At 64.6% G+C, this 111,793-nt stretch carries 106 protein-coding genes and 1 tRNA gene (2 of these 107 running past the window's edge); 71 read left to right on the top strand and 36 right to left on the bottom strand.

The window, feature by feature from the left end:
* From IB275_RS20755 to IB275_RS20745, 3 genes are all read right to left on the bottom strand, one after another.
* Positions 1–45, bottom strand: partial view of a DUF58 domain-containing protein gene (locus IB275_RS20755; protein ID WP_192290823.1) — the beginning only. Its footprint begins 900 nt before the window's first position; the window shows 45 of its 945 coding nt (coding positions 1–45); the start codon lies at positions 43–45; its stop codon lies off the left edge, out of view.
* Position 46: 1 nt separating this feature from the next.
* Positions 47–1,006: an AAA family ATPase gene (locus IB275_RS20750; protein WP_045211803.1), complete on the bottom strand. Its 960-nt coding sequence runs from the start codon at positions 1,004–1,006 to the stop codon at positions 47–49.
* A gap of 61 nt (positions 1,007–1,067) precedes the next feature.
* Positions 1,068–1,940, bottom strand: a complete 873-nt coding sequence (locus tag IB275_RS20745) for a DUF1353 domain-containing protein (protein WP_192290821.1) — start codon at positions 1,938–1,940, stop codon at positions 1,068–1,070.
* 305 nt (positions 1,941–2,245) lie between these two features.
* Here IB275_RS20745 and IB275_RS20740 point away from each other — a divergent pair, with 305 nt between their 5' ends.
* Complete coding sequence (locus IB275_RS20740; protein WP_192290819.1) at positions 2,246–7,108, top strand: NAD-glutamate dehydrogenase; 4,863 nt, start codon at positions 2,246–2,248, stop codon at positions 7,106–7,108.
* Positions 7,109–7,395: 287 nt separating this feature from the next.
* Here IB275_RS20740 and IB275_RS20735 read toward each other — a convergent pair whose 3' ends face one another.
* Complete coding sequence (locus tag IB275_RS20735; RefSeq protein ID WP_192290817.1) at positions 7,396–7,611, bottom strand: hypothetical protein; 216 nt, start codon at positions 7,609–7,611, stop codon at positions 7,396–7,398.
* Between the two features lie 199 nt (positions 7,612–7,810).
* Here IB275_RS20735 and IB275_RS20730 point away from each other — a divergent pair, with 199 nt between their 5' ends.
* Positions 7,811–8,341, top strand: a complete 531-nt coding sequence (locus tag IB275_RS20730) for a hypothetical protein (protein WP_192224250.1) — start codon at positions 7,811–7,813, stop codon at positions 8,339–8,341.
* Here IB275_RS20730 and IB275_RS20725 read toward each other — a convergent pair.
* Positions 8,332–8,544: a DNA-binding protein gene (locus IB275_RS20725; RefSeq protein ID WP_192290815.1), complete on the bottom strand. Its 213-nt coding sequence runs from the start codon at positions 8,542–8,544 to the stop codon at positions 8,332–8,334. The genes IB275_RS20730 and IB275_RS20725 overlap by 10 nt on opposite strands.
* A 121-nt stretch (positions 8,545–8,665) precedes the next feature.
* Between IB275_RS20725 and IB275_RS20720 the strand changes: the two genes are divergently transcribed.
* A complete protein-coding gene (locus tag IB275_RS20720; protein WP_225607677.1) occupies positions 8,666–9,079 on the top strand; it encodes a helix-turn-helix domain-containing protein in 414 nt (137 codons plus the stop codon).
* A gap of 9 nt (positions 9,080–9,088) precedes the next feature.
* On the opposite strand, the gene IB275_RS20715 is transcribed toward IB275_RS20720, so the two are convergent.
* On the bottom strand, positions 9,089–9,970 hold the full coding sequence (locus tag IB275_RS20715) for a DUF6685 family protein (protein ID WP_192290813.1): 882 nt from the start codon (positions 9,968–9,970) through the stop codon (positions 9,089–9,091).
* Between the two features lie 149 nt (positions 9,971–10,119).
* Here IB275_RS20715 and IB275_RS20710 point away from each other — a divergent pair, with 149 nt between their 5' ends.
* Positions 10,120–10,341 (top strand): DUF2835 domain-containing protein, encoded by a 222-nt coding sequence (locus IB275_RS20710; RefSeq protein WP_045211782.1) that lies wholly within the window; start codon positions 10,120–10,122, stop codon positions 10,339–10,341.
* Positions 10,342–10,394: 53 nt separating this feature from the next.
* Positions 10,395–11,420 carry a quinone-dependent dihydroorotate dehydrogenase gene (locus tag IB275_RS20705; protein WP_081519406.1) on the top strand — a complete coding sequence of 342 codons (1,026 nt, stop codon included), beginning with the start codon at positions 10,395–10,397 and terminating at the stop codon, positions 11,418–11,420.
* Positions 11,421–11,523: 103 nt separating this feature from the next.
* Here IB275_RS20705 and rmf read toward each other — a convergent pair whose 3' ends face one another.
* Complete coding sequence (rmf, locus tag IB275_RS20700; RefSeq protein ID WP_081519407.1) at positions 11,524–11,742, bottom strand: ribosome modulation factor; 219 nt, start codon at positions 11,740–11,742, stop codon at positions 11,524–11,526.
* A gap of 480 nt (positions 11,743–12,222) precedes the next feature.
* Between rmf and rlmKL the strand changes: the two genes are divergently transcribed.
* Together rlmKL and IB275_RS20690 are read left to right on the top strand one after the other, a co-directional pair.
* Entirely contained in the window at positions 12,223–14,406 is a 2,184-nt protein-coding gene (gene rlmKL, locus IB275_RS20695; RefSeq protein ID WP_192290811.1) for a bifunctional 23S rRNA (guanine(2069)-N(7))-methyltransferase RlmK/23S rRNA (guanine(2445)-N(2))-methyltransferase RlmL, read from the top strand.
* Between the two features lie 102 nt (positions 14,407–14,508).
* Complete coding sequence (locus IB275_RS20690; protein WP_192290809.1) at positions 14,509–16,920, top strand: sensor domain-containing diguanylate cyclase; 2,412 nt, start codon at positions 14,509–14,511, stop codon at positions 16,918–16,920.
* A 39-nt stretch (positions 16,921–16,959) separates the two neighbouring features.
* Here the strand turns inward: IB275_RS20690 and dacB are convergent, their stop codons facing one another.
* Positions 16,960–18,396, bottom strand: a complete 1,437-nt coding sequence (dacB, locus tag IB275_RS20685) for a D-alanyl-D-alanine carboxypeptidase/D-alanyl-D-alanine endopeptidase (protein WP_192290806.1) — start codon at positions 18,394–18,396, stop codon at positions 16,960–16,962.
* A gap of 255 nt (positions 18,397–18,651) precedes the next feature.
* Here dacB and IB275_RS20680 point away from each other — a divergent pair, with 255 nt between their 5' ends.
* Positions 18,652–18,999 (top strand): YggL 50S ribosome-binding family protein, encoded by a 348-nt coding sequence (locus IB275_RS20680; RefSeq protein ID WP_192290804.1) that lies wholly within the window; start codon positions 18,652–18,654, stop codon positions 18,997–18,999.
* On the opposite strand, the gene IB275_RS20675 is transcribed toward IB275_RS20680, so the two are convergent.
* On the bottom strand, positions 18,980–19,390 hold the full coding sequence (locus IB275_RS20675; RefSeq protein ID WP_192290802.1) for a response regulator: 411 nt from the start codon (positions 19,388–19,390) through the stop codon (positions 18,980–18,982). The genes IB275_RS20680 and IB275_RS20675 overlap by 20 nt on opposite strands.
* Before the next feature lie 783 nt (positions 19,391–20,173).
* On the opposite strand from IB275_RS20675, the gene IB275_RS20670 reads away from it, so the two are divergent.
* Together IB275_RS20670 and IB275_RS20665 are read left to right on the top strand one after the other, a co-directional pair.
* Positions 20,174–20,800, top strand: coding sequence for a response regulator transcription factor (locus IB275_RS20670; RefSeq protein ID WP_081519413.1), 627 nt, complete (start codon positions 20,174–20,176; stop codon positions 20,798–20,800).
* Between the two features lie 8 nt (positions 20,801–20,808).
* Positions 20,809–24,450: a transporter substrate-binding domain-containing protein gene (locus IB275_RS20665; protein ID WP_192290800.1), complete on the top strand. Its 3,642-nt coding sequence runs from the start codon at positions 20,809–20,811 to the stop codon at positions 24,448–24,450.
* Positions 24,451–24,464: 14 nt separating this feature from the next.
* Here IB275_RS20665 and IB275_RS20660 read toward each other — a convergent pair whose 3' ends face one another.
* The 5 genes from IB275_RS20660 to IB275_RS20640 all read right to left on the bottom strand — a co-directional run bounded on the left by IB275_RS20660 (position 24,465) and on the right by IB275_RS20640 (position 28,169).
* Entirely contained in the window at positions 24,465–25,796 is a 1,332-nt protein-coding gene (locus tag IB275_RS20660; RefSeq protein ID WP_192290798.1) for a deoxyguanosinetriphosphate triphosphohydrolase, read from the bottom strand.
* Positions 25,797–25,865: 69 nt separating this feature from the next.
* A complete protein-coding gene (locus IB275_RS20655; RefSeq protein WP_192290796.1) occupies positions 25,866–27,032 on the bottom strand; it encodes an EAL domain-containing protein in 1,167 nt (388 codons plus the stop codon).
* An 82-nt stretch (positions 27,033–27,114) separates the two neighbouring features.
* A complete protein-coding gene (locus IB275_RS20650) occupies positions 27,115–27,459 on the bottom strand; it encodes a hypothetical protein (RefSeq protein ID WP_192290794.1) in 345 nt (114 codons plus the stop codon).
* Complete coding sequence (locus IB275_RS20645) at positions 27,456–27,836, bottom strand: phage holin family protein (RefSeq protein WP_192292462.1); 381 nt, start codon at positions 27,834–27,836, stop codon at positions 27,456–27,458. The genes IB275_RS20650 and IB275_RS20645 overlap by 4 nt, the downstream gene beginning before the upstream one ends.
* Positions 27,837–27,851: 15 nt before the next feature.
* Entirely contained in the window at positions 27,852–28,169 is a 318-nt protein-coding gene (locus IB275_RS20640; RefSeq protein WP_045211754.1) for an ElaB/YgaM/YqjD family protein, read from the bottom strand.
* 404 nt (positions 28,170–28,573) lie between these two features.
* Here IB275_RS20640 and IB275_RS20635 point away from each other — a divergent pair, with 404 nt between their 5' ends.
* Positions 28,574–29,782, top strand: coding sequence for an ammonium transporter (locus tag IB275_RS20635; protein ID WP_192290792.1), 1,209 nt, complete (start codon positions 28,574–28,576; stop codon positions 29,780–29,782).
* A 65-nt stretch (positions 29,783–29,847) separates the two neighbouring features.
* On the opposite strand, the gene IB275_RS20630 is transcribed toward IB275_RS20635, so the two are convergent.
* From IB275_RS20630 to IB275_RS20620, 3 genes are all read right to left on the bottom strand, one after another.
* Positions 29,848–31,119: an OprD family porin gene (locus IB275_RS20630; protein ID WP_192290790.1), complete on the bottom strand. Its 1,272-nt coding sequence runs from the start codon at positions 31,117–31,119 to the stop codon at positions 29,848–29,850.
* Between the two features lie 177 nt (positions 31,120–31,296).
* Positions 31,297–32,163, bottom strand: a complete 867-nt coding sequence (locus IB275_RS20625; RefSeq protein ID WP_192290788.1) for an MBL fold metallo-hydrolase — start codon at positions 32,161–32,163, stop codon at positions 31,297–31,299.
* Positions 32,164–32,234: 71 nt separating this feature from the next.
* Positions 32,235–32,831 carry a glutathione S-transferase family protein gene (locus IB275_RS20620; RefSeq protein WP_192290786.1) on the bottom strand — a complete coding sequence of 199 codons (597 nt, stop codon included), beginning with the start codon at positions 32,829–32,831 and terminating at the stop codon, positions 32,235–32,237.
* 194 nt (positions 32,832–33,025) lie between these two features.
* On the opposite strand from IB275_RS20620, the gene IB275_RS20615 reads away from it, so the two are divergent.
* From IB275_RS20615 to IB275_RS20605, 3 genes are read left to right on the top strand one after another with little or no spacing between them, the layout of a single operon-like run.
* Complete coding sequence (locus IB275_RS20615; protein ID WP_192290784.1) at positions 33,026–33,583, top strand: TetR/AcrR family transcriptional regulator; 558 nt, start codon at positions 33,026–33,028, stop codon at positions 33,581–33,583.
* A gap of 28 nt (positions 33,584–33,611) precedes the next feature.
* A complete protein-coding gene (locus tag IB275_RS20610; RefSeq protein WP_081519424.1) occupies positions 33,612–33,851 on the top strand; it encodes a glutaredoxin family protein in 240 nt (79 codons plus the stop codon).
* Between the two features lie 52 nt (positions 33,852–33,903).
* A complete protein-coding gene (locus IB275_RS20605) occupies positions 33,904–34,779 on the top strand; it encodes an NAD(P)-dependent oxidoreductase (protein WP_192290780.1) in 876 nt (291 codons plus the stop codon).
* 113 nt (positions 34,780–34,892) lie between these two features.
* Here the strand turns inward: IB275_RS20605 and IB275_RS20600 are convergent.
* The 3 genes from IB275_RS20600 to mobA form a co-directional block, all read right to left on the bottom strand.
* A tRNA-Pro gene (locus IB275_RS20600) sits at positions 34,893–34,969 on the bottom strand.
* 143 nt (positions 34,970–35,112) lie between these two features.
* On the bottom strand, positions 35,113–35,334 hold the full coding sequence (locus IB275_RS20595; RefSeq protein WP_081519426.1) for a YgdI/YgdR family lipoprotein: 222 nt from the start codon (positions 35,332–35,334) through the stop codon (positions 35,113–35,115).
* Positions 35,335–35,425: 91 nt separating this feature from the next.
* Positions 35,426–36,013, bottom strand: a complete 588-nt coding sequence (mobA, locus tag IB275_RS20590) for a molybdenum cofactor guanylyltransferase MobA (protein WP_192290778.1) — start codon at positions 36,011–36,013, stop codon at positions 35,426–35,428.
* Between the two features lie 70 nt (positions 36,014–36,083).
* On the opposite strand from mobA, the gene moaB reads away from it, so the two are divergent.
* Positions 36,084–36,623 (top strand): molybdenum cofactor biosynthesis protein B, encoded by a 540-nt coding sequence (moaB, locus tag IB275_RS20585; protein ID WP_192290776.1) that lies wholly within the window; start codon positions 36,084–36,086, stop codon positions 36,621–36,623.
* On the top strand, positions 36,620–37,834 hold the full coding sequence (locus IB275_RS20580; RefSeq protein WP_192290774.1) for a molybdopterin molybdotransferase MoeA: 1,215 nt from the start codon (positions 36,620–36,622) through the stop codon (positions 37,832–37,834). Before moaB ends, IB275_RS20580 begins: the two co-directional genes overlap by 4 nt.
* Before the next feature lie 30 nt (positions 37,835–37,864).
* Here IB275_RS20580 and gliR read toward each other — a convergent pair whose 3' ends face one another.
* A complete protein-coding gene (gliR, locus tag IB275_RS20575; protein WP_192290772.1) occupies positions 37,865–38,893 on the bottom strand; it encodes an AraC family transcriptional regulator GliR in 1,029 nt (342 codons plus the stop codon).
* A gap of 159 nt (positions 38,894–39,052) precedes the next feature.
* On the opposite strand from gliR, the gene IB275_RS20570 reads away from it, so the two are divergent.
* The 6 genes from IB275_RS20570 (at position 39,053) to IB275_RS20545 (ending at position 46,836) form a co-directional block, all read left to right on the top strand.
* Positions 39,053–40,648 (top strand): FAD-binding oxidoreductase, encoded by a 1,596-nt coding sequence (locus IB275_RS20570; RefSeq protein ID WP_192290770.1) that lies wholly within the window; start codon positions 39,053–39,055, stop codon positions 40,646–40,648.
* Between the two features lie 4 nt (positions 40,649–40,652).
* The gene (locus tag IB275_RS20565) at positions 40,653–42,227 is read left to right on the top strand and encodes a glycerol-3-phosphate dehydrogenase/oxidase (RefSeq protein ID WP_192290768.1); all 1,575 of its coding nucleotides are present in this window, start codon (positions 40,653–40,655) and stop codon (positions 42,225–42,227) included.
* A gap of 26 nt (positions 42,228–42,253) precedes the next feature.
* Entirely contained in the window at positions 42,254–43,813 is a 1,560-nt protein-coding gene (locus IB275_RS20560) for an FGGY-family carbohydrate kinase (RefSeq protein WP_192290766.1), read from the top strand.
* Between the two features lie 79 nt (positions 43,814–43,892).
* Positions 43,893–44,813, top strand: coding sequence for a lipid kinase YegS (yegS, locus tag IB275_RS20555; RefSeq protein WP_192290764.1), 921 nt, complete (start codon positions 43,893–43,895; stop codon positions 44,811–44,813).
* A gap of 113 nt (positions 44,814–44,926) precedes the next feature.
* Positions 44,927–45,856 carry a chemotaxis protein CheV gene (locus tag IB275_RS20550; protein ID WP_138214953.1) on the top strand — a complete coding sequence of 310 codons (930 nt, stop codon included), beginning with the start codon at positions 44,927–44,929 and terminating at the stop codon, positions 45,854–45,856.
* A gap of 170 nt (positions 45,857–46,026) precedes the next feature.
* Complete coding sequence (locus IB275_RS20545; RefSeq protein WP_192224270.1) at positions 46,027–46,836, top strand: MOSC domain-containing protein; 810 nt, start codon at positions 46,027–46,029, stop codon at positions 46,834–46,836.
* A 45-nt stretch (positions 46,837–46,881) separates the two neighbouring features.
* Here IB275_RS20545 and IB275_RS20540 read toward each other — a convergent pair whose 3' ends face one another.
* Both IB275_RS20540 and IB275_RS20535 read right to left on the bottom strand, forming a co-directional pair.
* Positions 46,882–47,262: a lysozyme inhibitor LprI family protein gene (locus tag IB275_RS20540; protein WP_151187753.1), complete on the bottom strand. Its 381-nt coding sequence runs from the start codon at positions 47,260–47,262 to the stop codon at positions 46,882–46,884.
* Between the two features lie 61 nt (positions 47,263–47,323).
* Positions 47,324–49,249 (bottom strand): transglycosylase SLT domain-containing protein, encoded by a 1,926-nt coding sequence (locus IB275_RS20535; protein ID WP_192290762.1) that lies wholly within the window; start codon positions 49,247–49,249, stop codon positions 47,324–47,326.
* 210 nt (positions 49,250–49,459) lie between these two features.
* Between IB275_RS20535 and IB275_RS20530 the strand changes: the two genes are divergently transcribed.
* Together IB275_RS20530 and IB275_RS20525 are read left to right on the top strand one after the other, a co-directional pair.
* On the top strand, positions 49,460–51,376 hold the full coding sequence (locus IB275_RS20530; RefSeq protein WP_192290760.1) for an ATP-binding cassette domain-containing protein: 1,917 nt from the start codon (positions 49,460–49,462) through the stop codon (positions 51,374–51,376).
* Between the two features lie 62 nt (positions 51,377–51,438).
* Positions 51,439–52,125: a DUF6901 family protein gene (locus IB275_RS20525; protein ID WP_151187751.1), complete on the top strand. Its 687-nt coding sequence runs from the start codon at positions 51,439–51,441 to the stop codon at positions 52,123–52,125.
* Positions 52,126–52,170: 45 nt separating this feature from the next.
* On the opposite strand, the gene IB275_RS20520 is transcribed toward IB275_RS20525, so the two are convergent.
* Positions 52,171–52,611: a universal stress protein gene (locus IB275_RS20520; protein ID WP_024766849.1), complete on the bottom strand. Its 441-nt coding sequence runs from the start codon at positions 52,609–52,611 to the stop codon at positions 52,171–52,173.
* Between the two features lie 81 nt (positions 52,612–52,692).
* Between IB275_RS20520 and IB275_RS20515 the strand changes: the two genes are divergently transcribed.
* A complete protein-coding gene (locus IB275_RS20515; RefSeq protein ID WP_151187750.1) occupies positions 52,693–53,127 on the top strand; it encodes a hypothetical protein in 435 nt (144 codons plus the stop codon).
* 5 nt (positions 53,128–53,132) lie between these two features.
* On the opposite strand, the gene IB275_RS20510 is transcribed toward IB275_RS20515, so the two are convergent.
* Entirely contained in the window at positions 53,133–53,939 is an 807-nt protein-coding gene (locus IB275_RS20510; RefSeq protein ID WP_192290758.1) for a hypothetical protein, read from the bottom strand.
* 474 nt (positions 53,940–54,413) lie between these two features.
* Between IB275_RS20510 and fadB the strand changes: the two genes are divergently transcribed.
* The 6 genes from fadB to IB275_RS20480 all read left to right on the top strand — a co-directional run bounded on the left by fadB (position 54,414) and on the right by IB275_RS20480 (position 61,789).
* The gene (gene fadB, locus IB275_RS20505; protein ID WP_192290755.1) at positions 54,414–56,561 is read left to right on the top strand and encodes a fatty acid oxidation complex subunit alpha FadB; all 2,148 of its coding nucleotides are present in this window, start codon (positions 54,414–54,416) and stop codon (positions 56,559–56,561) included.
* 30 nt (positions 56,562–56,591) lie between these two features.
* The gene (fadA, locus tag IB275_RS20500; RefSeq protein ID WP_081519444.1) at positions 56,592–57,767 is read left to right on the top strand and encodes an acetyl-CoA C-acyltransferase FadA; all 1,176 of its coding nucleotides are present in this window, start codon (positions 56,592–56,594) and stop codon (positions 57,765–57,767) included.
* Positions 57,768–57,890: 123 nt separating this feature from the next.
* Positions 57,891–58,154 carry a DUF1653 domain-containing protein gene (locus tag IB275_RS20495; RefSeq protein WP_045211689.1) on the top strand — a complete coding sequence of 88 codons (264 nt, stop codon included), beginning with the start codon at positions 57,891–57,893 and terminating at the stop codon, positions 58,152–58,154.
* A 92-nt stretch (positions 58,155–58,246) separates the two neighbouring features.
* Positions 58,247–60,853, top strand: a complete 2,607-nt coding sequence (gene topA / locus IB275_RS20490) for a type I DNA topoisomerase (protein WP_081519445.1) — start codon at positions 58,247–58,249, stop codon at positions 60,851–60,853.
* Between the two features lie 67 nt (positions 60,854–60,920).
* Complete coding sequence (locus tag IB275_RS20485; RefSeq protein WP_151187746.1) at positions 60,921–61,442, top strand: DUF6586 family protein; 522 nt, start codon at positions 60,921–60,923, stop codon at positions 61,440–61,442.
* Between the two features lie 107 nt (positions 61,443–61,549).
* Positions 61,550–61,789 carry a hypothetical protein gene (locus IB275_RS20480; protein ID WP_045211682.1) on the top strand — a complete coding sequence of 80 codons (240 nt, stop codon included), beginning with the start codon at positions 61,550–61,552 and terminating at the stop codon, positions 61,787–61,789.
* A 44-nt stretch (positions 61,790–61,833) separates the two neighbouring features.
* On the opposite strand, the gene sulA is transcribed toward IB275_RS20480, so the two are convergent.
* Positions 61,834–62,307 carry an SOS-induced cell division inhibitor SulA gene (sulA, locus tag IB275_RS20475; protein WP_081519447.1) on the bottom strand — a complete coding sequence of 158 codons (474 nt, stop codon included), beginning with the start codon at positions 62,305–62,307 and terminating at the stop codon, positions 61,834–61,836.
* 13 nt (positions 62,308–62,320) lie between these two features.
* Positions 62,321–62,935 carry a transcriptional repressor LexA gene (lexA, locus tag IB275_RS20470; protein ID WP_026079098.1) on the bottom strand — a complete coding sequence of 205 codons (615 nt, stop codon included), beginning with the start codon at positions 62,933–62,935 and terminating at the stop codon, positions 62,321–62,323.
* A 262-nt stretch (positions 62,936–63,197) separates the two neighbouring features.
* Here lexA and IB275_RS20465 point away from each other — a divergent pair, with 262 nt between their 5' ends.
* The 4 genes from IB275_RS20465 to IB275_RS20450 are packed head-to-tail and all read left to right on the top strand — an operon-like array spanning position 63,198 to position 66,252.
* Positions 63,198–63,914: a TetR/AcrR family transcriptional regulator gene (locus IB275_RS20465; RefSeq protein WP_017519280.1), complete on the top strand. Its 717-nt coding sequence runs from the start codon at positions 63,198–63,200 to the stop codon at positions 63,912–63,914.
* Between the two features lie 56 nt (positions 63,915–63,970).
* Positions 63,971–64,495 (top strand): L,D-transpeptidase, encoded by a 525-nt coding sequence (locus IB275_RS20460; protein WP_081519448.1) that lies wholly within the window; start codon positions 63,971–63,973, stop codon positions 64,493–64,495.
* An 11-nt stretch (positions 64,496–64,506) separates the two neighbouring features.
* Positions 64,507–65,505, top strand: a complete 999-nt coding sequence (gene nagZ / locus IB275_RS20455; protein WP_192290753.1) for a beta-N-acetylhexosaminidase — start codon at positions 64,507–64,509, stop codon at positions 65,503–65,505.
* Positions 65,506–65,514: 9 nt separating this feature from the next.
* Positions 65,515–66,252: an S-methyl-5'-thioinosine phosphorylase gene (locus IB275_RS20450; protein ID WP_192290752.1), complete on the top strand. Its 738-nt coding sequence runs from the start codon at positions 65,515–65,517 to the stop codon at positions 66,250–66,252.
* 120 nt (positions 66,253–66,372) lie between these two features.
* Here the strand turns inward: IB275_RS20450 and IB275_RS20445 are convergent, their stop codons facing one another.
* The gene (locus IB275_RS20445; RefSeq protein WP_081519451.1) at positions 66,373–67,035 is read right to left on the bottom strand and encodes a CsiV family protein; all 663 of its coding nucleotides are present in this window, start codon (positions 67,033–67,035) and stop codon (positions 66,373–66,375) included.
* Positions 67,036–67,046: 11 nt separating this feature from the next.
* Positions 67,047–70,511, bottom strand: a complete 3,465-nt coding sequence (gene mfd, locus IB275_RS20440) for a transcription-repair coupling factor (RefSeq protein WP_192290750.1) — start codon at positions 70,509–70,511, stop codon at positions 67,047–67,049.
* A gap of 140 nt (positions 70,512–70,651) precedes the next feature.
* Between mfd and IB275_RS20435 the strand changes: the two genes are divergently transcribed.
* From IB275_RS20435 to sthA, 4 genes are all read left to right on the top strand, one after another.
* Positions 70,652–72,118 carry a glyceraldehyde-3-phosphate dehydrogenase gene (locus IB275_RS20435; protein WP_081519453.1) on the top strand — a complete coding sequence of 489 codons (1,467 nt, stop codon included), beginning with the start codon at positions 70,652–70,654 and terminating at the stop codon, positions 72,116–72,118.
* Positions 72,119–72,226: 108 nt separating this feature from the next.
* Complete coding sequence (locus IB275_RS20430; RefSeq protein WP_192290748.1) at positions 72,227–73,624, top strand: amino acid permease; 1,398 nt, start codon at positions 72,227–72,229, stop codon at positions 73,622–73,624.
* 126 nt (positions 73,625–73,750) lie between these two features.
* Complete coding sequence (locus tag IB275_RS20425; RefSeq protein WP_192290746.1) at positions 73,751–74,764, top strand: FAD:protein FMN transferase; 1,014 nt, start codon at positions 73,751–73,753, stop codon at positions 74,762–74,764.
* A gap of 210 nt (positions 74,765–74,974) precedes the next feature.
* Positions 74,975–76,369: a Si-specific NAD(P)(+) transhydrogenase gene (sthA, locus tag IB275_RS20420; protein WP_017519271.1), complete on the top strand. Its 1,395-nt coding sequence runs from the start codon at positions 74,975–74,977 to the stop codon at positions 76,367–76,369.
* 42 nt (positions 76,370–76,411) lie between these two features.
* On the opposite strand, the gene IB275_RS20415 is transcribed toward sthA, so the two are convergent.
* The 3 genes from IB275_RS20415 to IB275_RS20405 are packed head-to-tail and all read right to left on the bottom strand — an operon-like array spanning position 76,412 to position 78,035.
* Complete coding sequence (locus tag IB275_RS20415) at positions 76,412–77,134, bottom strand: glycerophosphodiester phosphodiesterase (protein ID WP_192290743.1); 723 nt, start codon at positions 77,132–77,134, stop codon at positions 76,412–76,414.
* Positions 77,131–77,445, bottom strand: coding sequence for a phosphodiesterase (locus tag IB275_RS20410; RefSeq protein WP_192290741.1), 315 nt, complete (start codon positions 77,443–77,445; stop codon positions 77,131–77,133). The genes IB275_RS20415 and IB275_RS20410 overlap by 4 nt, the downstream gene beginning before the upstream one ends.
* A gap of 14 nt (positions 77,446–77,459) precedes the next feature.
* Positions 77,460–78,035: a PilZ domain-containing protein gene (locus IB275_RS20405; RefSeq protein WP_192290739.1), complete on the bottom strand. Its 576-nt coding sequence runs from the start codon at positions 78,033–78,035 to the stop codon at positions 77,460–77,462.
* 124 nt (positions 78,036–78,159) lie between these two features.
* On the opposite strand from IB275_RS20405, the gene IB275_RS20400 reads away from it, so the two are divergent.
* From IB275_RS20400 to IB275_RS20390, 3 genes are read left to right on the top strand one after another with little or no spacing between them, the layout of a single operon-like run.
* Positions 78,160–79,413 (top strand): lipoprotein-releasing ABC transporter permease subunit, encoded by a 1,254-nt coding sequence (locus IB275_RS20400; protein WP_192290737.1) that lies wholly within the window; start codon positions 78,160–78,162, stop codon positions 79,411–79,413.
* On the top strand, positions 79,406–80,104 hold the full coding sequence (gene lolD, locus IB275_RS20395) for a lipoprotein-releasing ABC transporter ATP-binding protein LolD (RefSeq protein ID WP_017519266.1): 699 nt from the start codon (positions 79,406–79,408) through the stop codon (positions 80,102–80,104). The genes IB275_RS20400 and lolD overlap by 8 nt, the downstream gene beginning before the upstream one ends.
* An 11-nt stretch (positions 80,105–80,115) precedes the next feature.
* Complete coding sequence (locus IB275_RS20390) at positions 80,116–81,363, top strand: lipoprotein-releasing ABC transporter permease subunit (RefSeq protein ID WP_192290735.1); 1,248 nt, start codon at positions 80,116–80,118, stop codon at positions 81,361–81,363.
* 160 nt (positions 81,364–81,523) lie between these two features.
* Here IB275_RS20390 and IB275_RS20385 read toward each other — a convergent pair whose 3' ends face one another.
* Entirely contained in the window at positions 81,524–82,054 is a 531-nt protein-coding gene (locus IB275_RS20385) for a DUF2062 domain-containing protein (protein WP_192290733.1), read from the bottom strand.
* A 152-nt stretch (positions 82,055–82,206) separates the two neighbouring features.
* Here IB275_RS20385 and IB275_RS20380 point away from each other — a divergent pair, with 152 nt between their 5' ends.
* From IB275_RS20380 to murB, 8 genes are all read left to right on the top strand, one after another.
* Entirely contained in the window at positions 82,207–84,417 is a 2,211-nt protein-coding gene (locus IB275_RS20380) for a DNA internalization-related competence protein ComEC/Rec2 (protein WP_192292460.1), read from the top strand.
* A gap of 71 nt (positions 84,418–84,488) precedes the next feature.
* Positions 84,489–85,124, top strand: a complete 636-nt coding sequence (gene pocA / locus IB275_RS20375) for a flagellar polar localization protein PocA (protein ID WP_017519262.1) — start codon at positions 84,489–84,491, stop codon at positions 85,122–85,124.
* Positions 85,121–85,570, top strand: a complete 450-nt coding sequence (gene pocB, locus IB275_RS20370) for a flagellar polar localization protein PocB (RefSeq protein WP_045211644.1) — start codon at positions 85,121–85,123, stop codon at positions 85,568–85,570. The genes pocA and pocB overlap by 4 nt, the downstream gene beginning before the upstream one ends.
* On the top strand, positions 85,570–86,568 hold the full coding sequence (gene lpxK / locus IB275_RS20365) for a tetraacyldisaccharide 4'-kinase (RefSeq protein WP_192290731.1): 999 nt from the start codon (positions 85,570–85,572) through the stop codon (positions 86,566–86,568). Before pocB ends, lpxK begins: the two co-directional genes overlap by 1 nt.
* 66 nt (positions 86,569–86,634) lie before the next feature.
* Positions 86,635–86,820 carry a Trm112 family protein gene (locus IB275_RS20360; protein WP_081519465.1) on the top strand — a complete coding sequence of 62 codons (186 nt, stop codon included), beginning with the start codon at positions 86,635–86,637 and terminating at the stop codon, positions 86,818–86,820.
* Between the two features lie 4 nt (positions 86,821–86,824).
* A complete protein-coding gene (kdsB, locus tag IB275_RS20355) occupies positions 86,825–87,589 on the top strand; it encodes a 3-deoxy-manno-octulosonate cytidylyltransferase (RefSeq protein WP_138214925.1) in 765 nt (254 codons plus the stop codon).
* Positions 87,589–88,053, top strand: a complete 465-nt coding sequence (locus tag IB275_RS20350; RefSeq protein ID WP_192290729.1) for a low molecular weight protein-tyrosine-phosphatase — start codon at positions 87,589–87,591, stop codon at positions 88,051–88,053. Before kdsB ends, IB275_RS20350 begins: the two co-directional genes overlap by 1 nt.
* The gene (murB, locus tag IB275_RS20345; protein ID WP_192290727.1) at positions 88,050–89,069 is read left to right on the top strand and encodes a UDP-N-acetylmuramate dehydrogenase; all 1,020 of its coding nucleotides are present in this window, start codon (positions 88,050–88,052) and stop codon (positions 89,067–89,069) included. Before IB275_RS20350 ends, murB begins: the two co-directional genes overlap by 4 nt.
* Before the next feature lie 146 nt (positions 89,070–89,215).
* Here murB and rne read toward each other — a convergent pair whose 3' ends face one another.
* Positions 89,216–92,404: a ribonuclease E gene (gene rne / locus IB275_RS20340; RefSeq protein WP_192290725.1), complete on the bottom strand. Its 3,189-nt coding sequence runs from the start codon at positions 92,402–92,404 to the stop codon at positions 89,216–89,218.
* 590 nt (positions 92,405–92,994) lie between these two features.
* Between rne and rluC the strand changes: the two genes are divergently transcribed.
* The 3 genes from rluC to sppA are packed head-to-tail and all read left to right on the top strand — an operon-like array spanning position 92,995 to position 95,625.
* On the top strand, positions 92,995–93,951 hold the full coding sequence (rluC, locus tag IB275_RS20335) for a 23S rRNA pseudouridine(955/2504/2580) synthase RluC (protein ID WP_081519470.1): 957 nt from the start codon (positions 92,995–92,997) through the stop codon (positions 93,949–93,951).
* Positions 93,944–94,630 carry an HAD-IIIA family hydrolase gene (locus IB275_RS20330; protein ID WP_192290723.1) on the top strand — a complete coding sequence of 229 codons (687 nt, stop codon included), beginning with the start codon at positions 93,944–93,946 and terminating at the stop codon, positions 94,628–94,630. Before rluC ends, IB275_RS20330 begins: the two co-directional genes overlap by 8 nt.
* A complete protein-coding gene (gene sppA, locus IB275_RS20325; RefSeq protein WP_192290721.1) occupies positions 94,630–95,625 on the top strand; it encodes a signal peptide peptidase SppA in 996 nt (331 codons plus the stop codon). The genes IB275_RS20330 and sppA overlap by 1 nt, the downstream gene beginning before the upstream one ends.
* Before the next feature lie 72 nt (positions 95,626–95,697).
* Here sppA and IB275_RS20320 read toward each other — a convergent pair whose 3' ends face one another.
* Entirely contained in the window at positions 95,698–96,276 is a 579-nt protein-coding gene (locus IB275_RS20320; RefSeq protein WP_192290719.1) for a Maf family protein, read from the bottom strand.
* 112 nt (positions 96,277–96,388) lie between these two features.
* Between IB275_RS20320 and IB275_RS20315 the strand changes: the two genes are divergently transcribed.
* The 13 genes from IB275_RS20315 (at position 96,389) to IB275_RS20255 (ending at position 106,516) form a co-directional block, all read left to right on the top strand.
* Positions 96,389–96,919, top strand: a complete 531-nt coding sequence (locus IB275_RS20315) for a YceD family protein (RefSeq protein ID WP_192290717.1) — start codon at positions 96,389–96,391, stop codon at positions 96,917–96,919.
* A 13-nt stretch (positions 96,920–96,932) separates the two neighbouring features.
* Positions 96,933–97,115: a 50S ribosomal protein L32 gene (rpmF, locus tag IB275_RS20310; protein WP_009621425.1), complete on the top strand. Its 183-nt coding sequence runs from the start codon at positions 96,933–96,935 to the stop codon at positions 97,113–97,115.
* 3 nt (positions 97,116–97,118) lie between these two features.
* Entirely contained in the window at positions 97,119–98,126 is a 1,008-nt protein-coding gene (plsX, locus tag IB275_RS20305; protein ID WP_192290715.1) for a phosphate acyltransferase PlsX, read from the top strand.
* 104 nt (positions 98,127–98,230) lie between these two features.
* Complete coding sequence (gene fabD / locus IB275_RS20300) at positions 98,231–99,169, top strand: ACP S-malonyltransferase (RefSeq protein WP_192290713.1); 939 nt, start codon at positions 98,231–98,233, stop codon at positions 99,167–99,169.
* Positions 99,170–99,183: 14 nt separating this feature from the next.
* Complete coding sequence (gene fabG / locus IB275_RS20295; RefSeq protein WP_037014455.1) at positions 99,184–99,927, top strand: 3-oxoacyl-ACP reductase FabG; 744 nt, start codon at positions 99,184–99,186, stop codon at positions 99,925–99,927.
* A 192-nt stretch (positions 99,928–100,119) separates the two neighbouring features.
* The gene (acpP, locus tag IB275_RS20290; protein WP_015477931.1) at positions 100,120–100,356 is read left to right on the top strand and encodes an acyl carrier protein; all 237 of its coding nucleotides are present in this window, start codon (positions 100,120–100,122) and stop codon (positions 100,354–100,356) included.
* Between the two features lie 118 nt (positions 100,357–100,474).
* Positions 100,475–101,719 carry a beta-ketoacyl-ACP synthase II gene (gene fabF, locus IB275_RS20285; protein WP_192290711.1) on the top strand — a complete coding sequence of 415 codons (1,245 nt, stop codon included), beginning with the start codon at positions 100,475–100,477 and terminating at the stop codon, positions 101,717–101,719.
* Entirely contained in the window at positions 101,719–102,534 is an 816-nt protein-coding gene (gene pabC, locus IB275_RS20280; protein WP_192290709.1) for an aminodeoxychorismate lyase, read from the top strand. Before fabF ends, pabC begins: the two co-directional genes overlap by 1 nt.
* Before the next feature lie 6 nt (positions 102,535–102,540).
* Positions 102,541–103,635 (top strand): endolytic transglycosylase MltG, encoded by a 1,095-nt coding sequence (gene mltG, locus IB275_RS20275; protein WP_192292458.1) that lies wholly within the window; start codon positions 102,541–102,543, stop codon positions 103,633–103,635.
* A 25-nt stretch (positions 103,636–103,660) separates the two neighbouring features.
* The gene (tmk, locus tag IB275_RS20270; protein ID WP_192290707.1) at positions 103,661–104,293 is read left to right on the top strand and encodes a dTMP kinase; all 633 of its coding nucleotides are present in this window, start codon (positions 103,661–103,663) and stop codon (positions 104,291–104,293) included.
* Positions 104,286–105,272, top strand: a complete 987-nt coding sequence (locus tag IB275_RS20265) for a DNA polymerase III subunit delta' (RefSeq protein ID WP_192290705.1) — start codon at positions 104,286–104,288, stop codon at positions 105,270–105,272. Before tmk ends, IB275_RS20265 begins: the two co-directional genes overlap by 8 nt.
* A gap of 36 nt (positions 105,273–105,308) precedes the next feature.
* Positions 105,309–105,665 carry a PilZ domain-containing protein gene (locus IB275_RS20260; protein ID WP_009621447.1) on the top strand — a complete coding sequence of 119 codons (357 nt, stop codon included), beginning with the start codon at positions 105,309–105,311 and terminating at the stop codon, positions 105,663–105,665.
* 74 nt (positions 105,666–105,739) lie between these two features.
* A complete protein-coding gene (locus IB275_RS20255) occupies positions 105,740–106,516 on the top strand; it encodes a TatD family hydrolase (RefSeq protein WP_192290703.1) in 777 nt (258 codons plus the stop codon).
* Positions 106,517–106,796: 280 nt separating this feature from the next.
* Here the strand turns inward: IB275_RS20255 and IB275_RS20250 are convergent, their stop codons facing one another.
* Entirely contained in the window at positions 106,797–107,930 is a 1,134-nt protein-coding gene (locus IB275_RS20250) for an aminotransferase class V-fold PLP-dependent enzyme (RefSeq protein WP_192290701.1), read from the bottom strand.
* Between the two features lie 84 nt (positions 107,931–108,014).
* Here IB275_RS20250 and IB275_RS20245 point away from each other — a divergent pair, with 84 nt between their 5' ends.
* The 5 genes from IB275_RS20245 to IB275_RS20225 all read left to right on the top strand — a co-directional run.
* Positions 108,015–108,653, top strand: coding sequence for a TetR/AcrR family transcriptional regulator (locus tag IB275_RS20245; protein ID WP_045211585.1), 639 nt, complete (start codon positions 108,015–108,017; stop codon positions 108,651–108,653).
* Between the two features lie 94 nt (positions 108,654–108,747).
* Positions 108,748–109,716: a GTP 3',8-cyclase MoaA gene (locus IB275_RS20240; protein WP_192290700.1), complete on the top strand. Its 969-nt coding sequence runs from the start codon at positions 108,748–108,750 to the stop codon at positions 109,714–109,716.
* 25 nt (positions 109,717–109,741) lie between these two features.
* Positions 109,742–110,635 carry a radical SAM protein gene (locus IB275_RS20235; RefSeq protein WP_192290698.1) on the top strand — a complete coding sequence of 298 codons (894 nt, stop codon included), beginning with the start codon at positions 109,742–109,744 and terminating at the stop codon, positions 110,633–110,635.
* A gap of 64 nt (positions 110,636–110,699) precedes the next feature.
* Complete coding sequence (locus tag IB275_RS20230; protein WP_192290696.1) at positions 110,700–111,311, top strand: DUF4823 domain-containing protein; 612 nt, start codon at positions 110,700–110,702, stop codon at positions 111,309–111,311.
* Positions 111,308–111,793: the 5' portion of a DUF1285 domain-containing protein gene (locus IB275_RS20225; RefSeq protein WP_192290694.1), read on the top strand. 93 nt of this gene lie beyond the right edge of the window; only the first 486 of its 579 coding nucleotides appear in the window; it begins with the start codon at positions 111,308–111,310; its stop codon lies off the right edge, out of view. Before IB275_RS20230 ends, IB275_RS20225 begins: the two co-directional genes overlap by 4 nt.

The raw sequence follows: 111,793 nt of genomic DNA, 5'->3' as shown, positions 1-111,793 counted from the left end.
CTCGCCGAGCGAGACGGCCACGCCGGGCGCCAGGACGTTGTGCATGTCAGGCGACGGCGACTACGTCGAGGATGCGCTGGACCACACGGTCCTGGTCGATCCCGGCGGCTTCCGCCTCGAAGGTGAGGATCAGGCGATGGCGCAGCACGTCGAAGAGCATCGCCTGGATGTCCTCGGGGCTGACGAAGTCGCGTCCGGCCAGCCAGGCATGGGCGCGTGCACAGCGGTCCAGGGCGATGGAGCCGCGCGGGCTGGCACCGTAGGACAGCCACTCGGCGAGCTCGGCGTCGTACTTGGCCGGGGTGCGCGTGGCCATGATCAGCTGCACCAGGTATTCCTCCACGGCGTCAGCCATGTACAGGCCAAGGATTTCGTGGCGGGCGGCGAAGATGGCTTCCTGGGTAACCCGGCGCTCCGGCTTCGTCTCGCCGTGCAGCGCTTCGCCTCGGGCCTGCTGGAGGATGCGGCGTTCCACGGAGGCTTCCGGGTAGCCGATCTTCACGTGCATGAGGAAGCGGTCGAGCTGGGCCTCGGGCAGCGGGTAGGTGCCTTCCTGCTCGATGGGGTTCTGCGTCGCCATCACCAGGAACAGCGGCGGCAGGTCATAGGTGCTGCGGCCTACGCTGACCTGGCGCTCGGCCATGGCTTCGAGCAGGGCGGACTGCACCTTGGCCGGCGCGCGGTTGATTTCGTCGGCCAGCACCAGGTGATGGAAGATCGGCCCCTGCTGGAACACGAAGCTGCCGTTTTCCGGGCGATAGATCTCGGTGCCGGTGATGTCGGCCGGGAGCAGGTCGGGGGTGAACTGGATGCGGTGGAATTCGGCCTCCAGGCCTTCGGCCAGGTCCTTGATCGCCTTGGTCTTGGCCAGCCCCGGTGCGCCTTCCACGAGCAGGTGGCCGTCGGCGATCAGGGCGATGAGCAGCCGCTCGATGAGCTTTTCCTGGCCGAGGATCTGGCTGGAGAGATACTGGCGCAGTGCAAGGAGCGACTCACGATGTTCCATCGCGTGGATTTCCTGGACGAAGGGTGGGGCTGTCGGGCCGCCTACTTTACTGCATCGGCCCTCACTCTTGCAGCGCTGCGCTTCGAGCCTTGTGCGGCGCTAGTGGTTCCCGATGGGCTTCGAGGACGGGCAGTGGGGTCAGGCAGCGCAGCGAGGTATTGGGGTTGCGTTGGCGGCGCATGTCGCGCGCGCCGCCATGGACCACGGCGAAGCGATAGATCCAGGCTACCAGGCGTGGCATGCCGGCGCGCAGCAGCATGCGGTGGAACAGCTCGTCCGCCTCGGCCTTGGTCACCGGGGCGACGTTGAGGAACTGGTACAGCGCGTCATGCACCAGGCTGGCGTGGTGCGCCACCGGCCAGAACATCACGCGCTCCTTCTGCTGGCCATGGCGCAGGCACTGCACGCTTTCCAGGTGTTCCCACCAGTCCGGCGTACCGAGCGTGGCGATCCAGAAGAACGGCACTTTCGGCGAACAGCCGTCCCAGGCGTAGGTGCGGGTGCAGCCGAAGTCGTAGCCGACGGTGCCGGCGGTGAGGTCCACACTGGCGGGGCCGGGGTTGATGATGATGCGCCCGTCGTGCACCACCAGCCACTCGCTATAGAAGAAGCGGCCGTCGAACACCGGGTCTTCGCAGACCAGCGGGAAATCGATGTAGTTGATCCATGGGCCGTTGCGGTCGCGGCTGCAGAAGCCCCACTCGCGCACCGAGCGTTCGCGCGCAGCTTCGACACGGCGCAGGCGCTCGTCGCGGCCGACGATGCGCGGCAGCAGTACGCCAAGATAGACCGGGACGGCGCCGATCAGCAGCGGCCGCACGGCCTCGTCGAGGAATAGCCAGGCCAGCACCAGCAGCGCCACGCCCAGCAGGGTGACCAGCAGGTTGTCCAGGTGGCGCAGCAGCGGGCGGTGCAGGGGTGGGTGGCGTTGCATGGCGTCCGTTCCAGGGCAGGAGTCGCCATGATAGCGCTTTGATATTTCCTGCGGCAGATGCGGAACGATCGTACAGCGAAATCGGTCGTCCTCGCGTGGACGAGGAGCCTGCATGCCGTTGACCGAATATGTCGCAGCCCCGTAAGCCAGCGCCGGGTGACTCCCGATAAGCTCGGAGGGATCGATGACCGGCCGGTCGAGGCTGTCAATCGAGGGTCACACTGCCCGTCTATACCTGTGGCCCGACACAAGACGATATGCGTTCTACGCTCAATCCAACAAAACGAGCCCAGCGGAGTAACAACATGGCGTTCTTCACCGCAGCCAGCAAAGCCGACTTCCAGCAACAACTGAAAGCGGCCCTGGCGCAGCACGTCGACGACAAGGGTCTGCCACAAGTGGCCCTGTTCGCCGAGCAGTTCTTCGGCTTCATCTCCCTCGACGAATTGACCCAGCGCAGGTTGTCCGACCTGGTCGGCTGCACCTTGTCTTCCTGGCGCCTGTTGGAACGCTTCGATCCCGCCCAGCCCGAAGTGGCGGTGTACAACCCCGATTACGAAAAGCACGGCTGGCAGTCCACCCATACTGCCGTGCAGGTGCTGCACCCGGACCAGCCGTTCCTGGTCGACTCGGTGCGCATGGAACTGAACCGCCGCGGCTACAGCATCCACACCCTGCAGACCAACGTGCTCAGCGTGCGCCGCAACGCCAAGGGCGAGCTGCTGGAAATCCTGCCGAAGAACAGCACCGGCAAGGACGTGCACCAGGAATCGCTGATGTACCTGGAGATCGACCGCGTCTCCCAGGCCGGCGAACTGCGCACCCTGGAAAGGGCCCTGCTGGACGTGCTCGGCGAAGTCCGCCTGGCCGTCGCCGACTTCCCGGCCATGCGCACCAAGGCCGAAGAGCTGCTGGCCTGGCTGGGCAAATCCAAGGCAAAGGCCCGCGCGGAAGAAACCGCTGAGGTGCGCGCTTTCCTCGAGTGGCTGCTGGACAACCACTTCACCTTCCTCGGCTATGAAGAATTCACCGTGCAGGAGGAGGCCGACGGCGGCCACCTGGTGTACGACGAGAAGGCCTTCCTCGGCCTGACCCGCACCCTGCGCGCCGGCCTGAACAAGGACGACCTGCACATCGAGGATTACGCGGTAGCCTACCTGCGCGAGCCGGTGCTGCTGTCCTTCGCCAAGGCTTCGCAGCCCAGCCGCGTACACCGTCCGGCTTACCCGGATTACGTATCGATCCGCGAAATCGACGCCAAGGGCAAAGTCGTCCGCGAGTTCCGCTTCCTCGGCCTGTACACCTCGGCGGTCTACGCCGAGAGCGTGTTCGACATCCCGTTCATCCGGGGCAAGGTCGCCGCCGTCCTGAAGAACTCCGGTTTCGACAGCAAGGCGCACCTGGGCAAGGAGCTGGCGCAGATCCTCGAGGTGCTGCCGCGCGACGATCTGTTCCAGACCCCGGTGGACGAGCTGTACAACACCGCCATGTCCATCGTGCAGATCCAGGAACGCAACAAGATCCGCCTGTTCCTGCGCAAGGACCCGTACGGTCGCTTCGCCTACTGCCTGGCCTACGTGCCGCGCGACATCTATTCCACCGAAACGCGGATGAAGATCCAGCAGGTGCTGATGGAGCGCCTGAAGGCCAGCGACTGCGAGTTCTGGACCTTCTTCTCCGAATCCACCCTGGCCCGCGTGCAGTTCATCCTGCGCGTCGATCCGAAAAACCGCATCGACGTCGACGCCGCCCAGCTGGAGCAGGAAGCCATCCAGGCCTGCCGCTCCTGGCAGGACGACTACGCCGCGCTGGTGCTGGAGAACTTCGGCGAAGGGCAGGGCAACAACCTGCTGGAAGATTTCCCGAAAGGCTTCCCGGCCGGCTACCGCGAGCGCTTCGCCCCGCACTTCGCGGTGGTGGACCTGCAGCACCTGTCCAGCCTGTCCGAAAGCCGCCCGCTGGTGATGAGCTTCTACCAGCCGCTGGCACAGGGAGAGCAGCAGCTGCACTGCAAGCTGTACCACGCCGATACGCCGCTGGCGCTGTCCGACGTCCTGCCGATCCTGGAGAACCTCGGCCTGCGCGTGCTCGGCGAGTTCCCCTACCGCCTGCGCCACACCAACGGCCGCGAATACTGGATCCATGACTTCGCCTTCACCTACGCCGAAGGCCTGGACGTCAACATCCAGGAACTCAACGAGACCCTGCAGGACGCCTTCGTCCACATCGTCAACGGCGATGCCGAGAACGATGCCTTCAACCGCCTGGTGCTGACCGCCGGCCTGCCCTGGCGCGACGTGGCGCTGCTGCGCGCCTACGCCCGCTACCTCAAGCAGATTCGCCTGGGCTTCGACCTGGGTTACATCGCCAGCGCGCTGAACGCCCACGTGGACATCGCCCGTGAACTGGTGCGCCTGTTCAAGACCCGCTTCTACCTCGCCCGCAAGCTCACCGCCGAGGACCTGGAAGACAAGCAACAGAAGCTGGAGCAGGCCATCCTCACCGCCCTGGACGATGTGCAGGTCCTCAACGAGGACCGCATCCTGCGGCGCTACCTCGACCTGATCAAGGCGACCCTGCGCACCAACTTCTACCAGCCGGACGCCGCCGGGCAGAACAAGAGCTACTTCAGCTTCAAGTTCAACCCCAAGGCCATCCCGGAAATCCCACGGCCGACGCCGAAGTTCGAAATCTTCGTCTACTGCCCGCGCGTGGAAGGCGTACACCTGCGCTTCGGCGACGTGGCCCGTGGCGGCCTGCGTTGGTCTGACCGCGAGGAAGACTTCCGCACCGAAGTGCTGGGCCTGGTGAAGGCGCAGCAGGTGAAGAACGCGGTGATCGTGCCCACCGGCGCCAAGGGCGGCTTCATCCCGCGGCGCCTGCCGGTCGGCGGCAGCCGCGATGAAATCCAGGCCGAGGCCATCGCCTGCTACCGCATCTTCATCTCCGGGCTGCTCGACATCACCGACAACATCAAGGAAGGCCAGATCGTGCCGCCGGCCAACGTGGTGCGCCACGACCCGGACGATCCCTACCTGGTGGTGGCGGCGGACAAGGGCACCGCGACCTTCTCCGACATCGCCAACGGCATCTCCGCCGACTACAACTTCTGGCTCGGCGACGCCTTCGCCTCCGGCGGGTCCGCCGGCTACGACCACAAGGGCATGGGCATCACCGCCCGTGGCGGCTGGGTCTCGGTGCAGCGTCACTTCCGCGAACGCGGCATCGATGTGCAGAAGGACAACGTGACTGTCATTGGTATTGGCGACATGGCCGGCGACGTGTTCGGCAACGGCCTTCTCATGTCGGACAAGCTGCAGATGGTTGCCGCGTTCAACCACATGCACATCTTCCTCGACCCGAACCCGGATGCGGCGGCGAGCTTTGCGGAGCGCCAGCGCCTGTTCAACCTGCCACGCTCCAGCTGGGCCGACTACGACGCCTCGCTGATCTCCGCTGGTGGCGGCATCTTCCTACGCAGCGCCAAGAGCATCACCCTGACCCCGGAAGTGCGCGCACGCTTCGACATCGATGCCGAGCGCCTGACCCCGACCGAGCTGATCCACGCGCTGCTCAAGGCGCCGGTGGACCTGCTGTGGAACGGCGGCATCGGCACCTACGTGAAGTCCAGCGATGAAACCCATGCCGATGTCGGCGACAAGGCCAACGACGGCCTGCGCGTGGACGGCCGCGACCTGCGGGTGAAAGTGGTGGGCGAGGGCGGCAACCTCGGCATGACACAGCTGGCGCGGGTCGAGTTCGGCCTCAATGGCGGCGCCTGCAACACCGACTTCATCGATAACGCCGGTGGTGTGGACTGCTCCGACCACGAGGTGAACATCAAGATCCTGCTCAACGAGGTGGTGACCGCCGGCGACATGACCAGCAAGCAGCGCAACAAGCTGCTGGCGGAAATGACCGACCAGGTCTCCGACCTGGTACTGGGCAACAACTACAAGCAGACCCAGGCGCTGTCCCTGGCGGAGCGTCGCGCCCGCGAGCGCATCGCCGAGTACAAGCGCCTGATGAGCGATCTGGAAGGCCGCGGCAAGCTGGACCGCGCGCTGGAATTCCTGCCCACCGACGAGGGCCTCGCCGAGCGCATCGCGGCCGGGCAGGGCCTGACCCGCGCGGAACTGGCTGTGTTGATCTCCTACAGCAAGATCGATCTGAAGGAACAGCTGCTGGGCTCGCTGGTGCCGGACGACGACTACCTCACCCGCGACATGGAGACGGCCTTCCCGCAGACCCTGGTCGACACCTTCGGCCCGGCCATGCGCAAGCACCGCCTGAAGCGCGAGATCGTCAGCACGCAGATCGCCAACGACCTGATCAATCACATGGGCATCACCTTCGTGCAGCGCTTGAAGGAGTCCACCGGCATGACGCCGGCGAACGTGGCGGGTGCCTACGTGATCGTGCGTGATGTCTTCCATCTGCCGCACTGGTTCCGCCAGATCGAGGCGCTGGACTATCAGGTGCCGGCGGAAGTGCAGCTGACCCTGATGGACGAACTGATGCGCCTGGGGCGTCGTGCTACTCGCTGGTTCCTGCGCAGCCGTCGCAACGAGCAGGATGCCGCCCGTGACGTCGCGCACTTCGGTCCGCGTATCGCCGCCCTGGGCCTGAAACTCAACGAACTGCTCGAGGGCCCGACCCGCGAGCTGTGGCAGGCACGCTACCAGGCTTACGTCGACGCTGGCGTGCCTGAGTTGCTGGCGCGCATGGTCGCCGGTACCAGCCACCTCTACACCCTGCTGCCGATCATCGAAGCAGCGGACGTCACCGGCCGTGACCCGGCCGACGTGGCCCGCGCCTACTTCGCTCTGGGCAGCGAGCTGGAACTGACCTGGTACCTGCAGCAGATCAGCTCCCTGCCGGTGGAGAACAACTGGCAGGCGCTGGCCCGCGAAGCCTTCCGCGACGACCTGGACTGGCAGCAGCGGGCGATCACCGTCTCCGTGCTGCAGATGCAGGACGGCCCGGCGGAGATCGATGCGCGCGTGGCGCTCTGGCTGGACCAGCACGCCCCGATGGTGGCCCGCTGGCGCGCCATGCTCGTCGAGCTGCGGGCTTCCACCAGCACCGACTACGCCATGTACGCCGTGGCCAACCGCGAGCTGCTCGACCTGGCGCAGAGTAACCAGCAGGGCTCCTGCCCGGTCTGACGCTCATCGCCTTTAAAGCCTTTTCATGCTCCAGCCCCGCCTCGTGCGGGGCTTTTTTTCGGCTCGGGTTTTGTCGACGGGGGCTGACGCGAGCGCGCGTCATGTTTCTTTCCGTGATCCGCAGCGCATGGATGGGCGGCAACGACGGCGCTGACCTATAGGAGTGCCCTACGGGGGCGATCGCGGGCATGGCCCGCTCCTGCAAGGGGGCGTTGGGCTGGGGGGGATTGAACTTCGTCGCGACGGATATCGCGGAAACTAGGGCGGCCGCTATCAGAGGGACGGGATCAGCTCCCGCTGCGCCCATCCTCGTGCGGCTCGGTCAGTGCCCGGCGGTACTTGGCGTACAGCTCGTCGGACATATTGCTGGCACCCAGCATCTTCAGCGCGAAGGACTTCACTTGCTCATCGCTGTAGGGCTCTTGCTGCGGCGCCGGCTGGCTGGCGCAGCCCACCAGCCACAAAGGCAGGGTCATGAAGAGAAGGGCGAGGGCACGGTTCATGGTTTTCACACGCAGGCTGGTTCGGGATGGTTGTCAGGCTATCAACCGCTCGAAGCGAGCAGAAATCATCCCGTTCAATAGTGGGTATCGTTTCTGGCGACTTCGGACGCCTTTTTCTGACAGAAAGTTCCCGGCTGCGGCGTTTTACAGCGAATACGGATATCCTTTCCGGCTGTTCATCTCTCTGCAGGACCTCCCCATGAAAGCGCAACTTGCCGAACTTCTTACGCTGATCAGCTCCGGCTGCCTGGGCGAAGAGGAGATCCAGCAGATCGCCGACGAAGCTTCGCAGGCCTACGCCGATCCGGCGGCTTTCCTCGCCGCCAATCCGGACATCAACTACGACGAGGACTTCCCCATCCCGCTGGGTGAGTGGGTGGTGGTGGGCAGCCTGCCGGAAATCGTGCTGTTCATGGGCGACAGCTTTGAAGAGCTGTTCGGCGAGATCCGCGCTTCCTTCGACCCGAGCGTGAGCTTTGTGCTGCAGGCCAAGCAACTGCGCAAGACCGAGCCGCTGGCGGCGCTGAACCGCATCCAGACCCAGCTCGGCGCGCTTTACCCGGAAAAAGGCGGCTACGTGCTCGTGGACTTCAGCGAGCCGCTGGATACCGAACTGCAGTGCGTGCTGGTCTACCGCAATGACCTGGAGCGCGTCCTGGCACTCTGCGTGGACATCGGCATTCCCGCCGTACCGGCGCTGCAGGCCGCCCAGGAATCGGATCAGGCCTGATCCGGCTGGGTCATCAGCAGCAGGGCGCCCAGGTCGACGAGAACCTGGCCGCCCAGGCGGCGTGTCGGTATCGCCCCCTCATCGATCCAGCCTTGCACAATGGCGGGACGATCTTTGAGACCGACCAGCTGCGCAAAGCGCTGAGGCGTCACGTAATAGCCACCTGCGAGCAGGTCAGGGCTGAATCCGCTTTCATCGTTCATGCTGTGTCCCGCACCATCCCGTCGCTTTGATCCACGGCCTCCGCTACGGCCTGGATCGCGAATTTATCCTAATTGTTAGGGTGTTTTTCCGGGCCTTGGCAGTCTCGGAGATGGATGACGCATGATGAAGAAACGTTTCCTGTTTACTGCGGGAGAAAGACTACGGGCGCTTCGCTCGTTGACCGGGCTGTCGCGCCGCGCCTTCGCCGAGACGGTCGGCATGAAGGCCAAGGATGTGGAGAACATCGAGTACGGCAACCAGCGCATGCGTGACCTGGATTTCCAGAAGGTCTGCAGCGTGTACCCGGACTTCGCCCGCTGGATCACCTATGAAGGACCGATCGATTCGGACGAGGTGGACTGGAAGGTGGAGGACTCCGCCCAGCGCGCGGCGGTCTACCTGGTGAAGAGCAATCCGCAATTGCTGGCGACCCTGGGGCTCAGCCTGGAAGAGTGGCGAGCCCGGCATCATGAGGTGCTGGAAAGCCTGGACGAGGAAGAGCGCCAGCTCGGTGAGGATGCGCTCGGGGAGTGACGCTGCGGGTCAGCCCGCCTTGCCAGCGCGGCGCAGGTAGGCGATCACATCCGGCGCGCCGGCCTCCCGCAGTCCCTGGCCGAAGGCATCGGACTGCGGATGGTCCCGAGGCAGCAGCAGGCTCTCCGGGGTTTCCGAGTTGAACAGGCCGAAACGGGCATAGGGCATGCCGGTCTCCAGCAACAACTCCATGAACGACGCGTCGCTCCAGGCCTTGGCCGGCATGGCCAGCATGTGGAAGTCGCGCTCCAGCTCATCCAGTACCGTGACTTGCAGTTCGAAGCGCTGGATGCTCGCGGGCAGGATGATCTCCAGCCCACGGCGGCGGGCGTAGACCACCGCATTGGCCAGTTCGCAGGGGTGATTGTCGTCGTCCCAGAACAACCGCGCGCCGTGCCAGCCTGCGCTGCGCAATTGCAGAGGTGCCTTGCGCTCGAAGCCGGGCAGGGCCACGCCCAGCACCTTGGTGAAGTCGTTATAGCTGATGATCCGCACCTTACGGCACAACTCGCAATTGGACAGCTCCTCCAACCCCGCCAGCGGGCTGTCGAGCAGGCTGCGGCAGCAGAGACCATCGATGCTTCGAATATCGACGGCGGGATGCTCTTCGCGGTGGCAGGCCACCAGGCGCTTGAGAACGCTATGGATGCGCGCCTTGTCTTCCTGCACCGGCCCGGACAGCGCGCCACGCGGCAGGTCGATCAGCCGGTAGAGCGGCGCGCCGGAATGCCAGCCCAGGCCGGCAGGCCAGTCCGGCAGCTGTTCGAAGGGCAGGGACAGGCTCCGACTGCGTTCGGCGACGTTGCGCCCATCGGCGCTGCCGATGCCCAGGCGCTGGGCGAGGGCGGCCAGCCGGCTGGTCACGCTGCGGGGGCGAGGTGGTTGACTCATGGACGACGCAAGACTCCCGATGGCCGGCTGGTCAGTGCAGGAAGCGCCGGGCCCGATGCGCGGCGGATTGCCCTAAGCATAGAAAACCCTGGCGCTGTTGGGCGCATGCGTTGTGGCAAAATTCTTTCCTTCACTTGCTGGAGGCCTCCATGGCTTGCGTTGTGCTGGATATATCCCTGTCGGCGGACCGGCTGCAAGCGCTCTATCGCGGGCATGCCAATCGGGTTCAGGTGACCAGTCGTGATGGTCGGCGGGTCAATCTGCCGGCGCATCACCTGCGTCCATTCGTCACTCACTCCGGAGTTCACGGCAGCTTCGAGCTGGAATTCGACGATTCCGGGCGGCTGCTGGCGCTGCGTCGCCTCGCGTGAGCGAGGGCTGGCTGGCTATAATAGCGCCCCATTTTGCCGACCGATGCCCGACCATGTACAGCCTGGCCCGCGAGCTCCTGTTCAAGCTCTCCCCGGAAACCTCCCATGAATTGTCCATCGACCTGATCGGCGCGGGTGGCCGTCTGGGCCTCAACGGCCTGTTGACGCAAGCACCCAAAAGCCTGCCAGTAAAGGTCATGGGGCTGGAGTTCGCCAACCCCGTGGGGCTGGCCGCCGGCCTGGACAAGAATGGCGATGCCATCGACGGCTTCGCCCAGCTGGGCTTCGGTTTCGTCGAGATCGGCACCGTCACCCCGCGTCCGCAGCCGGGCAACCCCAAGCCGCGCATCTTCCGCCTGCCGCAAGCTACCGCGATCATCAATCGCATGGGCTTCAACAACCACGGCGTCGATCACCTGATCGAACGGGTCAAGGCGGCCAAGTACAAGGGCGTACTGGGCATCAATATCGGCAAGAACTTCGACACCCCGGTCGAGCGCGCGGTCGATGACTACCTGATCTGCCTGGACAAGGTCTACGCCCACGCCAGCTATGTCACCGTCAACGTCAGTTCGCCCAATACCCCCGGCCTGCGCAGCCTGCAGTTCGGCGATTCGCTCAAGCAACTGCTCGAAGCGCTGCGCCTGCGCCAGGAAGACCTGGCCGTGCAGCACGGCCGCCGGGTGCCGCTGGCGATCAAGATCGCGCCGGACATGAGTGATGAGGAGACCGCGATGGTCGCCGCTGCGCTGATCGAGTCGGGTATGGACGCGGTGATCGCCACCAACACCACCCTGGGCCGCGAAGGCGTCGAGCACCTGCCGTTCGGCAACGAGGCGGGTGGCCTGTCGGGCGCTCCGGTGCGCGAGAAGAGTACCCATATCGTCAAGGTGCTGGCTGGTGAGCTGGGCGGCCGTCTGCCGATCATCGCCGCCGGCGGCATCACCGAGGGCGCACATGCGGCCGAGAAGATCGCCGCGGGTGCGAGCCTGGTTCAGATCTATTCGGGGTTCATCTACAAGGGGCCGGCGCTGATCCGCGAAGCGGTGGACGCCATTGCGGCGGCCAAGCGGGCGTAAATACAGGTAGCAGAAATAAGTAGGGCTCCTTTCGGAGCCCTTGGGCTTGCGCCCTTTTCCGCCCGGATGGGGCGGCTTGGGGAAGTCGTGGGTGACCCTGGATTCAGCCTGTTGCGTGCTGCAATTGGTTCACTCGTTGAATACCGGCGGCGCCGGTCAAACCATCCCAGTTGTCGCCGCGGCCCTCACGCCAGCCGTTGAGCCAGGATTGCCGGGTAGTGGGATGGGTAAACGGACAGAGGTCGCGAGATTTTCCAGTAATGCCGTGCTGATAACCACGCAAAAAGGCTCTTTCCAACGGATCACGCTTAAGTCTTCTCATAGGGTGTTGCCCTCACTTGTTGACTGTTATGTCCCGTTGGCCCCCCAGGGAGGCCGGGCGGAATATTCCGCCAATGGGGCGCATTGCCGGCGTGACGCGCCCCGCCCGACACCGTTGCGGTGAAGGATTACCCCGAGTTCTATCGAAAGGTTCCGGGGCTGTGAATGACCAATTTGTCATAAGGACGTAACTCTTATGGGTTTGGGCCATAAGGTCCGTCCGGTTTGCAAAATGCCAGTACGGCATAACCCGCCAGGGGCGGGAGCTTGCCAAGGATCAAGAGGAATGTGTGTCCAATTGAGACCACCTCTCGTTCCGACGAGTGGGATGACTTTCTGCGACGCGAGGCCGCAGGCCGGTTGCCGGCCCATCCCTGAAAATGACTACAGGGGTTGCCTGGGTTCTCTGGAATGAACCCAAGGTGGCCGACAAGGCCATTAGCGGCTTTGATGAAAGGGCTGCGGCCCGGGAACTATTTGCATGTCGGATTTGCACGATCTTTTCCTCACCTGCCCGAAAGGGCTCGATGGCCTGTTGCTGGAGGAAGCCCAGGCGCTCGGGCTGACCGAGGCGCGCGCCCAGGTTTCGGCCATTCGCGGCAAGGGCGACCTGGAGACGGCCTACCGTCTGTGCCTCTGGTCGCGCCTGGCCAACCGCGTGCTGCTGGTGCTGTCGCGCTTCCCGGTGAGCAACGCTGAAGATCTCTACCTGGGCGTCAATGCCGTGTCCTGGAGCGACCACCTGGATGCCGGCGGCAGCCTGGCGGTGGAGTTCAGCGGCAAGGGCTCGGGCATCGACAACACCCACTTCGGCGCACTGAAGGTGAAGGACGCGATCGTCGACAACCTGCGCGCCGAGTTCGGCAAGCGCCCGACCGTGGACAAGGTCAACCCGGACATCCGCGTGCACCTGCACCTGGATCGTGGCCAGGCGGTACTGTCGCTGGACCTGTCCGGCCACAGCCTGCACCAGCGTGGTTACCGCCTGCAGCAGGGCGCCGCGCCGCTGAAGGAAAACCTTGCCGCTGCCGTACTGATCCGTGCGGGTTGGCCGAAGATCGCCGCTGAAGGCGGCGCATTGTCCGACCCTATGTGTGGCGTCGGCACCTTCCTCATCGAGGCCGGATTGATCGCCGCCGACGTCGCGCCGAACTTCAAGCGCGAGCGCTGGGGCTTTAGCAACTGGCTGGGCCATGTGCCGGCGATCTGGAAGAAACTGATCGAGGAAGCCCAGCAGCGTGCCGAAGTCGGCCTGGCCAGGACGCCGCTGTGGATTCGCGGCTATGAAGCCGACCCGCGCCTGATCCAGCCGGCACGCAACAATATCGAACGCTCTGGCCTGGCCGAGTGGGTCAAGATCTACCAGGGTGAGCTGGCCACCTTCGAGCCGCGCCCGGACAAGGGCCAGAAGGGCCTGATCATCTGTAACCCGCCTTACGGCGAGCGTTTGGGTGACGAAGCCAGCCTGCTGTACCTCTATCAGCACCTGGGTGAGCGCCTGCGCCAGAGCTGCCTGGGCTGGAGCGCCGGTATCTTTACCGGCGCGCCGGAGCTGGGCAAGCGTATGGGCATCCGCAGCCACAAGCAGTACGCCTTCTTCAACGGTGCGCTGCCGTGCAAGCTGATCATGCTCGACGTGGAGCCGCGCCAGTTCGTGACCGGCGAGCGTGGCGAACGCAGCGATGCCGCTCCGGTGCAGGGTGCCGCCGTGATCGAACAGGCTCGCCTGAGTGAAGGCGGGCAGATGTTCGCCAACCGCCTGCAGAAGAACGTCAAGGCGCTCGGCAAGTGGGCGCGCAAGGAGAAGATCGAGTGCTACCGGGTGTATGACGCCGACATGCCCGAGTACGCCCTGGCCGTGGATCTCTATCGCGACTGGGCACACGTGCAGGAGTATGCGGCGCCCAAGTCCATCGACCCGGAGAAGGCCCAGATCCGTCTGCTCGACGCGCTCGCCGCGTTGCCGCAGGCGCTGGGCATTGCTACCGAGCGTATCGTGATCAAGCGTCGCGAGCGCCAGACCGGCAAGAAGCAGTACGAACGGCAGAACGCCGAGGGCCGTTTCATGGAAGTCGAAGAGGGCGGCGTGAAACTGCTGGTCAACCTGACCGACTACCTCGACACCGGCCTGTTCCTCGACCACCGGCCGATCCGCCTGCGCATCCAGCGCGAGTCTGCCGGCAAGCGCTTCCTCAACCTGTTCTGCTACACCGCCACGGCCACCGTACATGCCGCCAAGGGCGATGCGCGCAGCACCACCAGCGTCGACCTGTCGAAGACCTACCTGGACTGGGCGCGGCGCAACCTGTCGCTCAACGGCTTCTCCGATAAGCAACGCCTGGTGCAGAGCGACGTCATGGAGTGGCTGCGCGAGGACCGCGGCGAATACGACCTGGTGTTCATCGACCCGCCGACCTTCTCCAACTCCAAGCGCATGGAAGGTGTATTCGATGTGCAGCGCGACCACGTTGAGCTGATCGACCTGGCCATGGCGCGACTGGCCAAGGGCGGGGTGCTGTACTTCTCTAACAACTTCCGCAAGTTCGAACTGGATGAAGGGCTGGCAGCGCGTTACCAGGTCGAGGAAATCAGCGCCCAGACGCTGGACCAGGATTTCGCCCGCAACAGCAAGATCCACCGCGCCTGGCGTATCAGCGTACGTTGAGGCCCGAGCGGCGCGCGGTCTGGGCCGTGCGTCGTGCCAAAGCTGGGCAAATGGCCATCGGCTGCTATAAAAACTGAGTCACCCTGAGAGTTGGGAAAGCGCATGACTCAGTTGCCGGCCTACGAGCAGTTGCCCGCCGCTCAGGGAGTCGCCAGCCAGAAGAAGGCCCTGCGTGCCGCCGGCGTCGTACTGGTGGCAGGCCTGTTGCTGACGGCCTTGTTGGGCTGGAATGTGTGGCGCAATGCGCGGACCTTCCTGGAACAGCAGTTTTCCCTCGCTGCCAACGAGCGGATCGAGCGCGTACGCGAGCGACTATCGAATCAGCAGAGCGAGCTGGAATCGATCCAGCGCTTCTTTGAGAACTCCTCGGACGTTTCCCGCGAGGAATTCGAGCACTTCGTCAGTCCATTGCTGGGCGACACGCTGGGTTACGCCTGGCTGCCGCGCGTGGACCAGCGTCAGCGCGACGCCTTTGAGGCCCGTGCCCATGACGCCGGCATGCTCGACTACATGCTTTTCGAGCTCGACCTTCAGGGCCAGCCGATTCCGGCACAGGTTCGCGAACGCTATTTTCCCGTCCTCTATGGCGCCTCCGAGTACCTGGAAGAGATGCCCCTGGGCCTGGACCTGAACTCGACCCTGCCAGGGCGTGAGTTGACCCAGCGTGTGGTGAAGACGCGCTCGGTGGCTGCCTCGATGCCCGTGGTCCTTCCCGGCGCGCCGCCAGCGGATTCCACCGGTCTGCTGCTGGCGGCGCCACTCTATCGCAGCAGTACGACGCCCAGCCCGACAGCCGAAACCCGCGTCGGTATCCAGGGCATCCTGCTGGCGGCGATCAGCTACCGCCTGCTCATCGAACAGGGTTCGGAAGCGCGCGGTGAGCAGCTGGCGCTGACACTGCGCGATGCCGGCGACCCGCGTCCGGATGTGCCGTTGTATCGCAGCCAGGTAGCGGCTGATCAGACGGCAGGACTGGTTTCCGAGCGACACCTGCCTTTTGCCGGTCGTGACTACCTGGTGCGCGTCGAGCCTTCCAGCGACTTCCTGCGGCGTAACCAGGGTCACCCGCAGCTCTGGGTGGCGTTCGCCGGCGGGCTGACTTCGCTGCTGCTGGCGGGCTATGTGCTGGCGCTGCTGGGTCAGCGCCAGCGGGCCCTGCAACTGGTGGGCGAGCGCACCGCCGAACTGAGGGCCAACCAGCTGGAGTTGCAGGAGAACCAGGCGCGCCTGCACTTCGCCATGGACAGCGCTGGCCACGGCGTCTGGGACTGGAGTCTGGATACTGGCAACGTATTCTATTCGCATGCCTGGAAAGCCATGCTCGGCTACCGCGACAGCGAGGTGGGCACGACCACCGACGAGAGCCTGAGCCGGGTCCATCCCGAGGACAAGGACGCGCGCTGCGATGCGCTGCGCCGGCATCTTCGCGGGGAATCCTCGCTGTACCAGAGTGAGCACCGGTTGCGCTGCAAGAGCGGGCGCTGGCTCTGGGTGCTGGATCGCGGCCAGGTGGTGGAGCGCGACAACCAAGGTTCGCCGCGACGCATGATCGGCACTCAGACCGACATCAGTTCGCGCAAGGCTGCCGAACTGGAACTGGGCGAGGTCAACAGTCGTCTGCACGGCCTGCTCGATGCGGCGACGCAGGTTGCCATCGTCTCGACCGATCTGCGCGGCTTCGTGCGCAGCTTCAACGTGGGCGCCGAGCGCATGTTCGGCTACAGCGCCCAGGAAGTGATCGGGCGGCCGGTGCCGGAGAATGTCTTCGTCAAGGACGAGATCCGTCGCCGCGCGCAGGACCTGTCGAGCATCCTCGGACGCGAGATTCGCGGCTTTGACGTCGTTGGCGCGCTCGTGGGCGAGGGGCACGAGGAGCATGAGTGGACCTGCGTGCGCCGTGATGGCCGGCAACTGAAGATCAACCTGATCATTACCGGCGTGCGCGATTCAGCGGGCAACACCACGGGTTATCTGGGCATAGCCACTGACATTACCCGGCGCAAGGAGGCGGAGATGGAGTTGCGGCGCTTGTCGGTCACCGATGCACTGACGGGCATCCACAATCGCCGCTATTTCAAGGAGCAGCTGGATCAGGGCATGGCGCGCTGTGCCCGCAGCGGCGAGCCTTTGTCGCTGGTGATGTTCGACATCGACCACTTCAAGGACATCAATGACCGCTTCGGTCATGAGGCAGGCGATATCGTGCTGGTCACCCTGTGTCAGCGCATCGCGCAGCGCCTGCGCAAGGTCGATGTGTTCTGCCGGATCGGTGGTGAGGAACTGGTGGTGCTCTGCCCCGGTAGCACCACGGATCAGGCCTGGCAACTGGCGGAGGCACTCTGGAAGGCCTTGCGCGGGCAGCCAATGGAGGGCGTCGGCGTGGTGACGGCGAGCTTCGGCGTTGCCTCCTGGTGCCCCGGCGAAAGCGCGGACGACCTGATGCGCAAGGTGGACCGCGCGGTGTATCGCGCCAAGCGGCTGGGGCGGGATCGTCTGGAGAAAGTCGAAGCCTGATGCGCAAACCCCGGCCAGTTGGCCGGGGTTTGCGGGGGATCAGCGCTTGGTGCTGCTGTAGAGGTCCAGCAACACCTGGTCTAGGATGGACGATGCCCCCCACGGCCGGTTGCTATTGAGGATTGCCACTACTACCCAGGTGCGGCCATTGGCGTCGCGGCTGAAGCCGGCGAGCGCGCGCACGGTGTTCAGGGTGCCGGTCTTCACGTGGGCTTCGCCGGCCATGGGCGTGCCACGCAAGCGTTTGCGCATGGTGCCGTCCTTGGCCACGATCGGCAGCGAGGAGATGTACTCCGCGGCGTAGGGGCTGTGCCACGCGGCCTGGAGCATGGCGGCCATTTCGCGGGCGCTGACTCGCTCGTCGCGGGACAGGCCCGAACCGTTTTCCATTACCAGGTGGCTCGCGGTGATGCCCTTGCGCGCCAGCCACTGGCGGATCACCCGCTGGGCAGCCTGGGCGTCGTCTGCGTCGGCGCCATTGCGATACTGGCGGCCGACCGAGAGGAACAGCTGGCGGGCCATGGTGTTGTTACTGAACTTGTTGATGTCGCGGATGATTTCCACGACGTCCGGCGACATGGCGCGGGCCACCAGGGTGGCGCTCTTCGGCACAGTGCCTTCGCGGTCCTTGCCGAGGATGCTGCCGCCCAGTTCCTGCCAGATGCCGCGCACCGCGCCGGCGGTATAGGCAGGGTGCTCGAGAAGGGACATGTAGGTCTGAGCGCTGCAGCCTTGCGGAATCTGTCCGGTGGCGACCAGCGAGGTGCCGTCGAACTGGGTCACCGGGTTGAAGCGCAGTTTCGGCCAGGCGGGGCAGGCCGCAGCCTTGCTCACCTGAATCTGGTTGTCGATGCGCACGTTCGCCAGCGGCGGGTCCATCAGCACGGTGGCCTTGCTGCCTTCGGTGCGGATCACCAGGCGCACGCTCTTCAGGTTGACCATCAGCGAGTCCGGGCCGACCAGGAAGGGCTTGTTGTCATCGCCACCGTCGTCGTTGAAGACCGGCAGTTGCGGGATGTTGAAATAGCTGCGATCCAGCACCAGGTCGCCGGTGACCTTGTTAACGCCATTGGCGCGCAGGTCGCGCATCATCAGCCAGAGCTTCTCCAGGTTCAACTTCGGATCGCCGCCGCCCTTGAGATAGAGGTTGCCGTTGAGAGTACCGTCCTTGAGCTGGCCGTCGGTGTAGAACTCGGTCTGCCACTGGTAGGTCGGGCCGAGCATTTCCAGGGCGGCATAGGTGGTGAACAGCTTCATGGTCGACGCCGGGTTCACCGAGACGTCAGCGTTGAAATAGGTAGCGTTGCCGGGGCCTTCCAGAGGGATCATCACCAGCGACAGGGCGTCGTCGGTGAGTTTGCTGGCCCTCAGCGCTTTCTGCACGCGTTCGGGCAGGGTGCTGTTGATCTGGGCAACGGCCGGCAAGGCGAAGGGTAATAAGGTAGCGAGAGCGAGGACACGCAGAGACTTGAACATAGAAAAGATGACATCCCAGTGGTCGGGCATTGACTTGAAAAAATGAAAAGATGAAGCGCAACACTACAGATGAAATACTCCCTGTTGGACCGGGAGCTGCGGCACATTATGCCGCAAGCCGTTCCAGGATGCGCTGGCCTTCGGATGCCAGTCGTCTCGGAGAGGTGCATCGGGACATTGTTCGCGCAAGTCCCGTATATGTTCCGGACACACTCGTGCATCGAGCGGCGAAAGCCCTCCTGAGGAGAGATTCAGATGGCGACCCATCGTTCCCGTCGTTTACGCAAGAAGTTGTGCGTCGATGAGTTCCAGGAACTCGGCTTCGAATTGAGTTTTCAGTACAAGGAAGGGATAGGCGAAGAGGCTGTTGGCGCTTTCATGAAGCGATTCGTGGGCGTCGCGGTCGAACCCAACGATCTGGTCTATAGCGGTTGCGACGAGTACGGCTTCATCTGTCTTGCCCGGCGCGGCTCGGTGAGCGTGGAGCAGCGGGAATTGATCGGCGGATGGCTGAAGCAGCAGCCGGAACTGGCAGGCTTCAGCCTCAGCCCGCTGATCGATGCGTGGTACCCGGACCAGCCAGTCAATCTGCCCGCGTCCTGAGGCTCTCGTCCTTTTCCAGGGCCAGCAGCAGCGCCCATTCATCGAGTGGCTTCGACAAGCAAGCCAGGACGGGTAGGCGCTGTTCGCGCAGGGTTTTCCGCAAGGCCTGCAGTTCTTCGGTATCGCGGCAACTCAGGAAGACCGCCTGGCGAATATGACCGGCTTCGGCCAGTTCGCCGAGCAGTTCTATACCGTCAGTGTCCGGCAGGTTGATATCGCAGAGCAGCAAGTCGAACGGTTCGTTGCGGCGTGCACACTCCTCGCGCGCTTCATGGGCATCGAGCGCGGGTGTCAATCGGTAGAAGCCCAGTCTGTTCAGTTGCATTTGCGTAGCGATCAGTTGGAAGGGATGGTCTTCGACTATCAGGATGCTGAACTTGTTGTCCTGCACGGAAGAGCTCCTGGTTGTTATGGGGCTCCATCGAAAGTCACTCGAATGACAAGCTGATTCGGTCGGCGCTATGCATTGTCGAATGGCAATTGATATGAGGCTTTAATGGTGCTGGGGCGTGTTCAGTTAATGCATAACTCTGATTTTCTTGCTGGGCTTTAGAACTCTCCTGGGAGTTGGGTTTCTTGTGGTTGATAGTTGTTGGTTGTAATTGCCTCGCGCGCTTTGTCTTGTTTGGGTTTTCTGATTTTTATATTGATGGAAAAAGTGTCCGGAATCAGATTGGTATGGACGCTTCAGTGTTCGATAGCTGATCAACCTGACAAGGGGAAGAGGCAGGGTACTTGTCAGACGCTGGCCAACGGAAAATGTGATCAGCGTCGGCGATGTGGATTGAGCTATGGCGAAGTGGCTTGTTTAGAGCGGGTGGCTTGATCTCTATGGCTCTCTGGAGGGCGGAGTGATTCCGCGGGTAGAGTGACGAAGGACCGGTCGTGAGGGAAAGCTCAGGCGTATATCGAGCGTCCGCTAGCTGGGATAAACAGCGACAGGGAAGCGTATTGTCAGGAGTCGTGGTCAGATTTTATTCCGTTCTGCATCGGAAATTTCTTGCTGACTTCGGGGTGGCGTCAAAGTATTTAAGGCTGCTTGTAGGAATTATTTAGATGTTGTGTAGGAAAGTCCTCTAATAGCCAATATTGAGGGCAAGTAATCTCGACAGAGCCGGCTCTGCATATATCTTACCGAAGGACATTTTTACGAAGGGTCTGAGGGAGGAAGCTGATGAGCAAAGTTCTAATTGTCGACGATCACCCAGTCATTCGCATGGCAATGCGCGTGCTGCTGGAAAAGGAAGGTCATGTCATCGTTGGTGAAACCGACAATGGTGTGGACGCGCTTTCGCTTGTCAAGGACCTGATTCCCGACCTGGTCGTTCTGGATATCGGTATTCCCCGGCTCGATGGCCTGGAGGTGATCAGTCGTATCTCTGCCTTCGAGCTGCCGCTCAAGGTGCTGGTGCTGACCGGGCAGAGCGCCTCGCTGTTCGCCATGCGCTGCATGCAGGCGGGAGCCTCAGGGTTCGTCTGCAAACAAGGTGGGCTGTCTGAGTTGATCAGCGCCGTCAACGCGGTGGTCGCCGGCTACAACTACTTTCCCAGCACGGCGGTGCGCCAGACTCGTCGCAACAATGGTCAAATGGATGATCAGGAGCTTATCCAGCGCCTCTCGGATCGCGAGATGGCTGTCCTCCAGTACCTTGCGAATGGTTATTCGAACAAGGAAATCTCCGAACAGATGTTCATCAGCAACAAGACGGTCAGCACCTACAAGACCCGTCTGCTGCTGAAGCTCAACGCTCATTCGCTGGTTGACCTGATCGAGTTCGCCAAGCGGAACGCGTTGGTCTGAGGTGTTTGATGTGCCGCTTCCGCTTTTTCGTCAGCGTGTTGCTACTCGTCTGTTGCGGATGGGGGATGGCGGAGCCGCACGACTGGACCTCGATCAACCTGCTGGCTCGTTCGGGCGACGAGCCAGTCAAGGTGCAACTCAGCGACTCCGACTGGCACTGGCTCAGAGACAAACGCACGCTGCGCCTGGGCGTGACAGCACCGGATTACGCCCCTTTTGATATCACCGGCAGCGGCACGGACCTTGAGGGCATCACGGCCGACATCGCGGGAATCATTGCCGACACGCTCAATGTTCGAATTGATGTACGACGTTATCCTGACAGGGATGCCGCCTTGGCCGCGTTGTCTCGTGGCGATATCGATCTATTGAGTCGTGCCACGGGGTATGAGGCCGCGCGACCGGGCGTCGTGCTGTCCGTCCCCTACTTTTCCAACCAGCCGGTCATTATCGGACCGGAAGGCACGCGTCTGGAAAGTAGTGAGCAACTCGCCGGCAAGCGCATTGCGGTGGTCACCGACTACTTCCCGGCAAATGATCGTGACAGGTTCCTGGCCGGCGCCTCTGTACAGAGCTACCAGTCGGTGCGCCATGCACTGGAAGCGGTCGCTTTCGGCCAGGCGGACCTGTTCGTCGGCGATGCCTTCAGTGCGCAGTACCTGATCAGCCAGGGATACCTTTCCAATCTCAAGCTCCTCAACTTTGCCAGCTTCAACGGCCAGGGTTTCGGCTTTGCCCTGAATGCGTCCGATCGGACATTGCTGGACATCATCGACCATACTCTGAGAGCGATTCCGCGACAGGGCGAGACGGCCATTCAGCGTCGCTGGAGTCCCGGCGGAAGCAGTCCCATTGCCGGCCAGCGTCTTATCCTGACGCCTCAGGAGCAACGCTGGGTGGACCGTCACCCGCGACCGAAAGTCGTGATCGATCAGGCGTTGGCTCCTGTTTCGTTTTTCGATGCACAGGGCCAGTTCCGTGGTATCGCTGCCGATTTGCTGGAGCTTGTCCAGAGCCGAACCGGAATCGAATTCGATGTGCGCCCGCAGGCAAGCGTCACGGCGATGCTGGAGCAGGTGCGTACGGGCAAGGCTGACATGATTGCGGCGCTGACTCCAACGGCGCAGCGCGAGGAGTGGCTGAGTTTTACACGTCCCTACATGACCGCGTCCTTCGTTGCCGTAGTACCGGAGGGGAGCGACTGGCTGCGCAGCCTGGACGATCTCGATGGTCACACTGTCGCCGTCCCCAGGGGGTCCGTCATCGCAGACTTCATGCGCGCCCGTCACCCAAGGGTGAAACTGCTGGAGGTCGAAAACAATGTCGACGACCTTTCCATGATCAGTGAAGGCAAGGTGGACGCCGGTATTCACCTGTTGTCGTCGGCCAACTACCTGATCTCCCGCTATTACCCGGATCTCAAGATCGCCCTGGCGCTGGACCGGGAGCCTGGACAGTTCTCGCTGGCGGTCTCGCAGGCGGATCCGGAGCTGCTCAGTATCCTGAACAAGGCGCTACTGGCCATCGCGCCCGAAGACCTGAGCAATATCACCACGCGCTGGTCTGCCAGCGTGGACAGGCCGGACAGTGTCTGGCAGGGCTACCGCGAGCAGTTCATCCAGCTCGCCTGGGCGGCAGCACTGGCATTGCTCATCGTGTTGCTGTGGAACGGGTGGCTCTGGCGCAAGGTGCGCCGGCGCCGGGATTCGGAGAAAGAACTCAGTTACCGGCTCGAGTTCAAGCGTGCATTGATCGATGGTATTCCGCAGCCCGTGGCGGTACGTGATCGTGATGGGAGACTGGTCACCTGCAATATCGGCTTCCTCAAGGAAACCGGAATGCCGCGCGAGTCGGTGGAAGGTTCGCGAGTCGTCGATTGCCCCTGGCTGCAGGCACACGACGCGCAAGCGTTGCAGTTGATTCACCGGCAGGCCATGGAGCAGGACGGGAAAGTGGCCTCCGATCTGGTCCTGCAGATTCGTAACGAGGTTCGGGAAATACATTACTGGGCCACTCCTTACCGTGGACCGGGTGGTGATATCTCCGGGGTAGTGACGGGCTGGATCGATGTCACCGAGCGTGAGCGATTGCACCATCAGCTAGAAGCCGCGAAGGAGCAGGCTGAAGAAGCCAACCGGGCGAAGAGTACCTTCTTGGCCACGATGAGCCATGAAATCCGTACGCCGATGAACGCGGTGATCGGCATGCTCGAATTGGCGCTCACCCGCGCGAACCAGGGGCATTGGGAGCGAGAGCCAGTCGAGGTGGCTTACGACTCTGCGCGTTCTCTGCTGACGCTGATCGGTGACATCCTCGATGTGGCAAAGATCGAGTCCGGGCGTCTGACGCTGATGCCGGAGCGCGCCCACTTGCGTGAGTTGGTGGAGTCTGTTGCGCGCGTGTTCGATGGGCTGGCGCGGCAGAAAGCGTTGGAGCTCAGAGTGGAAATCGAGGCGGAAGCCGCCTGTGACGTACTGATCGATCCGCTGCGGTTCAAGCAGATACTGTCGAACCTGGTCAGCAACGCCATCAAGTTCACCGACTTCGGGCATGTGAAGATTCGTGTCTACGGCGAGCGTGTCGCTGGTGAGCGCCTTTCCCTTGAGGTCAGTGTGCACGACAGCGGGATCGGCATTTCCGAGGATGAACAGCGCCAGTTGTTCGAGCCTTTCAGCCAGGTGGCCCGTAGTGGTAATGCCAGCCGAGGTGGTACGGGGCTGGGGCTCACTATATGCCGCAAGCTGGCGGAGATGATGGGCGGCACCGTACGCATGGAAAGTCGTCCTGGCGAAGGCACCACGGTCACGGTGCGCCTGTTGCTGCAGAGCCTGGAACGCCTGCCCGAATGCGAAGTTGGGCAGGCCGTGATGGTTCCGAGGACTGCCCATTCGCTGAAGGTCCTGGTTGTCGACGACCATGTGGCCAACCGGATGCTGCTGACCCAGCAACTGGAGCATCTGGGACATCAGGTCGAGGTGGCCTCCGATGGCTCCCAGGCACTGCAGCTGTGGCATCCGGGTGACTTCGATCTGCTGATCACCGACTGCAACATGCCAGTGCTCAACGGCTATGGTCTGGCCCGGCGAGTTCGTGAGCTTGAAGCGGAGATGGAAGCCGAACCCTGCGTGATCTTCGGGTTCACGGCCAACGCCCAGCCCGACGAGATCGAGAACTGCCGGCGGGCCGGCATGGATGACTGCCTGTTCAAGCCCATAGGCCTGGATAACCTGCGTATGCGGCTGGATGCGGTGCCGAAGCTGTCAGCGGCCCACGACGATCAGGCATCTTTGGAGAAGCAGGTCGATGGCTTCGACCTGAAGTCGCTACGGGAGATGACCGGCGGCAATCCGGGCCTGATCCGCCGTCTGCTGGAGGAGTTGCACAGCAGCAACCGAATCGATATCGATCAGGTCCGGCCGCTCTGGGAGGCAGGCGACTGGAAGCAACTGGCCGATCTGGCCCACCGTATGAAGGGCGCGGCACGACTGGTTAATGCGGATACGCTGCAGGACCTCTGCAGCAAGCTTGAGGGTGGCTGCAAGGACGGCCTCGATAGCCGGGAATTGGGCAATCGGGCACGGGCGGTGGAGCAGGCGATGGCGACCTTGCAGGACGATTTGCTGTTGCAGTTGCGCAAGCTGGCTGCCTAGCTTGCGCGCCCGCTTCAGCTTGGGCTGGAGCGGCCGGTCATCTCGCGCGCCATCTCGGTGGCATAGCTGTCGGTCATCCCGGCGATGAAGTCTGTTACACGCAGGAAGGAACGATAGAGCGTCCAACTGGGGTCCGGCGCGTAGTGGCTCAGCAAGTCGAGGATCCGCTGGTTCTTGAACGATGGCGTGCTCTGGCGGTGTTGCTCCAGCACGGCGCCACAGAAAGAGTTCAGCAGGATTTCCAGGGTGGTGTAGGCGCCGATCTCGTGCAGGGTTTTGCGCTTGTCCTGGAATATCTTCTCTCGCGCCATCGCCTTCGCGCGTTGCACGCAGCGCTTGGCCGGGCCATGCATGTGCTCTACCAGATCGCCTTGCAGGCTTCCCGCGAGCAGGGTCTTTTCCTGTTCGACGAACGCGCGGGCGGCGGCATTGGTCAGGTGCTCGATGGCCTTGCCGCGCAGGATGGCAAGCTTGCGACGGCGAGAGTCCTTCGGGCCGAGCTGGCGGTAGGTTTCCGGCAGGTCGTCACCGACCAGGTCAAGCAGCAGCGCTTCTACTTCGCTGTAGTCGAGCAGTTCCATTTCCACACCGTCTTCCAGGTCGATCAGGCCGTAGCAGATGTCGTCTGCGGCCTCCATCAGGTAGACCAACGGGTGGCGCGCCCAGCGCTCGTCTTCCAGTTGCGGCATGCCCAGCTTCTGGGTGATCTGCTCCAATAGCGGTAGTTCGCTGCGGTAGCAGCCGAACTTGTGCTTCTTGTAGCCGAGGGAGTCGGCGTGGCGCGCTGTCCAGGGGTACTTCAGGTAAGTGCCGAGGGTGGCGTAGGTCAGGCGTGTGCCGCCGTCGAACTGGTGGTATTCGAGCTGGGTGAGGACACGGAAGCCCTGGGCGTTGCCCTCGAAGTGCAGGAAGTCGGAGCGCTCCTCCTCGCTCATGCCATCCAGCCAGCCGCGCCCGGCAGCCTGCTGGAACCAGTGGCGGATTGCGTCTTCGCCGGAGTGGCCGAAGGGCGGGTTGCCGATATCGTGGGCGAGGCAGGCGGATTGCACTATCACGCCCATGTCCCCCGGGTCGCACCATTCCGGCAGGCGGTCACGAATGATCTCGCCAACGCGCATGCCCAGCGATCGGCCGACGCAACCGACTTCCAGTGAATGGGTCAGGCGGGTGTGAATGTGGTCATTGCTCGATACCGGGTGCACCTGGGTCTTGCGCCCCAGGCGGCGGAAGGCACCGGAGAAGATGATGCGGTCGTGGTCCTTGTGGAAGGCGCTGCGGCCTAGTTCGGCGCTGCTGTGCACCGGTTTGCCGAGGCGCTCCCGGGGGAGCAGGGTGTGCCAATCCATTCTTCTTTCCGCGATCCAGAGAGTTACCGGCAACGCTAGCCGTTCGCGGCGGCAATCTCAATCGCGGCGCTAGAGGCCTTCGGCGTCGATATCGATGAGCAGAAGGCGTCGACCCTGGTCGATGAACTGGCCGGCAGTCATGCAGTACTGGTTGGTGGTGGCGTCGCGGTAGGTGTTGGAAAGTGTCAGGCGGCGCTCTTCCCAGCCCTCGGCGAGCAGTTGGTAGAAGTAGGGGCGCCAGGACCAGTTGTGGCCCAGGTAACGGCGGTTCTCCTTCCAGAACAAGCCGTTCCATTCCAGGTTCGGCGAAGTCTGGGTGCCGTGGCGGTCGCACTGATAGATGCGCAGCAGACGGCTGAAGGATTCCGGCGCCGGCGGCAGGCTGCTGAGCATGGCGCCGCCTTCCGCCCAGGGGCGCAGCATGCTCATCAGTTCGGAGAGCTGCTGGCGCAGCTGGATGAGGTTGGAGCGCTCCTGCAGCTTGCGATGCACGTAGTGGTCGCGGCGTTGGGCGAAGGCTTCGCGGAAGGCGTCGCTGGCCGGAAATTCCAGTGCCGGCTTGGCGAACAGGAAGCCCTGCACGTAGCGCGCGCCGCACTCCAGGGCGAAGTCCATTTCCTCTTCGGTTTCCACGCCCTCGGCGATGATCCAGCAGCCGGTCTTCTCGGCCATCTGCGCCAGCGCCTTCACCACTTCGCCACTGGGGCCGCCGCGGGCGGCTTCCTGGAACAGGCGCATGTCCAGCTTGAGGATGTCCGGCTGCAACGCCAGCACGCGGTCCAGCTGCGAGTAGCCGGCACCGAAGTCGTCGATGGCGATGCGCGCGCCGGCATCACGGTAGCGTGCCACTACTTCCGGCAGGCGCTGGTGGGCACCGCCCAGTTCAGTGATCTCGAAGACTACGCGCTCCGGTGCTACGCCCTGTTGTTGCAGTTGCTTGAGGCTGGGCAGCGGTTGGTTTGGGCGCAGGCGGCTGATCCAGCGCGGCGAGATGTTCAGGCTGAGAAACCAGTCCTTGGGCGCTTCGTGGATGCGGGCGAGGGCGGCGTCGCGGATCTGCCGGTCGAGACGGCGCAGTTCGGCCAGGCCGACTCGTGGGTTGAAGAACAGCGGGCCGACCGATTGCAGATCACCGTTGTCCTGGCGCAACCGGCCCAGTGCTTCGACACCGGCGATCAGGCCAGTCGCGGTATCGATGAAGGGCTGGAAGCAGGCGATGGGTTGCCCGTCGATCAAGGGACACATCCTTAGTGGCGTGACAGGGACGCGCTCGCGCGCAGCTCACTGTCACTAAGCAAGAATGTGGCCAGTCTAGACGTCAGAGGTGCGTCGAGGGGGCGGGCGGGGCCTTCGGATCGGGCTTGCTGCGCATCTGCAGGATGATCGGCAGGAGGGCGATGCCTACGCGCAGCAGTCGCACCCAGCGGCGTTTGCGGCCTAATAGCAGGGCAAGGGCTGCAGCGCCGCCAGCGCCCCACAGCGGGGTGCTGCCGCCCAGGCCACTGCGCAGGTTCTGGCCGAGGCTGCGCGCCTGTTTCAGGGGTTGCAGCAGCAATTCGCTTTCCTGGCGGATCTGCTGGCGCTGCATTTCCAGGCGCAGGCGGACAATGGCTTTGCGCAGTTCGGCGCGGGTCAGGTTGCGGGCGTCGGGCATTTCACTCATGGCAACAGTCGCTCCCGGTCACGGGCCAGTTCCTCGAGGGTCGCGCTGAACGGTGAGCTTTCGTCGCTGACCAGCATGTGCAGGCGCCAGGCGCAGAGCAGGCTGCCGCCGACGTAGAAGACGCATAGCCCGATGGCAGCCTGTAGACGGTAGCTGTCCCAGAAGAGGATCAGCACCAGTACCGACAGGGCGACCAGCAGGAGCAGGGCGAAGACCAGCGCGAGGCCGGCCATCAGCAGCATCTGCACGGTACGGGTCTTCTGCTCCTGCAGCTCGATGCCGAGCAGTTCGATGTGCCCATGCAGCAGGCCGAGGACCGCGGCGCCGAAGCGCCGCGGGGAAGGGGAGTTGGCCGAGGGCTTCGGCCCGGCGTCCATTCCGTCGCTCATGGATCAGCGCCGGCTGACCAGCAGGCCGAGGAGGAAGCCAACACCGGCGGCGATGCCCACGGCCTGCCACGGGTGGTCACCGACATAGTCTTCGGTGGCGTCCACGGCGGCTTTGCCTTGGTCGCGCACGGAGTCCTTGGTGGAATAGATGGCATCGCGGGCGCGCTTGAGGCTCTCATGGATCTGCGCGCGCATCTGGTCGGCTTCGGCGCCAGCCAGGTCAGCCGAGCTCTGCAGGAGTTTCTCGGTGTCGCTGACGAGGGCCTGGAATTCGGCCAGGAGTTCATCCTTGGCGGCGTTCACTGCGGTCTTGCGAGGCATGTGATGCTCCTTGTGCGGGTTGAGGTTCCTAGTTTTCGAGCCCCAGGGTCGCTGGAAAGTTTCTCATAAATTCATCATGGGGCCGCTCTCGCGTGCGAGTTGAAGCCTAGCCGCTGAATGCTGCTGCGGTGGTATGCCGCTTGCATTTCTCTGGTGCGCATGGAGAGCCGAGCGCCCCATGGCGGGGCGTTCCCGATGTCTGAAACGGCCGGGAATATGAGCTCAAACCACTGAAAAACATAAGGAAGTACAAGAAATTGCGAAGCTGGCCGGATGGCTTGTGGGCCATGCTGGTTCAGCGCTCGGCTCCTCTGTGGTGCGCCGCTGCTTCAGTGTGGTGCGACGCGGGGTCGCCGCGAGCCGTTTTGGTGCTTTCCCCTTGACCTCCGGGGCTGCCTGTAGCGATGGAAAACCTCAATAGTGCCGTAGAGACGCTGGTCCACGGTTCCAACACGCTGTTCCTCCTGATGGGCGCGGTCATGGTGCTGGCCATGCACGCGGGCTTTGCCTTCCTGGAAGTGGGCACGGTGCGCCTGAAGAACCAGGTGAATGCCCTGTCGAAGATCCTCTCGGACTTCGCCATCTCGACCCTGGCCTATTTCTTCATCGGCTACTGGATCGCCTATGGCGTCACTTTTCTGCAGCCGGCGGCGACGCTGGCGCACGAAAACGGCTACGCGCTGGTGAAGTTCTTCTTCCTGCTGACCTTCGCCGCGGCCATCCCCGCGATCATTTCCGGCGGCATCGCCGAACGTGCCCGGTTCGGCCCGCAGCTGTGCGCCACGGCACTGATCGTGGCCTTCGTCTACCCGTTCTTCGAGGGGCTGATCTGGAACGGCAACTTTGGCTTCCAGGCCTGGCTGAAGGCCGAATTCGGCGCTGCCTTCCATGATTTCGCCGGCTCCGTCGTGGTGCATGCCTTTGGCGGCTGGCTGGCACTGGCGGCGGTGGTCCTGCTGGGGCAGCGCAATGGCCGGTATCGCGAGGGGCGATTGGTCGCTTTCGCGCCATCGAACATTCCGTTCCTGGCGGCGGGTTCGTGGATTCTCATTGTCGGCTGGTTCGGCTTCAACGTCATGAGTGCGCAGTCGCTGGCGGGCGCGAGTGGATTGGTGGCAGTGAACTCTTTGCTGGCGATGGTCGGCGGCACCGTGGCGTCGCTGCTGGTTGGTCGCAACGACCCAGGCTTCCTGCACAACGGCCCCCTGGCCGGACTGGTGGCGGTCTGCGCCGGCTCCGACCTGATGCACCCCATCGGCGCCCTGGCCACCGGCATGGTGGCCGGCGCGCTGTTCGTCTGGGCGTTCACCGCGACCCAGGTACGCTGGAAGATCGACGACGTGTTGGGCGTTTGGCCGCTGCACGGTCTGTGCGGCGCCTGGGGCGGCATTGCCTGCGGCATCTTTGGTCAGCAGGCGCTGGGCGGACTGGGTGGGGTTAGCCTGGCCAGCCAGGCGATCGGCACGCTGCTCGGTGTGGCGGTGGCTTTCGCCGGAGGCCTGCTGGTGTACGGCCTGGTGAAGGCGGCTGTGGGCATCCGCCTGACGAAGGAAGAGGAGTACTACGGCGCCGACCTGTCGATCCACAAGATCGGAGCGCTCAGCCAGGACTGATTGCTCCATGGTGAGGCAAAGAAAAAGCCCGGCAGATGCCGGGCTTTTTCGTCATGTCGTGTGGGTTACCAGAGCGGCATGGTGTAGCTGACGATCAGACGGTTCTCGTCGTAATCGTTGGTGTAGTTGGTGCGCATGGTCGCGTTACGCCACTTCACGCCGAGGTTCTTCAGCGGGCCGTCCTGGAAGACGTAGGCGATGTCGGTGTCGCGTTCCCATTCCTTGCCTTCGCCATCGGTGGTGATCAGGTCGATGTTGTCGCCTTTCACGTAACGGGTCATGAAGGTCAGGCCGGGGATGCCGAGGCCGGCGAAGTTGTAGTCGTAGCGCGCCTGCCAGGACTTCTCGTCCTTGTTGGCGAAGTCGCCGATCTGGATGTAGTTCACCAGGTAGGGGTCGGTGCCGTTGATGTAGGCGAAGCCGGTGTCGCCGCTCATCTTCTGATAGCCGAGGCCGAAGGCGTGGTAGCCCAGGGCATAGGTGAACATGGCGTTGAGCGCCTTGTTGTCGACGTTGCTGCCGCCGTCGTCATCGGACTTGGCCCAGCGGATGTCGGACTTCAGCGATTGCTTGTCGGCGATCGGCAGCACATGGATCAGGCCCAGGTAGTGCTGTTTGTAGATGTCTTCCAGGCCGCCGTAGTGGTAGCTGGTGCTCAGGCTGTCGGTCCACTTGTAGGTGAGGCCGCCGAACAGGAACTTGTTGGAGGTGAGGCTATCGCCGAGCTTGATGTTGCGCTTGCCGCCGCCAGTGATGGTCATGTCCTCGTAGTCCGAGGAGTCACGCTGGTTGACCTGGTAGAGGCGGCCGCCGTCGACGGTCAGGCCGTCCAGTTCGGCGGAGTTCAGGGCGAAACCGCTGAAGGTCTGCGGCAGCAGGCGGGTGTCGTTGAACTGCACCACCGGCATCTTCGGCATCAGGGTGCCGCCTTTCAGGGTGGTCTTGGACGCGCGCAGCTTGGCGGTGACGCCCAGGTCGCCGTAGCTGTCCTCGGCGCGCTTGTCGCTGGAGGAGCGCTGCAGCAGGCCAGTGCCGCTGCGGTCAGGCGAGGAATCGAGTTTCAGGCCCAGGGTGCCCAGGGCGTCGACGCCGACGCCGATGGTGCCATCGGTGTAGCCCGATTCGTATTTGAGGATGAAGCCCTGGGCCCATTCCTCGGCCTTGTTCTGGGAAGGAGCCGGGCTGTCCTGGCGGAAGTCGCGGTTGAAGTAGAAGTTACGCAGTTCGACGGTGGCCTTGCTGTCCTTGATGAAGTCAGCGTGGGCGAGTGTCGGAAGGATAAAGCTGGTACCCAGCGCGGCCAAAGCCACGGCACGGGCGATCGGGGTCTTGCTCATTGTTATTGTCTCCTCGAGCGCTTGGGGCAGTTTGATGATGCCGGCTGGATCAGGGCCGGCATGTCAATCTGTTACAGCCTATCTACTAAATCATTACCGAATGTTGACGACTCTTAGACCTTAGTCGCTGATTAGTAAGCTGGCTATTGAAGCGCTGAGCAGCGGCGGGCGTGGCTTTCACTGAATCCAGTGGGGGTAATAGCCGAGTTTGTCCTGGACCTGGGCGTCATGGGCGGGCACCACGGTCAGCTTTGGATAGGCAAGCATCAGTTCGTGGACGCGGGCCACTTCGGCCAGGGTCTGGTCGCGGTTGCTGTCCACCAGTTTGCGGCTGACCCAGAACTTCTCGCGGGGGCCGGTGAAGCCGGACAGGCGCCAGGTAGTGTCACCGCTGAAGAAGAAGCGCCGGCCGTCATCCAGGGTTATGAACAGGCCGACCGAGCCGGGTGTATGGCCGCGCATGGGCACCAGGACCAGGCTGCCGTCGCCGAACAGGTCGAGGCTGCGGTCGTAGCTCAGGAAGGGCCCGGAGTCGAACTGGAAGGGCACCCATTTCACCGGATGGCGGAACTGGCTGGGAAACACCGCCGGCGGCTGGGCGATATGGGCGTAGTTGATCTCGTCATAGGTCGCCCAGACCGGGACTTCCGGGAAGTCCGACAGCGCCGAGGCATGGTCCCAGTGCGCATGGGACAGGATGATCCGGTCGATGGAAACACCACTGCCCTGCAATTGCTCGCGTGCCGGTTTCAGGCCTTCGTAACGGAACAGTGGCTTGTCCCACCAGGGCATGTCCTGCTTGAACTGTGCGTCCGCCTGGCTGCCCAGGCCGGTGTCGAACAACAAGGTAGCCGCGTGGTGCTGGATCAGCATAGCGGTGTGGTTCATCGGGACTTTCTCGGTCCAGTTGCCGCCGGCCACGGTGAACGCATCCAGGGTGGTGACACCGGAAGTGCGGATCAACGAGAAGCGCAGGTCGGCGGCCTGGACATTCAGGCAGGCGAGGGCGAACAGCCCGGCCAGCAGCAGGGATGGCAGACGCATCGGAGTTTCCTTTTCGGTGAGCGGAGGGACGCGCCGCCGTGCAAGCGGCGGCGTGGCCTGTCAGAAGAAAATCAGAAGGCGGGTTGCGCGACGTAGCCGGGCAGGGCGCGCACGCGGGCCAGCCAGTCCTGCACATAGGGATAGCCGGATGGCTCCAGACCACCTTCCGTCGCCAGGGTGACGTAGGGGTAGACGGCAATGTCGGCGATGCTCGGCTTGTCCGTCTGCGCCAGCCAGCGGTGGTCGGCCAAAGTTGCGTCCAGCAGCTCGAGGGCGTGGCGGCCCTTGGCCTGCGCGGCGGCCAGATCGCCGGGGCGCTTGAACAGCAGGATCACACGCGCCATCGCCAGGCCGTGCTGCACCTCGTTGGCCGAGAAGCTCAGCCAGTTGGCAATGCGCCCCTGGGTGACAGCGTCCTGCGGGTACCAGTGCGCTTCGGCGTACTGCCGGGCGAGGTAGGCGAGGATGGCGTGGGAGTCGCCCAGGCGTAGTTCGCCATCCTCCAGCGCGGGAACCTGCCCGCGCGGGTTGATCGCCAGGAAGGCCGGGCGCTTGTGCGCCCCGCCCATCAGGTCCACCGGCAGCAGCTCGGCTTTCTGGCCGATGAGCCCAAGGAACAGGCGAACCTTGTAGCAGTTGCCGGAAAGCGCGACGTCGTGGAGTTTCATGGCGAGAGTCCTTTGCGGTGTTGTTGTGGGGCGGCGTTTGTGGAGTGGTGGAATAGATATTAGACAGACAGGTCTGTATAGTTCAAGCGAAATGACCGTCGGCCAATCGGTATCCGCGCTGTCACCCTTGGCGGCGTTCCAGCTCCCCATGGGCGCCGAGCCTCGCGCATAATGTCCGGTCAGGAGGTAATGCCATGGCATCCAGCAAACGCGAGCTGCTGCTCGCCACCGCCCAGGATCTGTTCTACCGAGAGGGCTATCACGCCACCGGTATCGATCGCATCCTCGCCGAGTCGGGCGTCGCGAAGATGACGCTGTACAAGCACTTCAAGTCCAAGGACGAGTTGATCATGGCGGCGCTGGAAGAGCGCCATGCCCGCATGGTCGAGCGCATGGAAGTCGCCGAGCGCATACTCGCGCCGCGCGAGTCGATCCTGGCGGTCTTCGACGGCCTGCAGGAAGTCCTCAACGGCCCGGACTTCTGCGGCTGCGCCTTCATCCACGCCGCCGGCGAGTTCCACGACCGCGAACATCCCATCCACCAGCAGGCCGCCGAGCACAAGGCCTTCCTCGGGCGCTTTTTCGCGGCCCAGCTGGCGCGATTGGGTGCGACGGAGCCGGAAGCCCTGGCACGTCAGCTGCAATACCTGCTTGAAGGCGTGCTGGTCATGGCGCACATGCAGGGCCCGGCGCAGCAGGGGCGAGAAGCCCGTGCCGTGGCCGACACTTTGCTCAAGCACGCCGGAGTCTGAACCCATGTCGCCAACCCTGGAGCCCACCATGCCCCCGGAATGCCAACTCTTCGGCACCCTTGGCTGCCACCTCTGCGAAGTGGCCGAAGCGGTGCTGATGCCCTTCGTCGAACACGGTTTGCTGGTCGAACTGGTGGATATTGCCGACCGCGAGGAGTGGGTCGAGCAATACGGCCTGAGCATTCCCGTGCTGCGCCGCTGCGATTCCGGCGCAGAGCTCAACTGGCCCTTCGATGCCGCACAGGTCGCCGCTTTCCTCGGCTGCTGAAGATTTCGGCAGCTTTCCCTCTCCTCAATCAACCGACGCGAGGCGCAATGCAATGAAGATTGGATTTCTCGGACTGGGCGGCATGGGTGCTGCCATGGCTGCCAACCTCATCCAGGCCGGCCACCAGGTCGTCGTGTGGAACCGCTCGCCCGGCGCCGCCGAGCCGCTGGTGGAACTGGGCGCCATCGCCGCTGCCACCCCTGTGCAGGCGTTCGATGTCGAGCTGGTGATCTCCATGCTGGCCGACGATGCCTCCACCCGCGCCGTGCTGCTCGACAGCGGCGCCCTGGCATCGGCCAGGGCCGGCCTGGTGCACTTGAGCATGGCCACGCTGTCCACCGCCTTCGTCGGTGAGCTGATCGAGCTGCACCGCGAGCAGGGCGTCGAGTTCGTCGCCGCGCCGGTATTCGGCCGCACGGATGTCGCCGCCGCCGGCAAGCTGAACATCCTGGTGGCCGGCCCCGAGGCGGCCATCGCCAAGGCGCAGCCGGTGCTCGACGTGCTGGGGCAGAAGACCTGGCCGCTGGGCGACGACCCGCTGCGCGCGGTCGCGGTGAAGATTGCCGGTAACTTCATGATCGCCAGCGCCATCGAGGCGATGGGGGAGAGCTCGGCGCTGGTGAAGACCTACGGCGTCGCGCCGGGCGAGTTCATGGAAATCATGGGCAACACGCTGTTCAACGCGCCGGTGTACCGCAACTACGGCGCGCAGATCGCCGAGCAGCGTTTCGACCCGGCCGGCTTCCGCCTGGTGCTGGGGCTCAAGGATGTTGGCCTGGCGCTGTCGGCCGGGCATGAGCAGCGGGTGCCGCTGCCACTTGCCAGCCTCCTGCGTGACAACCTGCTCGAAGCCATCGCACACGGTGACGGCGAGCGGGACTGGAGCGCCCTGTCGCAGGTTGCGCTGCGCAAATCCGGGCAGCTCTGATTCGCCCATGAAAAAGCCCGTCCTGGTGGACGGGCTTTTTTGTGCCTGTGACTACTTCTGGGGAAAAATCGCAGGCAATAAAAAACCCGCCGTTAGGCGGGTTTTTCGGGATTTGGTCGGAGCGACTGGATTCGAACCAGCGACCTTCTCGTCCCGAACGAGACGCGCTACCAAGCTGCGCTACGCTCCGTTTGATGGCGCGCATTCTACCGAAAAACTTTTGATGCACAAGGGGTTAGCGAAAAATATTTGAAAAATCTTTTCGCCCCCATGAAAATGCCAACGCCCCGCAGACCGCTCAGGGCCTGCGGGGCGTTTCCACCGCCGGGCGAATCAGAGGTCCTTGACGGTCCGTACCTGATCCTTGTTCACGCGGGCGGTTTTGCCATCCAGCTGTTCGAACTCATAGAAGCCGGATTCTTCGTCGTACTTGGGTTTGTCGACCGACTGAATCTCGCGTCCATCGTTCAGGGTGATGACGGACGGAGTGGAGCAACCAGCGAGCACGCTAAAGCCCAGGGCGAGCAGGAAGGCGGGAAGCATCCGTTTGTTCATGGGTGAATCTCCTGATGAGCGAACAAAAAAGTACGAAAAGTCTGACCGGGTGCCTTGCAGCATAGTTCCCGGAAAATTTTCGACTCTGTCGCTATCGGGCGTGATAGAGCAGCTCCGGGGTGTTCAGATTGGCCAGTCGCGGGTCGCCGGCCGGGCAATCCACCGCCTGCAGGCCGAGGTTCGAGAAGACATGGCGCGGGCTGCGGTCGCCCTGGTCCCAGGCCTCCTCTATCTGGGCGCGCAGCACCACCGGGATGATGCTGAACAGCGGTTCCCACTGCGTGCCGCAGCGCAGCATGTGGACGATGTCCGGCGCTGCGGCGGATGCGCGCAGCAGGCGCTCGAGCAAGTCGGCATCCAGGCGTGGCGCGTCGCAGGGCAGTACCAGCAGGTGGGTGTGGTGCGCGCTGGCCAGGCCCGCGCGGATGCCGGCGAGCGGGCCGGGGAAGTCCGCACTGTCGTCCTGTACCAGACGGTCGGCGAAGCCGGCGTAGACGTCCGCGTTGCGGTTGCAGGAGATGATCAGATCGTCGCTGAAGGGACGGGCGAGGGCGGCGGCGTAGCTCACCAGCGGACGGCCCTGCCACTCCAGCAGGCCCTTGTCCTGGCCGCCCATGCGCTGGCCGCGTCCTCCGGCGAGAATCAGGACGGAACAGGGGGGCAGCGGGGCTTGTGGCATGTCAGGGTCTCCGGGGCGGGCCTGTGATATAACACCGCGCATTCCAACCTCACAAGCAAGGGCCCTCATCATGAGCCACAAGGCCGAGCAGCCATTCGTCCCGCTGAACATCGCCGTCCTCACCGTCAGCGACACCCGCACGCTGGAAACCGACACCTCCGGCCAGCTGTTCGTCGACCGCCTGAAGGCCGCCGGCCATAACCTGGCCGCCCGCGTCCTGCTCAAGGATGACCTCTACCGCATCCGCGCCCAGGTCGCGACCTGGATCGCCGAGGACGAAGTGCAGGTCGTGCTGGTGACCGGCGGCACCGGCTTCACCGGCCGCGACAGCACCCCGGAGGCGGTGACCTGCCTGCTGGACAAGGTGGTGGACGGTTTCGGCGAGCTGTTCCGGCAGATTTCCGTGGCCGATATCGGCACGTCCACCGTGCAGTCCCGCGCGCTGGCCGGCCTGTCCAATGGCACCCTGGTCTGCTGCCTGCCGGGCTCCACCAACGCCTGCCGCACCGCCTGGGACGGCATCCTCGGCGAGCAACTGAATGCCAGCCACCGCCCCTGCAACTTCGTGCCTCACCTGAAGAAGGCGGCGCCCTGCGAGAGCCGCGGATGAGCTGCTGCGACAAGCCGGGACTGCTGCCGGTCGAGGACGCCCTGGCGCGCCTGCTGAGCCTGGCGGAGCAGTCTCCGATCCTCGATACCGAAGTCCTGCCGCTGAGCGAGGCTGACGGCCGCGTGCTCGCCGAGCCGCTGCTCGCCGGGCTGGACCTGCCGCCGTGGCCGAACAGTGCGATGGACGGCTATGCGCTGCGCCAGGCCGACTGGCAGGGCGAGCCGCTGTCGGTCAGCCAGAAAATCTTCGCCGGGCAGGCGGGCGAGCCGCTGCAGCCGGGCACCTGCGTGCGCATCTTTACCGGCGCGCCGTTACCCGAGGGCGCCGATTGCGTCGAGATGCAGGAAAACGTCGAGGTGCTGGAGGACGGCCGCGTGCGTTTCCTCGAAGCGCTTAAGGTGGGTCAGCACGTACGCCCGCAGGGCCAGGAAACCCGCAAGGGCGACTGTGTGCTGCCGGCCGGCACGCGCCTGGGGCCGATCGAGATCGGGCTGGCCGCATCGCTCGGCCACGCCGAAGTGAAAGTGCGCCGCCGTCCGCGCGTGGCACTGCTGTCCACCGGCGATGAGCTGGTGGAACCGGGCAAGCCGCTGGCGCTTGGGCAGATCTACAACAGCAACCGCCATCTGTTGCGGACCTGGTTGCAGCGCTTCGGTTGTGAGGTGGTGGACGCGGGCATCCTTCCGGACGACCTGGAGCGCACCCGTGCGGCCCTGGCCGGCCTGTCGAATGTGGACCTGATCCTCTCCACCGGCGGCGTGTCCGTCGGGGAGGCGGATTTCCTCGGTGCGGCCCTGCGTGAAGCGGGCGAGCTGGCGCTGTGGAAGCTGGCGATCAAGCCGGGCAAGCCGCTGACCGTCGGCCATTACCAGCAGGTGCCGGTGATCGGCCTGCCGGGTAATCCCGCCTCCACCCTGGTGACCTTCGCGCTGTTGGCGCGGCCCTACCTGATGCGTCGCCTCGGCATGCAGAAGGTCGAGCCGCTGCGCCTGCAGGTGCCGGCCGGGTTCAACTGGACCAAGCCAGGCAACCGCCGCGAGTACCTGCGCGCGCGCCTGGAGAATGGCCGTGCGGTGCCTTACGCCAATCAGAGCTCCGGTGTGCTGCGCAGCGCCGCCTGGGCCGAAGGACTGGCGGAAGTGCGCGAGGGGGCGACGCTGGCCGAAGGCGATTGGCTGACCTTCATTCCGTTCAGCGAACTGCTGGACTGAGCGCCAGGAACCCTATGAAAAACGCCGGTCTCAGACCGGCGTTTTTTTATGCTGCTGGCGATACTCGCCGGGCGTCTGGTCCGTCCAGCCCTTGAAACTGCGATGGAACGAGCGCGATTCGGTGAAGCCCAGGTACTGGGCGATGTCCTGGATCGGCAGATCGCTGTGCACCAGGTAATGCTCGGCCAGTTCCTGGCGCAGTTCGTCGAGGATCTGCTGGTAGCTGGTGCCGGCCTGCTGCAGGTGGCGCTGCAGGGTGCGCACGGTCATTTCGAAGCGCTCGGCGACGCGCTCCTTGCGCGGCAGGCCGTCCTTGAGGAGCAGGCGCAGGGCGTTCTTCACCCGCAGCGGCAGCGGCTCGTCGTCGTCCAGTTCGGCCATCAGCGCCAGGGCGTGTTCTTCCAGGGTGCGCAGCAGGTTGGCGTCGGCCTGGCGCAGCGGGTAGCTGAGCAGCTGCAGGGGGACCAGGAGGGCGCTGAAGGGTTGCTCGAAGCGCACCGGGCAGCCGAACAGCTGTTCGTATTCGGCGACGTCGGTGCCCTCGGGCTGCGCGTGCTCGAACCAGACTTCCTGCGGCGAGCCATTGGTGTCGGCGATCCAGCGCGCATAGAGCAGCCAGGACGCCAGTACGTTCTCCACCATGTGCCGGCGAATCTTCGCGGCGTCGTGGCGGCAGTTCCAGATCAGCTTGATGTGGCCTTCGCCCGGCTCCAGGCGGCTGACGCCCATGTCGCCGACCAGCTTCTCGTAAGGAATGATGCGGCCCATGGCTTCGCCCAGGTTGGCGCAGTTCATGGTGATGTAGCCCAGCACGCTCCATGAGCCCGGCTGCACGAAGCGCGCCGAGTGCAGGCCGAACAGTGGGTCGCCCGAGTGCGCACACAGGTGCTGCAGCAGGCGCTCGTGGGCCTCGCTGGGCAGGCGCTGGCTATTGTCGCTCAGTTGCGAGCGTTCAAGGCCCGCCGCCTGGAGGGCGACGTCCAGGTCCATGCCGAGGGACTCGGCGTGGCGCAGGTATTTCAGCAGTGCGGGGACGGATGTGTAGCCGAGGGAATGCATGGCGTGAGTTCTTGTTCTTCGGTGTCTCGATCGGCAACTGCGCCTGTCTTGATCCGACAGTGACAGGGCAGGGCGGCTGGCTAGTATAGGCAGCCATCAAGCGGCACCGAAATAGCAATCGAATTAGCGGGTTCAGACCCTGAACAAGAAGGAGCGGGCATGCGACGCTGGAATGGCTGGGGTGAAGAAACGACGGTGGTGGAATTGCCTGGCAACGGGCGCGACTTTCTCGCCGAACTGGTTGGTCCCGGCCTGACGCTGCCGGACGCGACGCTGGAACAGGTGCTGGCCAGGGTGCCGGCCTCGCGTCTGCCCGAGCATCCGCTGGTGGTGCGCGAAGCCCGCGACCGCCTGCTGCACGCCCGTGGCCAGAGCCTCCCGGACTGGCTGGCGATGCGCGAAGGCGAGTTCGGCGTGTTCCCCGATGGCGTGGCCTACCCGCAGACCGCCGAGCAGATCCGCGAGCTGCTGAAGTTCGCCGAGCTCTGGGACTGCCTGGTGATCCCCTACGGTGGCGGCACCTCGGTGGCCGGCCACATCAACCCGCCAACCTCCGACAAGGCGGTGCTCACCGTTTCCCTGGAGCACATGAACCGCCTGCTGGAGCTGGACGAGCAGAGCCTGATCGCCACCTTCGGCCCTGGCGCTAACGGTCCGCAGGTGGAAAGCCAGCTGCGCGCCCGTGGCTATACCCTGGGCCACTTCCCGCAGTCCTGGGAACTCTCCACCCTCGGTGGCTGGGTCGCCAGCCGCTCCAGCGGCCAGCAGTCGCTGCGCTACGGGCGCATCGAGCAACTGTTTGCCGGCGGCACCCTGGAAACCTTCGCCGGCAGCCTGGACATCCCGACCTTCCCGGCATCTTCCGCCGGCCCCGACCTGCGCGAAGTGGTGATGGGCTCCGAAGGCCGCTTCGGCATTCTTTCGTCGGTGAAGGTGCGGGTCATGCGCATCGCCGAGGATGAGCGCTTCTACGCGGTGTTCCTGCCGTCCTGGGAGCAGGCGCTGGAAGGCATCCGCACCCTGGTGCAGGCGCGTGTACCGCTGTCCATGCTGCGTCTGTCCAACGCCGTGGAAACCACCACCCAGCTCGCGCTGGCCGGCCATCCGGGGCAGATTGCCTGGCTGGAGCGCTACCTGAAGCTGCGCGGCGCGGCAGAGGGCAAGTGCATGCTGACCTTCGGCGTCACCGGCGACCGTGCCCAGAACGCGACTTCGCTGCGTGCCGCGCGGCGCATTCTCAAGGGCTTCGGCGGCGTGTTCACCGGCACCCTGCTGGGCAAGAAATGGGCGCAGAACCGCTTCCGCTTCCCCTACCTGCGCGAGGCGCTATGGGAGAACGGCTACGCGGTCGACACCCTGGAAACCGCCACCGACTGGTCCAACGTCGACAGCCTGTTGAACCGCATTGAAGCCAGCCTGCGCGATGGCCTGGCTGCCGAGGGCGAGCGTGTGCACGTGTTCACTCACCTGTCCCACGTCTACGGCGAAGGCTCGAGCATCTACACCACCTACGTGTTCCGCCCGGCGGCCAGCTACGCGGAAACCCACGAGCGCTGGCGCAAGCTCAAGCACGCCGCCAGCCAGACCATCGCCAACAATCGCGGCACCATCAGCCACCAGCACGGCGTGGGCAAGGACCACGCTCCCTATCTGCCGGTGGAGAAGGGCCCGCTGGGCATGGCCGCGATCAAGGCGCTGGCCGGGCATTTCGACCCGTCCGGCCGGTTGAACCCCGGCACTCTGCTGCAGGACTGAGCCCATGGGCTGGAATGCGACGTGGCGCGCCAAGGCGCTGCCGGAGCTGGCGGAGCGCGACTGGGACCTGATCGTGGTCGGCGGCGGCATCACCGGTGCCGGCATCCTCCGTGAAGCCGCGCGGCGCGGCTGGCGCTGCCTGCTGGTCGAGCAGCGCGACTTCGCCTGGGGCACCTCCAGTCGCTCATCGAAGATGGTCCATGGCGGCCTGCGCTACATCGCCAAGGGCCAGTTCGGCCTGACCCGCGACTCAGTGCGCGAGCGCCAGCGTCTGCTGGGCGAGGCGCCGGGGCTGGTCGATCCGCTGAGCTTCATCATGCCGCACTACCAGGGCGGCTTTCCCGGCCCGCGCGTGTTTGGCACGCTGCTGTCGCTTTACGACGCGTTGGCGGGGCGGCGCAATCATCTGTTCTATCGCCTGGAAGAACTGCGTTACCTGGCGCCGGGCTTGAGGGAAGATCGCCTGCTGGGCGGCACGCGCTTCCAGGACGCAGTCACCGATGACGCACGCCTGGTGATGCGCGTGCTCGGCGAAGCTCGCGTTGAAGGCGGCGAAGCGCTGAACGGCCTGAAAGTGATCGAGCTGGATCGCCGCGACGGTCGTGTCGAGGGGCTGGTTGCCGAGGACAGCGAAAGCGGCGAGCGCTTCACCTTCCGCGCGCGTGCCGTGGCGCTGGCCACTGGCGCCTGGGCCGATGCCCTGCGACAGAAACACGGCAGCGAGCACATCCGCCCGCTGCGCGGCAGCCACCTGCTGTTGCCGGCCTGGCGCCTGCCGGTTGCCCACGCCTTCAGCTTCATGCACGGGCAGGACAAACGCCCGGTGTTCGTCTTCCCCTGGGAAGGCGCGACCGTGGTCGGCACCACCGACCTCGATCACCGCGACACGCTGGACGACGACGCAGCCATCAGCCGCGAGGAAGTGGATTACCTGCTGGCGGCCTGTGCGCAGCAGTTCCCGTCTTCGCATATCAGCGCGGCGGACGTGCGCTCCACCTGGGCCGGCGTGCGCCCGGTGGTCAGCGATGGTGCGCCGTCGATCAAGCCCTCGGATGAAAAGCGCGAGCACGCGCTGTGGGTCGAGCCCGGCTGCGTAACCCTGGCGGGCGGCAAGCTGACCACCTTCCGCCTGCTGGCGCTGGAGGTGCTCGCCGCCTGCGCACCGATGCTGGAGCGCTCGCTGGAGGCGGCGGGAGAACAGGTCTTCGAACCTGTCGAAGCGGTCGATCTGCCCGGGCTGACTCCGCCGCAGCAGACCCGTCTGCGCGGTCGTCATGGTCGCGCATTGCCGGAGCTGGCGCGGGTGCTGAAAACCGTGGGCAACGAATGCATCGGCCATACCGATTCACTCTGGGCCGAACTGGCCTGGGCGGCGGAAGGCGAGCTGGTGCTGCACCTGGACGACCTGCTGCTGCGCCGTACCCGCGTCGGCCTGCTGCTGGCCGACGGCGGCGCCCACGAGCTGCCGAGAATTCGCGCGCTGTGCCAGCCACGCCTGGGCTGGGACGACGCGCGCTGGAAATGTGAAGAACAGGACTATCTGGCGCTGTGGCGTCGCTGCTACAGCCTTCCAAACTGACCGACGTCTCATTGACCAAGAGCCCCATGGATAACAAGAACTACCTGCTGGCCATCGACAACGGCACCCAGAGCGTGCGCGCGCTGCTCTTCGATCTCCAGGGTAACCTGGTGGGCAAGGGCAAGGTCGAGCTGGAAGCCTATTTTTCCTCGCAGCCCGGCTGGGCCGAACAGCACCCGGACTACTACTGGGAACAGTTGGGCGAGGCCTGCAAACGCCTGTGGGCCAGCGTCGACATTGACCGCAGCCGTATCCGTGGCGTCTCGCTGACGACCCAGCGCGGCACGGTGATCCACGTCGACCAGGCCGGCCAGGCCTTGCGCCCGGCGATCATCTGGCTGGACCAGCGCCGCGCCGAACTGGAAGGGTCGATCAAGGGGCCGTGGGGCTGGCTGTTCAAGCTGGTGGGCGCGCAGGGCGCAGTGGATTACTTCCGCACCCAGGCCGAAGTGAACTGGGTCGCCCAGCAGCAGCCGGACATCCACCAGCGCACGCACAAGGTGCTGCTGCTCTCGGGCTTCCTCACCCAGCGCCTGTGCGGACGCTACGTGGACTCGGTCGCCTGCAGCGTTGCCTACCTGCCGTTCGACTACAAGAAGCTGCAATGGGCCGCGCCACGCGACTGGAAGTGGCAGGTGCTGGACGTGCGCCGCGAGCAGCTTCCGGAGCTGTTCAAGCCCGGCGCGAAGCTCGGTGAGATCACCGCCGAGGCCAGCCGCCTGACCGGGATTCCCGAAGGCCTGCCGCTGATCGCAGCCGGCGCCGACAAGGCCTGCGAGGTGCTCGGCGCGGGCGCCATCGATCCGACTGTGGCCTGCCTGTCCTACGGCACCACCGCGACCATCAATACCACCCGCTCGCGCTACCTGGAAACGATCCCGCTGATCCCGCCGTACCCGGCGGCGATTCCCGATCACTTCAACACCGAGGTGATGATCTACCGCGGCTTCTGGATGGTCAGCTGGTTCAAGCGCGAGTTCGGCCTGCGCGAGATGCAGCGTGCGCAGGAACTGGGCGTCGAGCCGGAGAAGCTGTTCGACGAACTGGTCAACAGCGTACCCGCCGGCTCCATGGGCCTGATGCTGCAACCCTACTGGACGCCGGGTATCCGCGAGCCGGGGCTGGAAGCCAAGGGCTCGATCATCGGATTCGGCGACGTGCATACCCGCGCGCACATCTACCGCGCCATCCTCGAAGGCCTCGCCTACGCGCTGCGTCAGGGCAAGGAGCGCATCGAGAAGCGCTCCGGCACCCGCATCCAGCGCCTGCGCGTGGCTGGGGGCGGTTCGCAGAGCGACGCGGCGATGCAGCTCACCGCCGACATCTTCGGCCTGCCGGCGGAGCGCCCGCACGTCTACGAGGCATCCGGCCTGGGCGCGGCCATCGATTGCGCGGTGGGGCTGGGGCTTTATCCGGACTTCACCAGCGCCATCGCCGCCATGACCCGCGTCGGCGATGTCTTCCAACCGAATCCCGAGGCGCAGCGCACCTACGAGCGGCTGTACAGCGAGGTCTACCAGCGCATGTACAAGCAGCTCAAGCCGCTGTACCAGAGCATCCGGGAGATCACCGGCTATCCGGCCTGAGCGGCAAATCAAGTGGGAGGAATTCCCCTCGCGCTAGTCTGAGTCCATATCCGATGGACTCACCGGGAGGAAATCCGCCATGACGCAACCCAAGGCCCTGCTGATCCTGCATGGCAAGCAAGCCGCCAACGATGAGGTGCGCGCCGCCGTGCTGGCCACGCGCGAGGCGGGTCGGTTGATGGATGTCAGGGTGACCTGGGAGGGCGGCGACGCTCGGCGGCTGGTGGAGGAGGGGCTGGCGGCGGGCTACACGACGCTGATCGCCGGCGGCGGCGACGGCACCGTGCGCGATGTCGCCGAGGCGCTGGCCCAGGCCGGCGGCAAGGCCAGCCTGGCGATCCTGCCGCTGGGTACCGCCAACGACTTCGCCCGTGCGGCTGGCGTGCCGCTGGAACCGGCTGCCGCGCTGGCGCTGCTGGACGTGCCGGCACGGCCCATCGACCTGGGCGAAGTGGATGGGCAGATGTTCCTCAACATGGCGACCGGTGGCTTCGGCTCGAAAGTCACGGCCAACACCCCGGAAGACCTGAAGAAGCTGCTCGGCGGCGCGGCCTATCTGCTCACCGGGCTGACGCGTTTCTCCGAGGTGCACGCGGCGCAGGGGCGATTCACCGGGCCGGACTTCAGCTGGGAAGGCGAGTTCCTTGCCCTTGGCATCGGCAACGGGCGGCAGGCAGGTGGCGGGCACGTGCTCTGCCCGCAGGCGACGGCGGACGATGGGCTGCTGGACGTGAGCATCCTGCCGACCCCGCAGGATATGGTTGGCACGCTGGGTGCCTTGCTCGGCAGTGGCTTCGGCACCCAGGATGTGTTCATCCGCGCGCGGGTGCCCTGGGTCGAGGTGGAGGCCCGCGAGGGGCTGGACGTCAACCTCGACGGAGAACCCCTGGAGGGCTGCAAGCTGCGCTTCGAGGTACGCCCGGCGGCACTCTCCATGCACCTGCCGGCGGATTCGCCGCTGCTCTCGGCCACTGGGCGGCTCGGCGCGCCGAAGGGCTGATCGGTCTGGCCCGGATCGGACAAGTCGTGCATGATGGCGCACGGCCAGTATCTTGTTCCGCAAGATGCGGCCGATAGCGTTCCCGCACGACTCATTCCGAATCTGGAGCAGGCATGGCCGGTATTCTCGACACTGTCGATCAACGCACCCAACTGGTAGGCGAGAACCGCCTGGAAATCCTGGTCTTCCGCCTGGCCGGGCGGCAGCAGTTCGCGATCAACGTGTTCAAGGTGCAGGAAGTGCTGCAGCTGCCGCGCCTGACTCTGATTCCGCAGCGCCACCCGATGATCTGCGGGGTGATCAACCTGCGCGGCCAGACCCTACCGGTGATCGACCTGTCGCGCGCCATCGGCATGCGCGCGCTGACTCCGGATGCCAACAGCACCATCATCGTCACCGAGTACAACCGCTCGGTGCAGGCCTTCCTGGTGGGTGGGGTGGAGCGCATCCTCAATCTCAACTGGGAGTCGATCCAGCCGCCGCCCGGTGGCGCCGGCCGCCAGCATTACCTGACCGCGATCACCAAGGTGGAAGACCGCCTGGTGGAAATCATCGACGTGGAAAAGGTGCTGGCCGAGATCGTGCCGATGAATACCCGCGTCTCCAGCGATCGCCTGGACGACAAGCTGCTCAGCCAGACCCGTGGCCGCGAAGTGCTGGTGGTGGATGACTCCAGCGTCGCCATTTCCCAGCTGCGCGACACGCTTGGCCAGCTCGGCTTGCGTCTCAACGTGGCGACCGACGGCCTGCGCGCGCTCAATCAGCTCAAGCGCTGGGCCGACGAAGGCCACGACATGGAAGAGAAGCTGCTGATGGTTTTCACCGACGCGGAGATGCCGGAGATGGACGGCTACCGGCTGACCACCGAGATCCGCAACGACCCGCGCCTGCGTGACCTCTACGTGGTGCTGCACACCTCGCTGTCGGGCAGTTTCAACGATGCCATGGTGAAGAAGGTCGGCTGCGACGACTTCCTTTCCAAATTCCAGCCGGACCAGCTGGTGGAAGTGGTGCGTCGTCGGCTGCAGAAAGTCCCTGCCTGATCCCCGCCCTTTCTGTGCAGGAGCGAGCTTGCTCGCGAACCGCCTGATGCCGATATGTCAGGCGAAAAGCGTTCGCCAGCAAGCTCCCCCTACAGGTGTTCTCACCCATTGCTAGATGCGCATCCCACACCGTATAAGGTCGCTTCCGCCTGCATGAAAGGAAGCTTCCGATGTACAGCCTGAGCGAGCTCTACCGCTACCCGGTCAAGTCCACCGCCTACGAGCCCCTGGAATCTGTCCGCCTGGACGCCCTGGGCCTGGAAGGGGATCGACGCTGGATGGTGGTGGAGGCGTCCAACGGCCGCTTCCTGACCCAGCGCCTGCTGCCGCAGATGGGGCGCATCGAGGCGCGCTGGCAGGATGACTTCCATGGTCTGCGCCTGCGTGCGCCGGGAGCGCAAGATATCTTCGTGTCAGTGCCTGAAAGCGACGCCAACCTGCGCGGCGTGCTGATCTGGCGCGACATGCTGCAAGTGCCGGACGCTGGCGATGAGGCGGCACAGTGGCTGAGCAGCTTCCTCGGCCGCGACGTGCGCCTGGTGCAGATGCCCGAGCAGCGCGCGCGCCAGGTGGATACCGCCTACGCGGAGCCCGGTGAGCACGTGCACTTCGCCGATGGCTTCCCGCTGCTGCTGATCGGCCAGGGTTCGCTGGATGATTTGTCGGCCAAGGTCGGTCGCCCGCTGGAGATGCTGCGCTTCCGCCCGAACCTGGTGGTCACCGGCGCCGAACCCTTCGCCGAAGACGGCTGGAAACGCATCCGCATCGGCGATGTCACCTTCAAGGTGGCCAAGCCCTGCTCGCGCTGCATCCTCACCACCATCGATCCGCACACCGGCGAGCGCGACGCTGCCCGTGAGCCGCTGGCAACCCTGCTGGGTTATCGCAACGTCAATGGCGAAGCCCTGTTCGGCCAGAACCTGCTGGCGGAGAACCGCGGCGAGCTGAAACTGGGCATGCCAGTGGAAGTGCTGGAGTAACGCTGAAGTGGCGCGCCCGAGCGGGCGCGCCGGATGATGCGGAATTTACAGCTTGCTGTCGACGCAACCGGTGCTCTGGCATTCGCGCTCACGCTCGCGCAGCACGACCAGGCGCTCGTTGGTCTTGTCCACGGCGCACTGCAGGTTGACGAAGTAGCCGCCGTCGCGCTCGTAGCTGCACTGGGCGTCGCGGTCCTTGATCCAGGCGATCTGGCTCTTCTTCAGTGCGGCCTTCTGGCCGTCGTTGAGCATCTTGCGCAGGGTGCCGAATTCATTGTTCAGCTCGCGGTCCACCTGGGCGTATTCGGTGCTCAGGCAGTACACGCTGTCGAAGGCGTTGCGCGGCTTCTCGCAGGCGGCGAGGGCCAGGTCGGCACTGAGCAGGCCGGCGGCCAGGACGGTGAGGGAGAGGAGCGACTGGCGCATGGAATTTCCTTTTCCTTGAGGGGATGAAGACCGCCCGGCGGGTGCCGGGCGGAAGAGTGGATCAGAGTTCGTCGAAGAAGCGTTCGTGCCAGTCGACGATGGGCTGCGGCGCGTTGAGCTTCTGCCCGTAGATCACTGCGTAGGACAGCACGTTCTGCACATAGGAGCGCGTCTCGTCGAACGGAATGGTCTCGACCCAGACGTCGAAAGCCAGGTGACGCGCATCCTTCAGCCATTGGCGCACACGGCCGGGGCCGGCGTTGTAGGCGGCGGTGGCGAGCACGCGGTTGCCGTTGAACTGGCCGTGTACCTGGCTCAGGTAGGCGGCGCCCAGCTGGATGTTCACGTCCGGCACGATCAGCTGCTGCGGCGAGGCCAGCGGGATGCCGAACTTGCGCGAGGTTTCCTTGGCGGTGGCCGGCATCAGCTGCATCAGCCCGGTGGCACCGACGCCGGAGCGCGCATCGGACATGAAGGCGCTTTCCTGGCGGGTGATGGCGAACACCCAGCTGGAGTGCAGGCCGCGATTGCGCGCCTCGCGCACCAGGGTGTTGCGGTAGGCCATGGGGAAGCGGATATCGAGGTCGTCCCAGTACTTCGCCTGGCTGATCGCGCGGATAGCCGGGAAGTACCACTGCATGTCGTAGGCGATCTTCGCCTGGGCCAGCAGTTCGTCGTGGCTCAGGTGGCGGGCCGCGTGGTACCACTCGCGGCGGGCGTTGATGATCTCGCCGCGGGCGTAGAACTCCAGGGCGCGGCGGGTGCTCGGTGCGTTGCGCACGCGCTGCATCGTCCCGGCATCGGGCGAAACAGGTCGATTGTTCAGCTGGTAGGGGGCGTTGATCCGGTCGGCGGCGAGGAAGCCGTAGAAATCACGCTCCCCGGCCACTGGCTGGTACAGACTGATGGCCTGCTTGTTCTGCGGCTGCGCCAGTTGCAGCGAGCGAGCCTGCCAGTATTTCCAGCGATTGGTCTCGGCCAGCGACGGCGGCAGGGCGCGGGTCAGTTCGTAGGCTTCTTCCCAGCGGCCCAGGCGCAGCAGCAGACGCAGGCGCCATTCGGTGACGGTGTCGTCGCGCAGTTGCGGGTCGTACTTGACCATCATCGGCAGCGCGCGCGGGTCATAGCGGCGCGCCAGGCTCAGGCCGATCTCGCGGGCGATGGAGACTTTCTCGTCGCTGGAGAAGGGCAGCACCGAGCTGTAGTAGTCGAGCAGGCTGATGGCCTTTTCCGGGTCCTGCTTGGCCAGGCGGCGCAGGCCCAGACCGACGACGTCGGCGGTGGCGTGGTCACGGGCGCCGAAGCGGGTGGTCTGGCTCAGTTGCGCAGGATTCTGCGCGACGTTGACCATCAGCGCGCCCTGGCTGCCGAGGGTCGGCAGGCGCTTGGAGAGCACGGTGGCGAGGCTGTAGTTGCCTTTCTCGGCAGCCAGCTTCAGGCGTTTCCAGACCTTTTCCTCGGTGAGCTGGCCGTCGGCCTGCCACAGGGCGAAAGTGGTGTCGCAGGCATCAGGCTGCGGCTTGCCGACCAGCCAGAGCTTCTCGGCGGTGGCGTAGCCGTCGGCTTTGTTGCCGTGGCCCAGCTGGTACTGGCCGTAGAGGCAGTCCAGCTCGGTGAAGTTCATCTTCGGGTCGTAATAGCGGACGAAGGTGTTCCAGTCGCCGCGATCGGCCAGTTGGCGCATCCAGCGCAGCTTCAGCCAGTTGATCTGCGGCAGGTCGCCGTGCTGTTCGATGAAGCGCTCGATCTCGGCGTTGCTGGCGCTTTTCAGACGGTTGGTCAGCTCGTCGTAGGCCAGGTACGGCTGCAGCGGATAATCGGCCAGTGCCGATTGGTAGCTGAAGTACGGGCCGCTGTCGCCGCGCGCCAGGGCCTTCTGCGCCTCGTCGTACATCTGGCGCTGCTGGGGCAGGGACGCTGCGTTGGCTGTCGAAGCGGACAGGCTGAGGATCAGGCAGGAAAACAGTGAGAAAAGGCGACCGCGCATGGCTCTTCCGGGAAGATGATCGGTGGGCGCTGGATGGCGCGCGCCCGCTGCCGGGTAGCTTAGCCTGTTGCGCGCGGGGGGTGAAAGCGCCACCAGGGCTGCCTGGCTCAAAGGCGGACGAATGTCTCGCCCCTGCACTTTGTCCGCCCCCCTCTGACTTTTCCGCGCTTTCCCTTAAACTGCGCGCCCTGTTTTACGGAAGATGCCCTCATGACCCTGCTCAAGTTAACCGACGTGTCCCTCGCCTTCGGCACCACTCCGCTGCTGGATAAGGTGTCCTGGCAGATCGCTCGCGGTGAGCGGGTCTGCATCATTGGCCGCAACGGCACCGGCAAGTCGAGCATGCTCAAGCTGGTCAAGGGCGAGCAGAAGCCCGATGACGGCGATATCTGGCGCGCCCCCTCGCTGAAGATCGGCGAGCTGCCGCAGGAACTGCCGCGCGCCGACGACCGCACCGTCTACGACGTGGTCGCCGAAGGCCTGGCCGAAGTCGGTGAGCTGCTGGCGCAGTACCACCACCTGAGCATGCACATCGAAAGCGAAGAGGATCTGAACAAGCTGGCGCGAGTCCAGCAGGACCTCGAAGCCCGCGATGGCTGGCGCCTGGGGCAATTGGTGGACACCACCCTGAGCCGCCTGCAGCTGCCGGCCGACAAGACCCTCGCCGAACTCTCCGGCGGCTGGCGCCGCCGCGTGCTGCTGGCCCAGGCGCTGGTGGCCGAGCCTGACCTGCTGCTGCTGGACGAGCCGACCAACCACCTGGACATCGGCGCCATCGCCTGGCTGGAAAACGCCCTGGCGGACTTCCCTGGCGCCGTGCTGTTCATCACCCACGACCGCTCCTTCCTGCAGGCCGTGGCGACCCGCATCCTCGAGCTGGACCGCGGCCACCTGATCGACTGGAACGGCGACTACGCCAGCTTCCTCGTCCACAAAGAGCAGGAGCTGGCGGCGGAAGAGGCGGCTAACGCACTGTTCGACAAGCGCCTGGCCCAGGAGGAAGTGTGGATTCGCCAGGGCATCAAAGCCCGCCGTACCCGTAACGAAGGCCGCGTGCGCGCGCTGAAGGCGATGCGCAATGAACGCGCCGAACGCCGCGAGCGTCAGGGCAAGGCCAGCTTCCAGATGGAGACGGCCGAGAAGTCGGGCAAGCAGGTGATCGTCGTTGAGAAGGCCGGCTTCGCCCACCCGGGCGGCCCGGCGCTGATCCGTGATTTCTCCCTGGTGCTGCAGCGCGGCGACCGTATCGGCCTGCTCGGCGCCAACGGTACCGGCAAGACCACGCTGCTCAAGCTGCTGCTGGGCGACCTGCAGCCGACTTCGGGCAGCGTCAAGGAGGGCACCCGACTGGAAGTGGCTTATTTCGACCAGCTGCGTCACCAGCTGGAGCCGGAAAAGACCGTCATCGACAACATTTCCGAAGGTCGCGAATTCATCACGATCAACGGGCAGAATCGCCACGTCCTCAGCTACCTGGGCGACTTCCTGTTCTCCCCGCAGCGCGCCCGCACCCCGGTGAAGGCGCTTTCCGGTGGCGAACGGGCACGCCTGTTGCTGGCGAAACTGTTCAGCAAGCCGGCCAACCTGCTGGTGCTGGACGAACCGACCAACGACCTGGACGTGGAAACCCTGGAACTGCTGGAAGAGGTGCTGCTGACCTTCGATGGCACCGTACTGATGGTCAGCCACGACCGGGCCTTCCTCGACAACGTGGTGACCAGCACCCTGGTGTTCGAAGGCGAGGGGCGCGTGCGCGAATTCGTCGGTGGCTACCAGGACTGGCTGCGTCAGGGCGGATCGCCCAAGTTGCTCGGCGTGGGTGAGGAGAAGGGCGACAAGCCCGCTGCCGCACCTGTCGCCGAAGAGCCTGCTGCCGCACCTGCTGCTGCGGTGGAAGCGGCGGCGCCGAAGAAGAAACTGAGCTACAAGCTGCAGCGCGAGCTGGAGGCCATTCCCGGGCAGATCGACGCTCTGGAGGCAGAAATGGCCGCGCTGCAGGCAGAAACTGCGGCGCCGAATTTCTACCAGCGTCCGCCGAGCGAGGCGCAGGCTGTTCTGGATCGCCTGGGGTCGCTGCAAGGGGAGCTGGACCAACTGATCGAACGCTGGGCCGAACTGGAAGAGTGATCCGTTCGGTCAGGTGATGTGCCCGTGCGTAGCGCTGATCAAAGACTGTTAGGGATGGCCGAATGGCAATCGAGTACCGCATCACCCTGGATGATGAGCACGAGTTCAGTTACCGCATCGAGCTGGAGCGCCAGTACGACGCCGAGATAGCCGCCCAGACCCCGCGTTGGACGCGCCTGGAGAACAACCGTTGCAGCAACTGCCCGCTGAACCCGGCGCAGTACAGCCACTGCCCGGCGGCGGTGGACCTGCACCGGGTGATCGAGGATTTCCGTGGTTTGCCGGCCTTCAAGAAGGTCTCTGTGCAGGTCCGCACGCCGGAGCGCGAGTACATCAAGCACGCGGGGCTGGAAGAGGGCCTGCGCGCGCTGCTCGGGGTGATCATGGCCACCAGTGCCTGCCCGCTGCTGGGCAAGCTCAAGCCGATGGCGCAGCAGCACCTGCCGTTCGCCAGCAACCAGGAGTTCATCCTGCGCGCGGTGTCGCTGTACCTGATGCGCCAGTACTTCAACTTCCGTGAAGGGCGGCATGCGGATTGGGAATTGAAGGGGCTGGTGAAGCAGTTCCAGCAGTTGCAGTTGGTGAACCAGGCGTTCTGGCAGCGGATTCACGAGACCTGCGACGGTGACTCGAACCTGAAGGCTTTCCTCAGCTTCTTCTCCATGGCGTCGAGCATGAGCTATTCGCTGGAAGCGCAGTTGCAGAAGGTGCGGCCGCTGCTGATGAGCGGGGACATGCTCGGGGCCTGAAGCGAAGCGGGCCCCGCAGGGCCCGCCCCGTCTACTCGGGTTGGCTCAGCTGGTTTTCTGCAGGCGCACGGCGAGGACGTCGCAGGGCGCACCGTGCAGCACGTCGTTGGCGGTGGAGCCCAGCAGCAGGGCGAGCCCGTGGCGGCCGTGGCTGCCGACGACGATCAGGTCGCAGTCCTGCTCATCGGCGAGGCGGTGGATTTCCTGGCGCGGCTGGCCGTAGACCAAGTGGCACTGGGAGCTGGTGATTTCGGCGTAGGTGAGGGTGAACTGGTGCAGGCGTTCCTTGGCCTGGTCGAATTGCTGCTGTTGCAGCATCGACAGGTCCATCGGCACGTCGCCGCCGAAGGCCATGGCCATGGGCTCGACCACATGCACCGCCGAGAGCCGGGCATCGTTGGCCTTGGCTAGTGCGACCGCCCGCTTCATCACCGGATCGCATTCTTCGGTAAGGTCGACGGCGACCAGAATGTGTTGGTAGGGCATGAGCGTCTCCTCCGGGGGACTCGTTATTAATCAGTATGGCCCCAATGGCCGTGCTTGACCTGTTTGACCGGTATAACCGATATGACCACGTGGATGGTAATCCTGCTCATTGCATTGGTGCTCAGCCCGCTGACCTGGCTGATCCCTTCGCGCGGCCAGCGCGGGCAGATGGACCTGCGCCTGCAGGCGCGACGCCTGGGCCTGGCCATGCAGATGGCGCAGCAGGAGTGGCCTCACTGGCTGGAGCGGCAGCCACCGCGCCAGTGTGCGCAGTACCACCGCGCTCGCGGGAAGAACCGCGACGTCTGGTGCTACTGGCAGAGCGAGCCGGGCGTCTGGCTGGATCGCTGGCGCGAGGCGAGCGCCCCTGCCGAGCTGGCCCAGGCGCTGGCCAGCCTGCCAAAGGATGTCTACAAGGTCGAGGCGACACCCCAGTTCCTCGCGCTGTACTGGGGCGAGCGGGGCGACAGCAGCGACCTCGAGCGGGTCGCCAGCTTCGTTAAACAGCATGCCTGAGGCGATCAGCTCTGCTGCGCGGCATACAGACCGGAGACTTTCTCCAGGTCTTCGATGATGCGGTCGGAGTACTTGTTGATCAGGAAGGGCACGCTGTTCTGGTTGTAGTTCTGCAGCGATTTCTCGATGTAGCGCCACTTGATTGCCACGCCGCGTAGCTCCTGGCCGATCTCCGGCGTGGTCTGCGGCGCCTGCTGCAGCTTCACCAGGTTGATCGCGAAGCGGTTGGCGAGGTCGTCCAGCGGACGCTCCTCGCCGCCGCCGAAGAAACTGGCGCCCACCGAGGCGTTGCGCGAGGCGTAGTCCACCGCAATGTCCTGCATCAGCAGGCTCTGCTCTCGGGTCTGCTGGGTCAGCGGCGGGACCCTGCTGCCGCTTTCCTCCTGGATTTTCGCGTAGAGCTGCTCTGCGGTGTCCAGCAGCTTGCGGTTCTGCGCCGCGAGGTCAGCCACCGGTTGCAGGTCGGTGTAGCCGCTCTTGTCCAGCGCGCCGGTGAGCGTGTGCAACTGGGTCGCATAGGCCTTCCATTCGTCCTGCAGCTCGCTCTTGAGCTTCTTCGATTCGTTGCCGGGCATTTCCCCGAGCTTGCCCAGGGCATCGGTGGCGCTCTGAGACGAGGCCTCGACCATCCTGGCGTACTTCTGGTCGCCCTCCATCGCATTGAACATGAAGAAGTCGCCGAGGCTGCGCTGGGCGGCGAGGCGCGTCTGGTGGACATTGAGCAGGTCGCTGGCGGCGTCGGCGGCAGCGATGAGGGGCAGGGCGGTGAGCGCGAGCGCAGACAGCAGACGCACTAGCGGACGGCTGGGCATCGTTCCAACTCCTTGGAGCCATGGGCTTCTTGTTGTTTTGTATTCCACAGGTTCCAGGCGTCTGCCGGCGTTGGCAGAAGGCAGATCGCCATTGCGCCCGACTCTAGCGCGGGCCATGGGGTTTGAACAGTGGCTGTCGGGACGTCGGTGCCAGGTAGCAATTGTCACGATAGGCGTGGTGAATAGCTCATCAGGGTTGCGCTGAATGCTCCGGCCCAGACGCCCCGGCCGCTTTGCGACTGTTACGTCTCGCCGATTGACAAGCATTGGCTTTTGCTAGAAGGTGGGCGCACCCAAATCAAACGGGCGTATGAATCGATCGTTTGCCACGTGCGAAGGATCCAACATAACGCCCCGGCTATCGCGTCGGCGGGTGTGCCGCAAGCTTTGGGACTAACCTCGGCACTGCCGAACGGTCCCGATACACGGTGTCCGACGTGTGATTTCAAGCTTCCCTAGCGTGGAGATCAGTTGATGATTTACCAAGGTAAAGCCATCACGGTTAAGGCTCTTGAGAGCGGCATCGTCGAACTGAATTTCGACCTCAAGGGCGAGTCCGTCAACAAGTTCAACCGACTCACCCTGAATGAACTGCGTCAAGCAGTCGATACCATCAAGGCCGATGCGTCCGTCAAGGGCGTGATCGTGACCAGCGGCAAGGGCGTGTTCATCGTCGGCGCCGACATCACCGAGTTCGTCGACAACTTCAAGCTGCCTGACGAAGAGCTGCTGGCCGGCAACCTCGAAGCCAACAAGATCTTCAGCGACTTCGAAGACCTGAACGTTCCGACCGTAGCCGCGATCAACGGCATCGCCCTGGGCGGCGGTCTGGAAATGTGCCTGGCTGCCGACTTCCGTGTCATGAGCGCCACCGCCAAGGTCGGCCTGCCGGAAGTGAAGCTGGGCATCTACCCGGGCTTCGGCGGCACCGTTCGCCTGCCGCGCGTCATCGGTTGCGACAACGCCGTCGAGTGGATCGCCTCGGGCAAGGAAAACCGTGCTGAAGACGCGCTGAAAGTCGGCGCCGTCGACGCCGTTGTGGCTCCGGAGCAGCTGCAAGCCGCCGCCCTGGACCTGGTCAAGCGCGCCATCGCTGGCGAGCTGGACCACAAGGCCCGCCGTCAGCCGAAGCTGGAAAAGCTCAAGCTGAACGCCATCGAGCAGATGATGGCCTTCGAAACCGCCAAGGGCTTCGTCGCAGGCCAGGCCGGCCCGAACTACCCGGCTCCGGTCGAAGCGATCAAGTCGATCCAGAAAGCCGCCAACTTCGGTCGTGACAAGGCGCTGGAAATCGAAGCCCAGGGCTTCGTGAAGCTGGCCAAGACCTCGGTTGCGCAGAGCCTGATCGGCCTGTTCCTCAACGACCAGGACCTGAAGAAGAAGGCCAAGCAGTACGACGAGATCGCCAAAGACGTGAAACTGGCCGCCGTACTGGGCGCCGGCATCATGGGTGGCGGCATCGCCTACCAGTCCGCTTCCAAGGGCACTCCGATCCTGATGAAGGATATCCGCGAAGAGGGTATCCAGATGGGTCTGAACGAGGCCTCGAAGCTGCTGGGCAAGCGCGTCGAAAAAGGCCGCATGACCCCGGCCAAGATGGCCGAGGCCCTGAACGCCATTCGCCCGACCATGTCCTACGGCGACTTCGGCAACGTCGACATCGTCGTCGAAGCCGTGGTCGAGAATCCGAAGGTCAAGCAGATCGTTCTGGCCGAAGTTGAAGGCGTAGTGAAGGAAGATGCGGTTCTCGCGTCGAACACCTCCACCATCTCCATCAACCTGCTGGCCAAGGCGCTCAAGCGTCCGGAAAACTTCGTCGGCATGCACTTCTTCAACCCGGTGCACATGATGCCCCTGGTCGAAGTCATCCGCGGCGAGAAGTCCAGCGACGTCGCCGTGGCCACCACCGTGGCCTACGCCAAGAAGATGGGCAAGAACCCCATCGTGGTGAATGACTGCCCCGGCTTCCTGGTCAACCGCGTGCTGTTCCCGTACTTCGGCGGCTTCTCCAAGCTGCTGGGCTTCGGCGTGGACTTCGTGCGCATCGACAAGATCATGGAGAAGTTCGGCTGGCCCATGGGCCCGGCCTACCTGTCCGACGTGGTCGGCATCGACACCGGCCACCACGGCCGTGACGTGATGGCTGAAGGCTTCCCGGACCGCATGGCCGTGGAAGGCAAGACTGCCGTTGACGTGATGTATGACGCCAACCGCCTGGGCCAGAAGAACGGCAAGGGCTTCTACGCCTATGAGACCGACAAGCGCGGCAAGCCGAAGAAAGTCACCGATCCGCAGGCTTATGAGCTGCTGAAGTCCATCGTCACCGAGCAGCGCGAGCTGACCGACGAGGACATCATCAACTTCATGATGATCCCGCTGTGCCTGGAAACCGTGCGTTGCCTGGAAGACGGCATCGTCGAAACCGCTGCCGAGGCCGACATGGGCCTGATCTATGGCATCGGCTTCCCTCCCTTCCGTGGCGGTGCCCTGCGTTACATCGACTCCATCGGTGTGGCCGAATTCGTCGCACTGGCCGACAAGTACGCCGACCTGGGTGCGCTGTACCACCCGACCGCGAAGCTGCGTGAAATGGCCAAGAACGGCCAGAAGTTCTTCGGTTGAGTGCGCAACGAATAGAGCGAGAGTGAATTTATGAGCCTGAATCCGAGAGACGCCGTCATTGTCGACTTCGGCCGCACCCCGATGGGCCGTTCGAAGGGTGGCATGCACCGCAACACCCGCGCGGAGAACATGTCCGCGCACCTGATCAGCAAGCTCCTGGAGCGCAACCCGAAGATCGACCCGGCGGAAGTCGAGGACGTGATCTGGGGTTGCGTGAACCAGACCCTGGAGCAGGGCTGGAACATCGCACGCATGGCGTCGCTGATGACCCAGATCCCGCACACCAGCGCCGGCCAGACCGTCAGCCGCCTGTGCGGCTCGTCCATGAGCGCCCTGCACACTGCCGTGCAGGCGATCCAGACCGGCAACGGTGACGTCTTCGTCATCGGCGGCGTGGAGCACATGGGCCACGTCGGCATGATGCACGGTGTCGACCCGAACCCGCACATGTCCCTGTACGCCGCCAAGGCGTCGGGCATGATGGGCCTGACCGCCGAAATGCTGGGCAAGATGCACGGCATCACCCGCGAGGCGCAGGACAAGTTCGGCGTGCGTTCGCACCAGCTGGCCTGGAAAGCGACTCAGGAAGGCAAGTTCAAAGACGAAATCATCCCGATGGAAGGTTACGACGAGAACGGCTTCCTGAAGGTCTTTGACTTCGACGAAACCATCCGTCCGGAAACCACCCTGGAAAGCCTGGCGGCCCTGAAGCCGGCCTTCAACCCGAAGGGCGGCACCGTGACGGCGGGTACTTCCTCGCAGATCACTGACGGCGCTTCCTGTATGATCGTCATGAGCGCCCAGCGCGCCCAGGACCTCGGCGTGCAGCCGATGGCCGTGGTTCGCGCCATGGCTGTGGCGGGCGTTGATCCGGCGATCATGGGCTACGGCCCGGTTCCGTCGACCAACAAGGCGCTCAAGCGCGCCGGCCTGACCATCAACGACATCGACTTCTTCGAGCTCAACGAAGCCTTTGCCGCACAGGCCCTGCCGGTGCTGAAGGACCTCAAGATCCTCGACAAGATGGAAGAGAAGGTCAACCTGCACGGCGGCGCCATCGCCCTGGGTCACCCGTTCGGCTGCTCCGGTGCGCGTATCTCCGGCACCCTGCTGAACGTGATGAAGCAGAACAGTGGCACCTTGGGCGTGTCCACCATGTGCGTGGGCCTCGGTCAGGGCATCACCACCGTCTTCGAACGCGTCTAAGCTTTCGTCGATGGGAGAGCCGGGGCCTTGTGCCCCGGCTTTCGTTTTTGTCGGGCGGGGATTGCCCGACGGCCGCGCAATGAGCACAATCGCCGCCTTTTGGCCGGCCGAGGGAGAACCGACATGCACTTGCAGCCCGGACTGTATCGACATTACAAGGGACAGCAGTACCGCGTTCTCGGCGTCGCCAGGCACTCGGAGACCGAGGAAGAGCTGGTGATCTACCAGGCGCTGTACGGCGAATTCGGCCTCTGGGTACGCCCGCTGAGCATGTTCACCGAGGCGGTGGAAGTGAATGGCGAGAACGTTCCGCGCTTCGCTCTGGTGAGCGCCGAAAACGATCCGCTGGGTCTTCAGACCGGCCCGTCCGGCGAAACCCAAGCTTGACCTTGGCGCGACCGCCACTATATATAGCGGTGCCGCTCCTAGCTCCTCCCTCCTTATAAATTCATCTTTTCGACGCAGGAATATTCCGATCCATGGGTAAATCGCTGGTCATCGTGGAATCACCGGCCAAGGCCAAGACCATCAACAAGTACCTGGGCAACCAGTACGTGGTGAAGTCGAGCATCGGCCACATCCGCGACCTGCCCACCAGCGGCTCGTCCGCGTCGAAGGAGCCTGCGGCAAAAACGCGCAAGACCGCTGCCGAGGCGCCGGCCCTGTCGCCGAAGGAGAAGGCCAAGCGCCAGCTCGTCACCCGCATGGGCGTCGATCCGGAGCACGGCTGGAAGGCCAAGTACGAGATCCTGCCCGGCAAGGAAAAGGTGATCGAGGAGCTGCGCCGCCTGGCCAAGGATGCCGACACCATCTATCTCGCAACCGACTTGGACCGCGAAGGGGAGGCCATTGCCTGGCACCTGCGCGAGGCCATCGGTGGCGACGACTCGCGCTACAAGCGCGTGGTCTTCAACGAAATCACCAAGAAGGCCATCCAGGAGGCCTTCTCCCAGCCCGGCGAGCTGGATATCAATCGCGTGAATGCCCAGCAGGCACGCCGCTTCCTCGATCGCGTGGTGGGCTACATGGTCTCGCCGCTGCTGTGGGCCAAGATCGCCCGTGGCCTGTCCGCCGGCCGCGTGCAGTCGGTGGCGGTGAAGCTGGTGGTCGAGCGTGAGCGCGAGATCCGCGCCTTCGTTCCGGAAGAGTACTGGGAAGTGCATGCCGACCTCGGCACGCCGAAGAACGACAAGGTCCGCTTCGAAGTCGTGCGCGAGAAGGGCGAAGCCTTCAAGCCGCTGAACGAAGCCCAGGCCACCGCTGCCCTGGAGAAGCTCAAGGCCTCCAGCTACAGCATCGCCAAGCGCGAAGACAAGCCGACATCCAGCAAGCCCTCGGCGCCGTTCATCACCTCCACCCTGCAGCAGGCCGCGAGCAACCGCCTGGGCTTCGGGGTGAAGAAGACCATGATGATGGCCCAGCGTCTCTACGAAGCCGGCTACATCACCTATATGCGTACCGACTCGACCAACTTGTCGGCCGACGCCATCGACATGGTGCGCGGCTTCATCGACAGCGAGTTCGGCAAGAAATACCTGCCGGCCAAGCCGAACTTCTACTCCAGCAAGGAAGGCGCCCAGGAAGCTCACGAAGCGATTCGTCCTTCCGACGTCAACCTGCGTCCGACCCAGCTGTCGGGCATGGAGCGCGATGCCGAGCGCCTGTACGACCTGATCTGGCGCCAGTTCGTGGCCTGCCAGATGCCGCCGGCCGAGTACCTGTCCACCACCGTCAGCGCGGCTGCCGGTGACTTCGAGCTGCGCGCCAAGGGTCGCATTCTCAAGTTCGACGGCTACACCAAGGTGCTGCCGCAGCAGAGCAAGCCGGGCGAGGATGACGTCCTGCCGGAAATGAACCAGGGCGACGCGATGAAGCTGCTCAAGCTCGATCCGAGCCAGCACTTCACCAAGCCGCCAGCGCGCTTCTCCGAAGCCAGCCTGGTCAAGGAGCTGGAAAAGCGCGGCATCGGCCGCCCGTCCACCTACGCGGCGATCATCTCCACCATCCAGGAGCGCGGCTACGTCACCACCCACAACCGCCGCTTCTACGCGGAGAAGATGGGCGACATTGTCACCGACCGCCTCAACGAGAGCTTCTCCAACCTGATGGACTACGGCTTCACCGCCGGCATGGAAGAGAACCTCGATGACGTGGCCCAGGGCGAGCGCGACTGGAAAAACGTGCTGGACGAGTTCTACGGCGACTTCCGCAAGAAGCTCGATCTGGCCGAAGCCTCCAACGACGGCATGCGCGCCAACCAGCCGACCCTGACCGACATCCCCTGCCGCGAGTGCGGCCGGCCGATGATGATCCGTACCGCCTCCACCGGCGTGTTCCTCGGCTGCTCGGGCTACAGCCTGCCGCCGAAAGAGCGCTGCAAGGCGACGGTCAACCTGATTCCGGGCGACGAAATCGCCGCGGATGACGAGGGCGAATCCGAGTCCCGCGTACTGCGCGGCAAGCACCGCTGCCCGATCTGCAGCACCGCGATGGACGCCTACCTGGTCGACGAGAAACGCAAGCTGCACATCTGCGGCAACAACCCGGATTGCGCCGGCTACGAGATCGAGGAAGGCCAGTACCGCATCAAGGGCTACGAAGGCCCGAGCCTGGAATGCGACAAGTGCGGCAGCGAGATGCAACTCAAGACCGGCCGCTTCGGCAAGTTCTTCGGCTGCACCAATCCGACCTGCAAGAACACCCGCAAGTTGCTGAAAAGCGGCGAGCCCGCGCCGCCGAAGATGGATGCCATCCGCATGCCGGAACTCAAGTGCGAGAAGGTGGACGACATCTACGTACTGCGTGACGGCGCTTCCGGCCTGTTCCTGGCCGCCAGCCAGTTCCCGAAGAACCGCGAGACCCGTGCTCCGCTGGTTGCCGAGCTGGTGCCGCACAAGGAAGAGCTGGATCCGAAGTACCACTTCCTGCTCGCAGCTCCCGCGAAAGACCCGGATGGCCGCCCGGCGGTAATCCGTTTCAGCCGCAAGACCAAGGAGCAGTACGTACAGTCCGAGGTTGATGGCAAGCCCACCGGCTGGCGCGCGTTCTTCGACGGTGGCAAGTGGAAGGTCGAAGACAAGCGCTGATGGAAGGCGCGCCCCGCTGAGGCGGGGCGTGCTTATACTGCCGAAGTCGACTGCAGAGGGCCCGGTCATGGCGAACGAACTCTATACCCGTACCAACCAGAAGCTGTTCTTCGCCGGCCTTGCCCTGGAAGCCTGGCGCAGCGCCGAAGCGGCGCGTGCGATGAATGCCCAGGCGCGCATCCAGGCTGAACGCGAAGCGGCGCTGTTCCATCTCTACGGAGCGGTGCTGGGCGTAGCCCATGAGATCGCTGGCTACTACCGCCTGCCCCAGGCCGGCGCGCCGCGCGTCGATATGCTGCTGAATGCCGAGGTACTGGCTGCCGCGCCAAGCCCGGAGCTGGCGGAGATGGTCGAGCTGGCGCAATCGCCGGAAGCCTGGCTGGGTCGCCTGCTGGCCGCCTATGCCGCGTTGTTCCAGCCGCCGAGCGAGCCGAGGAAAGCCAAGGTTGATCCGACCCAGCCTCTGATCCAGGCGGTGAATGTCGACGACGAGGCGCCAGCCGAGTTGGGCAATGACGAGCTGGAAACCTGGCGCAAATCCCTGAAGGACCTGGTGCTGCGCTTCCGCGCATCGCTTACCGAGCTCTGATCCCTGCATCACAACCCGCCGGCCTTCCGGTCGGTCCGCGCAAGCTTTGGCTAGGGTGTGGCGGGTGTGGCTGTTACACTACGCGTTCTGCTGTGGAGAACGTCGCTATGCCAACCTCATTTCTGGAAATTGTCGAGCTGCCTGACGGGCGTATCGTGCTGCGTCGTGCGGACGAGGAGGAGGCGCTGGTGACCCTGGAGTTCTCCGCCGATGCCAAGGGCTTCCTGCAGGGCCAGCACATCGAGATCGCCAAGGCGATGTTCAATGTGGGTGTACAGATGGCCGGCCGTCTCGCCGAAGGCGGTGACATGAGCATGGACGACGAAGGTCCGCGCGTCCTGCATTGAGTTCTTCCGCTTCGCCGCGTTCGCGGCGAAGCTTCCCGATCAGATCAACCCAGACGAATATTCAGGCTCTGCGCCTGGCCGGCAACGGCGGCGCGGGACAGTTGCGCGCGCGCTTTCGCGCTGAGATTGAGCCAGCTCACCACGGTGTGGCTGTTGCCCAGGCGCAGCGCTTCGCAGGCCAGGGCCTGGGCGGCGGCCTGATCGCGGGCCGGAAGCAGCAGGATGCCCTGGCGGTTCAGGCCGGCCTTGCGCAGCCAGTCCGGAGTCAGGCTGGACGGCGGAGCGATCAGGGTCAGCCAGCGCGAATCACTTTCCTCGCTCAGCTCGCGGAGCATCGGCGCCAGCAACATCAGGCACTGGCCGGGGAGGCCGCGCAGGGCGATCTCGCTGAAGGCGCTTTCATCGGCGACGGGCTCTTCTTCCATCAGCTCCGGAAGCAGGGGAGCAGTACCGCTTGCCCAGAGTGCTTCCTGGAACAGCGGGAGTTGCGGCAGGTTCTGCGGCTGCGGGTACTGCATGGGTGTCTCCTGTTCAGCGACGGATCACGCCGACGCTCAAGCCTTCGATGACCAGTTCCTGTTCCTTGAGATCGACCTCGATGGGGGCGAACTCCGGGTTCTCGGCGAGCAGCCAGACCTTGCTGCCTTCGCGCTTGAATCGCTTCACCGTGACCTCTTCACCCAGGCGGGCGACGACGATCTGGCCGTTGCGCGCCTCGCGGGTGACATGCACGGCGAGCAGGTCGCCATCCATGATGCCAACGTCCTTCATGCTCTGGCCGCGCACGCGCAGCAGGTAGTCGGCCGGCGGGTTGAAGAAGGTGGGGTTGATCCGGCAGGTGTCATCGACATTCTGCTCGGCGAGGATCGGTGCGCCGGCGGCGACGCGGCCGATGATCGGCAATTCGTCGTCATTGGCGGCGGCCTTGGGTTCGAAGCCGGGGATGCGGATGCCACGGGAGGCGCCCGGGGTCATCTCGATGGCGCCTTTGCGGGCGAGGGCCTTCAGGTGCTCCTCGGCGGCGTTGGGCGACTTGAAGCCGAGCTCCTGGGCGATTTCCGCGCGGGTGGGCGGGTAGCCGTTGGCTTCCAGGCAGCGTTTGATGAAGGCGAGGATCTCGGCTTGGCGCGGCGTGAGCTTCAGCATGTCCATACTCTGGCTTTTTATACAGTGCCTGGAATTATATACAGTGATGGCGGGCTGGCAATGCTTTTATTGGGTGCGGCTGTCGGTGGAACGTTCGTGCATGTAACCTTTGGGCGTTGGCAGGCGTCTTGCTGTAGATCCTCATCGATTCAGGCGTCTCGTCGCATTGCCATGATATTGGTAACAATCCATCGCACTTTGCTTGACAATACAAGACGCTGAAACGTATGTTTCAAACAAGTGTTTGTCAGGCGGAGTAGCCATGGCCCAGTCGGAAACCGTCGAACGCATCCTGGATGCTGCGGAACAGCTGTTCGCGGAGAAAGGCTTCGCCGAAACCTCCCTGCGTCTGATCACCAGCAAGGCGGGGGTGAATCTCGCGGCGGTGAACTATCACTTCGGCTCGAAGAAGGCGCTGATCCAGGCGGTCTTCTCGCGCTTCCTCGGCCCGTTCTGCGCCAGCCTCGAGAAGGAGCTGGATCGCCGTCAGGCCAAGCCCGATGCGCCGCGCGCCACCCTGGAGGAGCTGCTCGAACTGCTCGTGGTCCAGGCCATGGCGGTGAAGCCGCGTAGCGGCAACGACCTGTCGATCTTCATGCGCCTGCTGGGCCTGGCGTTCAGCCAGAGCCAGGGCCACCTGCGCAAGTACCTCGAAGAGGTCTACGGCAAGGTATTCCGCCGCTACATGCTGCTGGTGCATGAGTCCGCGCCGCGCCTGCCGCCGCTGGAACTATTCTGGCGCGTGCACTTCATGCTGGGTACCGCGGTGTTCAGCATGTCCGGCATCAAGGCGCTGCGCGCCATGGCCGAGAACGATTTCGGCGTGAACACTTCCATCGAGCAGGTGATGCGCCTGATGGTGCCGTTCCTTGCTGCCGGCATGCGTGCCGACAGCGGCGTCAGTGATCCCTCGCTGGCGGGTGCGCAGCTCAAGCCGCGCACCAAGTCGAGTGCCGCCCAGGCGCCCGCCAAGGTCTGATCCGGGCCCGGCTTCACGCTGGGCTGCGTCGGTCCGATCGGCTACAGTAGCCGGCCATGGCTGATCTCGATCTTCTCCATATCTCCCTTGCTGACCAGATGCTCTACGGCTTCGCCGCAGGGCGTCTTGTCGTGCGCGTTCCGGTATCCAGCGCTGCCAACGGCGCGGGGGAGCGCAACGGCTCCGGCTGCACGCCACGCGGCTTGCACCAGGTCCGTGCACGCATCGGCGATGGCTTGCCCAAAGGCGCGGTACTGAAGGGCCGACGCTGGACTGGCGAGACCTGGACGGCCGTGCTTCACGAGGCGTTTCCCGGCCGCGACTGGATCCTCTCGCGCATCCTCTGGCTCAGCGGCTGCGAGCCGGGGCGCAATCGGATGGGCGAGGTCGATACCTTCCGCCGCTACATCTATCTGCACGGCACGCCGGACTGCGAGCCCATGGGCACGCCGCTGTCCCACGGCTGTATCCGCCTGCGCAATGATGACCTGCTGGAACTCTTCCCGCAGGTGCCGCTCCATTGCCGGGTCCGAATCGAAGAACCCGCCTGTCCCGAGTGGCAGGTGGCGCAACTGAATTGAAAGGAATGCACATGCAAGGCTCCCTGATGCTCGACATCGGCGGCACCTGGCTTACCGCCGAGGACCGCCAGATCCTGCGCCACCCGGAAGTCGGTGGCCTGATCATCTTTGCCCGCAACATCGAATCGCCGCGCCAGGTGCGCGAGCTGATGGAGGCCATTCGCGCAGTACGCCCTGACCTGCTGCTGGCGGTGGACCAGGAGGGCGGTCGCGTGCAGCGCCTGCGCCAGGGCTTCCTGCGCCTGCCGGCGATGCGCGCCATTGCCGATAACGCCAATGCCGAACGACTGGCCGAGCAGTGCGGCTGGCTGATGGCGACCGAGGTGCTGGCGGTAGGGCTGGACCTGAGCTTCGCCCCGGTACTGGACCTGGATCACCAGCGCAGCGCCGTGGTCGGCAGCCGGGCCTTCGAAGGCAATCCGGAGCGCGCCGTGGCGCTGGCTGGCGCCTTTATCCGTGGCATGCGCGCCGCCGGCATGGCTTCCACCGGCAAGCACTTCCCTGGCCACGGCTGGGCGGAAGTGGATTCCCATGTGGGGATTCCCGAGGACGAGCGCACACTGGAACAGATCCGCGCCGTGGACCTGGTGCCGTTCCAGCGCCTGTCCGGCGAGCTGGATGCGCTGATGCCGGCCCACGTGATCTACCCGCAGGTCGACCCTAACCCCGCCGGCTTCTCCCGCCGCTGGCTGCAGGACATCCTGCGTGGCGAGCTGGGCTTCGATGGGGTGATCTTCAGTGATGACCTGTCCATGGCCGGCGCCCATGTGGTCGGCGATGCTGCCAATCGCATCGAGGCTGCGCTGAGCGCTGGCTGCGACATGGGCCTGGTGTGCAATGACCGCGCCTCCGCCGAACTGGCCCTGAGCGCCCTGCAGCGCCTCAAGGTCACCGCGCCGCAGCGTCTGCAACGCATGCGCGCCAAGGCCTGGCCGGGTGTCGAATACAAGCAGCAACCGCGCTGGCAACAAGCCGTCGGCGAACTGCGCGCCGCACAACTGATTGATTAAGGATTTGCCATGACTGTCTACGCCATCATCGGCGGCACCGGCCTGACCCAGCTGGAAGGGTTGACCCTGAAGGACGCCATCGAGCTGGATACGCCCTACGGCGCGCCTTCGGCGGCCATCCAGCGCGGCGAGTTCGCCGGTCGCGAGGTGCTCTTCCTCGCCCGCCATGGCCACCCGCATCGCTTCCCGCCGCACCAGGTGAACTACCGCGCCAACCTCTGGGCGCTGAAGCAGGCTGGCGCCGAAGCCATCCTTGCGGTGAACGCTGTGGGAGGCATCCACGCCGCCATGGGCAGCGGCCATCTCTGCGTGCCGCACCAGATCGTCGATTACACCTGGGGCCGCGAGCACACCTATTTCGCCGGTGATATCGAGCGCGTTACCCACATCGACTTCAGCCACCCCTATGACGAGCCGCTGCGGCTCAAGCTGATCGCCGCCCTGCAGGCGCTAGGTTATGCCTACAGCAGCCATGGCGTGTATGCCGCTACCCAGGGCCCGCGCCTGGAGACCGTGGCGGAAGTCGCCAAGCTGGAGCGTGACGGTTGCGACATCATCGGCATGACCGGCATGCCCGAGGCTGCGCTGGCCCGCGAACTGGACCTGCCCTACGCCTGCCTGTCGCTGGTGGTGAACCCGGCGGCCGGCAAGTCCAGCGGCATCATCACCATGGCCGAGATCGAGCAGGCGCTGCACGAAGGCATCGGCAAGGTGCGCGAGGTGCTGGGGCGTGTGCTCATAAGCTGACGCTCTCTGCAGGAGCGGGCCATGCCCGCGAATCGCTTGGCGCCGTGCCTTGCAGGTTTGCGAGCAAGCCCGCTTCTTTGAAGAGCAAGAAAAAAGCCCGGCGAATGCCGGGCTTTTTGTTCATTGCGCGGGCTGTGCCGGCGGTGGGGCTTCGAAGCCGCCGTCTGCCGGTGCGGCCGGAGCCTGTTGCTGTTGCGGCGCATCCGGGCCGGTCGGGGCTTCGTCTTCCATGCCGGGCGGCGGGGCGGAGGCGGGCTTGGCGTTGAGCGGGGTCACCTTGATCAGCATGCCCAGGCTCGGGTGGTCGAGGTAGGTCAGCACGCTGTTCTTCAGGCTGGCTTCCTGGACCATGTGCTGGCTGGCGGCGAGCAGGCCGTCCTGGCCGAACTGGTTGATCCAGAAGTCGGTCTGGGTGTTAACGAAGCGCTGCTGGCTGAGGGTGACGGTGCCTTCCACCGGGAAGTGGCCGTCACGCTGGGCGCCTTCGCTCAGGGAAATCTTCACCGGGTTGGCGTCGATCTCCTGGCGCCAGGCCTTGTGCATCAGCACCTGGAAACCTTCGTTCTGCTTGAGCTTGGCCACCTGGGCGTCCATCGCGGTGGGGCGCGAGCTGTCCGGGCCCGGCGGTTGCGCGCCCTTGGCCCAGTCGTCGGGTGCGGGGCGGCTGGCGAACACGGCGTCGCCGGACTGCTGGAAGAGGATCAGCTCCACCTGGTAGGGCTCGGCGAAGGCGGCTGGCGACAGAAGCGCCAGCGACAGCAGCAAGGGTTGGAACAGGCGCATGCACAGGGTCCTTAATGAGTCTGTGGCGTGAGGCGCTCGAGCAGCGCTTCCAGCGTGTTGAACCGTTCTTCCGGGCGCTCCATGGGCACCTGGAACTTGAAGAGGGTGGCCCCTTCGAATTTGTACCGATTGGGCTGGCTCTGGATCATCTTGATCAGCACCAGCGGGTCGACGCAGGTATCGGCGGCGAATTCTACCCGTCCGCCCTGTGGGCCGGCATCTACCTTCACGATCCCGAGCTTTTCTGCCTGCAGTTTCAGCAAAGTCAGACGGATCAGGTTCTTCGCCGGGTCAGGCAGCAGGCCGAAGCGGTCGATCATTTCCACCTGCAGCTCGCGCAGGCCGTCCTCGTCGGCGGCGTTGGCGATGCGCTTGTAGAGGATCAGGCGGGCGTGGACGTCCGGCAGGTAATCCTCGGGGATCAGCGCCGGTACGCGCAGGTTGATGTCCGGACCGCCGCCCAGCGGTTGTTCGAGATTCGGCTGCTCGCCCTTGCGGATGGCCTTCACCGCGCGTTCGAGCATTTCCATGTAGAGGGTGAAACCCACCGCCTGGATCTGTCCGCTCTGGCCGTCGCCGAGCAGCTCGCCGGCGCCGCGGATTTCCAGGTCGTGGGTCGCCAGCACGAAGCCGGCGCCCAGGTCCTGGGCATTGGCGATGGCTTCCAGGCGCTTCTCGGCGTCCGGGGTCATCTGCTTGCGCGGCGGGGTGAGCAGGTAGGCATAGGCCTGGTGGTGGCTGCGGCCGACGCGTCCGCGCAGCTGGTGCAGCTGGGCCAGGCCGAACTTGTCGGCGCGCTCGATGAGGATGGTGTTGGCGCTGGGCACGTCGATGCCGGTCTCGATGATGGTCGAGGCCACCAGCACGTTGAAGCGCTTGTGGTAGAAGTCGCTCATCACCCGTTCCAGGTCGCGCTCGTTCATCTGTCCGTGGCCGATGCCGATGCGCGCCTCGGGAACCAGCTCCGCCAGGTCGCGGGCGCACTTCTCGATGGTCTTCACTTCGTTGTGCAGGAAGTACACCTGGCCGCCGCGCAGCAGTTCGCGCAGCAGGGCTTCCTTGATTACCGACTTTTGCTCTTCCATGACGAAGGTTCGCACGGACAGGCGGCGCGCTGGCGGCGTGGCGATGATCGACAGGTCGCGCATGCCGGCTACCGCCATGTTGAGCGTGCGGGGGATCGGCGTGGCAGTGAGAGTGAGGATGTCCACCTCGCTGCGCAGGGCCTTGAGCTGCTCCTTCTGGCGCACGCCGAAGCGGTGTTCTTCGTCGATGATGACCAGGCCGAGGTTCTTGAACTTCACATCGTCCTGCAGCAGTTTGTGGGTGCCGATGACGATGTCGACCTTGCCTTCTGCCAGCTGCGCCACGGCGCCTTCGACTTCCTTGGCGGACTTGAAGCGGCTCATGACCTCCACGCTCACCGGCCAGTCGGCGAAGCGGTCGCGGAAGCTGTTGTAGTGCTGCTGGGCGAGGAGGGTGGTCGGCACCAGCACGGCGACCTGCTTGCCGCTGTGCACCGCGACGAAGGCCGCGCGCATGGCCACCTCGGTCTTGCCGAAGCCCACGTCGCCGCAGACCAGGCGGTCCATCGGCTTGTCGGCGAGCATGTCGGCCACCACGGCTTCGATGGCGGTCTGCTGGTCCGGGGTTTCCTCGAAGGGGAAACCGGCGGAGAAGGTGGCGTAGTCGACCTGCGGGTCCTTGAACGCATAGCCCTTGCGTGCGGCGCGGCGGGCATAAATGTCGAGCAGTTCGGCGGCAACGTCGCGTACCTGTTCGGCGGCCTTGCGCTTGGCCTTCTGCCAGGTTTCCGAACCCAGTTTGTGCAGCGGCGCCAGGGCGTCGTCGCTGCCGGTGTAGCGGGCGATCAGGTGCAGGTTGGCCACCGGCACGTAGAGCTTGGCTTCGTCGGCGTACTGCAGGGCGAGGAATTCGGCGTTCTGACCGTCGATCTCCAGGGTAATCAGGCCCATGTAACGGCCGACGCCGTGGTCGATGTGCACCACCGGCGCGCCTTCGCGCAGCTCGGTAAGGTTCTTGATGACGTTCTCGCCGCCGTCGCGGGTCTTCTCGCGGCGCCGGCGCTGCATGACGCGCTGGCCGAACAGCGGGCTCTCAGCCACCAGGGCGATGCCCGGCCGGCCCTTGTCGGCGTCCAGCAGCAGGCCTTCGTCCATCGGTGCGATGGTGATCGCCAGACGATCCTGATGCGCCAGGAAACCCGGCCAGCCCTCGACTTCCACCGGGCGCAGCTTCAGCCGCGCCAGCAATTCCAGCAGCACCTCGCGGCGGCCGGCGGACTCGGCGGTAAAGAGGATGCGGCCGTCGAACTGCTCGATGAACTGGCGCAGGCGCGCCAGCGGCTCGGTGGCCTTGGCCTCGATGGCCAGTTCCGGCAGCGCTTGCGCGGGGAAGCGCTCGCGGCCGACGCCGGTGTCGATCGGCTCGGGGCTGACCACCACCCGCGGCCAGCTCTTCAGGCGGGCGAAGCAGTCCTCTACCGGCAGGAACACTTCAGCCGGCGGCAACAGGGGGCGTTCCGGGTCGTAGCGGCGGTCTTCATAGCGGTTGCGCACGTCGGTCCAGAACTGCTCGGCGGCGCCCTCGATGCCCGGCAGGGAGAACACCTGGGTGTCCTGTGGCAGGTAGTCGAACAGCGTCGAAGTCTCGCCATCTTCGAAGAACAGCGGGATGTAGTACTCGATGCCGGCGGGTGTCAGGCCGCTGGCGAGGTCCTGATAGATCGGGCAGCGGCGGTAGTCGACGTCGAAACGCTCGCGGAAGCGGCCACGGAAGCCGGTCACCGCTTCCTTGCGCAGCGGGAACTCGCGCGCCGGCAGCAGGCGGATGCTCTCCACCTTGTCGATGGAGCGCTGGGTTTCCGGGTCGAAGGTGCGCAGCGTCTCGATTTCGTCATCGAACAGGTCGATGCGGTAGGGCAGCTCGCTGCCCATCGGGAACAGGTCGATCAGCGCGCCGCGCACGGCGAACTCACCGTGTTCGTAGACAGTGTCCACGCAGCGGTAGCCGGCAGCCTCGAAGCGGCTGCGCATCTGCTCGACGTCGAGTTTCTGGCCGACATCCAGCACCAGGCTGCTGCCGAGCAGGAACTTGGCCGGCGCCAGGCGGTGCAGGGCGGTGGTGATCGGCACCACGAGCACGCCGCGGCGCAGTTCGGGCAACTGATAGAGCGTAGCGACGCGCTGGGAAATGATGTCCTGGTGTGGCGAGAACACGTCGTAGGGCAGGGTTTCCCAGTCCGGCAGCTGCAGCACCGGCAGGTCCGGCGCGAAGAAGCGCAGCTCCTGCTCCAGGCGCTCGGCGCTCTGGCTGTCGGCGGTCAGCAACAGGGTGAAACGTTTCGCCGGCCCGGCCGCTTCAGCGATGGCCAGGCTCAGGGCGGCCCCGGGGAGGTTGCCCCAGGATTGTTTGCCGGCTGCGGTCGGCAATGTAGGGATACGCAATACGGACACGGGCAGTCTTGGCTCCGGTCGAGGAATTTGACCGGTCGGATTGTAACTATCCCGATTGACGGATGTCAGTCATACGACCGCTGCGGATTGCCGGCGATTGTTCGCGCCGTCATAATGTAGCCCCTTTTTTCTTCTCCTACATGTGGAAGGTATTGCCCGTGACCCAGAAGCCCGACCAGTGTCTCGGTGAGTGGATCGATCGTGAAGCCCTCGCGGAAGCCATGATTCCGCTGATCGGTCAGCTGTACCGTAACAACAACGTGGTGACCTCGATCTACGGCCGTGGCCTGATCAACCGTTCGGTGATCGCGATCCTCAAAGCGCACCGTTTCGCCCGTCACCGCCTGGCCGAAGAAGGCGGGCTGTCGGTTCACGACACTTTCCCGATCCTCAAGGCGATGAGCGAGCTCAAGCTGGGCGCAGCTTCGGTAGACCTGGGCAAGATGGTTGCCAAGTTCAAGACCGAAGGTAACGGCCGCAGCATCGAGCAGTTCACCAAGGACGAGCTGGCCGACGTGGTCGGCAAGCAGAACGGCGGCGCCCGCGAAGGCACCGACGTGGTCCTGTACGGCTTCGGTCGTATCGGCCGCCTGCTGGCCCGAATCCTCATCGAGAAGACCGGTGGTGGCGACGGCCTGCGCCTGCGCGCCATCGTCGTCCGCAAGGGCGCCGAGAACGATCTGGTCAAGCGCGCCAGCCTGCTGCGTCGTGACTCCGTGCATGGTCCGTTCGACGGCACCATCACCATCGATGAAGAAAACAACACCATCACCGCCAACGGCAACCTGATCCAGGTGATCTACTCCAACGACCCGGCGTCGATCGACTACACCCAGTACGGCATCAAGAAAGCCCTGCTGGTCGACAACACCGGCAAGTGGCGCGATGCCGAAGGCCTGGGCCAGCACCTGAAGTGCCCGGGTATCGACCGCGTGATCCTGACCGCTCCGGGCAAGGGTGCGCTGAAGAACGTCGTTCACGGCATCAACCATGGCGACATCACCGCTGACGACAAGATCGTTTCCGCCGCTTCCTGCACCACCAACGCCATCGTGCCGGTGCTCAAGGCTGTGAACGACCAGTACGGCATCGTCAACGGCCACGTCGAAACCGTTCACTCGTTCACCAACGACCAGAACCTGATCGACAACTTCCACAAGGGCAGCCGTCGTGGCCGCGCCGCGCCGCTGAACATGGTGATCACCGAGACTGGCGCCGCTACCGCTGCCGCCAAGGCTCTGCCGGTCCTGAAGGGCAAGCTGACCGGCAACGCCATCCGCGTTCCGACGCCGAACGTCTCCATGGCCATCCTCAACCTGAACCTGGAAAAGGCCACCAACCGCGAAGAGATCAACGAGTACCTGCGCCAGATGGCCATGCACTCGGACCTGCAGAAGCAGATCGACTTCGTGTCGTCCCAGGAAGTGGTGTCCACCGACTTCGTCGGTTCCCGCCATGCGGGCGTCGTCGATGCCGAGGCGACCATCGCCAACGACAACCGCGTCGTCCTGTACGTGTGGTACGACAACGAGTTCGGCTACAGCTGCCAGGTCGTCCGCGTGATGGAAGACATGGCTGGCGTGAACCCGCCGGCTTTCCCGCGCTGATTCAGGCGGTCTAGATAAACGGGAGCTCTCGGGCTCCCGTTTTTCGTTAGTGGCACCCCCATAACCATCAATAAAATCTGCCAATTCCCGAACCTGGAAAGACTTCAAATGGATGGACAACATCTGCATGAAGGCGAGCTGAAGCGCGGTCTGAAGAACCGCCACATCCAGCTGATCGCCCTCGGCGGCGCCATCGGTACCGGCCTGTTCCTGGGCTCTGCCGGCGTGCTGCAATCCGCCGGCCCGTCGATGATCCTCGGCTACGCCATCGGCGGCTTCATCGCCTTCCTGATCATGCGCCAACTCGGCGAGATGATCGTCGAGGAGCCCGTTGCCGGCTCCTTCAGCCACTTCGCGCACAAGTACTGGGGCGGTTTCGCCGGCTTCATGTCCGGCTGGAACTACTGGGTGCTGTATATCCTGGTGGGCATGTCGGAGCTGACCGCGGTCGGCAAGTACATCCAGTTCTGGTGGCCGGACTTCCCGACCTGGGCGACGGCCGCGGTGTTCTTCGTCTTGATCAACGCCATCAACCTGTTCAACGTGAAGGCCTTCGGCGAGACCGAGTTCTGGTTCGCGATCATCAAGGTTGTCGCCATCATCGGCATGATCCTGCTCGGCGTCTGGCTGCTGGCCAGCGGCAACGGTGGTCCGCAGGCCTCGGTGAGCAACCTGTGGGCCCACGGCGGCTTCTTCCCCAATGGCTGGAAGGGCCTGGTGATGGTCCTGGCGATCATCATGTTCTCCTTCGGTGGACTGGAGCTGGTCGGTATCACCGCCGCCGAAGCCTCCGAGCCGAAAAAGGTCATTCCCAAGGCGATCAACCAGGTCATCTACCGGATCCTGATCTTCTACATCGGCGCCCTGGCCGTGCTGCTCTCGCTGTACCCCTGGGATGCCCTGCTGCAGAGCATCAACAGCGCCGGCGATCCCTACAGCGGCAGCCCGTTCGTCAAGGTCTTCTCGCTGCTGGGCAGCGAGTACGCGGCGCACATCCTGAACTTCGTGGTGCTTACCGCCGCGCTGTCGGTCTACAACAGCTGCGTGTACTGCAACAGCCGCATGCTCTTCGGCCTGGCCGAGCAGGGCGATGCCCCGCGCGCCTTCGCCAAGGTCGATGATCGCGGCGTACCGCTGCTGGCCATCGGCGTCTCGGCCTTCATCACCCTGGCCTGTGTCGTGGTCAACTACGTGATCCCGCACCAGGCGCTGGAGTTGCTGATGTCGCTGGTGGTCGCCGCGCTGGTGATCAACTGGGCGATGATCAGCCTGGCCCACATGAAGTTCCGCAAGGCCATGGTGGCCAAGGGTGTGCAGCCGTTCTTCCGAGCGCTGTGGTACCCCTACGGCAACTGGCTGTGCCTGGCCTTCGTGGTGTTCATCCTCGGCATCATGCTGCAGATCCCGGGCATCGACGTGTCGGTGTACGCGATCCCGGTGTGGATCGTGCTGATGGGTGTGTGCTACCTGTTCAAGCGCAAGTCCCCGGGCCAGGCCAGCGCCTGATCCAGTTGAGAAACGGGAGCTTCGGCTCCCGTTTTCTTTTGGTAATGGACCTTTGCCAGGGCGGCAACAGTGGCGCCCGGTGCTTGCGGTAGAATGCCGGCGCCGCGCCCCCGGCGGCTGATGGAGATGACCTTGTCCCGTGCAAGCCTGTTGATCGTACTGGTTCTGGCAGCCCTGAGTGGCTGCGGGCAATCCGTCGAGCGCTTCGGCGGGCCGACCATGGGCAGCAGCTACACGGTGCAGTTCGTGCCGACCGGAAAGTCGCCGGACGCAGCCAGGCTCAAGGCCGAGGTCGACACGATCCTGGCGAGCCTGGACGAGCAGTTCTCCACCTACCGCGACGACTCCGTGGTGTCCCGCTTCAACGCCTTGCCCGCCGGTACCTGCATGGCCTTGCCGGCGGACATGCTGACGCTCTGGCGCTACGGCGAACAGCTTTCGCAACAGAGCGGCGGCGCCTTCGATCTCACCGTCGAGCCGCTGATGAACCTCTGGGGCTTCGGCCCGCAGTCGCGCAGCGAGAAGGTGCCCGATGCCGCCGCGCTAGCGCATGAACGCACCCGCGTCGGCCATCAGCATCTGGGTCTGAACGGCGATCAGCTGTGCAAGGACGTCGATGCGCAACTGGACTTTGACAGCCTCGTCGCCGGCTATGCGGTGGATCAGGTCAGTGCGCGTCTTGCAGAGCTGGGCCTGGCGGATTACCTGGTGGAAATCACCGGCGAGCTCAAGGCCGTGGGCCGCAAGCCCGATGGCACGCCGTGGCGCATTGCCCTGGAAGTGCCCAGCGGCGAGCGCGAGCGGCAGGTGGAGCGCTCGGTGGCGCTGGATGGCATCGGCCTGTCCACCTCCGGCGACTACCGCAACTATTTCGAGGAGGGTGGGCAACGCTATTCGCACACCTTCGACCCGCGCACCGGCACGCCGGTCCGGCATGCGCTGGCGGCGGTCACCGTGGCGGAAGCCCGGGCTCTGCGCGCCGATGGCCTGTCGACCCTGCTGATGGTGCTGGGGCCGGAGGAGGGCTATACCTTTGCCGAGCACAATGGGCTGGCGGCCTTCTTCATCGTGCGTCAGGGCGAGGGCTTCGTGACCCGCGCGACGACGCGCTTCGAAGCGCTGTTTCCGTCGCCTGAATGAAAGCTTCGGCGGGCATGATGGCGGCCCGCAGGCTGGCAACGGCATGTAGTGGCGGCAAAATTCGCCTACCTGCCGACCAACCGCTAATGTGCAGCCTTTTGCCGCAGGGCTAAGCTGCGCCAATGATTTCGATCCGCCTCGGCGCATGTGGTGCCGAGGTTTTGCCGGGAGCGCCAAGCGAGCGCCCCGGCCTGTTCTGAAGGAGTACGCATGGCTGTCTACAACTACGACGTGGTGATTCTCGGCACGGGCCCGGCAGGCGAGGGGGCGGCGATGAACGCCTCCAAGTACGGGCGCAAGCTGGCGGTGGTGGACAGCCGTCGCGTGGTCGGCGGCAACTGCACGCACCTGGGCACCATCCCGTCCAAGGCGCTGCGTCACTCGGTGAAGCAGATCATCGAGTTCAACACCAACCCGATGTTCCGCCAGATCGGCGAGCCGCGCTGGTTCTCCTTCCCGGACGTGCTGAAAAGCGCCGAGCGGGTAATCTCCAAGCAGGTCTCCTCGCGCACCGGCTACTACGCGCGCAACCGCATCGACATGTTCAACGGCACCGCCAGTTTCGTCGACGAGCGCACCGTTGAAGTCGTGACCCCCAGCGGCGCCGTGGAGCGCCTGGTGGCCGACCAGTTCGTCATCGCCACCGGCTCGCGCCCGTATCGCCCGTCGGACATCAACTTCAACCACCCGCGTGTCTACGACAGCGACACCATCCTGTCCCTGAGCCACACCCCGCGCCGCCTGATCATCTACGGAGCCGGTGTGATCGGCTGCGAGTACGCTTCGATCTTCAGCGGCCTGGGCGTGCTGGTGGACCTGATCGACACCCGTGACCAACTGCTGAGCTTCCTCGACGACGAAATCTCCGATGCGCTGAGCTACCACCTGCGCAACAACAACGTGCTGATCCGTCACAATGAGGATTACGAGCGCGTGGAAGGCCTGGACAATGGGGTGATCCTGCACCTGAAGTCGGGCAAGAAGATCAAGGCGGACGCCTTGCTGTGGTGCAACGGCCGCACCGGCAACACTGACCGCCTGGGCCTTGAGAACATCGGCATCAAGGTCAACAGCCGCGGGCAGATCGAGACGGACGAGAACTACCGCACCTCGGTATCGAACATCTATGCCGCCGGTGACGTGATCGGCTGGCCGAGCCTGGCCAGCGCCGCCTACGACCAGGGTCGTTCGGCTGCCGGCAACATCGTCGAGCACGATGGCTGGCGCTTCGTGAACGACGTGCCGACCGGTATCTACACCATTCCGGAGATCAGCTCGATCGGCAAGAACGAGCAGGAGCTGACCGTGGCGAAGATTCCTTATGAAGTGGGCAAGGCCTTCTTCAAGGGTATGGCGCGCGCGCAGATCTCCAACGAGCCGGTGGGCATGCTGAAGATCCTGTTCCACCGCGACACCCTGGAAATCCTCGGTGTGCACTGCTTCGGCGACCAGGCCTCGGAGATCGTCCACATCGGCCAGGCGATCATGAACCAGCCGGGCGAACTGAACACCCTGAAGTACTTCGTCAACACCACCTTCAACTATCCGACCATGGCCGAAGCCTACCGCGTAGCGGCGTTCGACGGCCTGAACCGGATTTTTTGAAGTACCCCGACCGGCGGCCTGAGCCAGTCGGGGGGAACCTGCTCAGCGATTCCCGATCGTGGCAGTGGCCAAACCGGGAAAGTCTGTGATCAGGCTATCCACGCCAAAATCAGCGAGCCGGCGCATCAGCGCCGGCTCGTTGACCGTCCACACCGACACATGCAGCCCCTGCTTCTGCGCTTTCAGCAAGCGCTCCGGGGTGCACAGCATCCAGTTCAGCGCCAGCAGATCACAGCCGTAGTGCGCGGCGACCTTCAGCGGGTCGAGCCAGGCGTATTCGGCCACCAGCCCGCGTGACAGCTCCGGCGCCAGTTCCTCCAGTGCGCGCAGTACCGTGCGCGAACTCGAGGTCACGGTGATCCGGTCGCGCAGGCCGAAACGGCCTACCAGCTGGTGGATCGCCTGAACCGTGCGGCCAGCCCGATCCTTCGATGCGCTTTTCACTTCCAGCTGCCAGTGCTCGAACTCGCAGCGCTCGAACAGCTCCGCCAGGCGCGGGATGGGGCAGGGGCGCACCCAGCCCGGACCGCCGACGCGGGCGTCCATGGTCACCAGATCCTCCGCCAGTTGCTCGGAGACCTTGCCGCGTCGGCCGGTGGTGCGCTTGAGCGTCGGGTCGTGGATCACCATCAGCTCGCCGTCGCGGGACAGGTGCAGGTCCAGTTCGCAGCGCTTCACGCCATGTTCCAGACAGCGCTGGAAGCTGTTCAGGGTGTTTTCCGGTGCTTCGCCTTTGGCGCCGCGATGGCCATAGATCAGAGTCACTGGGGCTCCTTGGGAGTCGGTGAAAGGTCCTTGAGGGTTTGCGAGCGGTGCTGGCGGACGGCATCGACCACCACGCCGCTCTCGAAATAGACGCTGAATTCGCGGTAGTCCCAGCGTGAGATGGGCGGCTTGCCCACCGCCGGGTGCTCCTCGTCCGGCAGGCCGAAGCGTTCCAGCACGGCCTTCTGGCTCTCGCCACGGGCCGGCAGCACGATGTGCGGGTCGCCCTGGCTGCCCACGGGTATCTCGATGGTATCCGCCAGCAGTGGCAGCGGGGTGACAAGGCTCAACAGGAGCAGCAGATGGCGCATGGATATCCCTGGGTTCATTCTTCGCGGGCCTTGGCCTGCCGGCGTTCCAATGCCTGGCGCTGGAGGATGTGGCGGGCCAGCAACTGGCGCGGGGCGTCGCCGAGCATCTCGAACTCGGTGCCGATCTCGTAGTCGCCCTCGGGCTGCTGCTGGCAATGGGTGACCTTGGCGCGCAGCAGCAGGCCCAGGCCGTGGGGGAGCAGGACGATCTTCAGCGCCAGATCCTGGCCGACCGGCAGTGGCTGGGCGTCGCGGAAATTGATGCCGCCTTCGGACAGCGTGACCTTGCGCGCCGGGCCGATCTCGCTGAGCAGGCTCTGGGTCAGGGCCTGGGCGATCAGGTCGATGCGCTTGTTCATCACCTTCAGGTAACTGGCCAACGGGCGATCTCGCTCGTTGATATGGCGCAGCAGGTGCTGCGACTCGAAGTCGGTCAGGTGCAGGTCGCTAAGCAGGTTGAACAGCGCGGAATCATCCTGAAGCACTTCTCCCGACTGGATTTCGTCCTCGCGCAGCGGGCGAAATTCCAATGCGAGCGTGTCTTCAATACGATAGTATTCGCGGCGGTCATCCGCGTCTGGAGTGGACATGGCGAACCCACGGCAGCAGTGATGGTCTGAGTGTAAAGCCGCCTGCCTGGCCTCGCCACACGGAAGTCGCACGCCAGATGGAACTGACGCCCGACGCACTCTTCACCTTCTCATTCGGCCCCACATGTTCAGACCCCTTTCCGTCTACATCGGAACGCGCTACACACGCGCCAAACGCCGCAGCCACTTCGTTTCCTTCATCTCGCTCACCTCCATGATCGGCCTCGCGCTGGGCGTGGTGGTGATGATCGTGGTGCTCTCGGTGATGAACGGCTTCGACCACGAGATGCGCACCCGGGTGCTGGGCATGGTGCCCCACGCCACGGTCGAGTCCTACCAGCCGATCTCCGATTGGCAGGGCATCGCCACGCAGATCAAGACCCAGCACCCCAATGTGCTGGAAGTCGCGCCCTTCATCCAGATGCAGGGCCTGCTCAGCGCCGGCGGCACGGTACAGAAGGTGCTGATCAACGCCGTGGACCCGAACGAGGAGAGCAAGGTCTCGATCATCGACCAGTTCTTCCAGCAGGGTTCGCTCAGCAGCCTCAAGCCTGGCGAGTTCGGCATCATCATCGGCGACAAGGCGGCGAAGAACCTCGGCGTGAAGCTGGGCGACAAGGTCACCTTCATCGCCCCGGAAGTCTCGGTCACCCCGGCCGGCATGTTCCCGCGCATGAAGCGCTTTACCGTGGTCGGCACCTTCCATGTCGGCGCCGGCGAGCTGGACGGCTACGTCGCCATGGTCCACATCGACGACGCCGCGCGCATGCGCCGCCTCAAGCAAGGCCAGGTCGAAGGCCTGCGCCTGAAGCTCGACGACCTGTTCCAGGCACCGCGCACCGCCTGGGAAATCGCCCGCACCCTGAAGGGCAACGACTACTTCGCCCGCGACTGGACCCGCAGCCACGGCAACCTGTACCAGGCGATCCGCATGGAGAAATCCATGATCGGCCTGTTGCTGCTGCTGATTGTCGCGGTCGCTGCGTTCAACATCATTTCCACCCTGGTCATGGTCGTCACCGACAAGAAGGCTGATATCGCCATCCTGCGTACCCTGGGCGCTACGCCGGGGCAGATCATGGCGACCTTCATGGTCCAGGGCACGGTGATCGGCGTGATCGGCACCTTCATCGGCGGCGTGCTGGGCGTTCTCGCGGCGCTAAATGTCAGCTCCGCCATCGCCTTGCTGGAGCGCCTGCTCGGCCACAAATTCCTCAACGCGGACGTCTACTTCATCGATTACCTGCCCTCGCAGCTGATGAGCGAGGACGTGATCCTGGTGTGCAGCGCCGCGCTGATCCTGAGTTTCTTCGCCACCTTGTATCCGGCCTGGCGTGCGGCACGCACCCAGCCCGCGGAGGCCCTGCGTTATGAGTAAGCCGACCCCCAACGACCAGGCCGTCCTGAGCTGCCGCGACCTCGGCAAGCGCTACGAGGAAGGTCCGCAGTCGGTCGAAGTGCTCTCCGGCGTGCAACTGGAGCTGCTGCCCGGCGAGCGCGTGGCCATCGTCGGCAGCTCCGGCTCGGGCAAGAGCACCCTGCTGAACATGCTCGGCGGCCTCGACACGCCCAGCACCGGCAGCGTCTGGCTGGCCGGCGAACAGCTGTCGGCGCTGAACGAGAAACAACGCGGCCTGCTGCGCAACCGTGCGCTCGGCTTCGTCTACCAGTTCCACCACCTGCTGCCCGAGTTCACCGCCCTGGAGAACGTCTGCATGCCGCTGCTGATCGGCAAGACGCCGATCCCCGAGGCGCGCCAGCGTGCCACTGCGCTGCTGGAGCGCGTGGGTCTGGGCCATCGCCTGAGCCACAAGCCGTCGGAGCTGTCCGGTGGTGAGCGCCAGCGCGTAGCCATCGCCCGTGCCCTGGTCAACACGCCGAAGCTGGTACTGCTCGACGAGCCTACCGGCAACCTCGACCAGCACACCGCCCACGGCATCCAGGAGCTGATGCTGGAACTGTCGCAGTCCCTGCGCACCGCCTTCCTGGTGGTGACCCACGACACTCACCTCGCCCAGCAGATGGACCGTGTGCTGCGCCTGGAGGAGGGCCGGCTGGTCGCCGCCTGAGGGATAACGGAATGTTCAGACCCCTGTCCGTCTTCATCGGCACCCGCTACACCCGTGCCAAGCGACGCAACCACTACATCTCGTTCATCTCCCTGACCTCGATGATCGGCCTCGCTCTGGGCGTGCTGGCCATGATCGTGGTGCTTTCGGTGATGAACGGCTTCCAGAAGGAAATGCGCTCGCGCATCCTCGGCATGGTCCCGCATGCCGTGCTGCAGCAGACCAGCGGCCCGCTGGATAACTGGCAGCACGTCGCCGAAGTGGCCAAGCAGAACCCGAAGATCGTCGGCGCGGTGCCCTACACCGAAGTCGACGGCATGCTCTCCTACAAGGGCATGATGCAACCCATCGAGGTCGATGGCGTCGATCCGGCGCTGGAAACCCAGGTGTCGATCATCGGCCAGCACATGGTTCGCGGCAGCCTCGACGACCTCAAGGCCACCGAGTTCGGCGTGGTCATCGGCGAGATCACCGCGCGGCGCTTCCACGTCAACGTCGGTGACAGTCTGCTGCTGATCGTGCCCGAGCCGAGCACCGCGCCTGGCGGTATCACTCCGCGCATGCAGCGCCTGAACGTGGTCGGCATCTTCAAGGTCGGTGCCGAACTGGACAGCACCCTGGCGCTGATCCACGTAGACGACGCCGCCAGCCTGATGCGCTGGCAGCCTGGCCAGGTACAGAGCGTGCGCATTGCCCTGAAGGACCTGTTCCAGGCGCCGGAAGTCGGTGCGGCCATCGCCAGGCAATTGGGCGATGGCTATCGCTCGGTGGACTGGACCCACACCCAGGGCAGCCTGTTCAGCGCGATGAAGATGGAAAAGACCATGATCGGCCTGCTGCTGTTGCTGATCGTCGCGGTCGCCGCCTTCAACATCATCGCCACCCTGATCATGGTGGTGGCCGACAAGCGCGCGGACATCGCCATCCTGCGCACCCTGGGCGCCACGCCGAAGCAGATCATGGCGATCTTCATGGTGCAGGGCACGGTGATCGGCCTGATCGGCACCGTTATCGGCTGTGTGCTGGGCGTGCTGGCGGCGTACAACGTCACCGCCATTGTCTCGACCCTGGAGCGCGTCGCCGGCACCCACGTGTTCAACTCGGACATCTACTTCATCAACTACCTGCCGTCCGACCCGCAGATCAGCGACATCGTGCTGATCTGCGTCGCGGCGCTGTCGATGAGCTTCCTCGCCACGCTCTACCCGGCCTGGCGCGCGGCCTCGACCCAGCCGGCGGAATCGCTGCGGTACGAGTGATCACCGGCCCATGAAAAAGCCGCCCCCTGGGGCGGCTTTTTTGTACCTGTAGGAGCGAGCTTGCTCGCGAACCCACTCAACTCCAGAGCCGCCGGTAGGATGGTTCGTGAGCAAACTCGCTCCCACGAAAAGCCGTGATTGCCCGAGGCGGCGATTGCGTCTACAGGCCGTTCTGCAGGTTGCGCAGCGCCCGCCGCCGCCGCCAGCTGCGGCCGATCCACCAGCGCCAGTAGCCCTCAGTGAGCAGGTAGCCGAGGATGCCCACCAGGATGCCGCAGATCACCGAGCCCAGCAGGAACGGCTGCCAGAGCATCGACAGCTCACCGCTGATCCATTCCCAGGTCAGGTGGTCGGGCAGGGCGCGCGCCGGAATGCCCATGACCCAGGCGCCCATCTTGTAGGTGCAGTAGAACACCGGCGGCATGGTGATCGGGTTGGTCAGCCAGACCAGCCCCACCGAGATCGGCAGGTTGGCCCTCACCCATACCGCCAGCGAGGCGGCCAGCAGCATCTGCAGTGGGATCGGGATGAACGCGGCGAACAGTCCCATGCCCATGGCGCGGGACACCGAGCGGCGATTCAGGTGCCAGAGGTTGGGCGACTGGATCAGCGGTCCGAGAAAGCGCAGGCCCTTGTGGTTCCTGATGCTCTCCGGATCGGGCATGTAGCGCTTGAAGATTCGGCGCGGCATGGAGGAAATCTCTGGCAGACGGACGACGGCTCATTATGCCTAGCTAGGTGACAGTCATTCGTTGCCAACTATGTCCGTGTGTAACCGCCGCAGGCCAATCGGATCGGCGGTTGCGCCGGGGTCAGGGAGTCGCTCCGTTGCCTCGTACAGGGATGTTCGCGCTGGCCCTGGGGTTGCTGGCGCTGCGCTGGATGCCGGCGCTGCCATCCGGCTGGGTTCTGCTGCTTCTCGCGGTGGTCGCGCTGCCGTTGTTGTTCACCCGCGGCTATTTCGTCGGGCTGTTCCTGCTCGGTTTCGCCTGGGCCTGCCAGTCGGCGCAGTGGGCGCTGGATGATCGCCTGGCGCCGGAGCTGGACGGCCGCACGCTGTGGCTGGAGGGCAGGGTAGAGGGCCTGCCGGATCGCTCGGGGCCATCGGTGCGCTTCCAGCTCGCCGAGGTCTCCAGCCCCCGCGCGAAGGTCCCTGCCACGCTGCGTCTGTCCTGGTTCGGTGGGCCCCCGGTGGAGGGCGGCGAGCGCTGGCGGCTGGCGGTGAAGCTCAAACGCCCCCACGGCATGGCCAATAGCGCGGGCTTCGATTACGAAGCCTGGCTCACCGCCCAGCGCATCGGCGCCACGGGTAGCGTGAAGGATGGGCAGCGCCTGGTGGGTTCCAGCGGCCCGCGCGCCTGGCGCGAAGCCTGGCGGCAACGACTGCTGGCGGTGGATGCTCACGGCCGCTCCGGGGCGCTCGTCGCGCTGGTGCTGGGCGATGCGTCCGGGCTGACCACAGCGGACTGGCAGGTCCTGCAGGACACCGGAACCCTGCACCTGATGGTGATCTCCGGCTCGCACATCTCGCTGCTGGCCGGCCTGCTCTATGCGTTGGTTGCCGGGCTGGCGCGCTTTGGTTGCTGGCCGGCACGAATCCCGTGGTTGCCCTGTGCCTGCCTGCTGGCTGCAAGCGGTGCCTGGGCGTACAGCCTGATGGCTGGCTTCGAGGTGCCACTGCAGCGCGCCTGCGTCATGGTCTCCATCGTCCTGCTGTGGCGCCTGCGCTATCGCCATCGCGGGCTTTGGGCGCCCTTGCTCGGTGCCTTGCTCGCGGTGCTGCTGGTCGAGCCGCTGGTGGTGCTGTTGCCGGGCTTCTGGCTGTCCTATGCGGCGGTGGCGCTGCTGATCTTCGGCTTCTCGGGACGGTTGGGGCGCTGGACCGCCTGGCGCACCTGGCTGCGCGCGCAATGGCTGATGGCGGTTGGTCTGCTGCCGGCGTCCATCGCCCTGGGTTTGCCGCTGAGCGTTTCCGGCGTGATCGCCAACCTGATCGCCGTGCCCTGGGTCGAGTTGGTCGTCGTCCCGCTGGCGTTGCTGGGGAGTCTGGCGCTTGGCGTTCCCTGGCTGGGCGAGGCCCTGCTCTGGGTGTCGGGCGGCCTGCTGGAGTGGCTGTTCCGCCTGTTGGGCTGGATGGCCGGGCTGGCGCCCGCCTGGCAGCCAGTAGCCGCGCCCGCCTGGGCGGTGGCGCTGGCGATGCTGGGGGCGTTCTTGCTGCTTGCGCCGGCTGGCGTCCCATTGCGTGCACTGGGGCTGGCGATGTTCGTGCCGGTGTTCTGGCCGTCAGTCCCGTTGCCCGCACCGGGCATGGCCGAGATCCGCGTGCTGGACGTGGGGCAGGGGCTGTCGGTGCTGATCCGCACGCGCAGCCAGGTCTGGCTTTACGACACTGGGGCGCGCAACGGCGAATTCGACATCGGCGAGCGCGTGGTCGTGCCGACGCTGCGCAGCCTGGGCATCGGTCATCTGGATAGGCTGATGCTCAGTCACGCGGATAACGACCATGCCGGCGGCGCCGTGGCAGTGAAGCGCTCGTTGCGGCCGGCGCAGGTCATCAGCGGTGAGCCCGAGCGCCTGCCGGAGGAGTTGCAGGCGCGTCCCTGTGGAATCGAGGAGTGGCAGGTCGATGGCGCTCGCTTCTCCAGCTGGGCCTGGGCGGGCGCCAGGGAAAGCAACGACCGTTCCTGCGCGCTGGAAATCGAAGCCAACGGCGAGCGCATCCTGCTTACCGGCGACCTGCCACAACCCGCCGAGCTGGCGTGGCTGGCCGCGCATCCGGGGGAGCGCATCGACTGGCTGCTGGCTGGGCACCACGGCAGCCGCAGCTCCTCCGGGCCAGCCTTTCTGCGGGCGATCGGGCCAACGACGGCGATCATCTCCCGCGGCGCCAACAACCCTTATGGCCATCCGCACCCGTCGGTCGTCGAACGCTTCCGCGCGCTGGGCATCCGGATTCAGGATACGGCGGAGCAGGGCGCGCTGACTCTGATGCTCGGTGCCCATGGCGAGGTCCGGGGAGTGCGGGAAGGCGCACATTTCTGGCAGGAAAATTGAGCCTCGGGCGGTCGGCTCGCCACGGCCCCTGTGCTAGAGTGGCGCCACTTTTTTTCAGGGGATTCACCACTGTGTGGGAACTGGTCAAAGCTGGCGGCTGGATGATGCTGCCGATCTTGCTGAGCTCCGTCGCTGCCATGGCGATCGTCGCCGAACGTCTCTGGACCCTGCGCTTGAGCCGTGTGGCCCCGCCGCAGCTGCTCGGCCAGGTGTGGAAGCAGATCAAGGACAAGAAGATGAACAGCCAGGCCCTGAAGGACCTGCGCGCGTCTTCCCCGCTGGGTGAAATCCTCGCGGCTGGCCTGGCCAACTCCAAGCACGGTCGCGAGATCATGAAGGAGTGCATCGAGGAGGCCGCGTCCCGCGTCATCCACGAGCTGGAGCGCTACCTCAACGCCCTGGGCACCATCGCCGCCATGGCGCCGCTGCTCGGCCTGCTGGGTACCGTGTTCGGCATGATCCAGATCTTCAGCGCCTTCATGGGCGACGGCATGGCCAACGCGCCGATGCTCGCTGGCGGTATCTCCAAGGCCCTGATCACCACCGCGGCCGGCCTGATCGTGGCGATCCCGGCAGTGTTCTTCCATCGTTACCTGTTGCGCCGCGTCGATGAACTGGTCATCGCCATGGAGCAGGAAGCCATCAAGCTGGTGGAAGTGACCCAGGGCGATCGCGAAGTCGACTTCGTCGAGGAAGGCAAAGCGTGAAATTCCGCCGCAGAGCGGGCGGAGCGGCCCGCGAGGACGTCTTCATCAACCTGGCGTCGCTGATCGACGTGATCTTCGTGCTGCTGCTGTTCTTCGTGGTCGCCACCTCGTTCACCAAGCCGTCGCAGCTCAAGGTCGAGCTGCCCGAGGCGGTCAGCGGCACGCCGCCCGAAGCCACCGAGATCAAGCAGCTGGAAATCTCCATCAGCCTCGAAGGTCACTACGCGCTGAACGGCCAGAGTCTGGCGCGCGATGACCTGGAAAACCTGATGAACGCCATGCAGCGTGAATCCGCCGGCGACAACAGCCTGCCGGTGGTGATTACCGCCGACGGCAAGGTGGACTACCAGTCCGTGGTCACCGCGATGGATGCCGCCGGCAAGCTGGGTTTCACCCACCTTCGCATCACCACCATCGAGTCCCGGGCGGACAAGAAGACCCCCTGATGGCGTTCACCGACCGCCTGCTCGACGCCTGGTACAAGGGCCACCCGGCCCTTGCCCTGCTCAAGCCGCTCGAACTGCTCTACCGGCGCGTCGCCCAGGGCCGCCGGCAGGACTTCCTCTCCGGCGCCAGGCCGGCCTACCGCGCTCCCGTACCGATCATCGTGGTCGGCAACATCACGGTGGGCGGCACCGGCAAGACACCGATGATCCTCTGGCTGATCGAACACTGCCGTGCCCGTGGGCTGAAGGTTGGCGTGGTCAGCCGTGGCTATGGCGCCAAGCCGCCACGGACGCCCTGGCGCGTGCGCGCCGAGCAGTCGGCGGCCCAGGCGGGCGACGAGCCGCTGCTGATCGTGCGCCGCAGCGGCGTGCCGCTGATGATCGATCCGGACCGCTCCAGTGCCGTGCGCGCGTTGCTGGCCGAAGAGCCGCTGGACCTGATCCTCTGTGACGACGGCCTGCAGCACTATCGCCTGGCCCGTGACCTGGAGCTGGTGCTGATCGATGCCGCCCGTGGCCTGGGCAACGGCCGCTGCCTGCCCGCCGGCCCGCTGCGCGAACCCGCCGAGCGACTGGCCGAAGTCGACGCCGTGCTGCACAACGGCTCGCCGTCCGACCCGCCCGGCGCCTTCTCCTTCGTCCTGCGACCTTCTGCCCTGGTCAACCTGGCCAGCGGTGAGCGGCGGGGCGTCGAGCATTTCCCCGCCGGTCAATCGCTGCATGCACTGGCCGGAATCGGCAACCCGCAGCGTTTCTTCGCAACGCTCGAGGCGCTAAACTGGCGGCCGATTCCGCATCCCTTCCCCGACCATGCGGCCTATACCGCCGAGCAGCTGCGCTTCACGCCGGAACTGCCGCTGGTCATGACCGAGAAGGACGCGGTGAAATGCCGGTCCTTCGCCGCGCCCGACTGGTGGTACCTCGCCGTCGAAGCGCAGCCGTCTCCGGCCTTCGCCGCCTGGTTCGACGTTCAGCTCGAGCGCCTGCTCGCCCGCTGATCCGCCGTCGCAATCCGGCGTCGCCCGCATTCAAATTGTTCGCTGTTCAAGCTCAAGGAACGCACCATGGACCCGAAACTCCTCGATATCCTCGCCTGTCCGCTGTGCAAGGGCCCGCTCAAGCTCACCGACGACAAGTCCGAGCTGATCTGCAAGACCGACGGCCTGGCCTACCCGGTGCGCGACGGCATCCCGGTGATGCTCGAAGGCGAGGCGCGCACCCTGAACGTCGACGAGCGTCTGGACAAGTAACGCCATGACCCAGGCCTATACCGTCGTCATTCCCGCCCGCTTCGCCTCCACCCGCCTGCCCGGCAAACCGCTGCAGGACATCGCCGGCAAGCCGATGATCCAGCACGTCTGGGCGCAGGCCGGCAAGAGCTCGGCCACCCAGGTGGTGGTCGCCACCGACGATCAACGTATCTTCGACGCCTGCCAGGGCTTCGGTGCCCAAGTGGTGCTGACCCGTGCCGACCACAACTCCGGCACCGACCGCCTGGCGGAAGTCGCCGACGCGCTGGGCCTGGCCGACGACGCCATCGTGGTCAACGTGCAGGGCGACGAGCCTCTGGTGCCGCCGTCGATCATCGACCAGGTGGCCGCCAACCTCGCGGCGCACCCGGAAGCGGGCATTGCCACCCTGTGCGAAGAAATCCATGACCCGGCCGCGCTGTTCAATCCGAACATCGTCAAGGTGGTCAGCGACAAGAACGGCCTGGCCCTGACCTTCAGCCGCGCCACGCTGCCCTGGGCGCGCGACGCCTTCGCGGTGGACCGCGAAAGCCTGCCGGCCAACGTGCCGTACCGCCGCCACATCGGCATCTACGCCTACCGCGCGCGCTTCCTGCGCGACTTCGTGGCCTGGGGCCCGTGCTGGCTGGAAGATACCGAGTGCCTGGAGCAGCTGCGCGCGCTCTGGCATGGCGTGCGTATCCACGTGGCTGACGCCCTGGAGGCGCCGCAGGCCGGCGTCGATACCCCGGAAGACCTGGAGCGCGTCCGGCGCATCCTGGGGGCCTGATGAAGGTCCTGTTCGTCTGCCTGGGCAACATCTGCCGCTCGCCGACCGCCGAAGGCGTGTTCCGCCAGAAGGTCCGCGGAGCAGGCCTCGAGGATCGCATCGAGATCGATTCGGCTGGCACCGGTGATTGGCACGTCGGCAAGGCGCCGGATGCGCGTACCCGCGCCGCTGCGCTGCGCCGTGGCTATGACCTGTCGGGTCTGCGGGCGCGACAGGTCAACGTCACTGACTTCTCCCGCTATGACCTGGTCCTGGCGATGGACAACGCCAACTTGCGCGACCTCAAGCATCTTCGGGGCAGCAGCGGCAAGGCGGAACTGGACCTATTCCTGCGTCGCTACGCGCTGGAAATCGACGAAGTCCCCGATCCGTATTACGGCGGCGAAGACGGTTTCGAGCGCGTGCTGGATCTGGTGGAAAGGGCCTGCGATGGCCTGCTGACGGAAGTGAAGGGGCGCCTGTGACGCTGCAACTGCAAGAACGCATTTCCCTCAAGCCCTATAACACCTTCGGTGTCGAAGTCGCGGCGCGCTGGTTCGCCCAGGCCCATGACGATGCCGAGGTGCGCGCCGGTATCGCCGCCGCCGCCGCAAAGAGCCTGCCGCTGATGGTGATCGGTGGCGGCAGCAACCTGTTGCTGACCCGTGACGTCGAAGCGCTGGTGCTGCGCATGGCTTCCCGTGGTGTGCGTGTCGTCAACGACGACGGCGAGCGCGTGGTAGTCGAGGCGGAAGCTGGCGAGGTATGGAATGACGTCGTGCGCTGGACCCTTGCGCAGGGCTTCGGCGGACTGGAAAACCTCAGCCTGATTCCCGGCACTGTCGGCGCGGCACCGATGCAGAACATCGGCGCGTATGGGGTCGAAATCAAGGACGTGTTCGCCGGCCTGACCGCGCTGGACCGTGAGAGCGGCGAGTTGCGCGAGTTCTGCCTCGAGGACTGCGCCTTTGCCTACCGCGAAAGTCGCTTCAAGCGTGAGCCGGGCCGTTGGCTGATCCTGCGGGTGCGCTTCGCCCTGAGCCGCGTCGCGAAACTGCATCTGGACTACGGTCCAGTGCGCCAGCGTCTGGCGGAGGAGGGCGTGACTGCGCCGACGCCGGCCGACGTCTCGCGAGTGATCTGCGCAATCCGCCGCGAGAAGCTTCCGGACCCGGCGGTGCTGGGCAATGCCGGTAGTTTCTTCAAGAACCCGGTGGTTTCGGTGGGCCAGACCGACGTGCTGCGCCAGCGCTACAGTGACTTGGTGGCCTATCCGCAGGGCGATGACCAGATGAAGCTGGCCGCTGGCTGGCTGATCGACAAGGCAGGCTGGAAAGGCTTCCGCGACGGTGCGGTGGGTGTACATGCCCAGCAGGCGTTGGTGCTGGTGAACTACGGCGGTGCCACAGGAGCGCAGCTGCATGCACTGGCTGAGCGCATCCGCGACGATATCCGCCAGCGCTTCGGTGTGGAGTTGGAGATGGAGCCGAATCTCTACTGAGGTGCTTCGGAAACGAAGAAGGGGATGCCGTTGGCATCCCCTTTTTTGTGCCCGCTTCCTCGGGCTGGATCTAATGCGCACTCCGCAAGGCGAAGACAATAAAAAAGGGGATGCAGATGCATCCCCTTTTTCAGATCAGGAAGCTATCAGCTGTGGTGTTTTTCCACCACGGAGCCTTCTTCTTCCTCGGTCTTTTCGGCTTTGTCGTCTTCAGCCTGTTCGGCAGCCGGTTGCTCGGTGGCTTCAGCGGCTTCGTTCACGACTTCGGCTTCGACGGCCTCGACAGTGACTTCAGCAGCGGGCTCGACCACGACTTCGGCTTCCACGGCAACGGCTTCTTCAACCACGGCTTCGACGACCGGAGCCTGCTCTACCTGCGGAGCGGCGGCTGCGGCAGCAGCGGCTTCGCGGGCAGCGCGCTCCTGGCGACGACGCTCACGCGGGTCGTTGGAGGCGCGGCCGGTGGCGTTGGCCGGAACGGCTGGAGCTTCTTCGGCAGCAGTTGCAGCGGCAGCCGGAGCTTCCTCGGCAGTCGCCGGAGCTTCCACCTGAGGCTCTTCGACCAGCTGGGCGACGGCTTCGATCACGGTTTCAGCAGCCGGAGCCGACGCTTCTTCCGCAACCACTGGCTCGGCGGCAGCCACTTCAACGGTCTCGCTGGCAGCTTCTACCGGCTCGACAGCCTGTTCGGCGGGCTTGGCCAGGAACTCGATGGTTTGTTCCAGGGCGCTTTCGGTGCGCACGGCTTCAACCACGCCGGACTCCAGCGGCTGGGCCTCGGCCTGAGCCTGGGCAGTGGGCTGCTCCTGCTCGGCGGCGGCTTCAGCAACGGCTACAGCGGTAGCGGCGGCAGCCACCATGGCGGCAGGCGACGGGGTGTCCGAGGCAGCCTGTTCAGCAGTGCCTTCGGCATTTACCTCGCCTTCGGCGCCTTCAGCGCCATCCACACCGGCTTCACGCTGGCGCTCACGGCGGTTGCTGCGGCGACGCTGGCCACGGGAGCGGCGACGCGGACGCTCGTCGTCCGAACCTTCGTCGTCCTGTTGATCCAGCAGCTCCTCGTTCGGCAGCTCTTCGGCTTCCAGGGCGGCGGCATCGCGAGCCGGACGGTCTTCGCGCGGCTGGCGCTCTTCACGGGGCTGACGCTCGGCGCGCTCACCGCGAGGCTGGCGCTCTTCGCGCGGCTGGCGTTCTTCACGCGGTTGACGCTCGGCGCGCTCACCACGCTCTTCGCGGTGCTGACGCTCCTCGCGCGGCTGGCGCTCGGCGCGTTCCTCACGCGGCTGGCGCTCTTCGCGCGGTTGACGTTCGGCACGCTCTTCACGCGGCTGGCGTTCCTCGCGCGGTTGACGCTCGGCACGCTCTTCGCGCGGCTGGCGCTCCTCGCGGGGCTGACGCTCGGCACGCTCTTCACGCGGCTGACGCTCTTCGCGGGCCGGGCGCTCAGTGCGCTCACCGCGCTCGTCGCGGCGACCACGCTCTTTACGCTCGTCATCGCGACGACCGCCATCGCGACCGTCGCGGCGACGGTTCTGCTGACGGCCATTGCGACGCTCGCCCTGACCTTCGCTGCGCTCGGTGGCGGGCTTCTCGGCGGCAACCGGGGTCGGCTCCGGCTTGCTGCCGGCGAACAGGCCTACCAGCGACTTCACCAGGCCCTGGAACAGGCTCGGCTCAGGCATGGGCTTGGTGGCTTCGACAGCGACCGGTGCTTCGGCGGCAGCCTGCTGCGGGGCAGGGCTCTGCGGGGATACGGTCTTCACCGCGGCTTCCTGGCGAACCAGGGTGCGGGTGGCGCTGACCGGCTGGACTTCCTCGTGCTCTTCCGGGGCCATCTCGTAGCTGGCGTGGCCGGACAGGAGTTCGGGGTTGTCATCACGCAGGCGCTGAACTTCGAAGTGCGGAGTTTCCAGGTGGTCGTCCGGCAGGATGAAGATGCGCGCGCGGGTGCGCAGTTCGATCTTGGTGATGGCGTTGCGCTTCTCGTTGAGCAGGAAGGCGGCAACCTGGAACGGCACGCGCGCACGAACTTCGGCGGTGCGGTCCTTCAGGGCTTCTTCCTCGATCAGGCGCAGGATGGCCAGCGACAGGGATTCGACGTCACGGATGATGCCTTGGCCGTTGCAGCGCGGGCAGACGATGCCGCTGGTCTCGCCCAGGGACGGACGCAGGCGCTGACGGGACATTTCCAGCAGGCCGAAGCGCGAGATGCGGCCAACCTGTACGCGGGCGCGGTCGGCTTCCAGGGCTTCGCGGACGCGTTCTTCAACGGCGCGCTGGTTCTTCGCCGGGGTCATGTCGATGAAGTCGATGACGATCAGGCCGCCGATATCACGCAGACGCAGTTGGCGGGCGATTTCCTCGGCCGCTTCCAGGTTGGTCTGCAGGGCGGTTTCCTCGATGTCGCCGCCCTTGGTGGCGCGCGCCGAGTTGATGTCGATGGACACCAGGGCTTCGGTCGGATCGATGACGATGGAGCCGCCCGACGGCAGCTTCACTTCGCGCTGGAAGGCGGTTTCGATCTGGCTCTCGATCTGGAAGCGGTTGAACAGCGGAACGCTGTCCTGGTACAGCTTCACCTTGCTCGCGTACTGCGGCATGACCTGCTGGATGAAGTTCAGGGCTTCTTCCTGGGCGTCGATGCTGTCGATCAGCACTTCGCCGATGTCCTGGCGCAGGTAGTCGCGGATGGCGCGGATGATGACGTTGCTTTCCTGGTAGATCAGGAACGGACCGCTGCGCTCGCCGGAGGCTTCCTTGATGGCGCCCCACAGCTGCAGCAGGTAGTCCAGGTCCCATTGCAGCTCTTCGGAGCTGCGGCCCAGGCCCGCGGTGCGGACGATCAGGCCCATGTCGCCTGGAACGGTCAGGCCGTTCAGGGCTTCACGCAGTTCGTTGCGCTCTTCACCCTCGATGCGGCGGGAGATGCCACCGGCGCGCGGGTTGTTGGGCATGAGCACCAGGTAACGGCCGGCGAGGCTGATGAAGGTGGTCAGGGCGGCGCCCTTGTTGCCACGTTCTTCTTTCTCGACCTGGACGATGACTTCCTGGCCTTCGCTCAGGACGTCCTTGATGTTGATGCGGCCTTCAGGATTCTTCTTGAAGTACTCGCGGGAGATTTCCTTGAGGGGGAGGAAGCCGTGGCGTTCGGCGCCGAAGTCGACGAATGCGGCCTCGAGGCTCGGCTCGATGCGGGTGATACGGCCTTTGTAGATGTTGGCCTTCTTCTGTTCGCGCGCGCCGGACTCGATGTCCAGGTCGAACAGGCGTTGGCCGTCTACCAGCGCTACACGCAACTCTTCGGGTTGAGTTGCGTTGATCAGCATTCTTTTCATGTAGTACCAATGGTTTCCGGGGCCACCGGAAACGGCGATCGGCACACACGACTCTCACGGTCGGTGCTAAGGCACGTACTCAGGAACGGCGGACCATTCCAGTGTCCAGCGGCAGCAGGATAAATCTGCTGTGCCGCGACTACGTTTCCTGCTTGTCGAGTAAGAACAAGCACTCATCAGGAGGAGGAATTGGCTGTCAGATGCGGACGATAAGTGCGTCTACGTTCAAGGCATGCGTTCAAGGCATGAACGCAACGCAATCCGACAGTTGTGCATCTCCGCCCTGCACATTTCCCTAAGAGCCGGGTGCCACTCGCTGAATCCGGGAGCGGGGTTGGCTTTTATCACGGCTACCTTGGTGGCCGTGGTCATGTCTCAAGGCCTGGGTTTCGAGGCGCTGTCGGCGCGAGAATCGCTCGGGCCGTTGCAACGCTTCCGGGGACTGCCTCGTGTCCGTTCAATGTGTTTGCAGGCGGTTGGGGATGGCGATTACGCGATCATCCGCAGGCCTGGCCACTTTTGGCGGCCTCCCGAATATAGCAGCAATGATTAAGTGCTTCAATTGAATGAAAAATTGTTATTATATCCGGATGACGAATCCCGCCCCTCCGACTTCCGGCGTTCAGCTGCTTGAAGTCGCGCCGGAGTATGCCGGCCAACGAATCGACAATTTCCTCCGCACCCAGCTCAAGGGCGTGCCCAAGACCCTGATCTACCGCATCCTTCGCAAGGGTGAGGTGCGGGTCAACAAAGGCCGCATCAAGCCCGAGTACAAGCTGCAGGCCGGCGACGTAATACGCGTGCCGCCGCTGCGTCTGGCCGAGCGCGACGAGCCGGTGCCGCTGGCTCAGGGTCTGCTCGAGCGCCTGGAAGCCGCCATCGTCTACGAAGACAAGGCGCTGATCGTGGTGAACAAGCCCACCGGTATCGCCGTGCATGGCGGCAGCGGCCTGAACTACGGGGTCATCGAGGCGTTCCGCCAGCTGCGTCCGGAGTGCAAGGACCTGGAGCTGGTGCACCGCCTGGATCGCGACACTTCCGGTCTGCTGATGATCGCCAAGAAGCGCAGCATGCTGCGCCATCTGCACGACGCCTTGCGTGGCGAGCGCATCGTGGACAAGCGCTACCATGCCCTGGTGCGCGGCAACTGGCCGGCGGCGAAGAAACAGATTGCCGTGCCGCTGCTGAAGAACAACCTGCGCTCCGGTGAGCGCGTGGTCGAGGTGAACCCCGAAGGCAAGGAAGCGCTGACCGAGTTCAAGGTGCTGCGCCGCTTCGGTGACTTCGCCACTCTGGTCGAGGCGCGTCCGATCACCGGTCGTACCCACCAGATTCGTGTGCATGCCAAGCACGCCGGCCACTCCATTGCCGGCGACCCCAAGTACGGCGACGAAGATTTCTCCCGTGAAATCCGCGAGCTGGGCGGCAAGCGTCTGTTCTTGCACTCGGCCTACCTGCGTGTGCCGTTGCCTGATGGTGGTGTGCTGGAACTGGAAGCGCCGGTGGACGAAGTCTGGCTGCGCACCGTGGAGCGCCTGGATGCGTGAGTATTCCCTGCTGATCTTCGATTGGGATGGCACGCTGGTGGATTCCATCGGTCGTATCGTCGAGGCGATGCGGGTGGCTGCAGTTGGTTCCGGCCTTCCGGAACGCAGCGATGAGGCTATCAAGGGCATCATCGGCCTGGGTCTGCCGGAAGCTATCCAGACGCTGTACCCGGAGGTGGAGGATGGCGAGCCGCTGGATCGCTTCCGGCTCGATTACGGTAACCACTACCTGAGCCTGGAGGTGCAGCCTTCGCCGTTGTTCCCGGGCGTGGCCGAGGCGATGGCGGAATTTCGCAGCGCCGGTTATCAGTTGGCGGTCGCTACCGGGAAAAATCGCCGTGGGCTGGATCGCGTGCTGGCGGGGCAGGGCTGGACTGACTTCTTCGATATCACCCGTGCCGCCGATGAGTCGGCGAGCAAGCCGGACCCGCGCATGCTGCACGAAATTCTCGAGCATTGCCGGGTCGATGCTCGCGATGCGTTGATGGTGGGCGATTCGCCCTTCGATCTGGAAATGGCGCGCCGCGCCGGCATGGATTCGGTGGCGGTGAGCTACGGTGCTCAGTCGCTGGAAGTCCTTCGGGAGTATGCTCCGGCGCTGGAAGTGAATCATTTCAATGAATTGCGCGCCTGGCTCGCCGGGCGTTCGGTCAAACCGCTGCTCGAGGTAGGCAACTGATGTCGGATGAATGGAAGGCGGACGAGAGCAAGGCTGCGCAAACCATGGCGGGTGACGACAAGAGCTGGAAGTTGCTGGAGAAGGCCGTGCTGGCCGGTGTCCAGGAGCAGCGCCGGTCGCGTCGTTGGGGTATCTTCTTCAAGTTGCTGACTTTCGTTTATCTGTTCGGTGCGTTGGCGCTGTTCAGTCCCTTCAGTGGTCTGTCCAAGTCCGCGTCGCGCAGCGCCAGCCATACGGCGCTGATCGAAGTGAAGGGCATGATCGCCGACAATGAGCCGGCCAGTGCCGATAACGTCGTTGGCGCGCTGCGTTCCGCGTTCGAGGATGCCGGCACCAAGGGCATCGTCCTGCGTATCAATAGTCCGGGTGGCAGTCCGGTGCAGTCCGGCTATATCTACGATGAAATCAAGCGCCTGCGCGGTGAGCATCCGGATATCAAAGTCTACGCGGTCATCAGCGACCTGGGGGCTTCCGGTGCTTACTACATCGCCAGCGCGGCCGATGAGATCTACGCCGACAAGGCCAGTCTGGTCGGTTCCATCGGTGTGACGGCGGCGACTTTCGGCTTCGTCGGCACCATGGAGAAGCTGGGCGTGGATCGTCGTATCTATACCTCGGGCGAGCACAAGGCCTTCCTTGATCCGTTCCAGCCGCAGAAGGCGGATGAAACCGCTTTCTGGCAACAGGTGCTGGATACCACTCACAAGCAGTTCATCGATGTGGTGAAGAAGGGGCGCGGCGATCGCCTGAAGGACAAGGATCATCCTGAGCTGTTCTCCGGTCTGATCTGGTCCGGCGAGCAGGCGCTGCAGCTTGGTTTGATCGATGGTCTGGGTAGCTCCAGCTATGTGGCGCGCGAGATCATCAAGGAGAAGGAGATCGTGGACTACACCGTCCAGGAAACCGCCTTCGACCGCTTCACCAAGAAGTTGGGCGCGAGCGTCGCTGAGCGCATGGCGATGTGGATGGGCTGGCAGGGGCCGGTCCTGCGCTGAGTGTGCTTCCTTATATTAAGGAAGGAAAAAGGCTCGGCGATTGCCGGGCCTTTTCGTTTCAGGCTTTCCAGGTCAGGGGATTTGTACCTGCTCGGCAAGCAGCATATCCACCAGGCGAATAAGCGGCAGGCCGATCAGGCTGGTGGCGTCTTCGCCTTCGGTGGCGCGGAACAGACTGACGCCCAGGCCTTCGGCCTTGAAGCTGCCGGCGCAATCGAAGGGTTGTTCGGCCTCCAGGTAGCGGCGAATGCGTGCTTCGTCGAGGTCGCGGAAGTGCACGGTGAAGGGGATACAGTCAATTCGGGCTTCACCGCTCTGGCTGTTGATCAGGCAGAGTCCGGTGAGGAAGCTGATGCTCTTGCCGCTGGCATCCTTCAGTTGTTCGGTCGCGCGCTCGATGTCGTGGGGCTTGCCGAGAATCCGGTTGCCGTTAACCGCGGCCTGGTCCGAGCCGATGATCAGGTGGGCGGGGTAGCGCTGGGTCAGGGCGCGAGCCTTGCATTCCGCCAATCGGCGCACCAGTTGTTCGGCGCTCTCGCCGGGCAGTGGGGTTTCATCGATGTCGGGGCTGGCGCATTCGAACGGCAGGCGTAGGCGCTGCAGCAATTCGCGGCGGTAGGGCGAGCTGGAAGCAAGGATCAGGGGTAACATGGAGAATTCCTTCGGAGCGTCACTGCGATTCTAGCGAAAAGGGCTGTCCATACAGCGGTTTATGGCTAATTTCCTTTGACAGCTTCGGGTGCATCCCTATAATGGCGCGCTTATGTTGAATGGACCGATACCACCTCACGTTGATCCGCGCAAATTGGTTGAGCGCGCCGCCACCCTCGAGGGTGTGCTGCCGATCGCCAAGATGGCACGTCTCAGCGAGCAACTGACCAGCAGTGAAGGCGATGTTCACGCGAAGTTTTCCTTCTTCCGTGATCAGCAGAAGCTGGCGGTCATGCACGTCGAGCTCAATGGCGAGGTGAGCATGGTATGCCAGCGCTGTCTCGAACCGGCCAAATTCCATGTGGGTGGTGCGTACGATTACGTCATCATCCCGGAAGGCAAGTCGATCGATGATCTGCCCAGTGGCTACGATGCGTTGGAAGTGGGGGATGACCCCATCGACCTGACCTCGCTGGCTGAGGACGAGTTGTTGCTCGCCTTGCCCATCGTGCCGGTCCATGACCCTGAGGATTGCCAGCAGCCGGTGGGATACGCTACAGCGCCCGAACCGAGCGAGAACGTCGAAGAGCGGCCCAATCCGTTCAGCGTACTGGCGCAGTTGAAGCGTGACCCAAACGTTTAGGAGTTAATCAATCATGGCTGTTCAGCAGAACAAAAAATCCCGTTCCGCTCGTGACATGCGTCGTTCGCACGATGCCCTGGACGCGAACGCTCTGTCCGTGGAAAAGAGCACCGGTGAAGTTCACCTGCGCCACCACGTCTCCCCGGACGGTTTCTATCGCGGCCGTAAGGTCGTAGACAAAGGCTCTGACGAGTAATCTTTGTCCGCACCAATCATCGCGATTGATGCAATGGGTGGGGACTACGGTCCCCACTGCATTGTCCCGGCCTGCATTTCCTTTCTGGCCGAATATGCTTCCCTCCAGCTGGTCCTCGTCGGCCAAGCGCCTCTGATAGAAGAACACCTGCGCGGCCTTTCCCCGGTCGAGCGTCAGCGTCTTCATGTTCACCACGCCAGCGAAATCGTCACGATGGACGAGCGTCCGTCCCAGGCGTTGCGTGGCAAGCCCGATTCCTCCATGCGTGTTGCCCTCGAACTGGTTCGTGATGGCAAGGCCCATGCCTGCGTCAGTGCCGGTAATACCGGTGCGTTGATGGCGCTATCTCGTTACCTGCTCAAGACGTTGCCCGGCATCGACCGCCCGGCGATGGTGACTGCCGTGCCTACGCAGGGCGGCCACTGCCATCTGCTCGACCTGGGCGCCAACGTCGATTGCAGTGCCGAGCACCTTTATCAGTTCGCCGTCATGGGTGCTGTTGCTGCGGAAGCGCTGGGCAAGAGTAATCCGCGTGTAGCGTTGTTGAATGTCGGCACCGAAGACATCAAGGGCAATCAGCAGGTGAAGCTGGCGGCCAGTCTGCTGCAGCAGGCACAGGGTTTGAACTACATCGGCTATATCGAGGGCGACGGCCTGTATCGCGGGCTGGCCGATGTGGTGGTGTGCGACGGTTTCGTCGGCAATATCCTGCTCAAGTCCAGCGAGGGCCTGGCGGCTATGGTCGCGGCGCGCCTGGAAGAATTGTTCAACTCGAGCCTGCCGGCCAAGGCGGTCGGCCTGATGGCGATGCCTTTTCTGCGCAGGCTGCGTGGCGACCTCACGCCGTCACAGCACAATGGTGCGAGTTTCCTCGGTTTGCAGGGCATCGTGGTGAAGAGTCACGGCAGTGCGAAGGAGGAGGGCATCCAGAGCGCATTGCGGCGCGCGCTGCTGGAAGTTCGCGAGAATCTGCCCCAGCGGCTGCATGGCCGTCTGGAACATCTGCTCTAATGTGTGACCGCGGTCGTCAGACCGTCATCCAACTGTCAGTTCAATGCGCCAAGCTCTCGCCGGCGCTATCCATTTGACGACACAGACAAAAGGGACCTGTTGCAATGTCCGCATCCCTCGCCTTCGTATTCCCCGGCCAAGGTTCGCAGTCGCTTGGCATGCTCGCCGAACTGGGCGCTCAACACGCCATCGTGCGCGATACCTTCGCCGAAGCCTCCTCCGCGCTGGGTTATGACCTCTGGGCTCTCGTGCAGGACGGCCCGGAAGAGCGCCTGAACCAGACCGACAAGACCCAGCCTGCGATCCTCACTGTCTCCATCGCCCTGTGGCGCCTGTGGCAGTCCGAAGGTGGCGTGCAGCCGGCTTACGTCGCCGGCCACAGCCTGGGTGAGTACTCCGCCCTGGTCGCCGCTGGCAGCCTGGCTTTCGCTGATGCGGTGAAGCTGGTCGAGCTCCGTGGCCAACTGATGCAGGAAGCTGTCCCTGCCGGCACTGGCGGCATGGCTGCCATTCTCGGTCTCGAAGACGCTGATGTGCTCGCTGCCTGCGCCGAAGCGGCCCAGGGCGAAGTGGTCAGTGCTGTGAATTTCAACGCACCCGGCCAGGTGGTGATCGCTGGCGCGGCCAAGGCCGTCGAGCGTGCCATCGAGGCGTGCAAGGCTCGTGGCGCCAAGCGTGCTGTCGCGCTGCCGGTGAGCGTGCCGTCGCACTGCGAACTGATGCGCCCGGCTGCCGAGCGTTTTGCAGAGGCTGTCGAGGCCGTTCAGTGGCAGATGCCGCAGATCGCCCTGGTGCAGAACGTTACCGCCCAGGTTCCGGCCGATCTGGCCGCGCTCAAGCGTGATCTGCTGGCGCAGTTGTACAGCCCGGTCCGCTGGGTGGAGAGCGTGCAGCTGCTGGCCGAAAAAGGCGTCACCGACCTGGTCGAGTGTGGTCCGGGCAAGGTGCTGGCTGGTTTGAACAAGCGTTGCGCCAAGGGCGTGACCACCCACAACCTGGATTCCGCGGACGCCTTTGGCGCAGCCCGCGCGGCTCTGGCTTGAACAGGAGATAAGGCATGAGTCTGCAAGGTAAGGTTGCCCTGGTTACTGGCGCGAGCCGTGGTATTGGCCAGGCCATCGCACTGGAGCTGGGTCGTATGGGCGCTACCGTGGTGGGCACCGCCACCAGCGAGTCCGGCGCGCAGAAAATTTCCGAGTACCTCAAGGAAAACGGCATCCAGGGTTCGGGCATGGTCCTGGACGTCTCCAACGACGAGTCCGTGACCGCCGTTGTCGAAGCCATCCAGAAAGAGTCCGGCGCGCCGGCCATCGTCGTCAATAACGCAGGCATCACCCGCGATAACCTGCTGATGCGCATGAAAGACGACGAGTGGTTCGATGTGGTCAACACCAACCTCAACAGCCTCTACCGTCTGTCGAAAGCCGTCCTGCGCGGCATGACCAAGGCTCGCTGGGGTCGCATCATCAATATCGGCTCCGTCGTCGGTGCCATGGGCAACGCAGGGCAGACCAACTACGCCGCTGCCAAGGCCGGCCTGGAAGGCTTCACCCGTGCCCTGGCGCGCGAAGTCGGTTCCCGTGCTATCACTGTCAACGCGGTTGCTCCGGGCTTCATCGACACCGACATGACTCGCGAGTTGCCCGAGGCGCAGCGTGAAGCGCTGCTCGGCCAGATTCCACTGGGCCGACTGGGACAAGCCGAAGAGATCGCCAAAGTGGTAGCATTCCTCGCTTCCGAGGGCGCAGCTTATGTTACGGGTGCCACGGTACCGGTGAATGGCGGAATGTACATGAGCTGATGTGACGAGTTCCTTCGTGGCGATGTCATATGCGCTGTCTAAAATCATCCAAGCGTCGTAACGCTGGAATAGACAGAGCATCTGGGTTGCCGCGAAGGGGCGTCAGCGTTCAGCTTGAAATGCAGAAAACCCTTTCTATACACTTACCCGCAGCCCAGCTGTACGGATTGTCCATAGGAGTGAAAACAAGGTATGAGCACCATCGAAGAACGCGTCAAGAAGATCGTTGCTGAGCAACTCGGCGTTAAGGAAGAAGAAGTCACCAACAGCGCTTCCTTCGTCGAAGACCTGGGCGCCGACTCCCTTGACACCGTTGAGCTGGTGATGGCTCTGGAAGAGGAATTCGAGACCGAAATCCCCGACGAGCAAGCCGAAAAGATCACCACCGTTCAGGAAGCCATCGACTACATCGTTGCCCACCAGGCATAAGACGTAGTCGTCGGTTCCCCGACGAAAGAAGCCGCACGGCCTGCAAAGGCGTGCGGCTTTTCTTTAACGCCGGCATCTGCCGGCGTTATTGCCGTGAAACACATGAGAGGAAGTCACAGTGTCGCGTAGACGCGTAGTCATCACTGGCATGGGTATGTTGTCGCCCCTGGGTGTGGATGTGCCGAGCAGTTGGGAAGGCATTCTCGCCGGGCGCAGCGGTATCGCCCCGATCGAACACATGGATCTGTCCGCCTTTGCCACCCGTTTCGGCGGCTCGGTGAAAGGGTTCGACGTCGAGCAATACATGTCCGCCAAGGAAGCTCGCAAACTCGACCTGTTCATCCAGTACGGCCTCGCCGCCAGCTATCAGGCGGTGCGTGATTCCGGCCTGGAAGTCACCGACGCCAACCGGGAGCGCATCGGCGTTGCCATCGGTTCGGGCATCGGCGGTCTGACCAACATCGAAAACACCTGTCGTTCGCTGTTCGAGCAGGGCCCTCGGCGCATCTCGCCGTTCTTCGTGCCTGGCTCGGTCATCAACATGGTTTCCGGGTTCCTGTCGATCAACCTCGGTCTGCAGGGCCCCAACTACGCCATCACTACCGCCTGCACCACCGGCACCCACAATATCGGCATGGCCGCGCGCAACATCGCCTACGGCGACGCTGACGTGATGGTGGCCGGCGGGTCCGAGATGGCGGCCTGCGGTCTTGGCCTGGGCGGCTTCGGCGCCGCTCGCGCGCTGTCCACTCGCAACGACGAGCCGACCAGGGCCAGTCGTCCGTGGGACCAGGACCGTGACGGCTTCGTGCTCTCCGACGGCGCCGGTGCGCTGGTGCTGGAAGAGCTGGAGCACGCCAAGGCTCGTGGTGCGCGCATTTACGCTGAAGTCGTTGGCTTCGGCATGAGCGGCGACGCCTTCCACATGACCGCTCCGCCGGAAGACGGCGCCGGCGCTGCCCGTTGCATGAAAGCCGCGCTGCGTGATGCCGGGCTGAACCCCGAGCAGGTCGACTACATCAACGCCCATGGCACCTCGACGCCGGCCGGCGACATCGCGGAAGTCGCCGCGGTGAAGTCGATCTTCGGCGACCACGCCTATCAGTTGTCGATGAGCTCCACCAAGTCCATGACCGGCCACCTGCTGGGTGCTGCCGGCGCGGTCGAGGCGATCTTCTGCGTGCTCGCGCTGCGTGATCAGGTGGCTCCGCCAACTATCAACCTGGACAACCCCAGCGAAGGCTGCGACCTCGACCTGGTCGCCCATCAGGCCAAGGAGCGTCCGATCGACGTCGCCCTGTCCAACTCCTTCGGCTTCGGTGGCACCAACGGCTCCCTGGTATTCCGCCGGTTCCACGGCTGATGCAGAGCTGGATCGACGGCCAGAGCGCCGAGGCCCTGTCCGCGCGTGATCGCGGGCTGGCCTACGGTGATGGGCTGTTCGAGACGATTCGCGTGTCCGCAGGCCGTCCGCGCCTGCTGGTACGCCATCGGGCGAGGCTGGAGGAAGGCGTTCGACGCCTGTCCCTTCCAGTCTCTCTCGATCTCGTCGAAGACGAACTCCTGCGTTTTTCCGCCTTGCTCGGTGATGGCGTTGCCAAACTGATGCTGACCCGTGGCGAAGGCGCGCGCGGCTATGCGCCGCAGGCCGATGCCCAGGTGCGCCGTTTGCTGCTGGCCTCGCCCGCGCCGACCTACCCGGCGAAGAACCGTGAGGAGGGCGTCACGCTCTTCCCCTGCGCCACTCGACTGGCTGAGCAACCACTGCTCGCCGGCCTCAAGCACCTCAATCGCCTGGAGCAGGTCCTGGCTCGCGCCGAGTGGAGCGACCCGGCCTTCGCCGAAGGATTGATGCGCGATGTTTCCGGGCGGATCGTCGAGGGCGTGTTCAGCAACCTGTTCCTGGTGAAGCAGGGCGCACTGATCACCGCCGAGCTCAGCCGTTGCGGCGTCGCTGGTGTGATGCGTGCCGAAATCATCGAGCGCGCCAGCGATCTGGGGTTGCCGGTCATCGTCCGTGACGTAGAGCACGGCGAACTGGCGCAAGCCGATGAGGTCTTTCTCTGCAACAGTCTCTACGGTATCTGGCCGGTGCGCGGCATCGCCGAGCACGCTTGGCCGGTCGGGCCGCTGACCCGTAAACTGCAGGGCCAACTCCGCGAACTTCTGGATTCCTGATACGTGATGCGCAAATTGCTGGTGCTGCTGGAAGGCGGCCTGCTGCTGGCCGGGCTCGTGCTGGGCCTGGCGGCCTGGGAGCAGCACCGTGCGCTGCAGCAGCCGCTCCAGCTCACCGAAGAGCGTCTGCTTGATGCTCCCAGCGGCGCCACCCCTGGCCGCCTGCTGACCCGCCTGGAGGACGAAGACGTCCTGCACGGCGGCTTCTGGCTGCGTCTGTACTGGCGCTTCAACCTGGCCGGTGAGGCGCTGCACAGTGGCGAATACCGCCTGACGCCCGGCATGACCGCCGCCCAACTGCTCGATCTATGGCGCGAAGGCGATGTGGTGCAGTACGGCCTGACTCTGGTCGAGGGCTGGAACTTCCGCCAGGTGCGCGAGCTACTCGCCCGTCAGCCCAAGCTGGAGCAGACCCTGAATGGCCTCAGTGATGCCGAGGTCATGGCGAAGCTGGGCAAGCCCGGTGTCTTCCCGGAAGGCCGCTTCTTCCCCGATACCTACCGCTTCGTCCGCGGTACCAAGGACGTCGACATCCTCAAGCACGCCTACCAGCGCATGGACAGTATCCTGGCCGAGGAGTGGGACAAGCGCGCGCAGGAACTGCCCTACAAGGATTCCTACCAGGCGCTGATCATGGCTTCGCTGGTGGAGAAGGAAACCGGCGTGCCCCAGGAGCGCGGCCAGATCGCCGGCGTCTTCGTGCGGCGCCTGCAGAAGAACATGCTGCTGCAGACCGACCCGACCGTGATCTACGGCATGGGTGAGCGCTACGCTGGCAGGATCACCCGCACCGACCTGCGCACGCCGACGCCCTACAACACCTACGTGGTCGCCGGCCTGCCGCCGACGCCCATCGCGCTGCCCGGCCGCGAAGCCATCCATGCTGCGCTCAACCCGGTGGCGGGGCAGAGCCTGTACTTCGTCGCCCGCGGCGACGGCAGCCATACCTTCTCCGACAACCTGGACGACCACAACAAGGCCGTCCAGGAGTTCCAGATCAAGCGCCGCGCCGACTACCGTTCCAGTCCGGCGCCCGTCCCGCTGCCGGCGCAGACGCCGGATGCAGACGCTCCCGCTGCAGATTCTCCTGCAGCGCAGTAGCCCGATAACACAAGGAGTGAGCCGAGTGACCGGCCTGTTCATCACCCTGGAAGGCCCCGAAGGCGCGGGCAAGAGCACCAACCGCGAGTACCTGGCCGAGCGCCTGCGCGAGCGCGGCATCGAGGTCCAGCTGACCCGCGAGCCCGGCGGCACGCCGCTGGCCGAGCGCATCCGCGAGCTGCTGCTGGATCCCAGCGATGAACGGATGGCGGTGGATACCGAGCTGCTGCTGGTCTTCGCTGCCCGTGCGCAGCACATAGCCCAGGTGATCCGTCCGGCACTCGAGCGCGGCGCCGTAGTGCTCTGCGATCGCTTCACCGACGCCACCTATGCCTACCAGGGCGGCGGTCGTGGTCTGCCGGTAGAGCGCATCGCGCAACTTGAAAGCTTCGTCCAGGGCAGCCTGCGCCCGGACCTGACCCTGGTCTTCGACCTGCCGGTGGAAATCGGCCTGTCCCGCGCCGCCGCCCGGGGGCGCCTGGATCGCTTCGAGCAGGAAGACCGCGCCTTCTTCGAGGCGGTGCGCAACACCTACCTGGGGCGCGCCCACGCCGAACCGGGGCGCTATCACGTCCTCGATGCCGCACAGTCGCTGGCCGAGGTTCAGCGCGACCTGGACAAGCTGCTGCCGGCCTTGCTGGAGCGCCTCAATGGCTGACATCTACCCCTGGCAGCAGGGCCTCTGGCAGCAGCTCAGCAGTCGCCCGCAACATGCCCATGCCTATCTGCTGCATGGCCCGGCCGGCATCGGCAAGCGTGTGCTGGCGGAAAACTTCGTGCATTTCCTGCTCTGCCAGCGCCCTGAAGGCGGCAAGGCCTGTGGTCACTGCAAGGCCTGCCAGTTGCTGGCGGCCGGCACCCATCCGGATTATTTCCTGCTGGAGCCGGAAGAGGCGGAGAAGCCGATTCGCGTCGATCAGGTCCGCGAACTGGTGAACTTCGTGGTGCAGACCGCGCAGCTCGGCGGTCGCAAGGTGGTACTGCTGGAGCCGGCCGAGGCGATGAACCTCAACGCCGCCAACGCGCTGCTCAAGAGTCTGGAAGAGCCCTCGGGCAATACCGTGCTGCTGCTGATCAGCCACCAGCCCAGCCGTCTGCTGCCGACCATCAAGAGCCGCTGCGTGCAGCAGGCCTGCCCGCAGCCGACGGCCGCGCAGGCTCGTGCCTGGCTGGCCAGTGCGCTGCCGGATGAGTCGCCGGAGGCGCTGGACGAGCTGCTGGTGCTGGCCGGTGGCTCGCCGCTGACTGCTCAGCGCCTGCAGGGCCAGGGGGTGCGCGAGCAGCGCGCTCAGGTGGTGGAGGGCGTGAAGAAGCTGCTCAAGCAGCAGGTTGCCCCAAGTCAGCTGGCGGAAAGCCTGAATGGCGTACCCTTGCCGCTGCTGTTCGACTGGTTCTGCGACTGGGCGCTTTTGATGCTGCGCTACCAGCTGGCCCGCGACGAAGAGGGCCTCGGGCTCGCGGACATGCGCAAGGTCGTGCAGTATCTCGCCGAGAAATCGACGCAGCCCAAGGTGCTGGCGATGCAGGACTGGCTGCTGTTGCAACGGCAGAAAGTCCTCAACAAAGCCAACCTCAACCGTGCCTTGCTTCTCGAAGCCTTGCTCGTACAGTGGGCAAGTCTGCCCGGGCCGGGCTAGAATCCGGCCATCGGAAAAATCTGCCAGGACAGCTGAATGAGCTTGCCACCAAATCTGGGTCCGCGTAACGGAATCCTGTCCCTGACCATCAAGGACAAATCCGTGCTGTATGCCGCCTACATGCCGTTCATCCGCAATGGCGGGCTGTTCATTCCGACCAACAAGACCTACAAGCTGGGTGATGAGGTCTTCATGCTGCTCAACCTGATGGATGAGCCGGAGAAGATCCCGGTCGCCGGCAAGGTGGTCTGGATCACTCCGAAGGGCGCCCAGGGTAACCGCGCCGCCGGTATTGGCGTGCAGTTCAACGATGGCGACAATACTGCGCGCAACAAGATCGAGACCTACCTCGCCGGTGCGTTGAAGTCGGACCGCCCGACCCATACCATGTAGAATTTGCAAGCTTTACAGGCTGCAACCACGAAGCGCCCGCATGGGCGCTTCGTCATTTTCCGGAGAGTGTTTTCATGCTGGTCGATTCCCACTGCCACCTCGATCGCCTCGATCTCGCCGTCTACGACGGTTCGCTGGATGCCGCGCTGGACGCCGCCCGCGCGCGCGGCGTCAGCCAGTTCCTGTGCATCGGCGTGAGCGCGGACAATGCCCGGGCAGTGAAGGATCTGGCCGATCGCTATGCCGACGTGCATTGCTCGGTGGGCGTCCACCCGCTGGACCTGGAGCCCGGCGCCGCGCCGGCGCTGGACTGGCTGCTGGGCGAGCTGAACCACCCGCGCGTGGTGGCCATTGGCGAGACCGGCCTGGATTATCACTACGAGCCCGAAGCCGCCGAGTTGCAGCAGGAAGCCTTCCGCCTGCATCTGGAGGCCGCCAGGGTCACCGGCAAGCCGGTCATCGTGCATACCCGCGAAGCCCGCGCCGACACCCTGGCGCTGCTGCGCGAGGCAGCGCTGCCGCAGGCTGGCGTGCTGCACTGCTTCACCGAAGACTGGGAGATGGCCAAGGCGGCGCTGGATATCGGCTTCTATATCTCGCTGTCGGGCATCGTCACCTTCCGCAATGCCGAGCAGCTGCGCGAAGTGGCCCGCCAGGTGCCGGTGGATCGCCTGCTGGTGGAAACCGATTCGCCCTATCTCGCACCGGTGCCTCACCGCGGCAAGCCAAACCTGCCCGAGTACGTGCGCGAGGTCGCCGAGTACCTGGCCGTACTGCGTGGGGTGAGCTTCGAGACCCTGGCTGAGCAGACCACCGCCAACTTCCGCCGGTTGTTCCCGCTCGCTACCTGAGCGTCTTGAGGTGGAATTGTCTTGGCGCGGATACATTTCCTGCGCGCAAAAAAAACCCGGGTTCTGGGGGATGAATCCGGGTCAAGACCATTAGGAGTGTAACAATAAGGTACGCGATCCTCGGTACCTTCACCGGCGGGGCACTTGGGGGGAGATGCCGCGCACCGGTATCTACAAGTATTGGCCAAGATGCGGCGACTGCCACAGGGTGCCCGGTGTTTTTTAAACGGATTTGGAATACATCACACCGGGCTGAGCAGTTTTCTCGGTCGCGCCTGCGTCATTGCCCCGCCAGAGCCCCGATAAGCCCCAGGGTTTCCTCGATGACCGCCTCGCTGGTGTAGAAGTGTGGCGAGAAGCGGATACCCGCGCCACGCTGTATGCACACCACCTGTTCAGCGCGTAGGCGCTCCAGCAGACGGGTATTGTCCCAGCCGGCGAGGCTGAAGGTCAGGATGCCGGCGCGACGGGCCGGGTCCAGCGGGCTGTGCAGCGAGGCGCCGTCGATGCGGCCCAGGCCGTCGTACAGTTGCTGGACGCGCGCCCGCACCAGCTCACCCACCACTGGCATGCCGACTTCCTCGAGCAGGCTCAGGCTGGCCTCCAGCGCCACCGCGCCGAGCATATTCGGGCTGCCGCACTCGAAGCGCCGCGCACTGCGGGCCGGCTGCCAGTCGGCGAGGTCATAGCTGCCGGCGTTTTCCAGCATGTGCCAGCCGTATTCCTGCAGCGCCAGTTGCTCGCGCTCGGCGGCGCGGCAATAGAACACTCCCAGGCCTTCCGGGCCGAGCATCCACTTGTGGCCGTCGGCCATGGCGAAGGCGCAGTCATAAGCCTGAACGTCGAAGGGCAGGGCGCCCAGTTGCTGGATGGCATCGATGCAATACAGCACGCCGCGCTGGCGGCAGCCGGCGCCGAGGCGCTCCAGGTCCATGCGCAGGCCACTGGCGTATTGCACCGCGCTGATTGAGAGCAGGCGCGTGCGTGGGGTGCAGGCGGCCAGCAGGTCGCCTTCCGGGTCATCACCGTCCAGGCTCACCTGGATGACCTCCACGCCGCGCGGCTTCAGCGCTTCCCAGACGATACGGTTGGAGGGGAATTCCTGGTCGCTGATCACCACCTGGTCGCCGGCGCGCCAGTCCAGGCCGAAGGCGACGAACGACAGTGCCTCGGAGGTGTTCTTCACCAGTGCGATGTCGCCGGTGGTCTGGGCGTTCACCAGGCGCATCAGGCGCTCGCGCAGGCGCTTCTCGATGGTCAGCCACTGCGGGTAGTCGCGGGCGCCCTGCAGGATGTTCTCCTGAGCGAAGGCGGCAACGGCGTCTGCGGCGCGCTTGGGCCAGGGGGCGACTGCCGCGTGATTCAGGTAGCGTAGGCCGGTTTGATGGGGAAACTCGGAAGAAAAGCTAATCATGTCGGATGATCCGTGCAATTTGGCGCTGAATAGGCATAATACGCGGCTTCGAATTTTGACTATTTTTGACCGAACAGTCTTTTTATGCAGAAAGAGCCGCGCAAGGTTCGCGAATTCCGTCGTCGCGAACAGGAAATCCTCGACACCGCCCTCAAGCTGTTCCTTGAGCAGGGCGAAGACAGTGTCACGGTCGAAATGATCGCCGATGCTGTGGGTATCGGCAAAGGCACCATCTACAAGCACTTCAAGTCCAAGGCGGAGATCTACCTGCGCCTGATGCTGGACTACGAGCGCGATCTGGCCGACCTGTTCCACTCCGAAGACGTCGCCCGCGACAAGGAGCGCCTGTCGCGCGCCTACTTCGAGTTCCGTATGCGCGACCCGCAGCGCTACCGCCTGTTCGACCGCCTGGAGGAAAAGGTGGTGAAGACCAGCCAGGTCCCGGAGATGGTCGAGGAGCTGCACAAGATCCGCGAATCCAACTTCGAGCGCCTGAGCCAGCTGATCAAGGAACGCATCGCGGCGGGCAAGCTGGAAGACGTGCCAGCCTACTTCCACTACTGCGCGGCCTGGGCGCTGGTGCATGGCGCCGTGGCGCTGTACCACTCGCCGTTCTGGCGCGAAGTGCTGGAGGACCAGGAGGGCTTCTTCCAGTTCCTCATGGACATCGGCGTGCGCATGGGCAACAAGCGCAAGCGCGACGGCGATACGCCGGCCGCCTGAGTCGCCATTCAGATGGCCCATCGTCGCAGTTGCGACAGGGCTTGCGGTGAGGGTGGGGATATACTTGCATGAGTGATTCCCACCGGAGCCGAGCATGATCGTCGACCGCCAGGGCAGGCGCTTCCGCAACCTGCGGGTCAGCCTGACCGCCGCATGCAACTACGCTTGCACCTACTGCGTGCCGGACGGCAAGCGCCTGATCGCCGCGCAGGACGAACTCTCCGCTGAATCGCTGGTGCGCGGCGTCGCCTACCTGATCGAGGCCGCCGGCATCGAGCGGCTGCGGGTCACCGGCGGCGAACCGCTGGTCAGCCCGAAACTGGATGCCTTCCTGCACGGCGTCAGCCGCCTCGGCCTGCGGGATATCGCCCTCACCACCAACGGCCAGTTGCTGTCGAAGAAGCTGCCGCTGTTGCTCGATTGCGGCATCCGCCGCCTCAATGTATCCCTCGATACCCTGGATGCCGAAGCCTTCCGGCGCATCGCCCGTGGCGGTGATCTTGCCACCGTGCTCAAGGGGCTCGACGAGGCTCGCGCTGCGGGCCTGAAGATCAAGCTCAACATGGTGCCCCTGCGCGGGCAGAACCTCGACCAAGCCGTGCCGTTGCTTGACTACTGCCTGGAGCACGGCTTCGAGCTGCGCTTCATCGAGCTGATGCGCATGGGGCATCTTGCCCACGATCCGAACGGCTTCCACCAGCAGTTCGTCAGCCTGCAGGAGCTGCTGGAACTGATCGGCGAACGACACTCCTACATCCAGGCCGATGCGCCGGTGGATGCCACGGCCATTCGCTACGAAGTGCCGGGGCAGGGCTTCTTTGGCGTGATCGCCAACGAGAGCGTGCCGTTCTGCCGGACCTGTTCGCGCCTGCGCCTGTCCTCCACCGGTTGGCTGCATGGCTGCCTGTCGTCGAGCAACCGTCATTACGTCGGCGACCTGCTGGAAAAGCCGCGCCACCAGGCGCTGCCGGCCCTGCAGCGGCTGCTGGTGCGCGCCCTGGCGGACAAGCAGGAAGTCGCCTTCTCCGGCGGCGTCACCATCATGAAGATCATCGGCGGCTGAGACCGCCCCCAGACCTGATTAGCCCATGCCCAACGAATTCCCCATTTCCTATATCGAACCGGTCTTCCGGCCGCCGAGCGAGGCGAACTCGCTCATTCTTCCGGTCACCAACGGTTGTTCGTGGAACCAGTGCGGCTTCTGCGAGATGTATACGCAACCGCAAAAGAAATTCCGCGCCCGTGACGAGTCCGAAGTGCTGGAGGAGATTCGCCGCTGTGGCGAGCGCCTGATCGTGCAGCGGGTGTTCCTCGCCGACGGCGATGCGCTGGTGCTGCCGACGCGGCGCCTGCTCAACATCCTCCGCGCGATCCGTGAGCACATGCCTGAGGTGGACCGCGTCTCCAGCTACTGCCTGCCGCGCAACCTGCGCAAGAAGTCGGTTGAGGAGCTGAAGGAACTGGCTGACGCCGGCCTGCGCATGGCCTATGTGGGCGCCGAGTCCGGCGACGACGAAGTGCTGGCGCGGGTGAACAAGGGCGAGACCTATGCCTCGACGCTCGATGCCCTGCGGAAGCTGGGCGAGGCGGGGATCACCCGCTCGGTGATGATCCTCAACGGCCTGGGCGGCAGCACGCTGAGTGCCCAGCATGCCGACAACTCGGCGCGCCTGATGAACGAAGCGCAACCGGAGTTCCTTTCCACTTTGGTTGTCAGCTTTCCCACCGGCGAAGAGCGCTACCGCGCCGGCTTCCCGGACTTCCAGCCATTGTCGCAGGCCGAGCTGTTCGTCGAGATCGAGCGTCTGCTGAGCGCGCTGGAGCTGCGCGACACAGTGTTCCGCAGCGATCATGCGTCCAACTACCTGGTACTCAAGGGCACCCTGGGTGCGGACAAGGCGAATTTGCTCGCTCAGGTGCGTCAGGCCATCGAGCAACCCCAGCGCGCGCATCTGCGCCAGGAATGGCAGCGCGGCCTGTGATGGCGCGGAAGCTGCATTGCCTGTCCGAATGCCGGTTTTTCGTCGCCGGCTCCGGAGACTTTGCATGCGCCAACTGATACTGATCCTTGCCTTCGCCGCCTTGAGCGGCTGCATGAGCCCCAATGACCTGGCCGACGGCACCGATTACTACCTGCGCGACGCGGGCTTCCTCGATCACAGCCAGACCCGTCGCACTTCGAACTGGCGCCTGCAGCAGGACTCCTTCATCTATATCGCCCAGGGCCCGTTCGTGCCGCCCGGCCATGCCTATGCGCGGCCCAACGTGGTGGCGGAGGAGGCGTTCAAGGGCTTCGTCCAGTACTTCCCGCTGGTGCGCCGGGCCAAGAGCCCGCTGGGGCTCGAGGGCGCCATGCAGGAGGCGCGCGCGGCAGGCGCCAATTATCTGCTGTATACGCGCTTCGCCCGTGGGGAGGACAATGCCGGAACCTACGAGCAGTACGAAGACACCGATAATGCCGTGGGCCGCGACCGCAGCGTGATCCAGGTAATGCTGATCGAGACCGACAACCGCTACTTGGTGGACAGTGCGACTATCCGCAGTCGCGGCGGTTTTCTGACATTCTATGACGCCAGCCCCGAGGACCTGATCGGGCGACCGCTGGAAGACTATGCCCGCAGCCTGCTGGGGGTGAAGACGCGAGAGGAGTACCAATGACAGATCCACAGACTCAAACGGACCGGGCCGGCAACCTGCTGGCGCAGATTCCCACCAGCAAGGACAAGGGGCTGCCGCCGGTACATCTGTGGAACCCCGATTGCTGCGGCGATATCGACATGCGCATCGCCCGCGACGGCACCTGGTACTACCTGGGCACGCCGATCGGCCGCAAGCCGATGGTGCGGCTGTTCTCCACCATCATCCGCCGCGATGGCGACGACTATTTCCTGGTCACCCCGGTGGAGAAGTGCGGGATATCCGTCGATGACGCGCCTTTCGTCGCGGTCACCCTGGCGGTCGAAGGGGAGGGGGAGCAGCAGGTGCTGCGCTTCACCACCAACGTCGAGGATGAAGTGGTAGCCGACGCCGCTCATCCGATCCGGGTTGAGCTGGACCCGCAGACTCAGGAGCCATCGCCCTATGTGCTGGTGCGGGTGAACCTGGAAGCGCTGATCCACCGCAACGTGTTCTACCAGCTG

This window comes from Pseudomonas sp. PDM21, from assembly GCF_014852505.2.
Classification (GTDB): domain Bacteria; phylum Pseudomonadota; class Gammaproteobacteria; order Pseudomonadales; family Pseudomonadaceae; genus Pseudomonas.
This window is presented reverse-complemented; position numbering and strand designations above follow the sequence as displayed.

What these genes read in the sequence shown, in the direction of transcription:
- IB275_RS20750 (WP_045211803.1), bottom strand. Translation starts at nt 1,006, where the DNA reads ATGGAACATCGTGAGTCGCTCCTTGCACTGCGCCAGTATCTCTCCAGC.
- IB275_RS20745 (WP_192290821.1), bottom strand. Translation starts at nt 1,940, where the DNA reads ATGCAACGCCACCCACCCCTGCACCGCCCGCTGCTGCGCCACCTGGAC.
- IB275_RS20740 (WP_192290819.1), top strand. Translation starts at nt 2,246, where the DNA reads ATGGCGTTCTTCACCGCAGCCAGCAAAGCCGACTTCCAGCAACAACTG.
- IB275_RS20735 (WP_192290817.1), bottom strand. Translation starts at nt 7,611, where the DNA reads ATGAACCGTGCCCTCGCCCTTCTCTTCATGACCCTGCCTTTGTGGCTG.
- IB275_RS20730 (WP_192224250.1), top strand. Translation starts at nt 7,811, where the DNA reads ATGAAAGCGCAACTTGCCGAACTTCTTACGCTGATCAGCTCCGGCTGC.
- IB275_RS20725 (WP_192290815.1), bottom strand. Translation starts at nt 8,544, where the DNA reads ATGAACGATGAAAGCGGATTCAGCCCTGACCTGCTCGCAGGTGGCTAT.
- IB275_RS20720 (WP_225607677.1), top strand. Translation starts at nt 8,666, where the DNA reads ATGATGAAGAAACGTTTCCTGTTTACTGCGGGAGAAAGACTACGGGCG.
- IB275_RS20715 (WP_192290813.1), bottom strand. Translation starts at nt 9,970, where the DNA reads ATGAGTCAACCACCTCGCCCCCGCAGCGTGACCAGCCGGCTGGCCGCC.
- IB275_RS20710 (WP_045211782.1), top strand. Translation starts at nt 10,120, where the DNA reads ATGGCTTGCGTTGTGCTGGATATATCCCTGTCGGCGGACCGGCTGCAA.
- IB275_RS20705 (WP_081519406.1), top strand. Translation starts at nt 10,395, where the DNA reads ATGTACAGCCTGGCCCGCGAGCTCCTGTTCAAGCTCTCCCCGGAAACC.
- rmf (WP_081519407.1), bottom strand. Translation starts at nt 11,742, where the DNA reads ATGAGAAGACTTAAGCGTGATCCGTTGGAAAGAGCCTTTTTGCGTGGT.
- rlmKL (WP_192290811.1), top strand. Translation starts at nt 12,223, where the DNA reads ATGTCGGATTTGCACGATCTTTTCCTCACCTGCCCGAAAGGGCTCGAT.
- IB275_RS20690 (WP_192290809.1), top strand. Translation starts at nt 14,509, where the DNA reads ATGACTCAGTTGCCGGCCTACGAGCAGTTGCCCGCCGCTCAGGGAGTC.
- dacB (WP_192290806.1), bottom strand. Translation starts at nt 18,396, where the DNA reads ATGTTCAAGTCTCTGCGTGTCCTCGCTCTCGCTACCTTATTACCCTTC.
- IB275_RS20680 (WP_192290804.1), top strand. Translation starts at nt 18,652, where the DNA reads ATGGCGACCCATCGTTCCCGTCGTTTACGCAAGAAGTTGTGCGTCGAT.
- IB275_RS20670 (WP_081519413.1), top strand. Translation starts at nt 20,174, where the DNA reads ATGAGCAAAGTTCTAATTGTCGACGATCACCCAGTCATTCGCATGGCA.
- IB275_RS20665 (WP_192290800.1), top strand. Translation starts at nt 20,809, where the DNA reads ATGTGCCGCTTCCGCTTTTTCGTCAGCGTGTTGCTACTCGTCTGTTGC.
- IB275_RS20660 (WP_192290798.1), bottom strand. Translation starts at nt 25,796, where the DNA reads ATGGATTGGCACACCCTGCTCCCCCGGGAGCGCCTCGGCAAACCGGTG.
- IB275_RS20650 (WP_192290794.1), bottom strand. Translation starts at nt 27,459, where the DNA reads ATGAGTGAAATGCCCGACGCCCGCAACCTGACCCGCGCCGAACTGCGC.
- IB275_RS20645 (WP_192292462.1), bottom strand. Translation starts at nt 27,836, where the DNA reads ATGGACGCCGGGCCGAAGCCCTCGGCCAACTCCCCTTCCCCGCGGCGC.
- IB275_RS20640 (WP_045211754.1), bottom strand. Translation starts at nt 28,169, where the DNA reads ATGCCTCGCAAGACCGCAGTGAACGCCGCCAAGGATGAACTCCTGGCC.
- IB275_RS20635 (WP_192290792.1), top strand. Translation starts at nt 28,574, where the DNA reads ATGGAAAACCTCAATAGTGCCGTAGAGACGCTGGTCCACGGTTCCAAC.
- IB275_RS20630 (WP_192290790.1), bottom strand. Translation starts at nt 31,119, where the DNA reads ATGAGCAAGACCCCGATCGCCCGTGCCGTGGCTTTGGCCGCGCTGGGT.
- IB275_RS20625 (WP_192290788.1), bottom strand. Translation starts at nt 32,163, where the DNA reads ATGCGTCTGCCATCCCTGCTGCTGGCCGGGCTGTTCGCCCTCGCCTGC.
- IB275_RS20620 (WP_192290786.1), bottom strand. Translation starts at nt 32,831, where the DNA reads ATGAAACTCCACGACGTCGCGCTTTCCGGCAACTGCTACAAGGTTCGC.
- IB275_RS20615 (WP_192290784.1), top strand. Translation starts at nt 33,026, where the DNA reads ATGGCATCCAGCAAACGCGAGCTGCTGCTCGCCACCGCCCAGGATCTG.
- IB275_RS20610 (WP_081519424.1), top strand. Translation starts at nt 33,612, where the DNA reads ATGCCCCCGGAATGCCAACTCTTCGGCACCCTTGGCTGCCACCTCTGC.
- IB275_RS20605 (WP_192290780.1), top strand. Translation starts at nt 33,904, where the DNA reads ATGAAGATTGGATTTCTCGGACTGGGCGGCATGGGTGCTGCCATGGCT.
- IB275_RS20595 (WP_081519426.1), bottom strand. Translation starts at nt 35,334, where the DNA reads ATGAACAAACGGATGCTTCCCGCCTTCCTGCTCGCCCTGGGCTTTAGC.
- mobA (WP_192290778.1), bottom strand. Translation starts at nt 36,013, where the DNA reads ATGCCACAAGCCCCGCTGCCCCCCTGTTCCGTCCTGATTCTCGCCGGA.
- moaB (WP_192290776.1), top strand. Translation starts at nt 36,084, where the DNA reads ATGAGCCACAAGGCCGAGCAGCCATTCGTCCCGCTGAACATCGCCGTC.
- IB275_RS20580 (WP_192290774.1), top strand. Translation starts at nt 36,620, where the DNA reads ATGAGCTGCTGCGACAAGCCGGGACTGCTGCCGGTCGAGGACGCCCTG.
- gliR (WP_192290772.1), bottom strand. Translation starts at nt 38,893, where the DNA reads ATGCATTCCCTCGGCTACACATCCGTCCCCGCACTGCTGAAATACCTG.
- IB275_RS20570 (WP_192290770.1), top strand. Translation starts at nt 39,053, where the DNA reads ATGCGACGCTGGAATGGCTGGGGTGAAGAAACGACGGTGGTGGAATTG.
- IB275_RS20565 (WP_192290768.1), top strand. Translation starts at nt 40,653, where the DNA reads ATGGGCTGGAATGCGACGTGGCGCGCCAAGGCGCTGCCGGAGCTGGCG.
- IB275_RS20560 (WP_192290766.1), top strand. Translation starts at nt 42,254, where the DNA reads ATGGATAACAAGAACTACCTGCTGGCCATCGACAACGGCACCCAGAGC.
- yegS (WP_192290764.1), top strand. Translation starts at nt 43,893, where the DNA reads ATGACGCAACCCAAGGCCCTGCTGATCCTGCATGGCAAGCAAGCCGCC.
- IB275_RS20550 (WP_138214953.1), top strand. Translation starts at nt 44,927, where the DNA reads ATGGCCGGTATTCTCGACACTGTCGATCAACGCACCCAACTGGTAGGC.
- IB275_RS20545 (WP_192224270.1), top strand. Translation starts at nt 46,027, where the DNA reads ATGTACAGCCTGAGCGAGCTCTACCGCTACCCGGTCAAGTCCACCGCC.
- IB275_RS20540 (WP_151187753.1), bottom strand. Translation starts at nt 47,262, where the DNA reads ATGCGCCAGTCGCTCCTCTCCCTCACCGTCCTGGCCGCCGGCCTGCTC.
- IB275_RS20535 (WP_192290762.1), bottom strand. Translation starts at nt 49,249, where the DNA reads ATGCGCGGTCGCCTTTTCTCACTGTTTTCCTGCCTGATCCTCAGCCTG.
- IB275_RS20530 (WP_192290760.1), top strand. Translation starts at nt 49,460, where the DNA reads ATGACCCTGCTCAAGTTAACCGACGTGTCCCTCGCCTTCGGCACCACT.
- IB275_RS20525 (WP_151187751.1), top strand. Translation starts at nt 51,439, where the DNA reads ATGGCAATCGAGTACCGCATCACCCTGGATGATGAGCACGAGTTCAGT.
- IB275_RS20520 (WP_024766849.1), bottom strand. Translation starts at nt 52,611, where the DNA reads ATGCCCTACCAACACATTCTGGTCGCCGTCGACCTTACCGAAGAATGC.
- IB275_RS20515 (WP_151187750.1), top strand. Translation starts at nt 52,693, where the DNA reads ATGACCACGTGGATGGTAATCCTGCTCATTGCATTGGTGCTCAGCCCG.
- IB275_RS20510 (WP_192290758.1), bottom strand. Translation starts at nt 53,939, where the DNA reads ATGCCCAGCCGTCCGCTAGTGCGTCTGCTGTCTGCGCTCGCGCTCACC.
- fadB (WP_192290755.1), top strand. Translation starts at nt 54,414, where the DNA reads ATGATTTACCAAGGTAAAGCCATCACGGTTAAGGCTCTTGAGAGCGGC.
- fadA (WP_081519444.1), top strand. Translation starts at nt 56,592, where the DNA reads ATGAGCCTGAATCCGAGAGACGCCGTCATTGTCGACTTCGGCCGCACC.
- IB275_RS20495 (WP_045211689.1), top strand. Translation starts at nt 57,891, where the DNA reads ATGCACTTGCAGCCCGGACTGTATCGACATTACAAGGGACAGCAGTAC.
- topA (WP_081519445.1), top strand. Translation starts at nt 58,247, where the DNA reads ATGGGTAAATCGCTGGTCATCGTGGAATCACCGGCCAAGGCCAAGACC.
- IB275_RS20485 (WP_151187746.1), top strand. Translation starts at nt 60,921, where the DNA reads ATGGCGAACGAACTCTATACCCGTACCAACCAGAAGCTGTTCTTCGCC.
- IB275_RS20480 (WP_045211682.1), top strand. Translation starts at nt 61,550, where the DNA reads ATGCCAACCTCATTTCTGGAAATTGTCGAGCTGCCTGACGGGCGTATC.
- sulA (WP_081519447.1), bottom strand. Translation starts at nt 62,307, where the DNA reads ATGCAGTACCCGCAGCCGCAGAACCTGCCGCAACTCCCGCTGTTCCAG.
- lexA (WP_026079098.1), bottom strand. Translation starts at nt 62,935, where the DNA reads ATGCTGAAGCTCACGCCGCGCCAAGCCGAGATCCTCGCCTTCATCAAA.
- IB275_RS20465 (WP_017519280.1), top strand. Translation starts at nt 63,198, where the DNA reads ATGGCCCAGTCGGAAACCGTCGAACGCATCCTGGATGCTGCGGAACAG.
- IB275_RS20460 (WP_081519448.1), top strand. Translation starts at nt 63,971, where the DNA reads ATGGCTGATCTCGATCTTCTCCATATCTCCCTTGCTGACCAGATGCTC.
- nagZ (WP_192290753.1), top strand. Translation starts at nt 64,507, where the DNA reads ATGCAAGGCTCCCTGATGCTCGACATCGGCGGCACCTGGCTTACCGCC.
- IB275_RS20450 (WP_192290752.1), top strand. Translation starts at nt 65,515, where the DNA reads ATGACTGTCTACGCCATCATCGGCGGCACCGGCCTGACCCAGCTGGAA.
- IB275_RS20445 (WP_081519451.1), bottom strand. Translation starts at nt 67,035, where the DNA reads ATGCGCCTGTTCCAACCCTTGCTGCTGTCGCTGGCGCTTCTGTCGCCA.
- IB275_RS20435 (WP_081519453.1), top strand. Translation starts at nt 70,652, where the DNA reads ATGTGGAAGGTATTGCCCGTGACCCAGAAGCCCGACCAGTGTCTCGGT.
- IB275_RS20430 (WP_192290748.1), top strand. Translation starts at nt 72,227, where the DNA reads ATGGATGGACAACATCTGCATGAAGGCGAGCTGAAGCGCGGTCTGAAG.
- IB275_RS20425 (WP_192290746.1), top strand. Translation starts at nt 73,751, where the DNA reads ATGACCTTGTCCCGTGCAAGCCTGTTGATCGTACTGGTTCTGGCAGCC.
- sthA (WP_017519271.1), top strand. Translation starts at nt 74,975, where the DNA reads ATGGCTGTCTACAACTACGACGTGGTGATTCTCGGCACGGGCCCGGCA.
- IB275_RS20410 (WP_192290741.1), bottom strand. Translation starts at nt 77,445, where the DNA reads ATGCGCCATCTGCTGCTCCTGTTGAGCCTTGTCACCCCGCTGCCACTG.
- IB275_RS20405 (WP_192290739.1), bottom strand. Translation starts at nt 78,035, where the DNA reads ATGTCCACTCCAGACGCGGATGACCGCCGCGAATACTATCGTATTGAA.
- IB275_RS20400 (WP_192290737.1), top strand. Translation starts at nt 78,160, where the DNA reads ATGTTCAGACCCCTTTCCGTCTACATCGGAACGCGCTACACACGCGCC.
- lolD (WP_017519266.1), top strand. Translation starts at nt 79,406, where the DNA reads ATGAGTAAGCCGACCCCCAACGACCAGGCCGTCCTGAGCTGCCGCGAC.
- IB275_RS20390 (WP_192290735.1), top strand. Translation starts at nt 80,116, where the DNA reads ATGTTCAGACCCCTGTCCGTCTTCATCGGCACCCGCTACACCCGTGCC.
- IB275_RS20385 (WP_192290733.1), bottom strand. Translation starts at nt 82,054, where the DNA reads ATGCCGCGCCGAATCTTCAAGCGCTACATGCCCGATCCGGAGAGCATC.
- IB275_RS20380 (WP_192292460.1), top strand. Translation starts at nt 82,207, where the DNA reads ATGTTCGCGCTGGCCCTGGGGTTGCTGGCGCTGCGCTGGATGCCGGCG.
- lpxK (WP_192290731.1), top strand. Translation starts at nt 85,570, where the DNA reads ATGGCGTTCACCGACCGCCTGCTCGACGCCTGGTACAAGGGCCACCCG.
- IB275_RS20360 (WP_081519465.1), top strand. Translation starts at nt 86,635, where the DNA reads ATGGACCCGAAACTCCTCGATATCCTCGCCTGTCCGCTGTGCAAGGGC.
- kdsB (WP_138214925.1), top strand. Translation starts at nt 86,825, where the DNA reads ATGACCCAGGCCTATACCGTCGTCATTCCCGCCCGCTTCGCCTCCACC.
- IB275_RS20350 (WP_192290729.1), top strand. Translation starts at nt 87,589, where the DNA reads ATGAAGGTCCTGTTCGTCTGCCTGGGCAACATCTGCCGCTCGCCGACC.
- rne (WP_192290725.1), bottom strand. Translation starts at nt 92,404, where the DNA reads ATGAAAAGAATGCTGATCAACGCAACTCAACCCGAAGAGTTGCGTGTA.
- rluC (WP_081519470.1), top strand. Translation starts at nt 92,995, where the DNA reads ATGACGAATCCCGCCCCTCCGACTTCCGGCGTTCAGCTGCTTGAAGTC.
- IB275_RS20330 (WP_192290723.1), top strand. Translation starts at nt 93,944, where the DNA reads ATGCGTGAGTATTCCCTGCTGATCTTCGATTGGGATGGCACGCTGGTG.
- sppA (WP_192290721.1), top strand. Translation starts at nt 94,630, where the DNA reads ATGTCGGATGAATGGAAGGCGGACGAGAGCAAGGCTGCGCAAACCATG.
- IB275_RS20320 (WP_192290719.1), bottom strand. Translation starts at nt 96,276, where the DNA reads ATGTTACCCCTGATCCTTGCTTCCAGCTCGCCCTACCGCCGCGAATTG.
- IB275_RS20315 (WP_192290717.1), top strand. Translation starts at nt 96,389, where the DNA reads ATGTTGAATGGACCGATACCACCTCACGTTGATCCGCGCAAATTGGTT.
- rpmF (WP_009621425.1), top strand. Translation starts at nt 96,933, where the DNA reads ATGGCTGTTCAGCAGAACAAAAAATCCCGTTCCGCTCGTGACATGCGT.
- fabD (WP_192290713.1), top strand. Translation starts at nt 98,231, where the DNA reads ATGTCCGCATCCCTCGCCTTCGTATTCCCCGGCCAAGGTTCGCAGTCG.
- fabG (WP_037014455.1), top strand. Translation starts at nt 99,184, where the DNA reads ATGAGTCTGCAAGGTAAGGTTGCCCTGGTTACTGGCGCGAGCCGTGGT.
- acpP (WP_015477931.1), top strand. Translation starts at nt 100,120, where the DNA reads ATGAGCACCATCGAAGAACGCGTCAAGAAGATCGTTGCTGAGCAACTC.
- pabC (WP_192290709.1), top strand. Translation starts at nt 101,719, where the DNA reads ATGCAGAGCTGGATCGACGGCCAGAGCGCCGAGGCCCTGTCCGCGCGT.
- mltG (WP_192292458.1), top strand. Translation starts at nt 102,541, where the DNA reads ATGCGCAAATTGCTGGTGCTGCTGGAAGGCGGCCTGCTGCTGGCCGGG.
- IB275_RS20265 (WP_192290705.1), top strand. Translation starts at nt 104,286, where the DNA reads ATGGCTGACATCTACCCCTGGCAGCAGGGCCTCTGGCAGCAGCTCAGC.
- IB275_RS20260 (WP_009621447.1), top strand. Translation starts at nt 105,309, where the DNA reads ATGAGCTTGCCACCAAATCTGGGTCCGCGTAACGGAATCCTGTCCCTG.
- IB275_RS20255 (WP_192290703.1), top strand. Translation starts at nt 105,740, where the DNA reads ATGCTGGTCGATTCCCACTGCCACCTCGATCGCCTCGATCTCGCCGTC.
- IB275_RS20250 (WP_192290701.1), bottom strand. Translation starts at nt 107,930, where the DNA reads ATGATTAGCTTTTCTTCCGAGTTTCCCCATCAAACCGGCCTACGCTAC.
- IB275_RS20245 (WP_045211585.1), top strand. Translation starts at nt 108,015, where the DNA reads ATGCAGAAAGAGCCGCGCAAGGTTCGCGAATTCCGTCGTCGCGAACAG.
- IB275_RS20240 (WP_192290700.1), top strand. Translation starts at nt 108,748, where the DNA reads ATGATCGTCGACCGCCAGGGCAGGCGCTTCCGCAACCTGCGGGTCAGC.
- IB275_RS20235 (WP_192290698.1), top strand. Translation starts at nt 109,742, where the DNA reads ATGCCCAACGAATTCCCCATTTCCTATATCGAACCGGTCTTCCGGCCG.
- IB275_RS20230 (WP_192290696.1), top strand. Translation starts at nt 110,700, where the DNA reads ATGCGCCAACTGATACTGATCCTTGCCTTCGCCGCCTTGAGCGGCTGC.